The sequence below is a fragment of the Paenibacillus sp. 32O-W genome (genome assembly GCF_007679495.1).
Classification (GTDB): domain Bacteria; phylum Bacillota; class Bacilli; order Paenibacillales; family NBRC-103111; genus Paenibacillus_L; species Paenibacillus_L residui.
The window spans coordinates 1-115,343 of the sequence record NZ_VEGP01000001.1 but is presented as its reverse complement, the minus strand read 5'-3'; the positions used below and the strand labels follow the sequence as shown (position 1 = coordinate 115,343).

The 115,343-nt window shown below is 50.9% G+C and carries 110 protein-coding genes and 1 pseudogene (1 of these 111 running past the window's edge); 62 read left to right on the top strand and 49 right to left on the bottom strand.

The window, feature by feature from the left end:
* Both FS806_RS00545 and FS806_RS00540 read left to right on the top strand, forming a co-directional pair.
* Positions 1 to 582, top strand: partial view of a Gfo/Idh/MocA family protein gene (locus FS806_RS00545; protein WP_144932092.1) — the 3' portion only. It extends 432 nt beyond the left edge of the window; only the last 582 of its 1,014 coding nucleotides appear in the window; the start codon falls outside the window, past its left edge; the stop codon is at positions 580 to 582.
* A gap of 243 nt (positions 583 to 825) precedes the next feature.
* The gene (locus tag FS806_RS00540; RefSeq protein WP_144932090.1) at positions 826 to 1,047 is read left to right on the top strand and encodes a DUF2905 domain-containing protein; all 222 of its coding nucleotides are present in this window, start codon (positions 826 to 828) and stop codon (positions 1,045 to 1,047) included.
* Between the two features lie 42 nt (positions 1,048 to 1,089).
* Here the strand turns inward: FS806_RS00540 and FS806_RS25565 are convergent, their stop codons facing one another.
* Positions 1,090 to 1,266 carry a hypothetical protein gene (locus FS806_RS25565; RefSeq protein ID WP_186328136.1) on the bottom strand — a complete coding sequence of 59 codons (177 nt, stop codon included), beginning with the start codon at positions 1,264 to 1,266 and terminating at the stop codon, positions 1,090 to 1,092.
* A 167-nt stretch (positions 1,267 to 1,433) separates the two neighbouring features.
* Positions 1,434 to 1,880 (bottom strand): Hsp20/alpha crystallin family protein, encoded by a 447-nt coding sequence (locus tag FS806_RS00535; RefSeq protein ID WP_144932088.1) that lies wholly within the window; start codon positions 1,878 to 1,880, stop codon positions 1,434 to 1,436.
* 326 nt (positions 1,881 to 2,206) lie between these two features.
* Here FS806_RS00535 and FS806_RS00530 point away from each other — a divergent pair, with 326 nt between their 5' ends.
* From FS806_RS00530 to FS806_RS00510, 5 genes are all read left to right on the top strand, one after another.
* Positions 2,207 to 2,434 (top strand): spore germination protein, encoded by a 228-nt coding sequence (locus tag FS806_RS00530; RefSeq protein ID WP_144932086.1) that lies wholly within the window; start codon positions 2,207 to 2,209, stop codon positions 2,432 to 2,434.
* Positions 2,431 to 2,634 carry a spore germination protein GerPB gene (locus FS806_RS00525; protein ID WP_144932084.1) on the top strand — a complete coding sequence of 68 codons (204 nt, stop codon included), beginning with the start codon at positions 2,431 to 2,433 and terminating at the stop codon, positions 2,632 to 2,634. The genes FS806_RS00530 and FS806_RS00525 overlap by 4 nt, the downstream gene beginning before the upstream one ends.
* Positions 2,635 to 2,706: 72 nt before the next feature.
* Positions 2,707 to 3,324, top strand: a complete 618-nt coding sequence (gerPC, locus tag FS806_RS00520; protein ID WP_144932082.1) for a spore germination protein GerPC — start codon at positions 2,707 to 2,709, stop codon at positions 3,322 to 3,324.
* Positions 3,305 to 3,484: a spore gernimation protein GerPD gene (locus FS806_RS00515; RefSeq protein ID WP_144932080.1), complete on the top strand. Its 180-nt coding sequence runs from the start codon at positions 3,305 to 3,307 to the stop codon at positions 3,482 to 3,484. Before gerPC ends, FS806_RS00515 begins: the two co-directional genes overlap by 20 nt.
* A 5-nt stretch (positions 3,485 to 3,489) precedes the next feature.
* Positions 3,490 to 3,954: a spore germination protein GerPE gene (locus tag FS806_RS00510; RefSeq protein WP_144932078.1), complete on the top strand. Its 465-nt coding sequence runs from the start codon at positions 3,490 to 3,492 to the stop codon at positions 3,952 to 3,954.
* A 20-nt stretch (positions 3,955 to 3,974) separates the two neighbouring features.
* Here the strand turns inward: FS806_RS00510 and FS806_RS00505 are convergent, their stop codons facing one another.
* On the bottom strand, positions 3,975 to 4,247 hold the full coding sequence (locus FS806_RS00505) for a hypothetical protein (RefSeq protein WP_144932076.1): 273 nt from the start codon (positions 4,245 to 4,247) through the stop codon (positions 3,975 to 3,977).
* Between the two features lie 151 nt (positions 4,248 to 4,398).
* Here FS806_RS00505 and hisJ point away from each other — a divergent pair, with 151 nt between their 5' ends.
* The 7 genes from hisJ to FS806_RS00470 all read left to right on the top strand — a co-directional run bounded on the left by hisJ (position 4,399) and on the right by FS806_RS00470 (position 14,379).
* Positions 4,399 to 5,244, top strand: a complete 846-nt coding sequence (hisJ, locus tag FS806_RS00500; protein WP_144932074.1) for a histidinol-phosphatase HisJ — start codon at positions 4,399 to 4,401, stop codon at positions 5,242 to 5,244.
* A gap of 203 nt (positions 5,245 to 5,447) precedes the next feature.
* The gene (locus tag FS806_RS00495; protein ID WP_144932072.1) at positions 5,448 to 6,464 is read left to right on the top strand and encodes a LacI family DNA-binding transcriptional regulator; all 1,017 of its coding nucleotides are present in this window, start codon (positions 5,448 to 5,450) and stop codon (positions 6,462 to 6,464) included.
* Between the two features lie 178 nt (positions 6,465 to 6,642).
* Positions 6,643 to 8,247: a type 2 periplasmic-binding domain-containing protein gene (locus FS806_RS00490; RefSeq protein ID WP_260981921.1), complete on the top strand. Its 1,605-nt coding sequence runs from the start codon at positions 6,643 to 6,645 to the stop codon at positions 8,245 to 8,247.
* A gap of 124 nt (positions 8,248 to 8,371) precedes the next feature.
* On the top strand, positions 8,372 to 9,277 hold the full coding sequence (locus FS806_RS00485) for an ABC transporter permease (protein WP_260981920.1): 906 nt from the start codon (positions 8,372 to 8,374) through the stop codon (positions 9,275 to 9,277).
* 14 nt (positions 9,278 to 9,291) lie between these two features.
* Positions 9,292 to 10,185 (top strand): carbohydrate ABC transporter permease, encoded by an 894-nt coding sequence (locus tag FS806_RS00480; protein WP_144932070.1) that lies wholly within the window; start codon positions 9,292 to 9,294, stop codon positions 10,183 to 10,185.
* A gap of 15 nt (positions 10,186 to 10,200) precedes the next feature.
* On the top strand, positions 10,201 to 13,227 hold the full coding sequence (locus FS806_RS00475; protein ID WP_144932068.1) for a heparinase II/III domain-containing protein: 3,027 nt from the start codon (positions 10,201 to 10,203) through the stop codon (positions 13,225 to 13,227).
* Between the two features lie 93 nt (positions 13,228 to 13,320).
* Positions 13,321 to 14,379, top strand: coding sequence for a Gfo/Idh/MocA family protein (locus FS806_RS00470; RefSeq protein WP_144932066.1), 1,059 nt, complete (start codon positions 13,321 to 13,323; stop codon positions 14,377 to 14,379).
* A gap of 1,554 nt (positions 14,380 to 15,933) precedes the next feature.
* On the opposite strand, the gene FS806_RS00465 is transcribed toward FS806_RS00470, so the two are convergent.
* Entirely contained in the window at positions 15,934 to 16,215 is a 282-nt protein-coding gene (locus tag FS806_RS00465; RefSeq protein ID WP_144932064.1) for a hypothetical protein, read from the bottom strand.
* Positions 16,216 to 16,386: 171 nt separating this feature from the next.
* Here FS806_RS00465 and FS806_RS00460 point away from each other — a divergent pair, with 171 nt between their 5' ends.
* The 4 genes from FS806_RS00460 to FS806_RS00445 all read left to right on the top strand — a co-directional run bounded on the left by FS806_RS00460 (position 16,387) and on the right by FS806_RS00445 (position 19,955).
* Positions 16,387 to 17,688, top strand: coding sequence for an enolase C-terminal domain-like protein (locus FS806_RS00460; RefSeq protein ID WP_144932062.1), 1,302 nt, complete (start codon positions 16,387 to 16,389; stop codon positions 17,686 to 17,688).
* Positions 17,689 to 17,922: 234 nt separating this feature from the next.
* On the top strand, positions 17,923 to 18,591 hold the full coding sequence (locus tag FS806_RS00455) for a tetratricopeptide repeat protein (protein ID WP_144932060.1): 669 nt from the start codon (positions 17,923 to 17,925) through the stop codon (positions 18,589 to 18,591).
* A 200-nt stretch (positions 18,592 to 18,791) separates the two neighbouring features.
* A complete protein-coding gene (locus FS806_RS00450; protein WP_144932058.1) occupies positions 18,792 to 19,217 on the top strand; it encodes a DUF86 domain-containing protein in 426 nt (141 codons plus the stop codon).
* Positions 19,218 to 19,304: 87 nt separating this feature from the next.
* Positions 19,305 to 19,955, top strand: coding sequence for a helix-turn-helix transcriptional regulator (locus FS806_RS00445; protein WP_144932056.1), 651 nt, complete (start codon positions 19,305 to 19,307; stop codon positions 19,953 to 19,955).
* A gap of 122 nt (positions 19,956 to 20,077) precedes the next feature.
* Here FS806_RS00445 and FS806_RS00440 read toward each other — a convergent pair whose 3' ends face one another.
* Together FS806_RS00440 and FS806_RS00435 are read right to left on the bottom strand one after the other, a co-directional pair.
* Positions 20,078 to 20,854, bottom strand: a complete 777-nt coding sequence (locus FS806_RS00440) for an MBL fold metallo-hydrolase (protein ID WP_144932054.1) — start codon at positions 20,852 to 20,854, stop codon at positions 20,078 to 20,080.
* Entirely contained in the window at positions 20,847 to 21,515 is a 669-nt protein-coding gene (locus tag FS806_RS00435) for a bifunctional 4-hydroxy-2-oxoglutarate aldolase/2-dehydro-3-deoxy-phosphogluconate aldolase (protein WP_144932052.1), read from the bottom strand. The genes FS806_RS00440 and FS806_RS00435 overlap by 8 nt, the downstream gene beginning before the upstream one ends.
* Before the next feature lie 271 nt (positions 21,516 to 21,786).
* Between FS806_RS00435 and selD the strand changes: the two genes are divergently transcribed.
* The 5 genes from selD (at position 21,787) to FS806_RS00410 (ending at position 25,759) form a co-directional block, all read left to right on the top strand.
* Positions 21,787 to 22,836, top strand: a complete 1,050-nt coding sequence (selD, locus tag FS806_RS00430; protein ID WP_144932050.1) for a selenide, water dikinase SelD — start codon at positions 21,787 to 21,789, stop codon at positions 22,834 to 22,836.
* 26 nt (positions 22,837 to 22,862) lie between these two features.
* Positions 22,863 to 23,933, top strand: a complete 1,071-nt coding sequence (gene mnmH / locus FS806_RS00425; protein ID WP_144932048.1) for a tRNA 2-selenouridine(34) synthase MnmH — start codon at positions 22,863 to 22,865, stop codon at positions 23,931 to 23,933.
* A 297-nt stretch (positions 23,934 to 24,230) separates the two neighbouring features.
* A complete protein-coding gene (locus tag FS806_RS00420; protein WP_186328135.1) occupies positions 24,231 to 24,677 on the top strand; it encodes a DUF948 domain-containing protein in 447 nt (148 codons plus the stop codon).
* A gap of 14 nt (positions 24,678 to 24,691) precedes the next feature.
* Positions 24,692 to 25,051, top strand: coding sequence for a YtxH domain-containing protein (locus tag FS806_RS00415; RefSeq protein ID WP_144932044.1), 360 nt, complete (start codon positions 24,692 to 24,694; stop codon positions 25,049 to 25,051).
* A gap of 285 nt (positions 25,052 to 25,336) precedes the next feature.
* Positions 25,337 to 25,759 (top strand): disulfide oxidoreductase, encoded by a 423-nt coding sequence (locus tag FS806_RS00410; protein ID WP_144932042.1) that lies wholly within the window; start codon positions 25,337 to 25,339, stop codon positions 25,757 to 25,759.
* Positions 25,760 to 25,855: 96 nt separating this feature from the next.
* Here FS806_RS00410 and FS806_RS26480 read toward each other — a convergent pair whose 3' ends face one another.
* Positions 25,856 to 26,167, bottom strand: coding sequence for a hypothetical protein (locus FS806_RS26480; protein ID WP_260981919.1), 312 nt, complete (start codon positions 26,165 to 26,167; stop codon positions 25,856 to 25,858).
* A gap of 19 nt (positions 26,168 to 26,186) precedes the next feature.
* On the opposite strand from FS806_RS26480, the gene FS806_RS00405 reads away from it, so the two are divergent.
* From FS806_RS00405 to FS806_RS00395, 3 genes are all read left to right on the top strand, one after another.
* Positions 26,187 to 26,843: a polysaccharide deacetylase family protein gene (locus FS806_RS00405; RefSeq protein WP_260981918.1), complete on the top strand. Its 657-nt coding sequence runs from the start codon at positions 26,187 to 26,189 to the stop codon at positions 26,841 to 26,843.
* 157 nt (positions 26,844 to 27,000) lie between these two features.
* Positions 27,001 to 27,810: a glutamate racemase gene (racE, locus tag FS806_RS00400; protein ID WP_144932038.1), complete on the top strand. Its 810-nt coding sequence runs from the start codon at positions 27,001 to 27,003 to the stop codon at positions 27,808 to 27,810.
* A gap of 74 nt (positions 27,811 to 27,884) precedes the next feature.
* Positions 27,885 to 29,087, top strand: a complete 1,203-nt coding sequence (locus tag FS806_RS00395) for a M14 family metallopeptidase (RefSeq protein ID WP_144932036.1) — start codon at positions 27,885 to 27,887, stop codon at positions 29,085 to 29,087.
* Between the two features lie 10 nt (positions 29,088 to 29,097).
* Here FS806_RS00395 and FS806_RS00390 read toward each other — a convergent pair whose 3' ends face one another.
* The 3 genes from FS806_RS00390 to FS806_RS00380 all read right to left on the bottom strand — a co-directional run bounded on the left by FS806_RS00390 (position 29,098) and on the right by FS806_RS00380 (position 30,483).
* A complete protein-coding gene (locus FS806_RS00390; protein ID WP_144932034.1) occupies positions 29,098 to 29,436 on the bottom strand; it encodes a L,D-transpeptidase in 339 nt (112 codons plus the stop codon).
* Between the two features lie 87 nt (positions 29,437 to 29,523).
* Positions 29,524 to 29,931, bottom strand: coding sequence for a DUF3054 domain-containing protein (locus FS806_RS00385; RefSeq protein ID WP_144932032.1), 408 nt, complete (start codon positions 29,929 to 29,931; stop codon positions 29,524 to 29,526).
* A gap of 57 nt (positions 29,932 to 29,988) precedes the next feature.
* Positions 29,989 to 30,483 (bottom strand): MarR family winged helix-turn-helix transcriptional regulator, encoded by a 495-nt coding sequence (locus tag FS806_RS00380; RefSeq protein WP_144932030.1) that lies wholly within the window; start codon positions 30,481 to 30,483, stop codon positions 29,989 to 29,991.
* A gap of 259 nt (positions 30,484 to 30,742) precedes the next feature.
* On the opposite strand from FS806_RS00380, the gene FS806_RS00375 reads away from it, so the two are divergent.
* The gene (locus FS806_RS00375; RefSeq protein ID WP_144932028.1) at positions 30,743 to 30,988 is read left to right on the top strand and encodes a hypothetical protein; all 246 of its coding nucleotides are present in this window, start codon (positions 30,743 to 30,745) and stop codon (positions 30,986 to 30,988) included.
* A gap of 9 nt (positions 30,989 to 30,997) precedes the next feature.
* Here FS806_RS00375 and ytvI read toward each other — a convergent pair whose 3' ends face one another.
* A complete protein-coding gene (ytvI, locus tag FS806_RS00370) occupies positions 30,998 to 32,083 on the bottom strand; it encodes a sporulation integral membrane protein YtvI (protein ID WP_144932026.1) in 1,086 nt (361 codons plus the stop codon).
* Between the two features lie 170 nt (positions 32,084 to 32,253).
* Between ytvI and FS806_RS00365 the strand changes: the two genes are divergently transcribed.
* From FS806_RS00365 to FS806_RS00330, 7 genes are all read left to right on the top strand, one after another.
* Positions 32,254 to 32,556, top strand: coding sequence for a HesB/IscA family protein (locus FS806_RS00365; protein ID WP_144932024.1), 303 nt, complete (start codon positions 32,254 to 32,256; stop codon positions 32,554 to 32,556).
* 23 nt (positions 32,557 to 32,579) lie between these two features.
* On the top strand, positions 32,580 to 32,807 hold the full coding sequence (locus FS806_RS00360) for a YuzB family protein (RefSeq protein WP_144932022.1): 228 nt from the start codon (positions 32,580 to 32,582) through the stop codon (positions 32,805 to 32,807).
* Between the two features lie 481 nt (positions 32,808 to 33,288).
* On the top strand, positions 33,289 to 33,789 hold the full coding sequence (lepB, locus tag FS806_RS00355) for a signal peptidase I (RefSeq protein WP_260981917.1): 501 nt from the start codon (positions 33,289 to 33,291) through the stop codon (positions 33,787 to 33,789).
* A 203-nt stretch (positions 33,790 to 33,992) separates the two neighbouring features.
* Positions 33,993 to 34,685, top strand: coding sequence for a BclA C-terminal domain-containing protein (locus FS806_RS25560; protein ID WP_186328134.1), 693 nt, complete (start codon positions 33,993 to 33,995; stop codon positions 34,683 to 34,685).
* A 269-nt stretch (positions 34,686 to 34,954) separates the two neighbouring features.
* Complete coding sequence (locus FS806_RS00340) at positions 34,955 to 35,773, top strand: DUF2935 domain-containing protein (protein ID WP_144932016.1); 819 nt, start codon at positions 34,955 to 34,957, stop codon at positions 35,771 to 35,773.
* 99 nt (positions 35,774 to 35,872) lie between these two features.
* Positions 35,873 to 36,559, top strand: a complete 687-nt coding sequence (locus FS806_RS00335) for a response regulator transcription factor (RefSeq protein ID WP_144932014.1) — start codon at positions 35,873 to 35,875, stop codon at positions 36,557 to 36,559.
* A gap of 133 nt (positions 36,560 to 36,692) precedes the next feature.
* Positions 36,693 to 37,706, top strand: a complete 1,014-nt coding sequence (locus tag FS806_RS00330; RefSeq protein WP_186328133.1) for a sensor histidine kinase — start codon at positions 36,693 to 36,695, stop codon at positions 37,704 to 37,706.
* On the opposite strand, the gene FS806_RS00325 is transcribed toward FS806_RS00330, so the two are convergent.
* The 8 genes from FS806_RS00325 to FS806_RS00290 all read right to left on the bottom strand — a co-directional run bounded on the left by FS806_RS00325 (position 37,690) and on the right by FS806_RS00290 (position 48,008).
* Positions 37,690 to 38,907: a DUF418 domain-containing protein gene (locus tag FS806_RS00325; RefSeq protein ID WP_144932010.1), complete on the bottom strand. Its 1,218-nt coding sequence runs from the start codon at positions 38,905 to 38,907 to the stop codon at positions 37,690 to 37,692. The genes FS806_RS00330 and FS806_RS00325 overlap by 17 nt on opposite strands.
* A 103-nt stretch (positions 38,908 to 39,010) precedes the next feature.
* On the bottom strand, positions 39,011 to 39,745 hold the full coding sequence (locus FS806_RS00320) for an ABC transporter permease (RefSeq protein ID WP_144932242.1): 735 nt from the start codon (positions 39,743 to 39,745) through the stop codon (positions 39,011 to 39,013).
* A 2-nt stretch (positions 39,746 to 39,747) separates the two neighbouring features.
* Positions 39,748 to 40,461 carry an ABC transporter permease gene (locus tag FS806_RS00315; RefSeq protein ID WP_144932008.1) on the bottom strand — a complete coding sequence of 238 codons (714 nt, stop codon included), beginning with the start codon at positions 40,459 to 40,461 and terminating at the stop codon, positions 39,748 to 39,750.
* On the bottom strand, positions 40,458 to 41,372 hold the full coding sequence (locus tag FS806_RS00310; RefSeq protein ID WP_144932006.1) for an ABC transporter ATP-binding protein: 915 nt from the start codon (positions 41,370 to 41,372) through the stop codon (positions 40,458 to 40,460). Before FS806_RS00310 ends, FS806_RS00315 begins: the two co-directional genes overlap by 4 nt.
* Positions 41,373 to 41,525: 153 nt before the next feature.
* Complete coding sequence (locus tag FS806_RS00305; RefSeq protein WP_144932004.1) at positions 41,526 to 42,893, bottom strand: HAMP domain-containing sensor histidine kinase; 1,368 nt, start codon at positions 42,891 to 42,893, stop codon at positions 41,526 to 41,528.
* Positions 42,890 to 43,564, bottom strand: a complete 675-nt coding sequence (locus FS806_RS00300; protein WP_144932002.1) for a response regulator transcription factor — start codon at positions 43,562 to 43,564, stop codon at positions 42,890 to 42,892. Before FS806_RS00300 ends, FS806_RS00305 begins: the two co-directional genes overlap by 4 nt.
* A 172-nt stretch (positions 43,565 to 43,736) precedes the next feature.
* Positions 43,737 to 45,878 carry a DNA topoisomerase III gene (locus FS806_RS00295; protein WP_313960558.1) on the bottom strand — a complete coding sequence of 714 codons (2,142 nt, stop codon included), beginning with the start codon at positions 45,876 to 45,878 and terminating at the stop codon, positions 43,737 to 43,739.
* A gap of 954 nt (positions 45,879 to 46,832) precedes the next feature.
* The gene (locus tag FS806_RS00290) at positions 46,833 to 48,008 is read right to left on the bottom strand and encodes a THUMP domain-containing class I SAM-dependent RNA methyltransferase (RefSeq protein WP_144931998.1); all 1,176 of its coding nucleotides are present in this window, start codon (positions 48,006 to 48,008) and stop codon (positions 46,833 to 46,835) included.
* Between the two features lie 121 nt (positions 48,009 to 48,129).
* Here FS806_RS00290 and FS806_RS00285 point away from each other — a divergent pair, with 121 nt between their 5' ends.
* Positions 48,130 to 48,765: an O-methyltransferase gene (locus FS806_RS00285; RefSeq protein ID WP_144931996.1), complete on the top strand. Its 636-nt coding sequence runs from the start codon at positions 48,130 to 48,132 to the stop codon at positions 48,763 to 48,765.
* Positions 48,766 to 48,908: 143 nt separating this feature from the next.
* Here FS806_RS00285 and FS806_RS25555 read toward each other — a convergent pair whose 3' ends face one another.
* Together FS806_RS25555 and FS806_RS00280 are read right to left on the bottom strand one after the other, a co-directional pair.
* Positions 48,909 to 49,061 carry a hypothetical protein gene (locus tag FS806_RS25555; RefSeq protein WP_222126563.1) on the bottom strand — a complete coding sequence of 51 codons (153 nt, stop codon included), beginning with the start codon at positions 49,059 to 49,061 and terminating at the stop codon, positions 48,909 to 48,911.
* Between the two features lie 235 nt (positions 49,062 to 49,296).
* The gene (locus FS806_RS00280) at positions 49,297 to 50,511 is read right to left on the bottom strand and encodes an MFS transporter (protein ID WP_144931994.1); all 1,215 of its coding nucleotides are present in this window, start codon (positions 50,509 to 50,511) and stop codon (positions 49,297 to 49,299) included.
* Between the two features lie 248 nt (positions 50,512 to 50,759).
* Between FS806_RS00280 and FS806_RS00275 the strand changes: the two genes are divergently transcribed.
* A complete protein-coding gene (locus FS806_RS00275) occupies positions 50,760 to 51,806 on the top strand; it encodes a spore coat protein (RefSeq protein ID WP_144931992.1) in 1,047 nt (348 codons plus the stop codon).
* A gap of 139 nt (positions 51,807 to 51,945) precedes the next feature.
* Here the strand turns inward: FS806_RS00275 and FS806_RS00270 are convergent, their stop codons facing one another.
* The 13 genes from FS806_RS00270 to FS806_RS00210 form a co-directional block, all read right to left on the bottom strand.
* Positions 51,946 to 52,917, bottom strand: coding sequence for an ABC transporter ATP-binding protein (locus FS806_RS00270; protein WP_144931990.1), 972 nt, complete (start codon positions 52,915 to 52,917; stop codon positions 51,946 to 51,948).
* A gap of 45 nt (positions 52,918 to 52,962) precedes the next feature.
* Positions 52,963 to 53,754, bottom strand: a complete 792-nt coding sequence (locus FS806_RS00265) for an ABC transporter permease (protein WP_144931988.1) — start codon at positions 53,752 to 53,754, stop codon at positions 52,963 to 52,965.
* Positions 53,751 to 54,527, bottom strand: a complete 777-nt coding sequence (locus FS806_RS00260) for an ABC transporter permease (RefSeq protein WP_144931986.1) — start codon at positions 54,525 to 54,527, stop codon at positions 53,751 to 53,753. The genes FS806_RS00265 and FS806_RS00260 overlap by 4 nt, the downstream gene beginning before the upstream one ends.
* Positions 54,528 to 54,970: 443 nt before the next feature.
* Positions 54,971 to 55,447, bottom strand: a complete 477-nt coding sequence (locus FS806_RS00255; protein WP_222126562.1) for a hypothetical protein — start codon at positions 55,445 to 55,447, stop codon at positions 54,971 to 54,973.
* A gap of 98 nt (positions 55,448 to 55,545) precedes the next feature.
* Positions 55,546 to 57,288: a phosphoenolpyruvate--protein phosphotransferase gene (ptsP, locus tag FS806_RS00250; RefSeq protein ID WP_144931982.1), complete on the bottom strand. Its 1,743-nt coding sequence runs from the start codon at positions 57,286 to 57,288 to the stop codon at positions 55,546 to 55,548.
* Positions 57,288 to 57,557 carry an HPr family phosphocarrier protein gene (locus FS806_RS00245; protein ID WP_144931980.1) on the bottom strand — a complete coding sequence of 90 codons (270 nt, stop codon included), beginning with the start codon at positions 57,555 to 57,557 and terminating at the stop codon, positions 57,288 to 57,290. The genes ptsP and FS806_RS00245 overlap by 1 nt, the downstream gene beginning before the upstream one ends.
* Positions 57,558 to 57,606: 49 nt before the next feature.
* Positions 57,607 to 58,341, bottom strand: a complete 735-nt coding sequence (locus FS806_RS00240; protein ID WP_144931978.1) for an SIS domain-containing protein — start codon at positions 58,339 to 58,341, stop codon at positions 57,607 to 57,609.
* A 6-nt stretch (positions 58,342 to 58,347) separates the two neighbouring features.
* Complete coding sequence (locus FS806_RS00235) at positions 58,348 to 59,094, bottom strand: creatininase family protein (RefSeq protein ID WP_144931976.1); 747 nt, start codon at positions 59,092 to 59,094, stop codon at positions 58,348 to 58,350.
* Positions 59,095 to 59,106: 12 nt separating this feature from the next.
* Positions 59,107 to 60,099, bottom strand: a complete 993-nt coding sequence (locus FS806_RS00230) for a phosphotriesterase family protein (protein WP_144931974.1) — start codon at positions 60,097 to 60,099, stop codon at positions 59,107 to 59,109.
* A 501-nt stretch (positions 60,100 to 60,600) separates the two neighbouring features.
* Positions 60,601 to 61,896, bottom strand: a complete 1,296-nt coding sequence (locus FS806_RS00225) for a PTS ascorbate transporter subunit IIC (RefSeq protein WP_144931972.1) — start codon at positions 61,894 to 61,896, stop codon at positions 60,601 to 60,603.
* Between the two features lie 21 nt (positions 61,897 to 61,917).
* Positions 61,918 to 62,181, bottom strand: coding sequence for a PTS sugar transporter subunit IIB (locus tag FS806_RS00220; RefSeq protein WP_144931970.1), 264 nt, complete (start codon positions 62,179 to 62,181; stop codon positions 61,918 to 61,920).
* Between the two features lie 105 nt (positions 62,182 to 62,286).
* Complete coding sequence (locus tag FS806_RS00215; RefSeq protein ID WP_144931968.1) at positions 62,287 to 62,730, bottom strand: PTS sugar transporter subunit IIA; 444 nt, start codon at positions 62,728 to 62,730, stop codon at positions 62,287 to 62,289.
* Between the two features lie 23 nt (positions 62,731 to 62,753).
* Positions 62,754 to 64,850, bottom strand: a complete 2,097-nt coding sequence (locus tag FS806_RS00210; RefSeq protein WP_144931966.1) for a BglG family transcription antiterminator — start codon at positions 64,848 to 64,850, stop codon at positions 62,754 to 62,756.
* A 273-nt stretch (positions 64,851 to 65,123) separates the two neighbouring features.
* Between FS806_RS00210 and FS806_RS00205 the strand changes: the two genes are divergently transcribed.
* From FS806_RS00205 to FS806_RS00195, 3 genes are all read left to right on the top strand, one after another.
* Positions 65,124 to 66,398: a CapA family protein gene (locus tag FS806_RS00205; RefSeq protein ID WP_144931964.1), complete on the top strand. Its 1,275-nt coding sequence runs from the start codon at positions 65,124 to 65,126 to the stop codon at positions 66,396 to 66,398.
* A gap of 179 nt (positions 66,399 to 66,577) precedes the next feature.
* Positions 66,578 to 67,207: a fumarylacetoacetate hydrolase family protein gene (locus tag FS806_RS00200; RefSeq protein ID WP_144931962.1), complete on the top strand. Its 630-nt coding sequence runs from the start codon at positions 66,578 to 66,580 to the stop codon at positions 67,205 to 67,207.
* Between the two features lie 397 nt (positions 67,208 to 67,604).
* Complete coding sequence (locus tag FS806_RS00195; protein ID WP_144931960.1) at positions 67,605 to 70,679, top strand: CBM96 family carbohydrate-binding protein; 3,075 nt, start codon at positions 67,605 to 67,607, stop codon at positions 70,677 to 70,679.
* Between the two features lie 180 nt (positions 70,680 to 70,859).
* On the opposite strand, the gene FS806_RS00190 is transcribed toward FS806_RS00195, so the two are convergent.
* The 4 genes from FS806_RS00190 to pepF all read right to left on the bottom strand — a co-directional run bounded on the left by FS806_RS00190 (position 70,860) and on the right by pepF (position 77,845).
* Entirely contained in the window at positions 70,860 to 73,199 is a 2,340-nt protein-coding gene (locus FS806_RS00190; protein ID WP_144931958.1) for a beta-propeller domain-containing protein, read from the bottom strand.
* A gap of 262 nt (positions 73,200 to 73,461) precedes the next feature.
* On the bottom strand, positions 73,462 to 75,132 hold the full coding sequence (locus tag FS806_RS00185; protein WP_144931956.1) for a putative ABC transporter permease subunit: 1,671 nt from the start codon (positions 75,130 to 75,132) through the stop codon (positions 73,462 to 73,464).
* Positions 75,125 to 75,850, bottom strand: coding sequence for an ABC transporter ATP-binding protein (locus FS806_RS00180; RefSeq protein ID WP_144931954.1), 726 nt, complete (start codon positions 75,848 to 75,850; stop codon positions 75,125 to 75,127). The genes FS806_RS00185 and FS806_RS00180 overlap by 8 nt, the downstream gene beginning before the upstream one ends.
* Positions 75,851 to 76,054: 204 nt before the next feature.
* On the bottom strand, positions 76,055 to 77,845 hold the full coding sequence (pepF, locus tag FS806_RS00175) for an oligoendopeptidase F (RefSeq protein ID WP_186328130.1): 1,791 nt from the start codon (positions 77,843 to 77,845) through the stop codon (positions 76,055 to 76,057).
* 517 nt (positions 77,846 to 78,362) lie between these two features.
* Between pepF and FS806_RS00165 the strand changes: the two genes are divergently transcribed.
* Positions 78,363 to 80,036: a thiamine pyrophosphate-binding protein gene (locus FS806_RS00165; RefSeq protein WP_260981915.1), complete on the top strand. Its 1,674-nt coding sequence runs from the start codon at positions 78,363 to 78,365 to the stop codon at positions 80,034 to 80,036.
* A gap of 172 nt (positions 80,037 to 80,208) precedes the next feature.
* Here the strand turns inward: FS806_RS00165 and FS806_RS00160 are convergent, their stop codons facing one another.
* From FS806_RS00160 to FS806_RS00145, 4 genes are all read right to left on the bottom strand, one after another.
* Entirely contained in the window at positions 80,209 to 80,892 is a 684-nt protein-coding gene (locus FS806_RS00160; RefSeq protein WP_144931948.1) for a TerC family protein, read from the bottom strand.
* Between the two features lie 500 nt (positions 80,893 to 81,392).
* A complete protein-coding gene (locus FS806_RS00155; RefSeq protein ID WP_144932238.1) occupies positions 81,393 to 81,611 on the bottom strand; it encodes a hypothetical protein in 219 nt (72 codons plus the stop codon).
* Between the two features lie 151 nt (positions 81,612 to 81,762).
* Positions 81,763 to 83,121, bottom strand: a complete 1,359-nt coding sequence (locus FS806_RS00150) for an ABC transporter substrate-binding protein (protein WP_144931946.1) — start codon at positions 83,119 to 83,121, stop codon at positions 81,763 to 81,765.
* Between the two features lie 41 nt (positions 83,122 to 83,162).
* Positions 83,163 to 84,215 (bottom strand): RND family efflux transporter, encoded by a 1,053-nt coding sequence (locus FS806_RS00145; protein ID WP_144931943.1) that lies wholly within the window; start codon positions 84,213 to 84,215, stop codon positions 83,163 to 83,165.
* Between FS806_RS00145 and FS806_RS00140 the strand changes: the two genes are divergently transcribed.
* The 3 genes from FS806_RS00140 (at position 84,208) to FS806_RS00130 (ending at position 87,063) form a co-directional block, all read left to right on the top strand.
* Positions 84,208 to 85,929: a sensor histidine kinase gene (locus tag FS806_RS00140; RefSeq protein WP_186328129.1), complete on the top strand. Its 1,722-nt coding sequence runs from the start codon at positions 84,208 to 84,210 to the stop codon at positions 85,927 to 85,929. The genes FS806_RS00145 and FS806_RS00140 overlap by 8 nt on opposite strands.
* A 99-nt stretch (positions 85,930 to 86,028) precedes the next feature.
* Complete coding sequence (locus tag FS806_RS00135; RefSeq protein ID WP_144931939.1) at positions 86,029 to 86,763, top strand: class I SAM-dependent methyltransferase; 735 nt, start codon at positions 86,029 to 86,031, stop codon at positions 86,761 to 86,763.
* A 102-nt stretch (positions 86,764 to 86,865) separates the two neighbouring features.
* Positions 86,866 to 87,063 carry a cold shock domain-containing protein gene (locus FS806_RS00130; protein WP_144931937.1) on the top strand — a complete coding sequence of 66 codons (198 nt, stop codon included), beginning with the start codon at positions 86,866 to 86,868 and terminating at the stop codon, positions 87,061 to 87,063.
* Positions 87,064 to 87,455: 392 nt separating this feature from the next.
* On the opposite strand, the gene FS806_RS00125 is transcribed toward FS806_RS00130, so the two are convergent.
* The 3 genes from FS806_RS00125 to FS806_RS00115 form a co-directional block, all read right to left on the bottom strand.
* Positions 87,456 to 88,268: an alpha/beta hydrolase gene (locus tag FS806_RS00125; protein ID WP_144931935.1), complete on the bottom strand. Its 813-nt coding sequence runs from the start codon at positions 88,266 to 88,268 to the stop codon at positions 87,456 to 87,458.
* Between the two features lie 27 nt (positions 88,269 to 88,295).
* A complete protein-coding gene (locus tag FS806_RS00120; RefSeq protein ID WP_144931933.1) occupies positions 88,296 to 89,498 on the bottom strand; it encodes an MFS transporter in 1,203 nt (400 codons plus the stop codon).
* A 144-nt stretch (positions 89,499 to 89,642) separates the two neighbouring features.
* On the bottom strand, positions 89,643 to 90,992 hold the full coding sequence (locus tag FS806_RS00115) for a multi antimicrobial extrusion protein MatE (RefSeq protein WP_144931931.1): 1,350 nt from the start codon (positions 90,990 to 90,992) through the stop codon (positions 89,643 to 89,645).
* 222 nt (positions 90,993 to 91,214) lie between these two features.
* Here FS806_RS00115 and FS806_RS00110 point away from each other — a divergent pair, with 222 nt between their 5' ends.
* From FS806_RS00110 to pfkA, 4 genes are all read left to right on the top strand, one after another.
* Positions 91,215 to 91,532 (top strand): hypothetical protein, encoded by a 318-nt coding sequence (locus FS806_RS00110; protein WP_144931929.1) that lies wholly within the window; start codon positions 91,215 to 91,217, stop codon positions 91,530 to 91,532.
* Positions 91,533 to 91,606: 74 nt separating this feature from the next.
* Positions 91,607 to 92,212, top strand: a complete 606-nt coding sequence (locus FS806_RS00105; RefSeq protein WP_144931927.1) for a hypothetical protein — start codon at positions 91,607 to 91,609, stop codon at positions 92,210 to 92,212.
* Positions 92,213 to 92,249: 37 nt separating this feature from the next.
* Entirely contained in the window at positions 92,250 to 93,275 is a 1,026-nt protein-coding gene (locus FS806_RS00100; protein ID WP_144932236.1) for a tetraprenyl-beta-curcumene synthase family protein, read from the top strand.
* Between the two features lie 184 nt (positions 93,276 to 93,459).
* Complete coding sequence (gene pfkA, locus FS806_RS00095; RefSeq protein WP_144931925.1) at positions 93,460 to 94,425, top strand: 6-phosphofructokinase; 966 nt, start codon at positions 93,460 to 93,462, stop codon at positions 94,423 to 94,425.
* Positions 94,426 to 94,527: 102 nt separating this feature from the next.
* Here the strand turns inward: pfkA and FS806_RS00090 are convergent, their stop codons facing one another.
* A complete protein-coding gene (locus FS806_RS00090) occupies positions 94,528 to 94,989 on the bottom strand; it encodes a peroxiredoxin (protein ID WP_144931923.1) in 462 nt (153 codons plus the stop codon).
* Between the two features lie 169 nt (positions 94,990 to 95,158).
* Complete coding sequence (locus FS806_RS00085) at positions 95,159 to 96,355, bottom strand: ROK family transcriptional regulator (RefSeq protein ID WP_144931920.1); 1,197 nt, start codon at positions 96,353 to 96,355, stop codon at positions 95,159 to 95,161.
* A 301-nt stretch (positions 96,356 to 96,656) separates the two neighbouring features.
* Between FS806_RS00085 and xylA the strand changes: the two genes are divergently transcribed.
* From xylA to FS806_RS00050, 8 genes and pseudogenes are all read left to right on the top strand, one after another.
* Entirely contained in the window at positions 96,657 to 97,970 is a 1,314-nt protein-coding gene (xylA, locus tag FS806_RS00080) for a xylose isomerase (protein WP_144931918.1), read from the top strand.
* Between the two features lie 66 nt (positions 97,971 to 98,036).
* Entirely contained in the window at positions 98,037 to 99,539 is a 1,503-nt protein-coding gene (gene xylB, locus FS806_RS00075; RefSeq protein WP_144931916.1) for a xylulokinase, read from the top strand.
* Positions 99,540 to 99,619: 80 nt separating this feature from the next.
* Positions 99,620 to 100,813, top strand: coding sequence for a Gfo/Idh/MocA family protein (locus FS806_RS00070; protein ID WP_144931914.1), 1,194 nt, complete (start codon positions 99,620 to 99,622; stop codon positions 100,811 to 100,813).
* Positions 100,810 to 101,432 (top strand): annotated as a pseudogene (locus FS806_RS00065) (ThuA domain-containing protein). The gene FS806_RS00070 and the pseudogene FS806_RS00065 overlap by 4 nt, the downstream one beginning before the upstream one ends.
* A 673-nt stretch (positions 101,433 to 102,105) precedes the next feature.
* Complete coding sequence (locus FS806_RS00060; RefSeq protein WP_144931912.1) at positions 102,106 to 103,212, top strand: Gfo/Idh/MocA family protein; 1,107 nt, start codon at positions 102,106 to 102,108, stop codon at positions 103,210 to 103,212.
* Between the two features lie 219 nt (positions 103,213 to 103,431).
* Complete coding sequence (locus FS806_RS00055; RefSeq protein ID WP_144931910.1) at positions 103,432 to 103,680, top strand: hypothetical protein; 249 nt, start codon at positions 103,432 to 103,434, stop codon at positions 103,678 to 103,680.
* A gap of 255 nt (positions 103,681 to 103,935) precedes the next feature.
* Positions 103,936 to 104,112 carry a hypothetical protein gene (locus FS806_RS26955; protein WP_313960557.1) on the top strand — a complete coding sequence of 59 codons (177 nt, stop codon included), beginning with the start codon at positions 103,936 to 103,938 and terminating at the stop codon, positions 104,110 to 104,112.
* Positions 104,113 to 104,139: 27 nt separating this feature from the next.
* Positions 104,140 to 104,991: a CotH kinase family protein gene (locus FS806_RS00050; RefSeq protein WP_313960556.1), complete on the top strand. Its 852-nt coding sequence runs from the start codon at positions 104,140 to 104,142 to the stop codon at positions 104,989 to 104,991.
* A 60-nt stretch (positions 104,992 to 105,051) separates the two neighbouring features.
* Here FS806_RS00050 and FS806_RS00045 read toward each other — a convergent pair whose 3' ends face one another.
* Complete coding sequence (locus FS806_RS00045; RefSeq protein ID WP_144931908.1) at positions 105,052 to 106,059, bottom strand: substrate-binding domain-containing protein; 1,008 nt, start codon at positions 106,057 to 106,059, stop codon at positions 105,052 to 105,054.
* A gap of 268 nt (positions 106,060 to 106,327) precedes the next feature.
* On the opposite strand from FS806_RS00045, the gene FS806_RS00040 reads away from it, so the two are divergent.
* From FS806_RS00040 to FS806_RS00010, 7 genes are all read left to right on the top strand, one after another.
* Positions 106,328 to 106,660 carry a UxaA family hydrolase gene (locus FS806_RS00040; RefSeq protein ID WP_144931906.1) on the top strand — a complete coding sequence of 111 codons (333 nt, stop codon included), beginning with the start codon at positions 106,328 to 106,330 and terminating at the stop codon, positions 106,658 to 106,660.
* Positions 106,657 to 107,817: a UxaA family hydrolase gene (locus FS806_RS00035; protein ID WP_144931904.1), complete on the top strand. Its 1,161-nt coding sequence runs from the start codon at positions 106,657 to 106,659 to the stop codon at positions 107,815 to 107,817. Before FS806_RS00040 ends, FS806_RS00035 begins: the two co-directional genes overlap by 4 nt.
* Positions 107,818 to 108,007: 190 nt before the next feature.
* Positions 108,008 to 108,802: an SDR family NAD(P)-dependent oxidoreductase gene (locus tag FS806_RS00030; protein ID WP_144931902.1), complete on the top strand. Its 795-nt coding sequence runs from the start codon at positions 108,008 to 108,010 to the stop codon at positions 108,800 to 108,802.
* Between the two features lie 94 nt (positions 108,803 to 108,896).
* A complete protein-coding gene (locus FS806_RS00025; RefSeq protein ID WP_144931900.1) occupies positions 108,897 to 109,106 on the top strand; it encodes a hypothetical protein in 210 nt (69 codons plus the stop codon).
* A complete protein-coding gene (gene rbsD / locus FS806_RS00020; RefSeq protein ID WP_144931897.1) occupies positions 109,103 to 109,489 on the top strand; it encodes a D-ribose pyranase in 387 nt (128 codons plus the stop codon). The genes FS806_RS00025 and rbsD overlap by 4 nt, the downstream gene beginning before the upstream one ends.
* Positions 109,490 to 109,558: 69 nt before the next feature.
* Complete coding sequence (locus FS806_RS00015; protein ID WP_144931896.1) at positions 109,559 to 110,332, top strand: SDR family NAD(P)-dependent oxidoreductase; 774 nt, start codon at positions 109,559 to 109,561, stop codon at positions 110,330 to 110,332.
* 35 nt (positions 110,333 to 110,367) lie between these two features.
* Positions 110,368 to 112,689, top strand: a complete 2,322-nt coding sequence (locus FS806_RS00010) for a glycoside hydrolase family 95 protein (protein ID WP_225312588.1) — start codon at positions 110,368 to 110,370, stop codon at positions 112,687 to 112,689.
* Between the two features lie 584 nt (positions 112,690 to 113,273).
* Here the strand turns inward: FS806_RS00010 and FS806_RS00005 are convergent.
* Positions 113,274 to 113,948: a hypothetical protein gene (locus FS806_RS00005; RefSeq protein WP_144931894.1), complete on the bottom strand. Its 675-nt coding sequence runs from the start codon at positions 113,946 to 113,948 to the stop codon at positions 113,274 to 113,276.
* Positions 113,949 to 115,343: the final 1,395 nt, after the last annotated feature.

Sequence of the window (115,343 nt, the reverse complement as noted above, 5' to 3'; positions counted from 1 at the left end):
GTCCGTTCCCGCTTATCCCACAACGGTGCTATTCCTACGAATCAATCCGCGACAGGCTGGCTTCCTGCCCATTTCTACAGCAAAGAGGAGTGCGGGGGAGGAGCCATGATCGATTTGGGCTGCCACCCGATGTATTTGACCCGTCTGCTGCTAGGAATGCCGGAGACCGTCAGTGCCACCTACGGGTACATAACCGGAAGGGAAGTGGAGGATAATGCCGTCAGCGTCCTCCAATGCGGCAACGGAGCCGTCGGGATCGTCGAAGCGGGCTTTGTTAACCGCTTCTCCCCGTTCGCTCTGGAGGTTCACGGAACTGAAGGCAGTTTGCTTTACTCTTCCCATGACGGGAAAATGATGTTTCGCAGCAGCGTTAAGGGGGAAGACTACGCTAAGGAATGGCAAATCCGCGAATCGATCCCTCAGGATGCCCCGACGGCATTCTATCAATGGATTGAGCATATCCACAAGGGAACCGATGCGGAGGAGAATATTCAACTGGCCGTTGATCTAACCAAGCTGATGGAGGCGTCGAACCGGTCTGTGCAGGAGGGCAGACCGATTGCAATCCGCGATCTGAATTGACAAGGGTTTTATAGCGCAGTCTAATATTCGTGAGGACTTAGGCAACCTGCATTCGTGAACTCCCCTCGAAGCGGTCAAACCATTCAGACCCAAATTCGGGCCGTTTCAGGGGGAGGTCCCATATCGATGTTGTTAGGGAAAGTCATCTTATGCATAAACGGGCCAGAACGGAGGAAACAAGAAGCAGCGTAACCGTCCTTGGTCGAATTTTCAACACACTATGTTATGAAAGGAGCGCTACCGATGAATCCGGCAGCCAAATGGATGATTATTGGCGGTATAATCCTGATTGTATTGGGCTTGCTTTGGCAAGTCGGGGGGCGTTATTTGAATCTGGGCAGGATTCCTGGAGATATCGTCGTGGAGAAAGAAAACTTCAAATTTTATTTTCCGGTTGTAACCTGTCTCCTCATAAGCGCCGCGGGCTCTCTCATTCTGTATCTGATCCGCATGTTTAACAAATAAAGATCGCTTCCCGTTCAAATAAAAAAACGGATTGCCCGTACTTCAGTCGGACAATCCGGGTCTGCATTCCGTCCCTTCCTCGCTTCTCGTATAGGCGATGAGATGAACATGCTCCCCCATCCGGCCCCGGATTTTGTCTTCCAGCTTTATCAGATCGTTCAGAAGCTCGTCATGCCCGTTGAAATCGGTAAGCATATATTCTTTATTGTTCTCTGTCATTGAATGGTTCAACTCCTTACGGAAGAATGTTTTTCCTTGTAAAAGATCGTTATCGGCACGAAAAACTTCCTCTAATACCGGGTTATTCATCTTCGAAGAGGCTTCGTTAGGAGTTTTTTTTATTGTCGCCCCCGATTTCTTCAATTATTCTGATTGCCCGTAGAATTTTAACGGATGCGGATTCGGATTTCATTAAAGAAGTCCCCTTCATAGTCCTTGGGCATGCGCACCTGCAGCACTCCTTTTTTAAGGACGGCCTTGGCGGATTCCCCTATCACATTTTTGGGAAGGCGGACTACGCGGCTTTTGGCAGATAAGCCGTTGAGCTTTAATGAATTATGGCCGACGAATAGCTTTAGGTTACGCGGGTTAATATGGTCCGGTATTTTAATTTTGACGATAAGGTCGTCTTGAGTTTCCACCAATTCATGCTCCAGTCCGTTTTTGCTTTTAATTTTTCCCGGTCCTTTCAGGATTTGCTTGACATAGTTCTCCACCCAAGAGGACTCTGCTTGCGCCCGTTGTTTTAAAGCTTCCGCCATGAATGGAAGAGGCCCCCCGAATAACTTCTCCAGCGACTTCCAGTCGAACGAACCGGAGTTTCTATCGCTCATTTCCGAATTCTCCTTTCTGTCCGTATATTAATTTCCTGAGCAAATCGTACACCAGGCAAACTTGGGTCTAGGCGGAGGAAGCTGATCACTGCAGCCTCATCATTCTGCTAATCAGTATACGGGCTTGATGCCCAAAAGGGCACTTAATGGTTAACGCCTAACGCTTTTTTTTCTGGGATAGATTGCCGGTTTAAGGTGTTCTCCTTCGGATTGCAGCGGCAAGGCAATTATATGAACCTCTGGGTATTTATCTACATACAATAGGTTATATGCAAATGACTTCTTCAGGGAACCGTTCCAATTGAGCCGAAAAGGAGGTCAAATCCGTGCCTTCCATCGTCGGAAACGTTAAAATACTAAGCGTTGACTCGGGAGGGATAGTCCAATTCGGTGATGCTGTCTTTCTGTCACCCGTCAGCACATCAAAAACATTTGCCGGTGCAGGCTCCTTCATAACGGGCGATCTTCCATTAACCAACAGCGGAATAAGCGCTACGAATACCAATGATCCTGATTTGGTCGATACGTCTTCGGCGAAGGCGGGATCGGGATGAATTTGACTGTTCATCAGAATATAACTATTCATACGATTCGAATCGGGGCGGTTACTAATTCTTCAGTCCTGCAAATAGGCAGTGCGGGAGTGATTAAGTCGCTGTCCAATCTGTACAACACCGGGGGATTTACCAAGCCCGCTCCGGAAGTGAGTGCGGTATCCTCCGTTTCTCTAGTCCCTCTGCCCGGGCCTTCATGACGGGGTAGGTTCGTTCAGAGGCATGGCCTGTTCCATGTACCGCATACATTAAATAAACGGGAGGTGTGCGGGATGTATAACGATCCTCGGCTCATGAGGTGGCTTCAGGATGTATATAATTTCTTGGCCCGGCAGCAGGAGAAAATGGAGCGCATGGAAGAGATGATTATCGAGATTCGTGAGGATATACGTGAATTTAAAAGCAACAAAATGACACATGTGGAGAGAATAGAGTACCATTTCGACCAACTGAAGGTAGAGACACTGGAAGGAACTTTGAACATAGGATTAACTCCGAACGGCAAAGGCATTGAAGAATTAGCCGTTCCTTCCAACGGGGAGCCCGGAGGTGAGGAGGGAGAGGATGTCCCTTTTTTCCCCAAGCTTAAAGAGCAGTTGGACCGCTATATTGATATGGAGATTCCCAGAGAGGTCAGCAGCTTCGAAGCCCATTACGGCGTTCAAGTGCCGGATGAGGTGCGATTTGCCATGATTGAGGACATACGTCGGCAGGTGGGGCCGAGAATAGTTGTTTACATCCAAAGGCTGCATAAGGATTCGTCGGATGACTCCGCCGTTGAGAAAGACATATTAGACAGGGTCAAGCGGGATATCCGGTTGGCCATTGAGCAATATTTTGAAAAACAGTATGGGAAGGCAGTGAGGAAACATGAAGATGACTGTGGTTAATAAGGAAATCAAAGTAGGACAGATAAGGGTAATTGGTGTTACAACTTCTTCGGTTTTATTGGTGGGAGACACGGAGAGGATCAGTCTCGCTTCCGCATTCGATACTCCGCCCGAAGCTTTCGTCGTGGGGCCGTTCGTACCATTATCCGCTGCAAGGTAAAGTTTATGAAGCAGGCCCGAATTTCCTTGGTTGGTTTCTTCAAGGTTATTGAGATTAAACTGAGCTCCATTGTCCAGTTTGGGGATTCGCTCTGCTTGACGCCGGAAACGAAGGTTCTGGCAGTGCTGCGCAGCCAGTCCTCATATTACGGGGATGAAGGAGATTTCTCCTCCCCGATATTCACGAATCCAATCCCCGGCCCATCGCTCGATGAAGAGCTTGAGATGGAAATCATTAACGAATCCCCTTATATCAAGGTTGAAGCGATCAAAATTATTGGAGTCTCAGCTTCCGGAATAGTACAGATAGGCTCTAACCAATGCATCGATGCCGAAAGCAGGATCAAGCATATCCGCCAAATGATCCGGGAAGACCTTCCTCTGCAGATGGGAACTGCCGCAGTAGAAGCAGTCGAAGCGGCCGCCGCCGGTTCGGGCGCTGCAATCGGGAACGGACGAAAGGGGGGATAGCGGCATACCTGCTGCAATTTCTATAGCATTTTGTGCTTGCGCAAAGTACGGATCAGCTTCCAATAAGTATAGTCTTTTTGGGAATATAGACTGCGGACATCCTGCACCCATTCCGGAATTTCTTGGGTTACCGCGAGCTTCTGCATAGATTTGACCGTTCCTTTTAACTCATTCCGCTTTTTCTCCAAATCTTTGCGAACGGACAGAAGAGACTGTTTAAGCTCCAGTACTTCTTTTTTGGATAAAGGGCGGTTTTTCTTTTTAGGACTTCCATTTTCCACACTTTCACTCAAGGATGTTCATCTCCTTCAACGATATATTTCATTGTATGCGGCCTTCGCCCGCCTGGTATAGACGTAAGCCCAGATTTGAATATGTCCTAACGGGGTGATATCCTAATGCTAGATACAAGCTAGAGAAGAATAGACAAAGGAGCATTCGCCAATGAATTCGATTCTTAAATGGGACGGTCACACCCATACCGCATTCTGTCCTCATGGCACCTCGGCAGAGCTCGGACTTTATCTCGACCGGGCGGTCCAACTGGGATTTACCCGTTATACGGTGAGCGAACATTCTCCATTGCCGAAGCACTGGACGAAGAACGAGCAGCTGCAGCGGGAGCTGGCTATGGAAGCGAGCGAGCTGCCGGCATACTTTGATTATGTAAAAAATTACAAGAATCGCTATGAAGGAGTACTGGAAATTTGGACCGGAATGGAAATAGATTATTTGCCCGGCAAGCCCCAGTATTCTCTGGAATTGGCCGAACAATGCCATCATGAGGTGGAGGATTGGGTGGTCTCCCTCCATTTCCTGCCTGGCAAAGATGGAATGAGATGCTTAGATTATACACCGCAGGACTTCGAGGAAGGGTTAATCGCCTACTACGGCTCGATGGAGAAAGTAGTAGACGAATATTATAATGAACTGGAGCAGGCAGTGGCCTTGGCGGCCAAACTCCCGGGCAGCCGCCGGTTGGGTCATGTCAATTTGATAGAGAAGTTCCATAAGGCGCTTCCTCCGATCGATCCGGATCAGATCCGGAAGCGGCTGGACGGGCTTCTTCCGAAGCTGGCCGAGGCAGGCGTGGGCATTGATGTCAATACTGCAGGCTTGAGAGTTCCGACCTGCGGCCAGCCGTACGTTCCCGGATGGTTTATCGGCAGATGTCTGGAAATGGGGATTCCGCTTGTTTTCGGATCGGATGCCCATCGTCCGGAGCATGTCGGCGAGGGATGGAATTACTATGAGGAATCCATTGCCTCCTTCCGATCGGCCCGACCTTAATGTAGAAGGATAGTCGGAAGGGTTGGAAGCCGATAAATATAACTAGCGTTCTAAGTCAGTAAAGTGATCTTGGTAGATTTGCGCTTGTTCTTTTTACAAAGGCCCGATATTGACCGCTTCCTTCCGGCCTTTCTTTCATGTATAATGTTTTTCGGATGGGTCCGTCTTTGATATAACGTCCGTTATTGAGGAGGGAATATCAGATGGAGGAGGGAGGTTGCAAAATGACCGTCACGAAGAAAGATATAGCGGATTATTTAGGTATTTCCAGAACAGCGGTGTCTTTGGTTCTCAATAATACACCGAACAGCACCGTTTCGGAGGAAACGCGAAGGAGCATTCTGCAGGCCGCTAAAGAACTCGGTTACCGGGACAGCGAAATTTACCCCAAAATATGCTATATTCTGTATAACCGCGAACCGGACGACCCCTTGTATATTCACGACCTTCGGGTGATCGAAAATGTAGCAAGCCAACATGGGTACAGGCTGATTTTCATGAATGTTCGCTCCAGTACGAATGATTTCAACATGCTTTCCAAGTATCTCGGAAACAAGGAGGTTTCCGGAATCGTTCTGACCGGAGATATAGATGACGACATTTTGGATATCATGGAGGATGCGGCAGTTCCTTATGTTGTTTATAGCGGTGTGTCCTCGAATAGAACCGATGTGAATGTCATTGTTACGGACGTGGTCAAAATTGCATATGAGGCAACGAAATATTTGACGGATCTGGGGCATGTCCGAATTGCCTTGTTCAGCGGCAGCCTGGATACGTTGGTTCATCAGCAGACGTTGGCCGGCTACCGCAAAGCGCTGGAGGAGGCCGGATTACCCTATGATATCTCGTTAGTCCAGGTCAGTAAGGAAGAGGATGGATACGAGCTGGCCTCGAGAATGGAAATACTTGAAATTGACTACTCCGCCGCTTTTTGCGTTAACACCGTCATTCAATTCGGAGCGCTGCAGAAGCTTAAGGACCTTGGATTTCAGGTTCCCAGGAAGATCAGCCTCGTCGGCTGGGGATATTCGGAGCTTGTCAAGATGAGTGTTCCGAATTTAACAACGTTATATATCGGTCCGGAAGAGAAGGAAATCGTTGTGAAACGGCTGATTGAAATTATCAATGAAGGGGATAAGGATCGCCGTACCATTTATTTGAAGGATACGGTCATCCACGAAGGCGGGACAGCCGCTTTATACCGTTCGGGAAGTTGAGTTAAATGTTATTTATAAGGCAGGAATAGCGAAGGGCGGAAACGCCCTTTTTTGTTTGCTTCGGCAAGTACATAACAAATGTTATTTTATTATTGACGACAAATATAACGCGTGTTAATATGATATGGAAACGATTACTCATTCCTTTTTTAGTAAGAATTGACAAGGGGGAAGGTTTATGCAAGGTAAATGGGGGAAAGCGGCATCTGTCCTTATGGCGGGAGTAGTAGCTGCCAGTTTGACGGCATGCGGCAAAGAAGAGAAGCCGGCGTCAAGTCCGAATGCAAGCCCGAGCCCGAGCTCGGAGCCTTCTGAAAGCGCTGCACCGAAAACAGTTTCGCTGGATTGGCTTACTTATCAGTACGGTCCGGTGGACAACGATGCGCCGATTAAGAAGTTCGTGGAAGACAAATTTAATGTCAAGCTTAACATTTGGTATATGGACGTCACCCAGAGGGAGCAGCTTCTCGGCACGAAGCTTGCTTCGGGCGAAATTCCGGATTTTATGACCGTTTATTCGGGGGCGGATTTGCAGAAGTTCTATACCCAAGGGGTAACGGTAGGCTACACGGAAGAAGAGCTTAACCAGTATATGCCCAATTATAAGAAGCTGGTGGACTCTTACGATCCGAAAATTTGGGATTACGTGAAATATGACGGGAAGTACATAGGTATCCCGAGCATTAACAGCGATGGGGTATACAGTTTGGCTACAGCCTGGAGACAGGATTGGCTTGAGAAGGTAGGCATTACGGAAGTGCCGGAGACGCTTGAGGAGTACAAGGAAGCCTTGGTGAAATTCCGCAATGATGATCCGGACGGCAACAATAAGAAGGATACTTACGGGATGTCCAATTCCGGAATGACGAATGTTTACGGCGCTTACGGAGTCTACCCGGAATTCTGGACGATTCGCGACGGACAGATCGTCTGGAGCGGAATTCTTCCCGAAACGAAGAAGGCATTGGAAACGCTGAGAGAGTGGAAGCAGGAGGATTTGATCAGCCCGGAATGGGTTATCGGAGAGAACACCGGAGGCTATTGGGCGATCTCCCATGACTTTGTCAACGGCAAAATCGGAGTATCCTCCCACGGTTCTTATTATCACTGGTCTCCAGCCGATCCGGAAACGAATTTCCTGGGCGGCGACAACACCAAGATGCTGGCGGAAGTGACCAAAGGTGAAGGCAAGATTGCCTACGGCAAACCTCCGGTAGGGCCGGACGGCAAATTCGGAAACATAACGCCTGGTCTGGTCGGAGGTACTTATATGGCGTTCGGTAAAGATGCCGCAGATGATGAGACGAGACATCGGATTATGCAAATTTGGGATACAGTTTACGGAGATTTCGACACCTTCGTGAAAGTGAAATATGGCGATAAAGGTGTACACCATGACAATGGTCCGGACGGACATACGATCGTTATGAAGGAAGGCTTCAAGACCAATGAGGAAATGGCGAAGATCGGAGCGCATATTACATTCTCTCCTTTTGCCCAGCCTGAGTTCTCGAAGAAGCTGCAGGATCCGAAACGGGTCGGAGCCAACGATAAGTACTTCAAGTTCGAGGGAGCCGGCTATGAGAACGCAGTGAAGTCCCCGCTTCCGTCCGACAGCAAATATTCCAAAAACCTGATCAAGCTTCAGCAGGATACGTTCACCGCGATCATTAATGGAGAGAAGCCGTTGGAGGAATTCGATAAATTCGTCGAGGAGTGGAAGAGCTCTGGAGGAGACCAGTTGACCAAAGAAGCTAACGAATGGTATCAGTCCTTGAAATAATCCAGATTCATAAAAGCGGCCAGCAGGTGGTTCTTTGGCCGCTTTTTCCGTTAGGAGTGAGGGTATGAACGGGAAAATAACAACATCAAGCACGCTTCCTTCTCCAAACATGAGACCGGGAAGAATGAGAACGTGGCTTAAATCCTATTGGAAGCATAAATATTTGTTAATTATGCTGCTGCCATGTTTGCTGTATTTTATTATATTCAAGTATTTGCCGATGTACGGAATCATTCTGGCGTTTAAAGAATACCGGTTCATTGACGGGGTGTTCGGCAGCCCCTGGAACGGAATTCAAAATTTTGTCGATCTGTTTACAGGCAGGGATTTTCCGAAGGCTTTCCGCAACACGATCATCATCAGCTTCTACAAGCTGGTGTTCGGATTTCCGGCTCCCATTATATTGGCGATTCTGCTTAACGAGCTGAGAGTCATTTTGTTTAAAAAATTCGTCCAAACCTTAAGCTACCTGCCCCACTTCTTATCCTGGGTCGTCCTGGCAGGGATTTTCATGGAAATTTTCTCGCCTACGCGTGGAGTCGTCAACTATATCATCACCTCGCTGGGAGGAGACGCCATCTTCTTCTTCGGTGACAAGAACTGGTTCCGGACACTACTCGTCAGCACCGAAGTCTGGAAAGGTGTCGGATGGGGCTCCATCATCTATCTGGCTGCGCTGTCGGGAATCGATCCTTCCCTGTACGAGGCGGCTATTGTAGACGGAGCCAACCGGTGGAAGCAGATGATCCATATCACTCTGCCCTCCTTGATCCCGGTCATTACGATCATGTTTATCTTTGCCGTCGGAGGCATTATCAATGACGATTTCGACCAGGTGTTCAACTTCTATAATCCGGCTGTATATGAGGTGGGAGACGTGTTAAGCACCTATACCTACCGAATCGGGATCACCGAGATGCAGTACGGGCTGGCGACGGCCTCCGGATTGTTCATCAACGTCATCGCCTTCGTGCTGATTATTATAACGAACACGATCGTCAAGCGATTCAGCGACTACGGCATCTGGTGAGGAGTGATTAAACGATGTCCATGACTATAGGTAAGAAATCGTTCGGGGAGAAAGCGTTCGACACCTTTAACGTCGTCTTTCTGACTTTGTTTGCTTTCACGGCCGTTTACCCCTTTATCGATGTACTGGTGGTTTCCTTCAGCACACCGGCTGCGGCGAACGTTTACGGCTTGAAGCTGTGGCCCAGAGAATTCTCGGCGGAGGCGTATAAAGCCGTCTTCGACAACCGGATGATTTGGGTCGGATACTATAACACCGTTTATCGGACGGTGCTCGGAACATTCCTGAACGTTATTTTCACCGTTCTGTGCGCCTATCCGTTATCGAAGAAATATTTGCCCAACCGCAATCTGTTCACCATGATGATTGTTTTCACCATGTTTTTCAGCGGCGGCCTGATCCCCAACTACTTGCTCGTCAAGGAGCTGGGATTGCTGGACAACCGGATGGCGCTCATTCTTCCGGGACTGATCGCGGCTTTCTCGATGATCATTGTCCGGAATTACTTCATGTCGCTACCCGAAGAAATAGAAGAGTCGGCGAAGATGGACGGAGCGAACGACTTCCGCGTCTTGTTCTCGATCGTGCTTCCGGTCTCCAAGCCTATCATTGCTACGATTGCGCTGTGGTATGCGGTCGCACACTGGAACGCCTGGTTCGACTCTCTCTTGTATATTTCGAATCCGGAGAAGACGGTGCTCGGGAATGTGCTGCGCAAAATTGTCATTGAAGGCTCGGCGCAGTTTCAGCAGTTCGAATCCTACGATCCGACGAGGGAAAATGCGGTGACGCCGGACATTATCAAGGCGGCAACGATTATGGTCGCCACGATTCCGATTATTTGCGTATACCCGTTTGTACAGAAATATTTTGTTAAAGGCATCATGATCGGTTCTCTGAAAGGATAGAAAGGGAGTGAAACGATGACAACCGTCCGGCCGAAGCACGGATTTTATTTTACGGTTCAGGATGTAGAGCAGGCTAAGCGCAATCTGGACTCCCATGCCTGGGCGCGGGAAGCCTATCAAGCCTGGAAAAGAAGGTGCGACTCGTTCCTGGAGCTCGACGACCAATTAATCTATGACTGTGTCCTGAGCATGCAGGACCAGACTTTTGCTTATGGAATTGCCGGCTGTCCCGATTGTGGACAGCCCTTTCCCATGAATCTGGAGGAGCAGCGGCCCATGTTCTCCGACATTAGACAGTTTCCCCGCAAGTTGCTGACCTGTCCCCACTGCCGGATGACCTTCCCTAATGACAGGTATCCGGATACTGGTCACGGGTTCGAAAAGAACGGCAAAGGATATTATCCGGTAGGCATGTGGAATTTCTTTATCGCGGGCGATTGGTTCGGCGGAGTCCGAGATCACGAAGGAATGGTTACGAAGCTTACTTATTTATACATGCTGACGGGAGAAGAGCGATATGCGCATAAAGCGCTTGTACTGCTCGATGCTTTCTCCGCGATACTGCCCGGCACGATCGGGCCGCGGGATTTCACCCCGTTCGGCAGTGATTTTGAAATCGGCCGGCTGCATATGCTGACAAGCATCGTGCATCGGATCAAAGTATGCATCGCCCACGATTACGATTGGCTGTACCGGCTGCCCGAGCTGGACAGCCCTTCTCCCGCCTTGAGCCGATTGGGCAGAACGGGGACGATGCGCGCCTGCATCGAAACGATGCTGAATGATTACATGCTGACCGAGCCGGGAGGACCGGTCTACGATCTGAGCGGCGGCAATCTTACGAACCTGCAGAATCATGAATCCGACGGAGTGAGGGCTATGCTGGCCGTCGGGCTCGTACTGGATAATGAGGATTATTTGCGGTGGGGAGTGCAGGCGGTCGAAGCTTACTTCTATAACGCGATTGGCCGGGACGGAATGTATTATGAAGGCTCCTATGGGTACAGCCTGTTTACCGGCTCGGTTTTTCTGGATGTAGCCCTGCTGGCCATGAGAGCATCCGGCGAGGAGCAGCTTAAACAATTTCATCCGTTTGACTGCAGCCGGTTCTTCCAATTTTCCGTTCGCAACCATCTCGATGTGTTATGCCAGGGACATCTTCCCTGCTTTGGGGACTGGGGCAGAGATACCCGTCAAAGCACAGAGCCGGACCGCAAGCTTCTGGTCGATACTTACCGGGCGGCGTCGTTCTTTAACCAGTTTTCCCCGGACCCGGACATGAAGAGGGAAGCGATGCAATGCATGGAGAAGCTGTACGCTGCGGCGGTTCCGGAGCTCGGCGGCCGGGGGATTGATTTATTCTTTGCCCATCCGCCGAGTCCCCGGACAGACGGGTTAGAACGGCCGAGAGGGAATACAGTCAAGGGCCAGTTCGGCTTGGCGATTGCCAGGGATGCCAACGATACGACCTTATTGATGAGAGTAGGGCAAAACAACACCCACGCGCACGACGATGTCCTCGGCCTTAATTTTTATGCCCACGGCAAAGAAATTTCGGCCGATATAGGCTATGGCATTTATGGAACGAACGGCCATTTCGGTTGGGGGACGAAAGCGATCGCCCATAACACCGTTGTCGTCAATCGGGACCGAGAGTTAAAGCGGGGGCAACTGTACAAGCGGTTCGCCGGCGGGGAATGCTCTGTTATTTACGAGGACGGTTACTTGTCCGCGATTGAAGGCCAGGCTCCGGCATTGTATGATATCGATGCTTACCAGAGAATGGCCGCTGCCGTTCCGATCGGCGATCAGGCTTCGTACATAGCCGATTTTTTCTATGTTCAAGGCGCGGAAATGTGTGACTACGCTTTCCATGCCTTTCACGAGGACAGTGAATTAGCAGTAAACGGGGTACGGCAGGCAGCGGAGCACTGGACTCTGGCCGGGGTGGATGCGGAGGAGAAGCCGTATTTCGATTATCCGGGCAAGAGCTTCGGGGAGCGGCTGTCGACGGGTGAGACATTCACCCATGCCCTTGATGGGGAGAAGCTGCAGGCCTGGACTCCCGAACCGAATAACGGCTATGGGTACATCTATGCCGTTCGGGAGCATGCAGCCGAGGGGCGGACTGTAAGCGCCACATGGACCTCCAGCCAAGGCGGCGTGCTGAACTGGCACGGGATTTGCGTGCCGCAGGACCGGATATTGAGCGGACAATGTCCGAGCTTAGAAGGAACGGTCCAGCATCCCGTGCTCATCATCCGCAGCGAGGAGCGGGCCAAGCAGTATGCAGCCGTTTATCAGGCTATCAGCGCGGATGAGGCCGGGCCGAAAGTGACCGGATTGGAGCCGCTGAAGGCGTACGGTGAGCTCGTTACCGCCTTCCGTGTGAAGCTGGACAACGGCTTGGAGGATTACTGGGCATACAGTCCGCAGGATCAGACGATCAAGGTTGAAACTCCCTACGGCGAATGGCGGATCGAAGGCCGCTGCGCCTGGATGCGGTTGGACGAAGAGGGCCGGATGACCGCCCAGTCGCTCATTCGGGCCGATCATGCGGAATTCCGGGAGGCCACCGGGCAAGCGGAAGCGCGGAAGTGGCTGCCGGTGGAGCAAGTGGACATTCATGCGGAGACCATCTGGGTGAAGGCCGATCAGCCGCGGGAGCTTCCTCAATATGTGAAGATCCGTTCCGGTGCAGGTCCCGCTTCCATATATCCTGTACGCTCCATGCATCAGGATGCGGGGCTGCTGAAAATTACGTTGAAGGATTCGGTCATTTTGTCCAAAGGGATTGTCCGGCAGATCGAGGATGGAGGAATCGATACGGTTTATCCTCTGCCGCTCGGGTTCGACCTTTCCTCCGAAGGTGTGACTCCTTTCCGCGGCAAAGCGATGAAAGGCTATTCCGGAGGAGAGGCAATCATTACCGGAGTGGATCATTTGAAGCGATTGCGAGTAGACATCGTGAAGCCTTTTCATTTGGAGGAAAAATTCGACATTGTCGACGTACAAATTGGAGATTTTATTCAATTTATCTGAGAAATCGCTCCCGAAATGATGAAAATTGGTTGAATCCTGCCAACGTTTGGGCTAAATTAAGAGAAGATAGATTATGATGGGAGAGGATTTGTGATGGAGAAAATGAAAATTGGCGTCATCGGTGCCGGGTCCATTTCGGGAGTGCACTTGGAGGCATACCACAACAATCCGGAAGTGGAAATTTATGCGATTTGTGATTTGAACGAGGAAAGAGCCAAGGCGAAGGCCGAGAAATACGGCGCATCGAAAGTATTCACCGATTATAACGAGCTTCTGGCCCTGCCGGAAATCGAAGCGGTCAGCGTCTGCACCTGGAATAATTCCCATGCTCCCATCAGCATCGCGGCTTTGAACGCCGGCAAGAATGTGCTTGTCGAGAAGCCTCTTTGCAAAACAGTTGAGGAAGCTCTGCAGGTAGAAGAAGCGGTCAAGCGCAGCGGTAAAGTGCTGCAAGTAGGTTTCGTCAGACGCTATGGAAGCAACACGAAGGTGCTGAAGGAATTTATCGACAACGGCGACCTTGGAGAAATTTATTATGCCAAGGCTTCCTGTCTGCGCCGATTGGGGAATCCCGGAGGCTGGTTCGCGGACAAGGAGCGTTCCGGCGGCGGTCCTCTGATCGACATCGGTGTCCATGTTATTGATCTGGCTTGGTATCTGATGGGCAGACCGAAGGTGCAGTCGATCACCGGAAATGCTTATAACAAGCTTGGAAACCGTAACAATGTGAAAAATTTGAGCTTCTACCGTGCTGCGGACTACGATGCGGACAAGAACACCGTCGAGGATGCGGCCAACGCCTTGATCCGTTTCGAGAATGGGGCTTCCCTGATGGTCGATGTCAGCTTTACGCTGCATGCGAAGAAGGACGAATTGACCGTGAAGCTCTACGGGACCAAAGGCGGAGCCGAAGTGGAGCCGGAGCTGACGATCGTTACCGAGAAGTACGATACGATTTTGAATGTATCTCCTCAGGTCGATCATCCGACATTCGATTTTGCCGGAGGCTTCCAGAACGAGATCAACCACTTCATCGACGCTTGCAAAGGGCGCAAAGAAACGCTCAGCCCGGTACAAGACGGCGTCGAGATGATGAAAATTCTTTGCGGGATTTATGAATCCAGCGAGCAGGGCAAAGAAATCCGATTCTAATATTGAATTTCAAGGACTTATACAGCATACTTCATCCGTCGGCCTGTGGCCGGCGGATTTTTATTACCCCATGAAGGGAAAAATTGTACTACATTTTCGATTGGCTTTATTATACAGAACCCTTTTCTTGCTCTTAGTTAGTCAAATCAGAGATGCTGCATCCTCAACAGTACCTCTTCAACGGACTCGTTAGCTCCTCGTCAGCACCTCGCTAGAGCTTCGTCAGTCCCTCGTTAACTCCTCGTTAGCATCTCTCCAGCGCGTCGCCCCCACATTAGTGCCTCGTTAGCTCTCGCCAGCGCATCGTCTCCACGTTAGTGCCTCGTTAGCATCTCTCCAGCACATCGTCAGTCCGACGTTAATACCTCGTTAGTTCCTTGTCAGACCGCCCCCCTTCTTAGGTTATCTAGCCGGCCCCCTGTTCCTATGCATCTCTTTGCCAAGATATTGGACTGTTATCCCCTTGTCTCAGAAAGGAACAATGTTTCAAATTATTCTGCTGGTTCTCATCCATTTTCTACCCGGAAGCTACTATGAGAAAGGGAAAGAGACGAAGGGAGGTGAGAGGCATGAATCCCCGGTTTAAAGGAACTGAGCAAATGGGATAACAGTCAAAAGAAGGTGAAAGGCACGAAATCACCGATTATAAAGAAACTGAGTAAATGGGATAGTAGTCAAAAGAAGGTGAAAGGCGCGAAATCTCCGGTTTAAAGAAACTGAGTGAAGGGGATAGTAGCCGAAAGGAGGCGAGAGGCATGAAATCTCCGGTTATAAAGAAACTGAGTAAATGGGATAGCAGTCAAAAGGAGGAGAAAGGTACGAAATCTCCGGTTATAAAGAAACTGAGTAAACGGGATAGCAGTCAAAAGAAGGGGAAAGGCGCGAAATCTCCGGTTTAAAGAAACTGAGTAAAGGGGATAGCAGTCAAAAGGAGGGGGAAGGTACGAATCTCCGATTAAAAGAAACTGAGTGAAGGGGAAAGCAATCAAAAGAGGAAAGAGGTACAAAGCCTCCTTGAAAGACACTGAGTGAAAAGGGGTAACGACCAAAGCAAGCTTGATTGTTAACAAAGTCAAGCCGCGATGTACGGACAGACTTCAAGGACTCGCAAAAATGCAGGTCTTTTTGGGGATTTTGTGTAAAATCAGCAAATGACGAGCAAATGTGCAGGTCTTTTTAGTGATTTGGCCGATTTTCGGGATTTTCTTGAGAAAGACCTGCAGAATTGTTGGTCTTTCCGGGCTTTTAGCTAAATTCCGGAAAAAGACCTGCAGAATTGTTGGCCTTTCCGGGTTTAAACGGTTTCCTGGAGAAAGACCTGCAATTTCTCGTCTTTGCTGTTGTAGGCCATGCCTTATTTGATGTACAAAAAAGGCGGTGACACATACTACAGGCTAACTATCCGCCAGCCACCCTACGGCCAACAACACGAATGAACACCAGCGGGCCATGGCGGCCGTTCGTAACACAACTGTGCGAACCGGGGCGGGGGACTCTGTATAAGCATTTAAGACCGGCACCCGAACGGGCCGGCCTGTTTTTCGCCTAACGAGATTAGGAACGGGATGCGTTTGTCGTATGGGTCTCGGCAAATTCCGAATATTTCCTTTCCTTCGACTCCCAATAGCCAATTCCGAACAGGACGGCGATGATCGGAAAAACAACGAGCCGAATGATCGCGAATTGCCAGAACAGATCGTGCATGGAAATAAGTTCCAAGAGTGTAAGGATGACAGCCGTGGAAAGACCGAAGCCCAGTATGCAATAATTAACCAGAAATTTGGACTTTCCCATTTGCCGTTTCTTTTTCCACTGAAGAGCTTGACGTTCGTTCATAACGGGCCCCCTTTCTATCTCCTACCTATTTATTGTAACCCGCCGGCAATTTCGAGGCAATTCTACTTTGCAACAACTTTGTGCCAAAATCGTTAGTTGTTGATATACTTATAATTAACTAACACGATCGGCACCTATGGACAAATATGGGGAGAAGGGTGAAATTCCATTATGAGGATCGTTCAGACGAAACACGCGGTTGTTCAAGAGGAACTGCTGGCCCCTTTTGGCTTTAAAGGAGGTTACATAGATGAACTGTGGCAATCCGTTGTACTGCTGGCCAATGAAACGGGGGAGATTGGAGCAGGAACCGGCGTGCAAAGCGTGCTGTGGTCGGATGCCGATGTCTTTACCCGGCTGGGCGGGCAGAAGGGCAACGAAATCATGGTCCGAATGACGACGGCAGCACTGGATGCAGTCCTGGGTAAGGAGTACAGCGATCCCTTTGCCCTTCTGGAGCATGTTCTGCCGCAGGTTTATGAATATGGCCGGGGGCATAGCCACCCGGATCTTCGCTTGACCTTTGCTCTCAATTCGTTGGTTCCCGTTGATTTTGCCTCGTGGCAATTATTTGCCCGGCAGAGCGGGATATCCTCGTTCGATCAGCTCATCCCGGAGGAGTACCGTGCTCCTTTGTCCAGCAGACATTCCGCGCTGGCCAGTACTCCTCTGATTCCTTATGGCATGCCGGAGGAAGAAATCATCCGTTTGCTGGAGGAAGGCTATTTCGTGTTGAAAATCAAGCTGGGAGCGGATCCGAAGCAGAATGGCGATCGAAGCGAGATGCTCGAGTGGGACAAACAGAGACTGGAAACCGTCCATAGGTTGGCCGGCGAGAGGTCAAGCGAATTTACGGAGAGCGGGAGGATCGTCTACTATTTGGATGCGAACGGGCGCTATGATCATAAAGATCGGCTTCTCTCATTATTGGAGCATGCCGACCACATTGGAGCGTTGGAGCGGATCGTTCTGCTGGAAGAGCCCTTCCCAGAGAACGATGAGACGGAGGTAGCGGATCTCCCCGTTCGCATTGCGGCGGATGAGAGCGTGCACAACGAAGAGGACGCGCTGGCCAGAATAGAGCTTGGCTACGGAGCTATTGCTTTGAAACCGGTAGCCAAAACATTGAGCGTCAGCCTGAAAATGGCCAAGCTGGCGCATGAACGGGGCATTCCTTGCTTCTGCGCGGATTTGACGGCAAATCCGTGGATGGTCGATTGGAATAAGAATGTGGCTGCCCGGCTGAAGCCCATTCCGGGACTTAAGACGGGCCTGCTGGAGTCCAACGGTCACCAGAATTACCGGAGGTGGGAGGAGATGCGCCGGCATCACCCTCACGGTCAAGCCGAGTGGACCGAATCCACCCGGGGAATCTTCCGGTTGACTGAGGCTTTCTACTCGGTGAACGGAGGGATACTCGACCGCAGCGAAGCCTATGAGCAGATCGCCACACAAGGAGACCGGCGCGGGTAGGGGATAGCCGGGATACGCAGTATTTATTCATGACGAACTTTATGTCCGGAACCTTAGACGTACTTCTATGAAAGAAACAGCCCGATTTTCCTTCGCTGGAAGGGTTCATATAAGGGATTGTTGAAAAATGATAAAATCTCCTTTTGGGTGAGGCAGAGTTTCTTTGATATAATAAAATAGTTGTGAAAGAAATAGCTATCGGTCTGCGTTAGGGAAGATTAGGAGGAGTGACTATTGAGAAACATTTTTGTGTTTGCACTGCTCTGGTGGCTGATAGGCAATCCATTCATTGCCATTATCATTCTTTTCGTGGTTCTCTACTGGCTTGACCGTAAGTTTCTGGGACTGTCGCCCAGCATTACCAAGCCGTTTCGGCAAAGCCGGAGGCTGAGTCAACTTCGTCAGGAGCTGCGGCTGCAGCCGCATCAAACCAGCGCCAAGCTGGAAGCCGCCTATCTGCTTATCGGCAAGAAGAAATATAGGGAAGCACTGTCCTATTTGGAGGAAATCGAGCCCATGATGGAGGAATCGGCAGATGTCCAATTTGGCATCGGACTGTGCCGGTTGAAGCTGGGAGAACTTGAGAGCGGAGAGCGCAGCATGCTCCGCAGCATTGAGCTAAATCCGCGCATCCGCTACGGGGAGCCTTTTCTAAGACTGGGTGAAGCGTTTGCGGAATCCAAGCCGGACCAAGCGCTGGCTTACCTGGAGCAATTCAGGGAGGTTCACTCCTCCTCCTGCGAGGCGTATTATCGGCTTGGACAGCTTTACGACAGGCTCGGACGCCGGCAAGAAGCCCGCCAAGCCTATGCGGAGACATTGGATATCTACCGGGGACTGCCAAAGTATAAGAAACGATCGGAACGGCGTTGGGCGCTGCTGGCCAGGATGAAGGGCGGCTAGCTTCGGTTTGTCGGGCATTCCTGCAACGTATCACAACCTTTTTTTCAGCCCAGATGGCTAATAACAGAATGACACGGGAGATGAATTTAGATGTCCATGGAATATCCGATGCAAGCGATCGTTCTGATTGTCGTAGTTGCAGTCACCTTCGTATCCATGTTTATATGGACTAAAATGAAAAAAAGAAAGTAGGCTGTCAAATGTACTATATTAACAGGGAGCAGCTGGAACAGCTGCTCGAATTTTTGCCCGTCATCAGCGAGGCATGTGAACAATTGAAGGATAATTGGAATGGAATCTTGCTGGATGGGTTAGCTCAGGAACGTATTCTTCATCTGGCGATTGAGAGCGTGACCGATGTCGGCAGCCTTCTGATCGATGCGTTTATGATGAGAGACGCCAGCAGCTATGAGGATATTGTAGAAATTTTGCTGGGAGAAAATGTGTTTGACCGTGAAATCGGGGAACCGCTGATCGAACTCGTCAAGCTGCGCAAACCGCTTGTTCAGGAATATATGAAGTTGGATAGGGATGGATTACATCCGTTAATCGGTGACCTGCCGGCTATATTGAAGGAGTTCGCTCCTTCCGTCCGGCAGTTCGTCCGTAAAGAGCTTGGTGAGTAGGCTGCCTTTAGATACTCAACATTTTGGTTTGTTTAATTTACTATCCGCTCCAAATGCGATACAATGGCATTACAGGTGGTGATCAGGATGAGTAAAGAGCAGGAATCATCCACTCGCAGATTGCTGTTGACGATGATGAAGACGGACGGCCCAATGAGCGTTAGCGAAATGGCCAAGCAGTTGGGAATAACGGAGATGGCTGTTCGCCGTCACTTGAATACATTGGAGCGGGACGGTCTGGTCGAAACCCGGTTGTCCCGTCAGGCAATGGGCAGGCCGACGCACTTATACTCGCTGACAGAATCGGCAGATGAATTCTTTCCGAAGAACTACCATCAATTAACGTTAGATCTGCTGCATGAGCTTGTAACCGAGGACGGCGAGGAGAAGATCGGACGTCTGTTCCAGCTTCGCAAGGAGAAGCTGCTCGGCAAATACCGCGAACAGATGGAGGGTAAATCCTTGTCGGAAAGAGTGGCTCTTCTGGCGGATATACAGAATGCTAACGGATATATGGTGCAGTGGGAGCACAAGGAAGACGGGTTCGTATTTACCGAGTTTAACTGTCCCATCTCACAGGTAGCCCGGCAATATAATGAAGCATGCAGCTGCGAGCTGGCGTTGTTCGAGGGATTGCTGGGAGCGGAGGTCAATCGCACGGAATGCATAACGAGCGGCGGACGCAGATGCACCTATCTGATCGGAAAGCAGCCGGTGAAATCAGTCTCGGAAGGTTAAGAGAAGCTTCTCCTGTTTTTCATAATCCAAGAAATTAAAGACAGCCCGATTCTTCTGCAGGCAGGAGGGTTCAGGCTGTCTTTCTTGACTTTAGCAGGGAAGAAAATACTTCATAGAGGCAACTAGCAGAGCACCAGCCGGAGCCCTTCGTGAGCGAGCTTGCATCGTTCCGGCAATTCGTAGCGCTCTGATTCGTTCAGGTCGATGCCATGGGACAGATGAGTGAAGAACACCCGCTCCGGGTTCATTTCCTCGACAAGCTGCAGAGCTTCCACGATATCATAGACCGATCGCGTGTCCGGATCCGCTTCCTCTTTATAGAAATTTGTCCCGAGAATAAGCAGCTGGAGGTTCTCGAGAGGCCGTTTCTCCTCCGGGCTCAGCCGAATCGAATCGGGACAGTACACCCATTGATATCCGGGCTTGGAGAAGTGATAGGCATAGGAAAATCCATTCCTGCCATGGCATACCCTCCAGGGAAAAATCCGCCACTCTCCGAACGAAAATCCGTCATCCACTTCTTGGTATACAAGCTGATTCTCCAGCCAAGGGAAGAAGCCGTGAAGTGACTGCAGCACTTCGGCAGGAGCGTATACATGGCCTTTCTTCCGGCGCCACCGGCACAAATCGGCATATTCCGGAAGACCGCCGATATGATCGTAATGGGCGTGGGTGATCAATAAATGATCGAGGTCTCTCATTCGCATCCGTTCCATCTGACTTCCCCAGGTGGGACCGCAGTCGATGATCATTTGCCCCCCTCCACATTCCAGCAGGACGGAGGAACGGGTCCGCCTGTTGAGGCCACCCGTTCTTGCCTCGGTGCATACCTCGCAGTCACAATAGACTCGCGGCACTCCCATGGAATCACCGGTGCCCAGGAAGGTCAGCCTATCCATTAGCCTCATCCCCGTTCATTGTGCTGGCTGCCTGAATTTGCCGGGTTAAGCGGGCGGCCTTATCACGAAGCGCGTTATAATTGCCGTTGTCCATTTCCTTCAGGCTGATAAGGGAGCCGCCAACTCCGACGGCATAGCAGCCTATGTCCAGATAGTCCCGCACATTATCCTCGCGAATCCCTCCGACCGCAATCATGGGAATGCGGTTTAGCGGAGCCATCAGCTCCTTCAGATAAGGCAAGCCGAGTCCCGAGCTTGGGAAGATCTTAATTGCTGTCGCTCCGGCTTTCCATGCGCGAACGATTTCCGTCGGAGTCATCGCTCCGGGGAAGATGGGAATCCCTTCTTTGGCGGCATAGCGGATCACGTCTTCATCCGTATTGGGGGTAACGAGGAAGGATGCTCCAGCCCGAACGGCCTCTTGCGCATCATCCGAATCCAGCACCGTTCCGGCCCCTATATACATCCTGTCGCCCAGCCTCTCTTGCAAATCTTGAATCATCATGAGAGCATCAGGGGTATTTAAGGTCACTTCCATAACCGTTATTCCGCCTTGAAGCAGTGCTTCCGCTGCAGGTACAATCTGTTCGCGTTTGACCCCTCTGGCAATGGCTATCAGCCGTGTTTTCTTAATTTGCTGCAGGCCTTGCTCGCGGTTCATCGTATCCCTCCTTGTTGGCTTCTTCTGCATTATACCTTCTGCCGATATGCTCGATCAAACGGTTTCGGGAAACGAAATCTCCCATTTCTTTAGCTGCTTTTTTGTGATACGCTCAATAAAGAAAGCTCCGGGCTTCTTGATGGCCGGCCTGTATCTATTGCGACAAATCCGGGTCAGGAGAGCCATTTTACCGGAATTAAACCGTTTATTTGTTATCGGGAGAGATTCCCGGATACAATGATAATAGAAGAAGGAAAGGATGAGAGCTTCCATGAGTCAAGAGGAACGGATTAAATTAACTTCATTATCAACTAAAGGAGGCTGCGGCTGCAAAATCGGACCGGCCGATCTTGCACAGGTGCTGCGTGGATTGCCCCAGTCGGAGTCTAATCCGAACCTGCTGGTCGGCCTGGATACTAGCGATGATGCGGGAGTGTACAAGCTGAACGACGAACTGGCGCTTGTACAAACCGTTGATTTCTTCACGCCGATCGTCGACGACCCGTATTCTTTCGGACAGGTGGCCGCGGCCAATGCCATAAGCGATATTTATGCGATGGGCGGCAAGCCGCTGACGGCCTTGAATATCGTCGCGTTTCCGATTCGCAAGCTGGACAAGCAGGTGCTGACCGAGATTTTGCGCGGAGCGGGGGATAAGATGAAGGAAGCCGGAGTAACACTGGTCGGCGGCCATTCCATCGATGATAACGAGCCCAAATTCGGGCTGGCGGTAACCGGGGTGATCCATCCGGATAGAGTCAGAACCAATGCCGGGGCGAAGCCGGGAGATCGGCTCATTCTGACCAAGCCTATTGGCGTAGGGATTTTGACCACCTCCATCAAGAAGGACCTGTTGAGCGAGGAAGAGGTAAACCGGGTGACCCAAGTGATGACTACCCTTAACAAGAAGGCCGCAGAGACGATGGAGCCCTACGGAGTTAATGCTTGTACGGATGTAACGGGCTTCGGCTTGTTGGGTCATGCATACGAAATGGCCAATGGAAGCGGGGTAGGCATACGCATCAATCACAAGAGTGTACCTGTGCTCCCCCGGGTCCGTGAGCTGGCCGAAGCAGGCCAGGTGCCTGGCGGCACCAAAAATAACTACGCCCATCTGGAGGGGAAGGTTACCTTTGACGAATCGATAGACCAGATCGGACAATGGATTCTATGTGACGCCGTTACATCGGGAGGCTTGTTGATTTCGGTTCCCGAAGCGGAAGCCGACGCTCTCCTTCAGAAGCTGTTGGAGGCGGGAGTGGAAGCGGCTCTCATCGGAGAAGTGACGGCAGACCATCCGGGAAGGATTATCGTTCAGTAGATGCATACTAGATGAGGTGACCTCTGATGTTTCAAGATATAACGATAGAACAGCTTTTGGAGCGCCGCCAGTCGGACGAGCTGCTCCTGATCGACGTTCGCTCCCCGAGCGAATTTGAGGAATCTACCATTCCCGGAAGCTTGAACATTCCGATCTTTACGGATGAGGAACGCAAGGAAGTAGGAACCCTTTACAAGCAGGTAAGCATACAGGCTGCCAAAGATAAAGGATTGGAGATCGTATCGCGGAAGCTTCCGGCTTTTATCAAGCAATTTGAGGCGCTGGGTGAGCGTCCGAAGGCCGTATTCTGCTGGCGGGGCGGGATGCGCAGCAAGACGACTGCAACCGTACTGTCATTAATGGGAATCCGGGCTCAACGGTTGGTTGGCGGGTATAGGGCGTACCGGAAATGGGTCGTTTCTATGCTCGATTCTTTTCAACTAACCTCCAAATGTATTGTTATTCATGGCTATACCGGAACCGGTAAGACGGAAATTTTGCGAGGATTGGCCAAACAGGGCTTCCCTGTGCTGGATTTGGAAGAGCTTGCCGGCCATAGAGGCTCAATCTTCGGCCATATCGGCAAAAAACCGAGCAACCAGAAAAATTTCGAATCCATGCTGATCCAGGAGCTGCTGAAATATAAGGATGCGCCTTATTTGCTGATGGAGGCCGAGAGTAAGAGAATCGGCAAAGTGGTTCTGCCCGATTTCCTGGTGGAGGGAAAGAAAAGGGGCGAGCATTATATGATTGAAATTCCCTGGGACGTTCGGGTTAGGAACATCCTTAACGATTATAAGCCGGAGGAGCACAAGGAAATGTGCATGGAAGCTTTCCAACGGATCAAGAACCGCATCCATACGCCGGCTGCGCAGCAGATCGAAAACTGCCTCAAGGAGGAGCGGTACGGCGAAGCCGTCTCCCTGCTTCTAGAATATTATTATGATCCGCGTTATGACCATGCGGGACTGCAATATAACGGTGAAAGCAGAAGTATTCAGGCAGGCTCCGTTCAGGAAGCGACAGACAAGATTGCGGCACTGCTGCGGATGCGTACCGACCGGGCAAATCCGGTTCGGGAGCAGGTAACTAAATAAGCCTAAGCCCCATTTATCATAATTACGGCCCAAAGCCAGAATTTTGTCACCACATAGGAATTCTCAAGTTCTTTTCAGTGTTAATGTGTTGAAGATCGAGGATTCCTATTGGCATAACAAGCTGTCTCCAATACCGGGTTATTCATCTTCAAGAAGCACCGTTAGGAGCTTTTTTTATGAAAATTTGAATATTTGCGAAGTTTTTCCTGTTTTGCTGTGTCAAAATGAAATTACTAACTTATAATATTAGTAGTATATGGGCATCTACCCATCGGCGGAAGGAAGGGAGGAGTTCTATTGGCTGCTTGGGAGATTTGCTTGGCGGTCATTACAGCCAGCATCGTTGTTCTTGTCTTTTATTTAGTCCGTATTATTCAAACTGCGAAAAAATCATTGGAGATTACGCAAGAGACATTGCAGAAGGTTCAACAGGAGCTGGCTGAGGTTAGCAAGGAGACAACCCACCTCCTTAGATCCACTGAAGCGGTAACGAACGATATTCACGAGAAATTGAGGACTCTGGACCCCGTCTGCCGTTCGATCGGCGAGACCGGAGAAGCCTTGCGGCAGGTAACGAATTCCGTCCGTCAGGTTTCAACGGCGGTCGCCACCTCCGCGAATACCGCTCAGAAAGCCATTCAGAGCAGTCGGGTAACCGATTTGATTGAATGGGCCGTATCCGGTGCCCAGCTATGGTCAGCCTGGAAGGAATACAGAGGGTCCAAGAACAAATCCAAATCTTAAGGAGAGTTGATACCATGTCTAACAAAATGAACGGAAAAGATTTTTTGGTGGGAGCCATGGTTGGTAGTGTGATTGGCGCGGTGACGGCTTTGCTGCTGGCTCCGAAATCCGGACGGGAGTTGCGCAAAGATATCGCGGATCAGGCGCAGCAGTTAAGCGACAAAACCCAGAAAATCGCCGGCAATATCGGGCATCAGACCAGTGAATGGTTCGGTAAGGCTAAAGAAGTAGCGGGTACGGTAGTGGAAGAAGTGAAGGCCTGGAAGGAAGCCGGCAAAGAAGTGGCTGTGACCGCTTTGGAAGAGGCGGAAGGGAAAGTGGCGGAAGAACGGGCGAAGCTGGAAGCGGATATGGAGGAGAGCAAGAAAGAATAACGATTGCTTGAAGAAGGGGCCGGCAGGGCCCCTTTTTTACCACATTAGAAAGTTTAAGTTCATTAAAGCATTAAAGTGGAACAAACTTTCTAATTGGCATAAAAAGCTTCCTCTAATACCGGGTTATTCATCTTCGAGATGGCTCCGTTAGGAGCTTTTTTTAATATAAATGTATAAGATTTGCATGCTTATTCCGTTCTTAGTCTTAGATTGTGAAGAAACAGAGAATCTGGTAAGCTTGGATTATTCATATGTTTCTATGAGGCTTATGCGGGAGGAAATTACATGAACTGGAGAAAGTTCGTACTCAACAACGGTCTGCATTTGAGCTTTGCGGTCGCGCTGGTAGCGACGATGGGAAGCTTGTATTTATCCGAAATTCTCCGATACGAACCATGCAAGCTTTGCTGGATACAAAGAATTTTCATGTATCCGATGGTAGTTTTGTTTGCTGTCGCCACGGTCAGGAAGGATTATAAAGTGTATACTTATGCTCTGCCGCTAGCGATCGGAGGAGGCCTTTTCTCAATCTATCATTATTCCATTCAGAAGATTCCTTTTTTACAAGATTCGGCCGCTTCATGTGGTCTGGTTCCCTGTAATACCGATGCGCTGGATTGGTTCGGCTTCATTACCATTCCGCTGCTTGCTCTTATAGCTTTTATTATCATAGCCGTTCTTCAATGGCTTATCCGTAAAGCTCAATAAAGGGCCTGTGAGATATCCGCGCAGCAGGATGATTTTACTAGAGGTCTGCTAGAAGTCACAACCAGAGGTGATTACGATAAAGATCAAGTTTACAGCCTATATAGCCGTACTCGTAACTGCGTCAGCGTTATTGCAGGCCTGTTCCGGAGCAAGCCGTCCCGCTCTGCCGGAGGATACTCCAACAGTTACAGCAAGCCCTTCGCCAAGACCTTCCGAAGCTCCTGCGGAGACGCCTGCTGCTTCACCATCGCCGAGTCCGTCCGTCACGCCGGAAGGAACTCCCGAGCCTTCGGATACACCGGAGCCTGCTCCGACCGAATCGCCGAAGCCTTCTCTCACGCCCGCACCCACCCCGCAGCAGACGGCCAAGCCAGAGCCTTCTCCGGCTCCGGAAGACCCAAGCCGCAAAGCGGTCTCCTGGTACTATATGAAGAAGGGCAAGGGGGAAGTGCCCGGATTTCCGTCTGAAACCAAGCAGTATAAACCAGAGCACAGGGTAATCTATGTCGGAACGGGCAAGAAGGTCTATCTTACCTTCGATACGGGCGGACCGCTCGGGGATGTGGATAAGATGCTGCAGACGCTCAAGGACAATGATGTTAAAGCGAATTATTTCCTGGCCGGCTATAATGTGAAGAAGCATCCGGATTTCCTTAAGAGGCTTGTAGAGGAAGGGCATTTGGTGGGCAATCATACGATGACTCACAAGGACCTGACCACCCTGACGGATGAGCAGGTGAAGCAGGACCTGGAGGAATATGAACGCATGTATGAGGAAATTACAGGTGAGCCGATTCCGCGCTTCTTTCGGTTCCCTTATGGAAAATATAGCTTGCATCTGCTGGATCTAGTTTCCGGGATGGATTATTCCTCGGTATTCTGGTCTACGGCAATGAGAGATTGGGAGCCCAGGGAGAATGGGGCAGAAGATCCGTATAACGACATAATGAATAATCTGCATGACGGCAATATTATTTTGATGCATCAAGGCTCCGAGGAAAATATTGAAGCGCTGGACCGCATTATTAAGGCCATCAAGGAAGAAGGCTACGAATTTGGGCTTCTGACCGATTTTGAGCAGTGAACCGCAGGCCGTACGCCGATAAACCCCTTACCTTCGGCGGGAACAGGATGATCCCGACAGTGTATTTGAGCGCTACAGACAAGGACGCTTTGGAAGTCACTTACATAGTCTATAAGGAAAGCAGCTAGTTATTTTACAGCAAAGGAAGCGTATAAATGTGCAGCGTGCCATAGCTATATTGGATTCTGGGGTGGGTGGATTGACTGTCGTCAAGGAAGTGATGAGACAGCTCCCAAGGGAAAAAATTATTTATTTCGGCGATACGGCCAGAACCCCTTACGGGCCCCGTTCACCAGAGGAAGTCTTAATGTTTACCCGGCAAATCGTTGATTATTTATTGCAATTCGGGCCGAAGATGATTGTCATTGCCTGTAACACAGCTACCGCTGTAGCGCTTCAGGAAGTCCGCAAATCCGTCTCTGTCCCAGTGGTAGGAGTCATACACCCGGGGGCTCGGACCGCGATCAAAACAACACGCACCGGGATAGTCGGGGTCATCGGAACCGAAGGAACGATTCGAAGCGGTGCTTATGAGCAAGCCCTTCAGGAAATTTCCCCGCAGACGGAAGTGTTAAGCTTGGCCTGCCCGACCTTCGTTACGTTAGTGGAACGGGGATTGTTCAACGGGGAAGAGGTGCGTAAGGAGATTGGATGCGTTCTGGAGTTATTCCGTAAGCAGCCTATGGATTGCCTCATTCTCGGATGCACTCATTACCCGTTCCTGGCCGACGTGATAGGAGAGGTTATGGGGCCGGAAGTATCCTTAATCAATTCCGCGGAAGAAACCGCCAGGGAAATAAGCACCATCTTGTCCCACAGCGGACAATTGGCTTTAACGGGTGAGCAGCCTATCCATCAATTTTTTTGCAGTGGGGACCCGAAGCTCTTTCAGAGGATTGCTCAAAGCTGGTTGGAGGAGCAAATTAAAGTCACACCCATTGTTTGGCAGGTTTCCCGACTCTATTAATTTAGATTCGGCATGAAGGATATAATTTCATCATATGTTTAGGGCATAGGCCATCTTCTGTGGAGGTGGGGTTTATGCCCTTTTCTTATGTCGTGCAAAAAGGAGATACGCTGTACCGGATAGGACGAAAATACGCGCTCTCGGTACCGGCTTTGCTTGCGGCCAACCCGCAATTATCGGAGCAGGACTACCTGGTTCCCGGGCAAGTCATCGTGATTCCAGACCGGACAACGAATCAGTACGTTATTCAGGCGGGAGATACCTTCTATTATATTGCCCGCCGGTTTAATATCGAGCTGAATGATCTGCTTGCGGCGAATCCGGGAATCAACCCGCGATATTTGCGCATCGGACAAACTATTGTACTGCCCCCTGGCCGTGGAATGTCCATTGTGAATACGAATGCGCCTTACGGTTATAGGGAAATGATGGAGGACTTGGAACTGCTGAAACAGAGGTATCCTTTCCTGGAAATCGTTGTGATCGGCTATAGTGTCATGGGAAAACCGATACCGGCCGTTAAAATTGGCGGGGGAACGAGAAGGGTGCACTATAACGGGTCCTTCCATGCCAATGAATGGATCACGACCCTGCTGCTGATGAAGTTTATCGAGGAATACAGCTCGGCATATGCCGCTGGAGGAAGGATCAGGGGGAGGGATGCCGCTGAATTGTACCGGCAGACTTCTCTCTGGATCGTGCCTATGGTTAACCCGGACGGGGTGGAGCTGGTTCAGGAAGGAGTCACCCCTCAGCATCCGTTCTACCGGGAGCTGCTGCAATGGAACGAAGGATCGTACGATTTCTCGGGCTGGAAGGCAAATATTCGCGGCGTGGACTTGAACGACCAGTATCCCGCGTTCTGGGAAGTGGAGAAGGAACGACGGGAAGTCCCCGGACCCGGGCCGAGAGATTATCCCGGAACGGCGCCGCTTACGGAGCCGGAGGCCATCGCTGTTGCCCAATTTACGAGGAATAACGATTTTCGTCTGGTCATCGCCTTCCATACCCAAGGAAGAGAAATCTACTGGAATTACCGCGACCTGGAGCCGCCTGAATCGGAGGGAATCGCCGAGCGGTTCGCACGTGTGAGCGGATACCGGCCGGTCAGGCTGACAGGAAGCGATGCGGGTTATAAAGACTGGTTCATTCTGGAGTTTCGGAGGCCCGGATTTACGGTAGAGGCCGGGCAAGGAACGAATCCGCTGCCCATCAGCCAATTCCCGCAAATCTATAACGATGTGATCGGGATCATGCTGGAAGGGCTTGTCGTGTAAGAGGGGCCGATCAAGGCCGAATGGTCACTTCAGTACGGATTCCGACCAGGCGGGCAAGCTCCAGCACATCCTTATTATGCATTCGGATGCAGCCTTTGGACACCTGCTGCCCAATGGAAGACGGCTGGTTCGTTCCATGAATGCCGTAATGGGGCTTCGACAATCCCAGCCAGAAAGCTCCGTACGGCCCTCCGGGATTCGCTTGCTTATTAATAATCGTGAAATGTCCGACTGGTGTAGCGGAGACGATTTTACCGATACCGACGGGAAATTCCCGGACGACTTGGTCATTCTCCAGCAAGTACAGCTTCCGGTCGGACAAATCAACAATGATGCGATAGGCCGGCACACGATCTCCTCCTTATCCTAATCAAGCAATCCTGTGCTTGTCATCAGTCTATGTTTGGAGGAGTGCCCGGGTGCATGGAATTACAGTTCAAGGGCGTGATATTCTTCGATATATCCACACGAAGCATAGACGCCATGCGGCCAGAAATAAATAGACAAACACAAGAGCAACAGGCGCAAAGGTAGTGAAAGCCGGTTTGTTATATAAAATCCAGCGCAGAGCTAACGCCAGAGGATGGGTAATGATCCACGCGCATGCGGTAACGATGGCCGCTTTGCCGTATCCGGAATAAGCGGTGCGGCGGTAAGCTCCTGTCCATAAAGCGATGACAGGCCATACCAATAGATAGGGCATCGCAACGATGACTACGTCCCAGAGAGACAAGCCCATCCTGTGCTCCAAACCTCCCAGCATTGTAAATAAGAGAAGAACGGCCCAATCTCCTGCCAGAAGCAAGAGAACAGCCGTCCTGGATCTTTTCTTAACGTGCTTCATGGTTTGCTTTCTCCTCTCGGGAGGCTGCCAATAAGACCGGCGAAGGCTCTGAGCGGGCTAAGAATCCGAATCTTGAATGCCTCCGCCTCGACGCAAGGTGATCAGTGACTTTAGCTTGGCAAACACCTCAACCGCTTTCCCCATTTCTTCCTCCGTCAATTCGCATAGATATTCACGGAACCAGGCACCTCTTGCTTCGCGAATTTGATTGACCGTTTCCCGCCCTTTCTCCGTAATGGAGAAGAGCACGACCCTCCGGTCTTGCTCTGAGCGCTCCCTCGTAATAAATCCCATATTGACCAGCTTGTCGGTCATCCCGGTTACGGCCCCGGAAGTGATTCCTATGTGACTAGCTATATCCGTAGCTTTGCAGTAAGGAATTCTGGATAGAAGAATCAGCAGAAAAATCTGCCCATCCGCCAATTGGACCTTTCCTTTGATTTGCCGGAGCTCGTGTCCGACAAGATGGACGAATTCACCGGCCAAGCCCTCCAATTGGTCCAGTAACTCATTCTTTCTAGAGTTGTGCTTGTCGTTGATCCGATGAGTCATAACTTCACTCCTTAACTGCCCGCTAATAATAAATCGATAAATGACTTGCGCATGGGACGATCCAATACAACCGTCGGAAGAAACGTTACCTCCGCAGCCGACCTGCCTCACGATTGCAGCCGGTAAAGTACTCGGCTAAATCATAAGGAAATTGCCATATGATGTCAAGTGATAGGATAGAAGCAATAAAGATGTCTAAACATTTCCGAGTATGGCACAATAGACATAGGAAGGAAATCCCGGCCAGGAGGGAAAATTCATGCGCAAGCTTCTGTCTCTAAAGCATTGGTCCCATGTCTTCCGAAAAGTATACCGTCTTCTTGCTGCCTCCCAGGTTCCCCTGAGGGTGAAGCTGCTCTTTCTCATCCCGGTATTGCTGTATTGGGTGCTGCCTGATGTACTCCCATTCATGCCGCTGGATGATATCGCCGTTACTATGCTGGCAGCGAACTGGTTCGCCGACCGAATAGGCAGCAAATATTTGGGCCCGGACAAGACGGAGTAATCATTGCCCTTACTCATATTCTTCTTCGGGGAGACGGATCCAGCTTTTTAAATAGCCCTGCTCATACAAAGCCTTAAGAGTAATAATAAGAATCGGCGACAGAATCAGGCCGGCCACGCCGAACAGAGACAAGGAGATAATCATAAAGGAAAGCATCGTGAAGGCTGATACTCCCAGCGTATCTCCGGTGATCTTGGGCTCCAGCAATTGCCGGACAATAATGACGGTGGCGAACAGGACCGTTAACCAAATCGCCATGGTCGTCTGGCCGACGATAAATAAATAAATGATCCAGGGGATGAAAACGGTCGATACGCCGAGCAGCGGCAGCAGATCAAAAATAGCCATCAACAGCGAAATCGAAAAGGCATTCTTCACTCCAAGCACGAGCAGGGCGGCGAAGATGACGATGAACGTGACCGAAATCATTTTGAGCTGGGCCTTTAAATAGCCGCCGATTCCGAGCAGAACGTTCTCCTTGATGAACTGGAAGGCCTTCTTGAAAGTTTTGGGTGTATGGGTTTGGGCAAGTCGTTTCCAGTTCTCGCTTTCAATGCTGAGAAAATAGGCCAGAATAATCCCGATCAGGAAATTGACGAGAAAGGTCGAGACGGAAGTCAACCCGGTGAACAGGGCATTTAAGAAGCCGGTAGCTAATTTACCTCCCCTTTCAATAATGGTCGAGGAGAATTCCTTGGCTCTCTCTATCCATTCCGGGGAGACATTGCTCAGCTTCTCCTGCCAGAAGTCTACGTTGTTAACGATTTGTTCCTGAAGGATACGCTGATAAACCGGAATTTTCTCTACAAGATTGTAAATTTGGCTCGTGAAGATCGCGCCGAGTCCGGTCAGGATGGCAAGAATGACGAGAATGAACACCAGGGTGGAGATGGTGGAAGCGATCGACTTTTTCACTCCCTTGCGGTGCAGGAACTTGGCCAACGGTTCAATAATGACATAGATTGCCAGAGCGAAAAAGATCGGAGTCGCAATTTTGTACAAATAGCTGAACAGGAGCATGAACAAGTAAATGGTAATGCCTATCAAGGCGATGTCAAAGATGGTTTTGTAATATTTTCGATAGAACGACTGCATGACAGTGCTTTCACCTCGTTATATTAAGGGTGTTAGATCCGGCAACAAGATACCATAATGTTATCATAGTCGAAAAAATCGATAGTTACCACATGGAAAGACATGATACAATAGCAGTATGGGCAATTAGGTTATAATTTAGTTACAGGCTAAATGAGAGGATGAAAACTATGAAATGTAAAATTACCCGCAATGCGGCTAAAAAAATTTTGCAAGAACTGAACAAGGAAGAGAACAAAGAGCTGAAACTGAGGGTCCTGGTTACTCACAAGCATGGAGACCACGCCCACTACGGCCTCGATTTGGACAAGCACGGGGATAATGATGAAATCATCATGACCGATAAAGAGATTGAGGTGCTGCTGGACCGAAACGAGCCGTTGCTGGATGGAGTAAAGATCGATTATTTGTATCTTCCTCAGGAAGGTTTCGTTATTACCAACCCGTCCAAAGGCAACCACGGAGATCACTAGCGCTTTAGGAGGTAGAGCCAGGGATGGCCAGGAACGATATTCGAATATGCGAGAAATGCAGACACACGAAAGTGAAGACGCTTGTCCCCAAGCTGGAGAAGCTTGCACCCGGTACGGAAATTAAAATCGGCTGCAAATCGTACTGCGGCCCGTGTATCCGGAACGCTTTTATTTTTGTCAACGGTCGCTACGTGACCGCTCCGACGGAGGATGAAGCGGTGGAGAAAGCGAAGAAGTACATCAGGACATAAACCGGGAGAGCCTTGCTGCACCCATTGAAAACCGCCCGAATCCGAAAGAACATACTTACGGAGACGGACGGTTTTTATTTATATATAAGAAAGTATAAGTTTTCATCTATACCGGTTCTTACCACATTAGAAAGTTTAAGTTCATTAAAGCATTAAAATGGAACAAACTTTCTAATTGGCATAAAAAGCTACCTTTAAAACCGGGTTATTCGTCTTCGAAGAGGCTCCGTTAGGAGCTTTTTTTATATTTCATCGGTAAACGCGCCCGTCCTAAGGACGGCGATAGCCGTTTATCCCTGATATTTGAGTTTTTATATGAATTCCATGGCAGTTATATGGGGTTAAGTGAAGCCTTCTATCCTATTTTCCGGTGTTTGCCGCTGCAAACTTTACAATGACGGCCAATTTCTACTATAGTTAGAGAAACTAACTTTAAAGACAGGGTCAGGAGGGAATTCCCGTGCAACGAATTACACGACTTATGAAATCTTGGATGCCGTTTGTTTTGCTACTGGGTATTATGCTGTTTGTCAGAACGAATGTGGGACAGGCTGCCTACATACCTTCGGAATCCATGCTGCCTACCCTCAATGTGCACGATATTCTAATCATTGACAAGACGGTCAAACCGGACAAGTTACAATTTGGAGACATAGTTGTCTTCTACCCGCCGGAAGAAGCTCAGCTCGACAAAAAGCTCATTAAGCGCCTGATCGGCTTGCCGGGAGACACTATAGAAATAACGGAAGGAAAGCTATATCGCAACGGGGTAAAGGTAGAAGAGAGCTACATTAAGGAATCGATGCAGTATTATTTCGGCCCGGTAACTGTTCCGGATGAGCATTATTTATTCCTGGGCGACAACCGGAATGAGAGTCTGGATTCTCATCTGTGGTCGAACCCGTTTGTGGAGAGCAAACGAATTATAGGCAGGGCGGTTTTTCGGATCTTTCCTTTCGACCAAATCGAATCGATTCATTAGCCGGATTATTGTTAGGGAGGCCGTGATAACTCCCCGGTGCAAAATTCAACCGGTGTGCTGACGGCGGATAGACGTATCTATGATCATTATCAGCCTATTTTTGGTAGAAAATAGATTCCTGTCTACCAAAAACTAGTTATAGGTCCAACCCTAAAACAGAGTCAACTCATAAGATAAACCAATTCCATAGGGAGGTGTCTTCATTGAGTTGTCTCATAGTCCGCAAGAAAAAGTCCGTTAGACTATGTCCGTCGTCAAAGGGAGTTTCCGGCGTTAGTGAAAAAAAGGCTGAAAAATTGCGCGAGCTGCGCAAATTACGCGCGGAAATAGCTGCACTCCGCAGACTGCGGAGGCGGCGCGGCCTGCAAGGTCCTCCGGGTCCGCAAGGTCCGCAAGGTCCAATCGGTCCGCAAGGCCCCGCTGGTCCGCAGGGCCCGCAGGGAGTTCCGGGGACCCCGGGAGCACCCAGTACGAACGGTTTGTCGGCCTTTGCCCATTTCTTCAGAACTTCCACTCTTATCGATATCATCGGACCAGGGGCTGCGGTTCCGTTCAACAATACAGGAGCTGTCGGAGGAACGGCTATCACACTCGCCACTCCAACCGACATCGTTATCTCTGAACCGGGCAGCTATCGTGTCACCTTCATTGTGAATACCGCGGGAGTATCGTTGTTGGGATCGTTCTCTCTAGAACTGGATGGTGCTCCGGTTCCTTCTCCGGCCGCAGTATTTACTCTGGTTTCCGCAGGACTGCCTGTTTTGGGAGACGTCATTGTCAATGTTCCGGCAGGAACCCACATACTTCAGCTTGTGAACACAGGCCTTCTGGGAGTATCCTTGGTAGCGCTGAGTGCGATCAGCGCAAACATCGTCATCGAGAAGCTGACTCCTTAATTCGGAATGAACTCCCACAAGATTCAAGAATAAGAGAATATTGAAGATTGCTTCGATCATAACTCCACTACTAAGTAGTGGGGTTATTTCTCTTAATTGCAATATATGTTAGAAGGGAGAAATGGTGTCCGCGAAAGTGCGATTTCTTCGAAAATCCACTGCTGCTGAGCGGCCCGTTTAATAGATTCATTCGTCATATTTCCGCGCAACCCAACATATTTTTCATTGGAAGCTTAATTCGTTCCAGCATGAAGGAGGCGGAAGATAGGATGGAAGATATTCTGGCGGCGGATCGTTCAACGGATGTGCTGTTCGAACACCGTTTTTGGCTGCAGGTGCTGGGGGATCATGCACGCTTCATCTACGATTCCCTTACGGCGGAGGAAGGGAAGGCTCTAGGTGCTGCAAAGTATTTTATCAAGACGTTCGACGAACTGCTTAAGCAAGCCCGATCCAACCTGAATGCGAATGACATCATGAAGCTTAACCAGACAGCTTATTGGAGAGCCTGCGAGCTCCGTGCTTTCAAGTTGAATTTGCTGGAAAGAATGTTGATGCATGATATCCGGTTTCACTTGCCTCCAACCTTCGTCAATCATATGGTTAATGAATTAGAGGAATACTTGCGGATTCTGCAGGCGATTATGACTACTGGGAAAGTTCCCGCTTTCCATCCGGTGCATCTTCATCAGCTTTGGCTTGTGGATGCGGTAGGGCATGCCGAATCGATTAAAAGCTCCGTGGATATGGTGGAAAAACGGTTGATTGCCAAAAGCGGCGCCTTCGCCCATCATTTCTCGGATCTCTACAGCAAAGCAGTAGAGATGGCCGGCTATTTGCGTACCAATTTGCGAAGATATCCGGCATTAAGCCGATTTAACAAAGAAGTCGAACTGGAGATGACATTGTTCCGCGAGTTTCTTCAGGAACTGGAGGAGATGGGTCTCAATGCGGAGCTCCTTGGAACGCTGCAGCCGCTAATGGCGGATCATATGGCGCGGGAGGAATGCTATTATCTGATTAAACTTGCCCAGGTTTCCGAAACGAAGTCTCCTGCCTGTGATCCTACGAAACCTAGAGTAGAGTAATCGTTAAAATAACCCCGCTCTTCTCCCATATGCTATACTTTTCCTTGAGAGAACAAGCTGCGCAGGACTGGCGGACAGTTCGATAGGAAAGGAATGGCAATGAAAGAAAAAATACTTATTGTGGACGATGAACCCGAAATCGTCGATTTTATACGCGATGCGCTTCTGGATGACGGTTATGAGGTTGCGGCCGCTTATAACGGAGAGCAGGTATTCGAGCGGCTTGCGGCCCGGCCGGATTTAATCATTCTGGATGTGATGATGCCCGGTATGAACGGATGGGAAGTATGTCATGCCATTCGTGGAAGAGTATCGTGCCCGATCCTGTTCCTGAGTGCCCGACATGGCGAGGAGGACCGGATTAGAGGGCTGATGGTCGGCGGGGACGATTATATGGTCAAGCCTTTCAGCATCAAGGAGATGAAAGCCCGCATCAAGGCTCACTTACGCCGTGAGCAAAGAAATCGTACAGACAGGAGCCGCCTCATTCTTCATGACGGTGAGCTGGCCCTCGATACGGAAAGCTATGAGCTGTATATTCGAGACCAGCGGATTTCACTGACCGTTCGTGAATTCGAAATCGTCCAATTCCTGCTTATGCACCCCCATCAGGTGTTTTCCCGCGAGCAAATCTATGAAAAAGTATGGGGGCTGAACGCGGAAGGAGATTCTTCGACCATTACCGAGCATATTAAAAAAATCAGGGCGAAGCTGGCCGAAGCCGATCCGGATAGAACTTACATCAGTACCGTATGGGGAATCGGCTACCGATGGGGGAGAGGCTGATCATCATGAACAAATTTACGTTCCGCAGCCAATTCACCATTGCCTTGATCCTCACCCTGATATTGAGCATTATCTGTACCGTGGCGGTATGGGGGGGGGGAGTCTCAAATTTCTTATCCACATGACCAATGTTATGAGTTTGTCGAACAAAAATATCGAGAATTTCCCGGAGGTCTTCCGCGTCGGTTTTGTTATCTTGTTTGTACTGGGGAATATGGCGGCTCCCTTCGTATTTATCCTTCTGTTCACCCTTCTTTTTGCCCGAAGAATAGGTAAGCGGCTGGTCCCTCCGATCGTTCAGTTAATAAACGGAGCTGGCCGAATCCAGAGGAACGAGCTGGATTTCACCTTGTCCGTAACGGGAGGATCCAAGGAATTAGTGCAGCTGACGGAAGCCTTCGAGGAAATGAGAAGCTCCCTTCATCAATCCCTGTCCGCCCAGTGGAAGATGGAGCAGGAACGCCGGGATATGGTGGCTGCTATTGCGCATGATTTGCGCACCCCCCTGACGATTATACAGGGACACGTGGACAATTTGCTGGAGAATAAAGCTAAGCAGGCCGAACGTCTGGACAGCTACCTGCTGACGATTCGCAAAAATACGGACCGGGCGGTTCGCTTGCTGGACGATATGGACATCGTCTCGGAAATCGATCAGCCGGATTTTTCTTTGTCGGTTCGTTCGCTGGACGTGGTTGTTTTTTGCCGGGAAAAGGCGGAGGAATACCGGACCATTTGCTCTGCCAAATCATTGCATTTCCAAGCAGAAATACAAGTCGCGGACGGGTGCGACGGTTGGTTCAGAGCTGACGGGCTCCGATTGGAGCAAATGCTGGATAATGTCATCAGCAACAGCATTCGTCTTACTCCGGAAGGAGGGAAGATTGAATGGCGCGTGGAAATCGGTCCGGAATCCGTCGTTCTGGAGGTGAGCGATACCGGCCCGGGCTTCGCCGAGGCCGATCTGCTCCATATGTTCGAGAAGTTTTATCAAGGGGACGCATCCCGTTCCATTCACAAAGGTCATGCGGGGTTAGGATTATATATCGTGAAGACGCTGGCGGAGAAGCACGGAGGGAGTGTATCCGCTGGAAACCGCCCGGGAGGGGGAGCTTATGTGCAAATCCGGATCAGCGCGCAGACGTAATCCCTTTTTTTCGTAGCGGAGAAAGGGAGCGATAGGTAGCTATCCTCCAGACCCATTCCAGAGGGCCCATCCGGAATTTGCGAAGCCATAGAGCGCTCAGCACCATTTGCAAGAGAAATACGGCTATCGCCAGCAGCGATCCCGCCAATGGCCCTGCCTGCCCGTACAGTCCCAGGCCATAATGGTAAAAAATCAGCGTACAGAGGACGGATTGCAAAATATAATTCGTGAACGCCATACGGCCGACATTGGCCAGCGGTCTTAGCGCTCTTTGCCATGACGGCTTCTGTATAAGTAGCGCGAGTCCTGTAATATAGAACAGGCCGATGGACGGATTACCGATCAAATAGCGGATCACGTCCAGTCTATTGATCCATCCGCCGGCATTCGTTCCGACAGTCTGCTCCAGAACAATGGGGAGGAGTGTGGATACAAACCCGAAGCTTCCTGTCCAGATGCAGATTCGAATAAGGACAGACCGATTGCCCGATAGATTATGAAATAACTTCCTTTTGGCGATATAGGATCCCATCAGAAACAATCCGAGGATTTGCGGATAGAAAGCAATTTGATTCAATGCGCTGGCATACCAATCCGACACTCTCTGCCGCTGAATTTCCCCAAAAGTTCCGCCGCCATAAATCGCTTGATCCCTCTCAATCCATTGCAGGACAAGCTGTTTAAATTCCGGGCTTAGCCGGGGGGTGGCTCCGGCGTTCCCTCCGCTAAACAGCATCAGCGCGGGAATCAGCATTAGGAAGCTGACAGACCAGACCAGCAAGGTTTTAGGCTTGCATTTGTGGAACAGCAGCAGAATGAATCCCAACAAGGCGTAATGAACGAGAATATCTCCGAACCAGATAAACCATCCGTGAATAAGTCCGAAGATCAATAACGCCAGCAGTCTCCGCAAATATAACGGGACAAATCTTCTGCCCTTCTCCAAGGCACGGTCTTTAAAAAGAATCATGCCGTATCCGAACAAGAAGGAGAAGATGGCGATGAATTTACCGTCAACCATTATACTAAGGATCGACTTGGCCGCCTGGTTCCAGAAGTCCGGCCAGAGGTTGATCTGGAATTGAATCGCCTGCAGGGAGCTGCTGTAGAACGTCATATTGACCAGCAGGATGCCGAGTATAGCCAATCCTCGGGCGATATCCAGCAGTTGGATTCGTTCGTTGGCTGCAACGGGTTGCATAGAAATCATCCTTCCATATTAATGATTTGCATGCCGGAGAGGGCTCCGGCCGCAAATTCATTGTAAGGACCATTTCTAAAGAATCTATAAAGAAAAGCTTCAATCAGACTTCTTTATAGCGAAAATAGGTCAGGCCGGACAGGAAAAAGAGAACGAACCCGCCGACGATGACGAAGAGCAGCGTTTCCAGCGATACATTGAACGCCCCATACTTGTCCGGGGAGACCGACAGCATCGATAAGACCGGCTGGGCCCACGGATAGTACGGTCCATAGGTTGAGGATTTCACGATAAGCATATTCGGAATCGTGAAAATCACATTGATCGCCAGCGGAGCCGCAAAGCTTGCCCAGGCAGTCGATACGAACATTTGCAAGGCGGCGAGAGGCAGTGTAGCCACCCATCCTGCAAAAATGCCGGGACCTATCAACTCCCAAGGAAAAGCCTCTCCAATCCCGCGCGCATACCCGGCGGCCAGCAGCACGAGAAGATATAAGAGCTGCGTAAGAGCCAGCAGCAGGATCACCACGAAGAATTTGGCCGTATATAGCGTGCCTCGGGACAAGGGAAGGGTGAGAAGCTGCTTCCAGCCGCCGGCAGCGTGCTCGTAACGGCATACGAAGGCGGCAAAGACACCCGTCAATAATGGAAGAAACATAAAAGCATGCAGACTGGCTGTCATCGTAAACAAGTACAGCCAAGGAGGCAGCGTTTCATCTAAAGGAAGTAACAATCCGGTGAAAGCCGATATGGCGGGACTGATAAAAATAAGCAGCCATATGTTCGATTTGCGCATTTTCAGCCATTCCGAGCTAAGCACCTTCAGAAAGGTCCTCATCATTAATTCACATCCCGTCTAGCAAAATGGATTGAACCGAGAAGAAAGATCATCAAGCCGACAGCCAGGCCTGTAATTACCGAATATTCGGGAATATTTGCTTTGTTTTCCAACAGAGGCAGCTTCCACATAAACCAGTCCGGAAAGGAAAAAGCCCATGGGGACAGAATTGCACCCGCTATGCCGAACGTTAACGGAAAGGCTTGATTTTTCATGATTACCGACAACCAAAGCTGCAGAGCCAATATCGGAAAGGCGGCAATAAACGGGTAGAAGCTGATCTTGGCTACATCCAGAATGGGGATATCCATTCCGAATTTCAAAAGCAGGCCGAGCCCGATTGTCCCTATGGCGAGAAGTACGCAGGAAACGAACAGCAGAGCGATACACAGCGTAAATTTGGCGCTAAACACCGAGAACCGTGAAATCGGCAGTGCCAGAAGCTGTTTCCATGAACTCATCTGATGCTCAATGTTGGCAATCATCGAGGCCAAAATCGTCATTCCCAGCAGCAAAGTAACGGGGAGCAGATGTTGTATGTCGGTAAGAAATCCTCCCCAAAGATCGGACGCATGAATTTTGGTCAAGTAATCATAACGCAGGCCGTAATTAGCGGCTTGCAGGGCTATGACCCCGAACGGGCCGAGGAAAATCAGAAACCAGATCGCTTTTCTGCGGATTTTGAGAAAATCGGCCGCCAAGACCCGTCTCATCATAAGCTGTTCCCCTCCCCGACCATTTCGAGGAAAATGTCTTCGAGAGATCGTTTCTGTTCCTCTACCCGGTATATCGAATGACGGGCAAGCACCAGCAGTTCGACAACCTCGGCCACTTTGCTCTCCGGTATACTGTCAAGCAGCAGCGCTCCTTCCTGCAATTCGACATGACACCCCGTCGAGGCTATAATCCGCCGTCCGTGCTCCGGATCGGATAGGACTATGCGGATCTTGCTTTTGGTCCGTTTCCGAAGATTGTCGATGCTATCCTCGAACAGCATGGAACCGTTGCGGATAATACCGACCCGGTTAGCCATTTGCTCTACTTCGCTCAACAGGTGACTGGACACGAGAACGGTAATCCCGTGTTCTCCCGGCATTTTTTTAATGAGCTCACGGACTTCGAGTATGCCTGCGGGGTCCAGGCCGTTGGTCGGCTCGTCCAGAATAAGAAGCTCCGGGTTACCGAGCAGTGCCGCAGCGATGCCAAGCCGCTGCTTCATCCCTAACGAGAATCCTTTGACCGGACGTTTGGCTTCCTGTTGAAGCCGGACAATGGACAGCACTTCGTCGATCCGTGTCTTCGGTACATCCAGGATCCGGCGTAAGGCCTCCAAATTTTCGTAGGCGGACAAATGCCCGTAGTAAGACGGATATTCGACTAAAGAACCGATTTTACGAAGAATGGACAGCTTTTCCTTGCGCAAGTCCTTGCCGAATATTCTGATGGACCCGTGAGAGGGCTTGATTAATCCAAGCAGCATGCGGATGGTAGTCGTTTTGCCCGCTCCGTTCGGACCGAGGAAGCCGTAGATGTCGCCTTTGTTGATTTTTAGGCTGACCTGGTCTACGGCTTTTTTCGACGGGTAGTGCTTGGACAGGTTATAAGTTTGGATAACGAAATCACTCATTGTGCTCACCTCGACCTTAATCTTAACGGCCGAAGGTTAAAGTCAGGGGGGTCTGTTGTTTAAATTTCGTTTAAAAAAATGAGGTGAACTAACGAAAAGACAAAGGGGGGGGAGCCGAAGCGGCTCCGGGAAAAGCGGATATGGAGCGAAGGGTTATATATTCCGTTTGGGATACAGTGAAATAACGGTACCCTCCGATGAACTGGAGACGTCCCAATTCAAGTTCATCTCCTTGACCATGATCGAGACGATCGTCAGGCCGATTCCGGCGCCTTTGTGCCCGGATGCCGCCCTCATTCCGGGGCCTCTATCTGCAATGACGATAGCTGTAGCCCCGTTCCTTACTTCTGCGCGTATACCGACATATTGCCCTGTTCCGGCATGTCGGACAACGTTCTGGAGCAGATTATCCAGAATGCGGATGAACCACTGAGGATCGACCATCCATATCGCGGCCTTGTCCGGCAGATCGACTTCCACCTGGATCTGCTCCTTCTCAAAGACCGGATACCAGGATGCTATGGAAGTACGGGTCAGGCGGATTACGTCGCTTTCTTCCATTTGCAGCGGGTACTTCCCGGCGGACAGGAGGGTGTAGGACATTAGATTTTCAATCAACTGCGCCAAATATTCAGTTTTCTCTTCAATGAGGGCAAGCGATTGTCTGCCGGATTCCGTCAACGTCTCCTTGTGCAAGGAATAGGCATGCCCCCGGATCGTCGTCAGCGGGGTTCGGATGTCATGCGATAAGTTGGCGATGAGCTGCTTGCGCAGTTCTTCTTCCTCCTGTTCCCGCTGCCGGCCGCTCGTTAGTTGTCCGATCATATGATTAAACGAATGCTCCAGTTGGCTGATTTCATCCTTCTTGTCCACTTCAACGGGCCGGGGTATGCCGGCATCGTCAGGGAGGGTCATCGCTTCCTGAAGCCGGATTAGCCGTCTGCGGATTTTGTAGAAGAACAGCCAGGATGCAAACAGGAAGAAGACGAAGATGGAGCATACAATCGCGTACAGAATACGGTTGTCCAGTGTGGCCAGCCATTCTGTTCGCATCAATGAACGCGGAATCTGAATGACCATGAAACCTTGATTCGAGTCCCGGCCGAGCAGTGAGACAACGGTGAACGGATCGGCTTCAATCCCTCTGTTGTCCTTCATGAACCGTATAATCTCCCCCGGCATCCATCGTTTCGGAAGGCCTTCCTGTTCGGGAAGCATCAGCTTCGTCTCGCCCGCGGCATCGACCCAGAACATAGAGGCGAGAGGATATTGCTCCTTCAGTTCTTGCAGCCGCTGACCGATAGCCGCCTCCGACTGCCCGTCAAGCTGTGCGGCTTCGTTATGCCACATTTGCTCGATGGTTTGTCCATTTTCATAAATATTGTCGGGAGAGGACGGTTGGGTAAAAAGCTGCGGCGAGTAGTAAAGAAGGCCGGCGAGCGGGACGAGAACCGGCCACATGCACAAGGCGATCAGCACGATCAGCAAATACCGGGCTAACAGAGAATGACGGAATTTCATGATCTTACCCGGTATCCGATGCCCCGAATCGTCTCAATGATTTCCGGGTTGCCGGGATCCCGCTCGATTTTTTCGCGCAGATAGCGAATGTGCACCATTAATGTTTTATCCCCTTCCAGATAGGGCTCCCCCCATACCGACTCATATATTTGCTCTTTGGTCAGAACTTGATTAGGGTGACGCAGTAAATAGGTGAAGATTTGAAATTGTTTGCCGGTTAGTACGATGTCTCCCCCGGTCCGTGTATCCAGAAACCGGTTTTCTTCCGGATAGATATGGAGATGGCCGAGCTGGAGGAAGGAGGGGGTCATTTTGCCATAACGCCTAAGCAGCACTTCTATTCTAGCGGCCAGCTCATCGGGATGGAACGGCTTGGTCACATAGTCGTCCGCGAACTGCAACCCCTGCAGCTTATCCTCGATCGAGGACCGCGCCGAAATCATCAGGACAGGCGTATCGGGATACTCCTTCTTCAATCTTTGGCCGATGGAGAAGCCATCGAGCCCGGGAAGCATGACATCCAGCAGGACGAGGTCCGTATCCGGCATGTGATTCGCCGCTTGTTCTCCGGAAGTCAGCCAGATCACCCGGAAGCCGCGATCTGTCAAATCATCGCTAACCCACCTGCCGATTTCCTGGTCATCTTCGAGAAATAAAACCTGTTTGCTCATCTTCTATCAGGCCCTTTCCATGCATCTGTTAAAATTATAGCATGTTCCGATAACCGGAGCAGCGTAAGCGCCTTGGAGCCGATCCTGTTCAATAAATAATAAGCTCCGCCAGCGAACGTGCAATCAAAAATCCCCGCCTTCCTTAAAGAGGAAAGCGGGGAAAGCTTGAATCTTATTTCTCGGATTGCTTCTGGAGTGCCGCCTTTAACGCATCTCCAAGACTGTTCGACAGGCCTTCGTTATCACTATACTGCTGAATCAGCTTTCGGTTCATTCTGGCGGCCGCCTTGCCTCCGCCGCTATCGCTTAATGATTCTACAATATTGCACGGACGGCATTGGACGTATTTGCCGGCTTTCCCTTCGTGAATCTCCATCTTCTTGTGGCATTGGGGACATCTCTTGTTAACCAGCTTCGGTTCTGCCGCCCGGCGAAATCCGCATTCCCGATTCGGGCAGACGAGCATTTTGCCGCGCTTGGTCTTTCTTTCCTCCATATTTTGTCCGCATTCCGGGCATTTCTTATGGGTTAAATTATGCGGTCTATATTCGATCGTGCTTTGCTTAACCTCACTCACCATCCGAATGGTCTGCTTCCGGATATTTTCCAGGAACCGCTCCATCTGTCCTTGACCTTTGGCAATTCGCTCCAGCTCGATCTCCCATTGGGCGGTCAATTCGGGAGAACGAAGCTCCTCGGATGCGAGCTCGATCAACTGCCAGCCTTTGCCCGTCGGAACCAGACTGTTTCCTTGGCGCTCAATCGTATCGGTGTTGAGCAGCTTCTCAATAATATCCGCACGGGTGGCCGGCGTACCCAGGTTGTGCTTCTCCATCTGGGTGAGCAGGGTCGCTTCCGTATAACGGGCCGGAGGCTTGGTGAAGCGTCCGGTTTCCTGGCAGCGTTTGACCGTAATCTTACCCTGCGGCTTCAATTCCGGCAGTAGCTGGGAAGAGGGTTCATCGGAAGACGCATCGTTATCGGCATCCTCTTCATTAAAATCGCTTGCCCCGTACACTTCCTTCCATCCGGTCTCCTTCATTTGCTTGCCCGTTGCCCAGAACGTCTCTTTCTCCACCTCGATTTGCACCGTTGTCTGGTCGTAGCGGCACGGAGGGTAGAACAGCGCCAGAAACCGGCGGACGATCAAATCATACAGCTTCCGTTCTTCGTTAGACAGAAGGTTGAGCTGCAGGGGCTGCTCGGTCGGAATGATGGCGTGATGGTCGCTTACCTTGCTGTCATCGACAATCCGCTTCGTCACTTTGAGAGGCTTCTGCAGCAGGGGCCGGGCCAACGGCGCATATGGGCCTACGGCAACGCTTTGGACCCGGCCTTTCAAGGTAGAGACCATATCCGCAGTGAGGTACCGTGAATCCGTCCGCGGGTAAGTGACCAGCTTATGCTGCTCATACAGGCGCTGCAGGACGCTAGAGGTCTGCTTGGCGGAGAAGCTGTATCGTTTGTTGGCGTCCCGCTGCAATTCCGTCAAATCGTAGGCCAAGGGCTGCGGAATCGTTTTTTCCGTCTTCTTAATCTGAATGATTTGTCCGGTGCGGCCCTGAACCTTGTTGCGGATCGCTTCGGCCTGCGACCGGTCGAAAATTCTCGGCTCTCCCGAACCGGGCTTGCGCCATATGCCCTGGAAGCTTCCAAAATCGGCTTGCACCGTCCAATACTCAACCGGCTGGAACTTGCGAATTTCGTTCTCGCGCTGAATAATGGTGGCCAGTGTCGGAGTTTGCACCCTTCCCGCAGCCAACTGGGCATTATATTTGCTGGTAAGCGCCCGGGTAATATTCAGGCCGATCAGCCAATCGGCTTCGGACCGGCACACAGCCGATTGATATAGTCGGTTGTATTGCGATCCCGGTTTCAACTGGGCGAAGCCTTCCTTGATGGCGCGGTCGGTCTGCGAGGAGATCCACAGCCGTTTAAACGGCTTTTTCCAGCGGATCAATTCCATAATCCAGCGGGCAACGAGCTCTCCTTCTCTTCCGGCGTCGGTAGCGATGACCAGCTCCTTCAGGTCGTTCCTCCGGCTGAGCCTTTCGATAGCTTTGAACTGGTGAGAGGTTTCGCGGATGACCTTCAATTTCATTTTGGACGGAATGATCGGCAGGTCCTCGAGTTTCCAGGTGGAGAACTTCGAATCATAATCCTCCGGCTCCGCTAAGGTGACGAGATGTCCCAAAGCCCAGGTAACAACGTAGTCCGCACCTTCATAATGGGACTTGTGCTTCTGGCGGGCACCGAGCACGCGGGCTATTTCTTTGGCAACGCTTGGCTTTTCGGCAAGTACTAACGTTTTCATCATGGCTCTCCTTAAACGCTTATGTTTCGGCATTTCAGCCTTAACTCTGTCAGCCCATTGTAACAAAAGGAGCGGACTTTGGACAAGGAGGCGTTTCTTCGCTTCGTTCTTTCCAATTTCAGAGACTCAGAGATGGGGAGGCCGGATTTGTGCGCAAATGTCATAGCTAACTCGCTCGCTGAATTGCTTCTTCTGTGCCCATTGGACTATTATCCCTTCGGCTCAGAAAATTCCACGCTAAAGGACTTGATACATTTACGAGAAAATGAAAGGATTGAGCGTTCTCAGAGAACGATTTCTGACTCAAGGGGATAATAAATCGAAGGGCCGGGAAAAGAACATCCGGATAGAGAAAACATCCGGTTAGACAAACCCGGAGAAGGATAGAAAGTACGGTTTGGGAGAAATGGGCATGGACATAAAAACGGCATGACCGCTAAGTAACCCGATCATGCCGTAGTTTGACACTCGACTCGGACGTTTAACTTGAAAAACCGTCTATTTCGTTTTCTTCTGGTGCCGTACTCGCCGAATGGCGTATCTAACTGGATTTCATGCAGTTAGTTTGCTCCTCTTGGAGCGAAAGACGGTAACTAAGTGGAAAAACTACAGCTAGTTTGTGCAAAAAAGGCGATTTCAGCAAAAACCTTCAATATTAACTGTAGTTTTTCCATTTACTTCAATCCTTTTCTCCCATTCGCTTGAATTTACCTACATAAATTACAGTTAAATCGCCCAAGACCAATTAGAAAGCAATGGTTTTCTATTTGTGCGGCATATACATTCTTACCTTTAAATCGATTTTCGCTCTGCGAAAGTAAAGGCTCCGTTAGGTTTTTTTAACACAATAGAATTATAAGTTTCTGTATCCTGAATAGCTTCAAATTCTAATTGGCGATAAAAACCTCGTTAAAACGCGGTCGTTCACCCACGAAATACTCCAACAGCAGTTTTTCATTGCTGCAGATCGTTCTGCTCCGATGCTGCCTCCTTAGGTTTGCGGGGAGGAAGGGGACCGAAATATTGAAATAAAGTACATTCGATCCGCCCGTTAAACAGCTTGCGGCGTTTGGTCGGGGGCTGCGCCCAGTAATGCTCAAGCTGCTTGGTCGGACTGAGCACGAATGCCGACCAGGTAGGCAACTCATGAAAGACGGAGCCCAACTGTCGAAGTGCTTTTTCCGCTGCGGAGCGATCTCCCAATCTCTCGCCGTATGGAGGATTGGTGATAATGCAGCCGTAATCGCCGTTCGGCCGGATTTTGGCTACGGGAGTGACTTCAAAGCGGAGTTCTTTGCCTACACCTGCGCTTTTGGCCGCGGCTTTAGCCACTTCGATGGCGCTGGGATCGATGTCGGAGCCGGTAATTTGCAGCTCTATGTCATCGCGCACCAGGTCATAAGCTTCTTCCCGTGCCTGCTGCCATATTTGATCCGGCACTGCGGGCCAATGCTCGGATGGGAATGAACGCCGGATTCCCGGAGCGATATTCCAGCCCAACAGCGCCGCTTCGACCGGGATGGTGCCTGAGCCGCAGAACGGATCATACAGCGGCCTCTCCGGATTCCAACGGCTCAGGAGAAGCATGGCCGCGGCCAAGGTTTCCTTAAGCGGAGCTTCGGTGACCAGCTTCCGGTAACCCCGCTTATGCAGGCTGGGACCCGTCGTATCCAGGGTCAGCGTGGCAATGTCATTCAGAAGCGATACTTCAATAACATATCTTGCGCCGGTCTCTTCGAACCATTCCTTCCGGTAGCGCTGCTTCATTTTCTCAACGATTGCTTTCTTGACAATACCTTGGCAGGCCGGCACGCTGGACAGCTGCGATTTATGGGAGCGGCCCTCGACCGGAAATTCCCCGTTGGCCGGAATCCAGGATGGCCAGTCCAGCGCTTTCGTTCCTTCGAACAGTTCATCGAAAGTAGTCGCCCTAAATTCGCCCATTCGGATCAGAATGCGGTCAGCCGTCCGCAGCCATAGGTTGGTTCGGCATATGGCCAGCTCATCTCCTCGGAAAATGATCCTGCCGTTCTCCACCATCATATCTTCATACCCGAGCTCCTTGAGCTCCCGGGCAACTATAGATTCCAGGCCCATAGGACAAGTTGCGATTAATTCGATCTCATTCACCCCATTTGTACAATCCTGTTTGCCGTATTGTTCTTCCCTACAAAAAACCATACAATACTTAAGTATAGGATAATCTGCCCTGCGTGACAAACACTTCGAGGGACAAGGAGGATGACAGAATATGAGTGCTTTGGATGAAGAAAAATATGCGGAGTCTCTGCTTGGGCCGGACCCGGATCTGGAAAGGGTGCTCGAGAGAATTCGCAAGAAGGATATGCCGGAAGTCTCCATTGCACCGGGGTATGGCAAGCTGCTTACGATACTGGTGAGAATAAGCGGAGCCCAACAAATTCTTGAAATCGGAGCATTGGGAGGATACAGCGGAATATGTCTGGCGCGCGGTTTGGGAGATGGTGGGCAGCTGGTTTCTCTGGAGCTGAAGCCCGAGTATGCGGAATTGGCCCGGTATCATATGGAGGAAGCCGGTTTAGGGGATAAGGTGGAATACCGCATAGGAGAGGCGCTGATTTCTCTGGAGGCACTCGCTGTGGAGGGGAGAACCTTCGACTTTTTCTTCATTGATGCGGACAAAGGAAATTACCCTGCCTATCTGGACTGGGCCATAAAATTGGCCAACCCGGGCGCGATCATCGTAGGAGACAACACTTTCATGCGGGGAAAAACGGTTAATCCCGAAAAACAAGGAAATTCGGTCGTCAAAATGAGACAATTTAACGAAAGAATAACCTCGGATGAACGGCTGGAAGGAGTGCTCTTGCCCGCTTATGACGGCTTGGCCATAGCCCGGGTCAAATAGAGGCTTGTGCAGACAATTTTAAAGTAGGAAGCCGCTTCATCTCTATCCGCATACTTAGGAAGCGGCTTTGTTTTACTGAGAATCGAGATCCGCCTCTCTTAATGATGAATCCCCTTACATCCCTGTACTGATTTTCTTTCTGTCTAAGGCTGCAGGGCCGGCTTGATCTTCTGGGCGTTCATTTCATGGAAGCTGCTTTCCTGGACGGATTGCGGCTGAATCAGGCCGATATAAAACAACAACAGCTCCGCACAAAGAAAGGTCACGAGCATTTTCTTTATGTTAATTTTCATCATGCGTTCCCCTCTCTAAACCCTGATTAACATTCCTACTTACATAGACCATTTTAAAATCGATTTCGTTTCATTTATTTTTTAAAAAAGTTGATAATCTTTACAAAATCCATCTTTTGTCACAAAATCGTCAAAATTTTCCTGTTTCAGTTAACTAGACGATCGCATTGGGCAAAAAAATACCCCTCCGAAGGAAACAGCCTCGGTGGGGTGATGATTTACAAATGCAGGATAATGGTCAGCCTGCGTCCTTATCGGCGGAGGCCGTTTTACGGAAGAGGGTTTTCTTGACCCAAAGCACATTTAGCAGCAGAAGTACGGCAGAGACGATAAACAGTCCGCGAATAGTGATCGTGGCCGTCAGAATTCCGCCGGTAATCGGCCCGATCAGATTGCCCAGACTTAACGTGCTTGTGTTGAAGCTGTAAGCGCGGCTTTCCATGCCGTCAGGAGTATATTGGCGGATAATGGCGTTAACGGAAGGAAGCAATCCGCCCATGAAAATTCCGAGGAAAAACCGCGAAATCAGAAGCTGCCATACATTCGTTACCAGAGCCTGCGGAATACAGGCGATCGCAGAGCCGATAAGACAGACTCCCAATATTTTCTCGGAGCCCAACCGGTCTCCCCAACGTCCAAGAATAGGGGAGGAGATCATGTTGGAAAATCCATTGACCGAGCCAACCAATCCGGCCATAAATGCCAGCATTTCGGGTCGTCCGTACAATTCCTGAACATATAAAGGCATTTGGGGCATCGGCCCGAGCAGCGCGAACTGGATCAGGAAGGTTACACAGAAGAGCGCGGGAAGCTGGGGAATTTTCCCCAACTGTCTAAGTCCGGCGAATACGGATACCTTCGGCTGAACCTTGGCTTCTTCTTTGTTAAAGTCTTCTTTCACAAGAAATGCGGCCAGCAGGGAGGCGATAAAGAGCATCACCCCGGTCAGATAAAAAATCGGTCGATAACCCATCGTCGATGCCAATAATCCGCCGAGCAGCGGTCCAAGAATAGTACCCGCCATCCCGCCCGACTGAACCATTCCCATAGCGAACCCGATTCTTTCCTTCGGCGTGTTCGCCGAAACCAGAGAAATCGCCGCAGGGACAAATCCCGAAATTGTTCCGTTCAGCATTCTCAGCAGCAGCAGATGCCAGGCGTCCTGCGCAAAGCCCATCAGTACCATGACAATAGCCATTCCAAATCCGGAGCGGAGCAGCATCATTTTTCTACCATAACGGTCCGCCAAACCGCCCCAAATCGGCTGAAAAATAAAGGAGGTTACAAAATTCGCAGCAAAGATCATTCCCGCCCACAGTGAAAGGTGGCTCGGATCCGACATTCCCATCTCTTGAAGGTAAAGAGGCAAAAAAGGAATGATCATCGTCATTCCCCCCATAACGAAAAACTGTCCGAACCACAGGACAAGCAAGTTAATCCGCCATCGTTCCAAAGTAGCTCGCCTCTTTTCTGTCCATTCCTTCAGTAAAATATTATTATATCAAAAAGCAAAAAAGATACGAAGCGCTAACGTGCCGGGAATGAAGGAGGAATAAAGAGGGATTGCACACCTCGCGAGCTCTATTCCACAAAGAGGGGAGCTCATTCCGTCATTTGGCCTCAGAGAGTACGGAATGGGCAGGGAATTTTGGGGGAATAGTAAGCTCTGGACAAATATCCCTCGAAAAGGAGTGCATGGCCATGCCTTTTGGCGCACATGAAACGATGGAAGCTCATGAAATGTTGAATGAAAAGGTTAATCTCATTAATCATTTCTCGATGTATGCGGAGCAATGCGAAGATCAGCGGCTCCGGCAGATGCTCCAGGCACATCTGAACACGGCGATTCGTCACTACGATCAGTTAGTCGCATACACACATGATTACTCTGCCGCGCAGGGCGGACCCCAGGCTTATGGCATGCCCCCGTCTTCCCCGCAGCAGATCAAATACGGGCTGCATCAGCCCATTCCGCAAATTCCGCAAATGCATGGGCGTCTTAACGATAAGCAAATTTTATTTGCGATGCTGTCCTTTCATAAGCAGTCGGCCAAATCACATATGGCGGCATCTCTGGAATGTGCGGATCCTAACCTGCGGCAAATGCTGATGGATGGGGCAGTGACCTGCTCGAATCAGGCTTATGAGGTCTTCTTGTTCATGAACGAGCAGGGACAATATCAAGTACCGACCATGAATGATCATACGGCCAAAACATTCCTCCACAGCTATAAGCCGATGGAAATGGGAGGGTATGCCGGCAATCCTGCTGGAAGCTCCATATCCGGCGCATACGGCTCATATCCGGCTTCCAATCGGCCTGGCATGACGCATTCCTCTCCGTATGCCTCCTCAAGTCAGACAGGCACGACATATTCGGGCCCGGTCATGAGCGGATACGGAGCAAATCATGGCGGCGGAGCGGGCTCCTTAGCGATGACTTCCGCAGGCTCTCCGGCAAGGCTGTCCTCCGGCTCTGCATCGGGACAGGGTTACTCCTCCTTGGCATCCGGAACGTCTGGGGCGGGGACTTCGATGACATCGGGAGCCGCAAATTCGGGAGGGTCTGCAGTGACGTCCGGCTCTTCTACGGGGGCCGGATCCTCTCCATCTTCCTCATCCGCGGCCGGGGCTTCTATGGCTGGAGGCGGAATGTCTTCGGCAGCGCAGCATAACGGTTCCGGGATGAGCTCCGTTTCTTCAGCAAGCTCCTCCGAAACGGAGGATTCCGCAGGACACCAGTTTTAGTTGTCAAGGTACGGTAAAATCATAATAAAAGCTCCCTCTTCGCCGATGCGATATGAGGGAGCTTTTGCTTTAGAACAGGGGGAGGGAAGGGGGAGGAGAAGCAAATTTGCCGGGTCACGACCGTTTTCTAGCCTGCCTTCTAATAAACCCTATGGATAACATCCTCGAAATCCGGCTCCTCCATATGTACATCGTCCACTTCTCCCCACTGGTTAAGAATCCGAAGGACCTCCATTGCGGTCGTTTCCTGTCTGTTGCATTGTATGGTAAGCGCCGATTCCTCACGCTCAAGGATCGTAAAGGGCAGATCGGCGGTGGAGCCCTCCTCGGCGAAGGATTGCCGATAGCTTACTTTAATGATTGTAGGAAGCCCGATTCGGTCCCGGAGCTCCTGAATGCTTCCGTTATAAGCGAGGGTTCCGTGATTGATCACGATAACCCGCTGGCAGAGCTGTTCAATATCGTCCATATCGTGGGTCGTCAGCAGAATCGTTTTGTTCAGCTCCCGATTAATTTTCGCCAGAAATTCCCTTATATTGCGTTTCGCAACTACATCGAGTCCGATGGTCGGCTCATCCAGGAACAAGATGTCCGGGTCATGAAGCATGGAGGCCGCCAGATCGGCCCGCATTCTTTGTCCAAGGGACAGCTTGCGGACGGGGGTGGAGATAAATTCATCCAACTGGAGGATCTCGCTTAACTGGGCAAGCCGGGCTTCCTTGATCCGATGATCCAGCTTATACATTGCCGCCAAAATTTCAAACGAGTCCTTCACCGGAAGATCCCACCACAACTGGGTCCGCTGTCCGAAGACGACTCCCAGGTGGCGGACGACTTCCCTGCGGTGCTTTTGCGGACTAAGGCCGAAAATCCGCACTTCCCCGGCGGAGGGATGAAGAATGCCCGTGAGCATTTTGATCGTCGTAGATTTCCCCGCCCCGTTCGGACCGATATATCCGACAAATTCCCCTCTGTTCACCCGAAAGCTAATATCCTTCACGGCGAACTTTTCGGTAGACTCCCGAGATAACAGACTGCGTATGCCTTGGAATCGTCCTTCTTTAACGACCGGAATTTTGAAGCTTTTACTGATTCGCTCAACCTCGATCATTATTGAACTCCTTTCATGTCGGTTTTTGTACGGAGCAGCCCTGATTTAATTGCCGGTACTCTGATATTTGGACAGTCCCATTCGCCAGAAGCGGAGACCGAGCCATAGAGCGAATGCAGCCAGAGCAGTCGTCAGTACAAGCACCCACAGCCCGTATTGTCCCCGAAGAATATACAAGGAGGGGATATAGTTGACCAGCCCGACCGGCAGAATCGAGACCAGGAGGAGCTGCAGCCACTTCGGGTAGATCAGAAGCGGATAGCGGGCGGCCGCATGCGAGGCATCTTCCGTAATATTCTGTAAATCCCGGACACGGGTAATCCAGAAGCCCATAGTGGCCGAGACCAGACCGATCGTAAACAAGACAACCGCCCCGCTTAAAATGATAAGAACGGTCAGAGGGATGGACGCCACAGTTATTTGACCGGCGGCGAATAATCCTTGCATGGAGATAACCAGAATAATGATCCCCTGCAAAAATTCTCCCAGCAAGATCGTAAAGTTCTGGGTCATTAACGCGAGCAGAATGGGGATCGGGCGGATCAGCAGCTGATCCATCTCTCCGCTGACAAGATAACGCTCGATATGGTGCACATCGGAAGCCAGGCTCCGGTAAATGGACTTGGAGAGGATAAGGACGGAATACAAATATCCGACCTCATATAAGCTCCAGCCCTTGATATTTCCGAATTTGTCCAGCAGGATGGCGACCAGCAAAAATTCCACGACATTAATGAAAGCGGCCATCAGCGAGGAGAAGATAAAATTGAATTTGTACTGCATCCGGCTTCGAATGCTGGCCCGGATTAGTATCCCGTACAGCTTGAGCATGCTCATCCTCCCTGCACCTCCAATTTGCGCCGGACGATGGCGGTCGCACTAAGACAAATCGCGGTCAGCCCTGCGCACCAAAGAATCGATCCGAGCAGAACGATGCCATTATCGTATTCCAGATAGATACGGGCAGGATAATACTGCAAATAAGGATAGAAGGAGTAACGGCTGATGGCTTTCAGCCAACCGGGAAGCCATTCGATCGGAATAAGGAAACCCGACAATAGAGTGGAGAGAGCATAATTCACCCAGGAGAACCAGCGGGATTCCGTTGTCCATAAGGCGCAAACTCCGATTAGATATTGGATGCAGATAGATATGTAGGCGGCGAATGCAACGGCCGCGGCGGTCAACAACCAGGTAACGAACCGGTCCGGTAACTGCATGGAAAGCAGGACGGTGTAAGCCAGGTAGACGGGGAATGCTTTGTAAACGAGATGATAGCCGATTTGTCCCCATTCCCGCGACATCATCATGTAGAAGAGATGGACGGGCCTCATCATGTCAATGGAAATCTGGCCGCTTCTTACACTTGCTTCCAACCCCAGTCCGTTGGTGACAAAAACGGTCAGAGACAGAATCGTTTGATTGAAGGCGATATAGCTGATCATACCGGAAATTCCGTATTCGCCCAGATTCTGATTCTCTCCTATCCCGACCCAGATCGAAACATAGATAAAGCCAAAGATGGCGCTGGCAAACGTATTCAGGGCATGAGAGCCGCGATATTGCAAATTGCGTGCATAGGCTTTGCGGGCCAATACGTGGAACAGCATGTGGACCTCCTGTTCATTGGTTTTGCTTTCTTGCTTGTCCCGGCTAATAGCCGTTGTTATCCCGGATGGGATGGGGACTGTGTAGATGCGAAAAGCCTGGCTTCCGAAGATGAAATAGAGGAAGAAGGGCGCAGCAAAAAAGAGCGCAAGCCAAAGCCGTTCCAGCGGAAAGCAAGAAAGGAGTTGCACTATTTGTTGTGAAAATATCAAGAGGAAATGAAGACTGGTTATTTAAAGCGGAAACTTGTTGTTGATGATTGAGTCTTACCAAGAGGCTTCTTGCATCTTCGGGGCGGAGCATGCCCTTATGCGATGCGCGGTATATATGCGTAGATAAAAAAAGTGAGAACGGCCATTATTATATCAAAAGAAGGGGGGGCTGACAATGTTTTTTTGGGGGAGATAATCATCCGCTTCATCGGACGGATTCCTGGAGGTAATTGTTAACCGATCAAGGTCAGACCGCATGACGGACATTCTTTATCCGTTATCTTAACCCTTGTCCTGCAGGCCGGGCAAAGCTCCATTTCTGCGGGAATTGTGTCCGAAGCCTTTTTGCTGCTTAAGGACTTCAGTTTTCCGTACAGGCGGCCGACCTCTATTCCGTCAATTTCCAGCACCTGAAGCTCCTCCGTATAAAACCAGTGAATGTTCCCAAGCTCATCGCAAACGGCGGCAGCGGGAATTTCCCCGGCTTCCTCATGCGGAAACAGGTTGCCTCCGAACAAGCTCGGCCGGGCCGCTTTATAAGCGCCAAACCCGGTCCCTAACAACAGATAACGCTCTCCGCTCGGTTTATGCAAAACGACAACAGCCATCTCATTCTCCTCCGATCCCATTAGTTCCTTATAAACCCGGATAATGACTATTACGTTAATATTTTTGATTTGTTTCGATAGCAGTAGCAAAAAAGCCCGCATGCTTCATCAAGACGGAAGCATGCGGGCCGAAAATCCGCGCCGCAGCGCGGGCAATTGGTTCTTAAAGGATGTTCTCAAGCGCAGGTTAATGCTGAAAATCAGGCATCCGGCTGGCTCTCCGTGTATCGGAGCAGCTCCTGCCGAACCTCCTCGGTCGTAGCCAGTTGCAGCAGGCGGTCGGTCAAGGTGCGGCAATCCCGGCTGTCCAGCCTGGAGATAGCCTGTTTAACCTTGACGATCGAGCCTGCATCCATGCTCCATTCGTCGAGACCGAGCCCGATGAGCAGCGGAGCGGCCAGGGGATCCCCGGCCATCCCGCCGCACATGCCCGCCCATTTGCCCTCGCGATGGGCGGCTTCGATGACCTGCCGGATCAGCAGCAGAACGGCAGGATGGAAGTAATCGTACAGATAGGAAACCTTCTCGTTCATCCGGTCTACAGCCAGCGTATACTGAACGAGATCGTTCGTCCCGATGCTGAAGAAGTCGACCTCTTTCGCGAACGAGCCGGCGAGGAGGGCGGCGGAAGGGATTTCGACCATTATTCCGACCTCGACCGAATCGGAAACGGAGACTCCTTCCTGTACCAATTCCCGGCGCGCCTGTTCGTAGAGCGCCTTGGCTTGCCGCCATTCCTCCAGGCTGGATATCATGGGAAACATGATCTTAATGTTTCCGTATTGGCTGGCCCTGAGCAGAGCCCGCAGCTGGGTATGCAGCAGCTCCTTCCGATCAAGACCGATGCGGATGGCGCGATAACCGAGGAAGGGATTCGCTTCCTTCGGCAAATTCAGATAAGGAAGCTCCTTATCTCCGCCGATATCCATCGTGCGGATGACGACCGGACGGCCGTTCATCCGTTCCGCCACTTCCCGGTAAGCCGCGAATTGCGCATCCTCGTCCGGCAGCCGGTTCGAATTCATGTACAGGAACTCGGTCCGGTACAAGCCGATGCCTTCCGCGTTCTGCTCCGCGGCGATAGCCGCTTCCTGAACGGTTCCGATATTCGCGGCCACCTCCACACGGACTCCGTCCTTCGTCTCGGCCGGCAGGGAACGGAACCGTTCCAGCGCGCTCAGCTCGCTCTGTTCGCTGCTTTGGCGCCGGCGGTACGCTTCGATCGTCTCCGGCTCCGCATGCCGGATGCAGAGCCCCCGGCTGCCGTCGACGATCAGCAGCTCTCCGTCGGCGATCTCGCGAACGGCTTCTCCCGCTCCGACAACGGCGGCTATGCCAAGCGAACGGGCCAGAATGGACGTATGGGAGGTCTTCCCGCCCATTCTTGTAACCAGCGCTTGTACATACCTCTTGTCGAGCTGGACCGTATCGGAAGGCGCCAGATCGTCGGCAACGACGATGACTTCCTCACGCAAATCGGCGAGTCCGGCGCGCTTACCTCCCAATAGCTGCGACAGCAGCCGCTTGCCCAAATCGCGAATGTCGGCGGCTCGCTCCTGCATGTATTCGTTGTCCATTCGCTCGAACCGCCCGGCGAAATGCTCCGTCACCGCACTGACGGCCTGCTCGGCGCTGAGGAGCTCCTCCCGCACCCGTTTCTCGATCTGCGGATAATAGGCCGGGTCGGACAGCATCCGCGCCTGGCCGACGAGAATGCCGGCCTGCTGCTCGCCAAGCGTCTGCTTGGCTTGCTCCGCCAGCTCCGTCAGCTCGGCCTCGCTCTGTTCTTTGGCCCGGTTCAGCCGTTCAAGCTCGGCCTCCACCTCTTCCGCGGCAATCTCCTCGCGAATGCTCGCCGGTTCCGTCTGTTCCCGCAGCACGAACGCTTTTGCGATTCGTATTCCATCCGAGACACCGATGCCCTGGATTAACTGTTCCGCCATTATTCTTCACCAAACTTGCTCTCGATCAGCTCCGCCAACCCGTCAACGGCCTCCTGCTGATCGGGACCTTCAGCTTCGAGCGTAATCTGTGACCCTTTGACAAGACCTAAGGTCATCAGCTCCAGCATGCTCTTGGCATCGGCTTCTTCGCCGGCGGCATTCTTGATTTTGATCGTCGCTTGATATTCATTCGCTTTATCTACGAAAAGCTGTGCGGGACGCACGTGAAATCCTTGTTCATTCTGTATGGTCAGTTGTCTCGCTACCATGTAATCTCCTCCTATCGGTGAACCGTCTCTATTTTATAAGGGTAGGGAATCAGGAAAGAAGAGAAATTCTTTCCCGGTAACGCTCGATCAGAGCGTTGTTATGATCATCGGCACCATCAATGTTGCCGCTTAAAAATACGGGAGGCTCATACCCCTGTTCAGCCATGAAAGCGATGGCTTGCGCCAGAATAGCATTAAGAATGGCAGCGCCTATCACCGTGGAGGTCGGAGTGAAAGGAATCGGTACGTCCGGATGGGTAAGGACGGCGTCTCCTTTGACCGCGTAATTGTCAATGACCAGATCCACGGAGTTGTACAAATGCTTGCCGCTGGAATGCCGCGAAGGCTGGCTTCCGGAATAGTCCAGAGAAGTTATGCCGATCGTGAAGGCGCCTTTGGCCTTGGCGATTTGGGCAACATCGACCGGAACCGGGTTCCGTCCCGAAGTAGAGAGGACGAACATCACCTCGCCCGGACGAATGTCCTGATCATGCATGAAGGTTTCAGCCAGCCCATTCTGTCTTTCCAGCTCCGAGGAACGGACCGCCCCTTCGTGAAGCATCAGCTTCTCGATGAAAATAGGGCGGATTGGAACAAGCCCGCCGGCCCGGTAGAAAACTTCCTCCGTCAAAATATGCGAATGCCCGCAGCCGAAGAGGTGGATAATTCCGCCGTTCATAATGGCTTCCGCCGTCTTCCGGGCGGCTTGGGAGATCGTCTCGGACTGCCGGCTCTCAATTTTGTTCAGCATTTCATGAAGATGATTAAAATAAGTTTGAAGCATCCGGCATCATTGCTCCTTTCCGGATAGTATTCGTTTTTTGGCATTCTCAATCATCGTAGTCATCGTTCGCAGGGTCGTTTCGATAATTTGCTCGCCCTTCTCCTTCGTGGCCAGCGTGGCATCTCCCAGCACCGCGGTTGAGGTAAATTCCTCCCAGGGGGTCGGGGTACAGTCGGCCTCCAGATCGATCGTCGGGATGTCGTTAATAGCTTTTGTCATATCTACATATTCCCCCGCCAAATATAGCATGTAGGAGGTTTCCAGCTCGCAAGCATGGAAATAGGAAGCATGGGAGGACGGGGTTTCCCGTACCTTCTCGATCGCTTCCTTGGAGCCGGGGTAGAAGAAATAGTACACTTTCAATTCCGGATAATCCCGGTAGAGCAGACGGGCTGCATCCTTCAGAGCGGGAGCGTTGCCGAGGTGCCCGTTCAGCATCACGAAGATGCGAAAGCCCTGGCGGACAAGACTTTCTCCGATGTCATACAGCATTTGGATCAGCGCCTCGTTGGAGACGTTGATGCTGCCCGGGAAGTTCTGCAGGCTCCATACTTGTCCATAAGGAAGAGTGGGCAGGACGAAGCTGTCCGTTCGCTCCGCCAGGCGCCGGGCCAGACGCTCCGCCAGGAAATTGTCCGTACCCAGGGGGAGGTGGGGGCCGTGAGCCTCCACGGCCCCGATGGGCAGGATGGCGCACGGCCTTTGTTCAATTTTAGCGGCAATCTCAAATGCATTCTCTTCTTGAAAGTTCATTATTCTGTCTCCTTACAGCTTGAAAGCGAAGCAATTTGCCGGATTCGTCACGAAAAATTTCTCAATCAATTGATGGCCGTCGAAGCCGGCCCGGTTCGCCTCGTCGATAAATCGCGGAACCCACTTGGCAATAATATATTCCAGCCCGAGACCATGATCGTAATGCTTGTAGTAGGTTTTGCGAGCCGTATCGCCGCTGATCAGAATCTGGTTCTCGTAGCCTTTGCGGACAAGCTCCAGAATAAGCTGAATTCGCGTGCTTTCAGGCGCATATTTGATTTTGGCGATTCCGTCGAAGGAGAGGTAGGCTCCGGTTCTCGCAATTTGTTCATGATAATACGGGTCGGGATTGCGATCCATATGTCCGAGGCTCAGGAAGCTAATGTCGATGTTCTCGCTGCGCAGCAGCTCGATCTGCTCCAGCCCCATCGTGCCGACTTCGGTATGGGAGTGAATCGGCGCCTTCGTTTCATGATGGGCGCGGGCGACGGCCCGAAGCGTCTTCTTCTCAAGCGGCGTAATCCGGTTGTAGCCGGTGCCGAACTTGACCTGGCCGGCCTTGAACGGAGTTCCTTCGAGGCCTTCCTCAACTTCCCTAATGACGAAATCCGCCAGTTCGTTAATGCTCTTCGCTTCTATCCATTCGTAATAAGTCTCATAGTCGCCTATAAGCGGCTTAAGCTCTTCTTTCACTTTGGCATCCCACAGAAAGCTTTTGTTGAAACCGGCGGTGCCGATAATCCGGACGCCCGTCTCCTGCATGATCCGGTATACGGCGGGAACATCACGGCCGTAATCGATAGCGGTGGCGTCTACGATCGCCTGGCCGCCATGCTTTTTGAAATCGAGGACGTCCAGCTTAGACTTCTCCGGATCGTCCAGCAGCAGGTCATCCACGCCGCGTTCCGACCAATGGGCCGGACGGCAGACGATATGCTCGTGGGAATAAGTGAACCCTAATTGCTCTTTGGAAATATCTGCATCAAGCGTACGTATAAAACTCATCCTGTATGCTCCTCCTGTCCTATCCTGTAATGTTTATCACATAGGAAACTTTAAGTTCTTTACAGCCTTAATGCGATGTACTTGTTTCCTGTCGTTATAAAAAGCTTCCGCCAAAACCGGGTTGTTCCTCTCCAACTCCGGGGCTCCCTGCAAAGTACTAGGAATACGCTTCGAAGGTTACGTGTTACTTTGTGGGGGATTACAAGGCACCGTAAGACTCTTTTTTAAAGAAATAGGAAAGTATAAGTTTTACCTTATACTTGTTCTTACCACATTAGAAAGTTTAAGTTCATTACAGCATTGAAATGGAACAAACTTTTTAATTGGCATAAAAGGCTACCTTTAAAACCGGGTTATTCGTCTTCGAAGAGGCTCCGTTAGAAGCTTTTTTTATTTTTCATCGTTAAACGCCCCTGTCCAAAGGACGTAGCCGTTTATCCTTGTATAAATGTGATTGCAGGAAGCGATAGATATGGTCAAGTTTCACGGACTTTAAGTGCCCTAGAATAACAACTGGGCCAGAAAACGGATGATCGGTCCGATAACGAACATGTCGGAATCGGCCGCCCACATCGCCGTATCCGGTATGGTGGACGAAATCAGGAAGCGAACCATGACAAATTGCCCCCAAGCTACGATGGTTGCGGTAAAGAAGCCGCCCAGCAACGCTCCCCGGACTCCGCCGGTTGCATTCCCGAACACTCCTGCCGTTGCCCCGTGGAAGAACAGAACAATCATGGTCGGTACGAAAATATAAGCAACGGTGCTGCCTAAGACGACGAGCCAGATCAATGCGCCGACGAACGCTCCGATAAATCCGAGAATAACCGCGTTGGGAGCGTAGGGGAATGTTACGGGAGCATCCAGCGCCGGCTTCGCACCGGGAACGATCTTGGTAGCGATCCCGTTGAAAGCTGGGACCAGTTCCCCGATGAACATCCGCACACCCATCAGAACAATGGCAATCCCACCGGCGAAGGTCAGAGATTGGATAATAGAGTACATGATGAAATTCTGTTCTCCGGCTTGAGCCACCAACTCCTGGGCACCCGGTGTCCCCTTCGTAACAATAACGACAGCGCCGACGAGGAACAGGACACCCATGCTCAGCGCGGTAATGACGTTCGAATCGCGGAGAAATTCCAGTCCTTTAGGGACTTTAATTTTTTCCGAGTCGTTGTTTTTATTGCCGAACAATTTGCCGAACAGCGCACCCAACAATGCGACGGAGGCGGAAGTATGTCCAAGGGCAATGTTGTCGTTTCCGGTAATTTTGCGCATAAAAGGCTGCGTTACCGCGGGCTGCAGCGTCCAGTACAGTCCCAAGATGACGGCAAGGAAAAGAACAAGCTTCCACTGAGCTACATCTCCAGAGGTATGAACGACGATTCCGGCAAAGATCGATGCGGTCCAGAACATCATGTGCCCGGTTAAGTAAATATATTTAAATTTCGTAAAGCGGGCGAGCAGCACGTTAATCAGAAATCCTACCAGCATGGCAAGAGTGACGGCGCTGCCGAATCTGGCGTTGAACCCTTCCTGGCCGAGAAATTGTCCCAGTGATTCGGCTTGCAGCCCGAATACTTCCTTCCACATCGGTTCGAATACATTCAAGGCATTGACGATAACGCCGGAACCGGCACCGATAATAAGAAAACCGATGACCGCCTTGAATGTCCCGCTGATGATTTGGCTGGTCGTTTTCTTCTGCAGCAGCAGGCCGAGCAGAACGATAAAGCCAAGCAGAATAGCGGGGGTACCGAAGATGTTAGTGGCTATCCAAAAAATGACTTCCATTGGACACTCCTCCTATAGTAATTACATGGCTTCCTTTAAGCTTTCCTTGATTTCATTCAAGTCGAAATAGTTATTAACGATAACAATTTTGGCCGAATGCCCTTGCAGGCTTTGGGCAAGCTCGTTGCTGGTCACGATGTAGTCGGCCGACATGCTGGAAGCCGTGGATACATCCGTATGCTCTACGTCTGCCTGAACGCCCATCTCCCTCAGTACATTTTCCACGTTCATTCTCAGAATCAGGCTAGTTCCTTGTCCAAGTCCGCATACACATAAAATTTTCATAAGATAACCTCCTAAGTATTTTTAAAATCCGGTTAATTTTCCTAACTCTCGCTAAATGAGCAAAGTAGCTGCATATCATTCGGCTAAACGTTCAAGCACCGGCCGTTAAGCTTCTGCCTTGGCGAGCAATGCACTTACCTCATCGGGTGTCGCAGCTTGTTTCATAGCTTCCACATTAGCCGGGTTATTGAGCAGGGTAGTCAATTTGCGCAGCAGCGTTATATGCTCTTCGCTAGATGAGGAGCCAAGGGCGAAGACGAGCTCCACGGGATCGTTATGGGCATGTCCGAATTCTATCGGCTGTTTCAACCGGACGAAGGAGACGGAAGCTTCATTCACCCCGTCTTCCGCTTTCGCATGGGGCAGGGCGATTCGTGGAGCGAGGACGAAATAAGGTCCTTTCTCCCGGTAGGAAGCGAGCATTGCTTCTATATAACTATTCTTCGCAGCTCCGCTGTCCACCAGAAGCCGGCCGGCTGCACGAATGGCTTCTTCGGCATTCTTAGCCTCGACATCCAATGAAATCAGGCTTGGTTCCAGAAAACGCATGGTAAAATCCTCCTTAGTGTGTCCTATGATGTAAAGGAATATTGATGGAGCATTCGCATTATTTCATCTTTATCGCTCTTATTCCCCAACAAGATTCTATTTTGTTCATCCTTGAGCATATCGGTTAATTGAGTCAGCGCCTTCAGATGAGATTCGCCGTCCAGGCTGGCTATAACAAATAACAGACGGACGCGGTGCTTCTTCAGACTGCTGAACGGAACCCCTGACCGAATAGAGAGAAGCGCCATGGAGGTACGAACGACACCGTCCTCCGGTTTGGCATGTGCAATCGCTATTCCAGGCGCGATGACGATATAAGGACCATGCTCTATGACTTTATCGATCATGGCCTGAACGTATTGCCGGACAATGCTCCCGTCATTCAAGAGCGGCTGGGAGGCCATCTTTATGGCTGAGCGCCAATCCGTAGCATCCTTGCACAGAACAATCCGGTTCGGGGTCAACAAATCCTTCAGTGTCGGCCTGTTATCCTGGATCGGCCGATTGCGGGCAGCCGTCAGATAGCGCTGAATCTCCTCCTGTAGGGCGGATTCATTAAGGACGCTGGAATGCTTCTTGACCAGCTCCATAATCGCCTGTGCGGAAGGGCCGGGGCCTTCTTCGCTCCCTCCATCCAGATAAGGCTGTACCTGGTTAAGCAGATGGACTTTCTCCGCATCGCTCAGGATGGGATTGACGATAAACACAGGGACGTTGCTCCCGGACAACGGAACGGTAGAAAAAATAAAATGAACCCATTCTGTAAATTTCTCATACTCCCGCAGCGAAAGAACGGCAACGAAATCAATGGCGGGGAATAAGCGTTTCAGCTGGATTCTAAGCATGCGCGAGGCCGAAATGCCATTAACGCAGACGATTGCGGCGGTTTTCCCCTGCACCGGCTCGACCTGCTCTCTGCGCAGCCAGCCGCCGAAGTGCATGGACAGATAAGCGATTTCCTGGTCATCCACCGGCTTTCCAAGCAGCTTCTCCAGTGGAAGCACCGATTTCTTGGTCAGCTCGAACACTTCCCGGTATTTCTGCATGATCGTATCCGCCAGGGGATTCTCGATTTTCAGATCATATTTGATCCGATAGAAGGCCGATTTCACGTGAAGGAACAACTGGTCTTCCAGTGCATTGCGTTGCTGGAAATAAACGCAGCCGAGCTGTTCGAAGGTTTCGATCATTTGTCTGGTGGCCTCGCGGAGCCTCTTGGTTTCGGGATTATGCGATTGTTCTCCCAGCTTGTTGACCTTGGCGGCCAATAAATGAACCGTTATATAACAGATCTCGTCCTCGGGAAATTCAATTCCGAACAAGGCTCCAAGCTCCAGGGAAATTTGTAAGGCTGCTTTAAATTGCGGTGTTTCCCGCAGGGCGGCTCTCTCATCCTGATCCATTGTGACGGCTTTGCCTTCAATCAGCCGGTTCGTAAACAGCAATAGACGGGCGGCCAACTGCAGAATTGTTTCGTCCGTCAGCTCCATCCCGATCGTTCGTTCCCCGGAGGCGATAATATCGTAGATGGAAGATAGCTGCTCGGCTTGGAAGGCAGGGGCTTGAGCCTGATACAGATTGGCATTGATCAGGCCCTGGATTTGCAGGACGAAATCTTTCCAGCTGATATGGGATAACAGCTCGGATAAAATATGCGAAAGTGCCGCTCTCTTATCCTTCTCCTTCCCCTCGACGATATAACCGTGCTTGCGGTCAAACGTCACCGTCAGTCTGAAGCCGGCCAATTCCTCCCGAAGACGTTTTAATTCGGTGTGGGCGGTTCCGCGGCTGACGTTCAGAAGCTGCTCCATGTCCTGAAGAAACAGGGGCTCTGTCCGATGGATCAGATGAAGTCCCAGCCAGGCCTTTCGTTCGTTACGGGACAGATAATACTGAGATGGCTGAACGGTTTTCGCAATGGCCGGCAGCTGCCTGCGGGACTCCTCCGGAAGCACGAAGCCCGCGCCGCGGACATAGTGAACAGGAGCCAGATGATTCGCCTGGAGCCATTCGTTGATTTTACCCATATCGTAATAAACCGTCCGTTTGGATATATGAAAAGCATCCATCAAATCCTGCAATGGTACATAATCTTCCCTCTCTTGCAATAAGGCAAGAATGGAAGTGCTCCTCTCGTCCAGAATAGTCCCGCACCCCCTCTATCCTTACGAATCCGACCCTCTTGCTAGTCATTATACTTAATGCCATGCTTGTGAAACAGCGCAATCATTGTCCCCTTATTTTTGCAAAATTATACGGATGTCATATTTTTTGATAAGTCGGCAAGTTTCTTGGTCGGGGATGTCGGATGTTGGCGGATCTCGAAGAAAGTGGCAGTATTTTCTGGTATAATATTGATTATGGATGATACGAAAGCGGGTTGAGGGGAAATTATGAATCTTTCACGGACCGAAAGAAAAATGTCGCAGCGCAAGAAGATGTATCAATCGATGATGAGAGCGACCGTCATTCTTTTTTTTCTTATGATTGTAACGATTATTGGACTGTACATATGGATGGAAAAGCAGTCATCCGCCCCTTCCTCCGGATCCGGGGGCGGGCCTGATGCGGCAGCTATAGATCCGGCTTCTTCTCCCAAGCCTTCTACAATGCCGAGTCCTTCGCCTTCCGAAGAGCCCGTGAGCTCACCATCACCATCCCCGTCCCCGGAGGATAGCGGTGAATCCGCCCCTCCCGCGGAGCCGGACCGTGGAGACGGGCCGAAGAAGCAGGTGACCCTGTCCTTCGTGGGGGATGTTCTGTTAGGAAGCACGGTGAATAATTTATTATCGGCTCACGGCTACGAGTATCCGTATCAGGATGTCCGGGAGCTTCTGCAGAAACCGGATTTAACGATTGCCAATCTGGAAACTCCGATTACGGACCGGGGGACAGCGGAGAAGGATAAAACCTATATTTACCGTTCTTCCCCGGAGGTTCTGCCTGCTTTTAAGGAAGCGGGGTTCGATTTGGTCAATCTGGCGAATAATCATACGATGGATTATGGGGTTGAAGGGCTGCTGGATACACTCGGCCATCTGGATGAGCAGGGGATTCTGAGGGTAGGGGCCGGAAGAGATGCGGACGAGGCGTTCCAGCCGGTAATTGTAGAGAAGAACGGGCTCAAAATCGCTTTCCTCGGATTTACGAAAGTCGTTCCCGATGCTTCTTGGAAAGCCGGCCTTGCGTCGCCCGGATTGGCAGACACCTACAGTCATATCCGCCCGGTACGGGAGATTGAGAAAGCAAAGGAACAGGCGGACCTGGTCATCGTCATCGCGCATTGGGGCGAGGAGCGTAAGGACCACCCTAACCAGGAGCAAATCGATCTGGCCCATCGATATATAGATGCCGGCGCGGATTTAATCATCGGAGGACATCCGCATGTGCTGCAAGGTTTTGAGCAATATAACGGGAAATGGATCGCGTACAGCCTTGGGAATTTTATTTTCACAACGAATAACAACGCCAAAACGCTCGAAACCGTCATTCTGGAGGCGACCTGCTCGACCGACGGCTGTGATCTTAAGGCCGTGCCGATTTTTACCCAGTGGGCGAAGCCTGTTGTCATGGAAGAGCAAGAAGGGCAGCAGCTTTACGAGCGATTGACCTCCATATCGAGGCAGGCTTTTGTCGATAAGGACGGATACATTCACGCAGAGGAATAGCTGACTTTGTAGTAAACAGGTTGAGGTGTAGTAAGAGTAAAGGAAGTCGCGCCTCAAGGCCCTAGAACATGGTGAAATTGATCTTATATGCACTTATTTTGATGTGAGAAACCAAGGCCGTGCGAACTATATTTAGAATCATACGCTTATTCCGCTTTGCGAAAGGAGGAGCCGAAGCAATGTTCGAACAGATCAGAAATGTATACTGCGTTGGCAGAAATTATCGCCTGCATGCCGCAGAATTAGGCAATGCCGTTCCGGATAAGCCGATGCTGTTCATGAAGCCAAGCCACGCTCTGGTTCCCATGGATGGCCGAACTATCGGACTTCCCTCTGGCGTCGGCGAGATTCATTATGAGGCGGAGCTGGTCATTCATATTGGACGCTCTTATGAACCGGGAATTTCCGTGGACGAGCTCGTGGACAAGATGGCTCTGGGGATAGACTTTACCTTGCGGGATGTTCAAACGGCACTGAAAGCGAAAGGGCAGCCTTGGCTTCCGGCCAAGGGCTTTCTTCAATCGGCGCCGATTGGACCGTTTCGGGCTTTTCCTGGCATTGCAAGAGCCGGAGAGGGTACGTTCCACTTACGGAAGAACGGGCAGATGGTACAGAGCGGACAGCCTCGGGGTATGATCTTTGACCTGCAGGGGATCGTGGATTTCTGTGCGGAGCATTATGGAATAGGGCCGGGTGATTTGATCTTTACCGGAACTCCGGAGGGTGTCGGTGCGGTCGCGGATGGAGATAGGCTTCAGCTTTACTGGAATGATGAGCCTGCGGGGGATATATTGATTTCTGTTAAATGAAATTAACCGACAAGACCGCCTCGGTCACTTGACCCTATGATGAGGCGGTCTTTGTATTTGAATGACCGGGTTATTCATCTTCAGTTCCGGGGCTCCCCGCAAAGTACCCGGAATACGCTTCAAAGGTCATACGTCACTTTGTGGGGATTGTAGGGCTCCGTTTGGGGCTTTTTTTTAATTTAGCTGTGTGTACTTAAGAGCTATCCTTTTCTATGGAAAGTAATGATTTTATTAACTATTCAAATATTTGTATAAGAGTAAAAGAAAAGAAGATTTCTCTCAGCCTGACTTTATTTTAACGTAGAAAAAGAATGTTAGCGGAGGAGGGATTGAGAGCTTCATAGTTTTGAAAACGCTTTACCATGCTGACGGCAAATTTACTGAAAGGGGAATGAGAATGATTTGTACTTGGAAGTGGGTAGGGAATCGGGAGAAAAAGGCTATAAGTATGCTATGGATTGTCTTGTTGGGTACCGCTTTGGCGGTTCTGCTGATCCCTTCCGCAGCTCGGGCCGAAGCCGCCGTAACGATCGATTCACATCAAGATGGCGAGGAGGTACCGGCAGGGAAGGTCACTTTATCGGGAACCTATACGGACTCTTATCAAGTTCAATTAATGGTTAACGGCCGTTTGGTTGCGGATGTTCATATGAATGATCCGGATGGGAATGATTCGGGTGATTGGTATTACATTCTGGATACGGCAACCATGGACGGGGAATTTCAGATTGCGGCCAAAAGCCTCGATAGAAAAACGCGTTACGGCGTCTGGTCCGAATGGATGACGCTAAAGGTGGATAACCCGCCGGCAAGCCTTCCCGTCGTGACCATTGCAAGTCCTTCGGATGGAGCTTATGTTCATGGGAAGGTTCCGATAGAAGTTGAAGCGTATGGACGAAATCCGGTGGAAAATGTGGAGGTTAGAATTAACGGGGGACCATGGAATCGGGCCGAATCGTTGGGGAAGGAGAACAGGTATCGCTATATCTGGGATTCCTCGGGACAGGGAGACCGAACATTGAGCGTGGAGGCGAGAGCGGCCGATTCCAACGGCAACATCGGCAGAAGTATGACAACGTACGTGAAATCCGGGAAGGGAACCCAGGAAGAAGTGAAGGTTATTCATCAGGATAGAGCCATCTGGATTTGGGAGCCGGCGGCCTACAACCTCTTGCTGAATCCGGGCTCGCGCCAGGTGCTGGACGCGATGGCGAAGGATACCGAAACTTTCGGTTCGCAGCCGGTAACCACTCTGTATCTTGCAGTAGACAGTTATGCGGGGGTGGATATCCTGGAGGATGACCCGGGGAAGGTACGCGAGTTCATTGCTTGGGCTCATGCCAACGGCTATCAGGTTCATGCCTGCATTGCAGGAGGAACCTCGCCGCCCTATCTCGGAGCACTGGCTCCATATCACGATCGTGCGGTCCGGTTAATGGAGAAAATTGTGAGCTATCAACTGGCATCGGAGAAGGAAGAACGGTTCGATGGGGTCAATGTCGATATTGAGCCATATATTATGCCGAGTTTCAAAACAGACGCGCCTTCTGCGCAAATCGAATACTTGGATGTCTTGGCTAAAATGATTGAACGCCGGGATACGGCGGGCGTCAACCTGGCCTTCGGACCCGCGATTCCAAGATGGTATGACTCATCGGATCAGGCCAGAGATATTCCCTGGAATGGCTCGACCCAATGGCTGTCCGAGCATATCCAGGACATTAGCGACTATATTGCGATTATGAATTATCGCGATACGGCGGACGGTTCCGTCGGACTTATCCACCAAGTGGCGGGGGAGATGGCCTATGCCGAAAACATCGGCAAGCCGAACTCGGTCGTTATTGCTGTGGAGACGCTGGATATCGCCAACAGCGGCGACCCATCATCCATAACTTTCCGGGAAGAGGGAAGAAGCTACATGGAGAATGAGCTTGCCAAAGTATACGCAGCCTACTCCGGCAGCCCGGCATTCGGCGGAATGGCGATGCATCACTATGACTCGGTCCGCGAGCTTCCTTCGGATTGGAGTCGGGACCGGTACTATTGGGAGCCTCCTGCGGATAATGAACGCCCTTCCGCCCTGACAGCCCCGCCGACAGCATCCGCCTTCAATCATGAGCGAATCGATCTGCGTTACGGAATGGCTTACGATAATTTGGAGGTCGCCCGCTACAATATTTACCGTGGTACGGAAAGCAGCTTTGAGACGGGGCCATGGAACCTGGCCGGGACGTCCCGCTCACTGCGCTTCACGGATGAAGGCTTGCTTCCGAATACTACGTATTATTACAAAGTGGCTGCCGTCGATTTGCAGGGAAATATCGGTCCGGCTTCCGATGCTGTGCCGGCTACTACAGGAAGCACGGAGCTGAAGCCGATGATCATTGACGGCATGACGGTAGAGCCCTCCGGTACGGGAGTTAAGGTGTCATTGAAGGTTGTCGATTATAAGACGGGAGAGGGAATTGCCGCTTCCGCACACGGCCGGTTCACCTATGCCGGCGGTAGATATGTTGATTTCGTCACAGGAGCGGACGGGACGGGAAGCGCCTTATCCGAAAGAATCGATGCCGGAGAGCAGGCCGGCTTTGAGCCGAGAAGAATAATGGCTCCGGGCTATTATTGGGCCAAGGCGTACGACCGTCCGCATACGGCGGAGCTTTATTCCACAAACTCTTATCTAAGCAGCCTGCAGGTTGGCGAAGAAACCCTATCCCCCGTGTTTCATCCGGATACGAAGGCATACGCCGTTACCGTTTCGGAGAGCGTATATGAACTGAGAGTGACTGCAACAGAGATGGATGAAGCGTCCGAGTTGACTATCAACGGGCAACCTGTTGAAAGCGGGCAGCCGTCCGGCCCGATTGCCGTGCCCGAAGGAAGAAGTATTATAGCGGTGCAGGTTAAAGCGGAGGATGGCTCCGCCAGCCGTTATATTATTGAAGTAAGGCGTCCGTCCGCCGGAGCTGAAGTCGTGCCGATAACGGAGGATACTTATGCCAGAAGCGGTCCGCAAGCGAACAAAACCTTCGGAAACGACAAATGGATTGAGGTAGGCGAGCATCCAAAAGGGGCGGCCGTCAAGCATGAGAGAATCGGGTATATGAAAGCAATCCTGCCGGAAGATTCGGCCCGATCCTATGTTACAGCCAAGCTTCACTGGTATGTCGATAAAATAGGGAAATCTTCTGTGCCGCTAACAATATACGCCTTCTCGGGCGAGTCATGGGCCGGCCGAGACCTGACCTGGAATACGGCTCCTGAAGCCAGTAACGCGGTTAACTGCGGTTCGGTGACGATAAACGGCGAAGGCTGGTACGAGTTGGAGATTAGCGGATGCTTGTCGGGGCTTGAGGCTGCCGAAGGAGAGATTTCGTTCATGCTGCTCGATGAGAGCGCAGCCGGTTCGTTAGTCAGGATTAACAGCATAGAGAACGCCCGACATTCACCGTATCTGGAGCTGCGTTAATCGAAATCGCAGGGTTGAGGGATTACTTATTGCATCGGCAATATTATAAGGCCGGTTAACGGATTCGTTCGGGTGAAAGACGTGCGAATCCGAATAACCGGCCCTTTTTATTGTAACGGTGCAACAATCATCTTTAACTGCAATTCGTTTATTGCCGGAATTACTCCTGCAATCGTATTATCAGCTTCCCGGCGGAATGGCAATGCTCTGTATCGGCTTCAGAGTCTGCAGGTCATTTGCCCGGATTTCGGAAGGGGATAAAGTGTACAGAGTAATTCCGATATAAAGAATGCGCTGCACATTCTTGCGGCTGTCATACCAGTACTGTCCCGCTTTCGCCATATCCTCCTCGGACAGATGCGAAATTTTGCCCCGCAGTTGGAAGCCGTTCACCGGGTCAAGGGAATAAATATATGCCCCCTGGAAAACAAAATCGCCATGGGAGACTACATCCATCCTATTCTTCTTGTTCTCGCTCACCTCAGCCACCGTTACCGGGAAGGCCAGCAAATTTTTCTCCTTAGAGAACAGCAGGGCCCGATGGTTGTGGAGCAGTTCCGATTCCGTGCCGCGGTCGCCGATCGTCTCATTAAACAGTTCGATTGGCCGGGTAATGTCGCTCACATCGAACAGGGCCACCTTCATCCCTTGATAATAGGCCTGCGGCTGGCCTACAGCCCGGCCTGAGGCGTCCTTCTCGACGACTTCCACGGCTTCCTTGCCGAAGCCGATCAAGTGGTTCTCGTCATACGGATGCAAATAGTCGCTGTAGCCGGGAATTTTAAGCGCACCCAGTAATTCAGGCGAGGCCGGATCAGACAGATCGAAGGCGAACAACGGATCCACGGTTTTGAAGGTGACCATATAGCCGCGATTTCCCATAAATCGAACGGAATAAATTCGTTCTCCCGGAGCTATTCCTTCTATTTTACCCGTTACGTTCATAGCTTCATCGAGAATATATAGGTTGTTCTTGGATGTATGCTCATCGTTCCGCCACATATCTCCGGTCGTCGTCGCAATTCGGAACCTGCCTTCGTATTCGTCCATCGCAAACTGGTTGATAGGAGTCCCCGGAACGGTTCCGCTGGCAACATAACGGGTCTCTCCTTCATCCAGCCTGAATTTAAAGATTTGGCTGTTAGCCTTAAGCGGGCGGGAAGGAAGCCGCAGCTTCATGCTCTGCTCCGTGCTCTCGGAGGCTGCAGCCTCGTCTTTGTCATATTGGGTCCGGGTCACGTACAGATGATTAAGCGATACGTAGACCTGCTCGCCCGCCCCCAGATAAGTTGACACATTAACGGGTTCAGTTCCTTTGTCTAACCGGAATCCGGCGACATGCAAGTAATTCGATCCGGAGAAATCCGGGAAATAAGTGATTTGGTCATATCCGATTTCAATAGGCTCTTCCGATTGGGCGGAATCCTTATACTGCGGTGCCCGGGTTTCTTGGCCTTTCTCTAGGATCGCATAAGCGTTCAGATATTGTTGTGTGACAAAATATAAGCTGTCGCCGATTTTACGGGAGGCGACGTAATTGCCTTCCAGCTCCACTTCCCGAACGAGGGCCGGATTGCTTCTATTTTCAAGACTGTAAACCACCGCTTTGGTTGAGTTCGGGAATATGGCCGGCATTACCAAGTCCTGGGTTCGCGCTTTTTCCTTGGTCATCGGCAGCACTCTATTTTCAACAGGCGCGGAGCCAACTACTACCAGGAAACGGTCATCCACATAGATATCAGCCGGATGGATAACGTCATTGAGGTCGATGGTCGACAGAATCTTCATATCGGTGGCGGGTACCGCCGAAGTAATGATCACCCGGTTCTCGTTGACCTGATAAATATATTCTCCATCCGTTTTGACAAGGTCTCCTTCATCGACACCCTCTACCTGGAGATTGGTTCCGGAAAAATCGGCACTTGAGCCCCCCGTTGCCACAGCGGCTGATTCCATCGCCATGGGGGATTTAATTAAGGCAGAGTCCCCCTGCAGCTTCAGATTGGTTTCTTCCTTCTGAACGGTAGCGGCAAGCAAAGCCTTCAGGTTGTCATAGGTCCCCACCTTGGGAAGAAATAAACCTTCGTCATCCACCAGTACTTGTTCTCCCACCGAGTCCCACTTCACAATATACCCCAGTCCCTCGCTCATCGCCCGCAGGGGCACCATCAAGTGATCGCCGTTAATCACAGCCGGTTGTTCCATTTCATGAGAAGTCCCGTTACGGTATGCCGTTGTCTGGTTAACGGAGACCTTCCATTCCTTTCCTTCCCGAACAGCGGTCGCCGAATGAGTGGAAGCATCCCATTCGACCGATGCCCCGAGCTTATTTGCCCATTCCCTCATCGGCACCATCATCGTTCCGCCTGTTTGGAAGGGAGCGGTTTCAAAATAAACGGTTTCCCCGTTCAGGACTACAGGATATCCGCTGCTTTCGACAACGGATGCCTGGAATGAGGAAGAAATCAGGCAAACCGCCAAAATCATCAGCAGAATCGGAATCCGCCGTAATCTTTTCAATGGAATCGACCTCCTAGAAAAAATTGCTTATTTTTCCTCCTAGACGGGCCCGGCTGGTAAAATGTTGCAAAAAAACGTGAAAAAGAAAAGAGCTCTTTGATAGGCAGAAAAAGATAATGGGTGAAGGAAATAACCGGGGAGCGGGGCCAAAAGAAGCGGAGCTTTTTAGTTCGTTGGCATTATGAGGTCGATATTTAGAGGGATTGTAAGGGGTTAAAGAAAGCCCTCCCGCCGAAAGGAGACGGGCGGGAAGGCAGGTGAATTACACTTCGATTTTATTAAACCAGTCGGCACTCTTGGCAACAACGAGCCGATACAGCAGGAAATTGATCAGCCCGAAAATAATCAGCAGACCGAAGAAAACAAAGGGCAGAGACAAATCCAGGAACAGAATAGGTATAACGACCAGCGCGGCGGTCAAAAAGCAGATCAGCGTGGAAAATAGAGAGTTGATATTTTGCTTAACCGCCTTTTGTTCATTGTCCCAATTCAATTTGGGAAAATGAATATCGATGATAATGCCGATGAAGGACGCAAATAATACGGCAGGAATGCCCAAGGCCACAAGCAATATGGCATAATAGACCGGAAGCCCCAGCAATATAACCGCCACTATAATGGCCAGAACAACCGTTATCATGCCGAGCAGCAAACCGGAAAGTACTTTGGCCATCACCATTTTCGCAAAAGGAACGGGCAAATATTTATTGACGAATATCCCTTGGCCTTCCCGTGAGATGGCAGTGGCCGCAGTCGGATTCATCCCCCCGGAAAATAAGAAGAAAGCGAAGGCAATCCCCAGAACAATACCTGCTGTGCTTTCATTAAACATATGCGGGCTCAAATTTTTGATCCCCTGAAGATTGCCCGATTGGGCAACCAATGGAATAACAAGAAGGATGGGCCAGAGAAAAGAAATGAGAACACAGTTTGTAAAATAAGCCGGTGTCCGAAATAGCAGCTTCAACTCTTTCACCGTATAAGCTTTGATCACGGAGCTTTGCTGTGTCATCTTGTCCATCTTCTCGTCGCTTACCTTCTCTCTGCGAGCCGACGATTCAGACATGCCCATGACTGCTTTGAAATAGAGCCAATCGCCAAGCAGCATAAAGATCCAATAGGCTACTGCGGAAACGGCCAGGAAGGCAAGCAAATACCCTAATCCGGCCAGTGCCGGTCCGTTAATCAGGGCCAGTGCTGCCAGCTTGGCATTGGGGAAGAACATGGTCATGGCATTCATAATGGAATTATTGCCTTCGGTCACGATCTTCTGCATCTGTTCCGGATCCAGATTATTGTTAGCAAACCGTTGAAAGAAGAAGTTGAAGCTGACCGCCAGGATGATGGCGGCGGCTCCGCCGATCATGCGATAACGGTCCTTATGCTTGGAAACATTCGTAAATCTCATGATCAGCATGGCAATGACCGAAGCAAGAAGCAGCGGCAGAAGCGGCAGTACAAGAAAGATAACTACGGAAAATACGTAATACAATATGCCTGCACCGCTAACGATTCCGTAAGAGACTAAGATCGGCATGAGAATAAAAAGCTCGGTTAAATATTCGTACGTAAGAGCTACCGAAAATTTAGCCGTCAAAATCTGTGAAGGCTTAAGCGGGAGCGGGAGCAAATGCTCCAGATCCTGGGCGAAGAAAAAAACATTGATTACGTAAAAAATTCCGAAGAAGAAAATGACGACGCTGACGATGGACAGTCCCAATGCGAGAATGAGCCCTTCCTGCTGGATGGCAGCCAGCCCTTCGTATAAGACAGAGACTAAGAAATAAAACATGGAAAAAACCGGGACCAAACCGACCGTGATAAGAAGGGGAACCAAAAATCCGAGAGGAATCTTTCTCTTTTTGTTTTTACTTCCCCAGTTTCCGCTTCCGTTTTTGAGCAGAATTCTGGTTAGCGATAAGGTCTTATTCATGTCCAGTCATCTCCAGGAAGATTTTTTCCAGCGATTCATTCGATTTGAAGTGCTCTTGCATTTCCTTGAAAGTTCCGCAGAAGCGAATCACGCCTTTATTGATAATAGCGACGCGGTCGCATAATTTCTCGGCTACCTCCAACACGTGAGTAGAGAAAAAAACGGTTTTCCCGGCGTTGGTATGCTCCTTCATCATTTCCTTTAAAGTATAGGAAGACTTGGGATCTAACCCGGTTAGAGGCTCGTCGAGAATCCATACGGATGGGTTATGGATCAATACGCCCATTATAACGATTTTTTGTCTCATTCCGTGAGAATAACTCTGAATAGGATCGGAAAGCACGTTTTCCATACTGAAACGGCCGGCCAGTTCATCAATCCGCTGTTTGCGCAGTTCTTTGGGCACGTCATACATATCGGCCATAAAATTCAAATATTCCAGCCCTTTCAGCCGCAAGAAGAGATCCGGACTGTCCGGAACGTAACCGAACTGCCTCTTGGCTTCTAATGAATTGTGTATAGCGTCTACGCCATTGATCAGAATGGAGCCCTGATCGGGGCTGGTAATCCCGGTAATCATCTTGATGGTCGTAGTTTTGCCTGCGCCGTTAGGACCAAGAAAACCGAATATTTCACCTTGCGGAATGGTCAATGTCAGATTATCAACGGCTTTGTGAGTTCCGTTATAAGTTTTGGTCACATTCGTTAACTCAATCATGTGCCTATCCCTCCGTATTTGTCTAATAATGATGCCATGAGATTAGTAGGCTTCTCTCTGCAGATAATACGTTTATCTTCCTCCATTCGTTTCATCCGTATAAAAAAAGTTCCTCGGACACTCTTCTCCGATTCATAATAAACAAGAACATCAGAAAACAAGCGCCCGGATAAGGACCGGACGCTTGACAGCATATCCCGATGTTTACTTGGAAAGCTCCTCCATCTGCTCGATGATATTCCGAAAGACGCTCATAGCTTGCTCGATTGGCTCGGGGGTGGACATATCTACCCCGGCCCGCTGCAGAATCGAGATCGGATAATCGCTGCCGCCGCTGCGAAGGAAGCCCAGGTAGCGTTCTACGGCCGGCTGCCCTTGATCCAGAATCTGCTTCGCAAAGCTGGTTGCCGCAGAGAAGCCGGTGGAGTACTTATAAACGTAGAAGCTATTGTAAAAATGTGGAATTCGTGCCCACTCCATCTCTATATCCTGGTCAACTACCATGTGATCGCCATGGTACTTTTTGTTTAAATCATAATAGATTTGACTGAAGTCCTGATGAGTAAGAGATTCTCCCTGCTCCGTCTTCTCGTGGATGATTTTCTCGAACTCGGCGAACATGGTCTGGCGGAAAAGAGTCGTCCGGAATTGATCGGCGTAATACGTAAGCAGGTACATTTTGGCTTTCGTATCGGTCGTTTTCTTCAATAAATAGTCCATAAGCAGAGCTTCATTCAACGTAGAAGCTACTTCGGCCAGGAAAATCGGGTATTGGGCGTAGCGGTATTCCTGGCTTTCATCGGACAGATACGAATGCATGGCATGACCCATCTCATGAGCGAGTGTAAACATGCTGTTCAAGTTATCCTTATGGTTTAACAGGACGTAGGGGTGGGTTCCGTAGGCTCCCCAACTGTAGGCGCCGTTTCGCTTGCCTTCATTCTCGTAAACATCAATCCAGCGATCCTCGAATCCTTGCCGAAGGATATTCAAGTAATTGTCTCCCAACGGCTTGAGACTGTCGAGCACCATTTCCTTGGCTTCCTCATAAGAAATATCCCACTTGAATTCTTCAACGAGCGGTGCGAACAAATCATACATATGCAGCTCATCGACCTGAAGCAGCTCCTTGCGCAGCTTCATATAGCGGTGAAGAAGAGGCAGAGAATCATGGACGGTGTCGATCAGATTGGTGTATACCTCCTTCGGAATATTATCACCGAAGAGAGCCGCTTCCAGAACGGAAGGGTATTTTCGTACTTTGGCATAGAAGACATTTTTCCCGATGTTGGAGCTTAAAGTCGCGCCGAGCGTATTTTTGTTCTTCCGGTATGTGGCATACATGGCGTCAAAAGCGCTCTTGCGGACATTGCGGTCTTTACTCTCCAGAAATTGAATGTAACGGCCGTGAGTCAGCTCAACGTCCTGGCCTTCTTCATTCTTAATCGTCGGGAACTTCATATCCGCATTGTTCAGCATCCCGAAGATCGTTTCCGAAGCGCGGGAGATGCTTCCCACCTGAGCCAATAAGGCTTCCTCCGATTTGGACAGGATATGGGCCTTCTGACGAAGCATCTCTTCCAGAGTCCGCTTGTAAAAGCCAAGCTCCGGATGACGGATCAGAGCGTTAATTTCTTCCTCCGACAGCGCTAATATTTCCGGGGTAATAAAAGAAAGAGCTTCGTTCACTTCGACACTTAATTTTCTGGCTTTCTCCGACAGCGCCTGGTAGGTAGGATCCGCCATATCTTCATGATGCTTCATATTAGAGTAAACATAGAGTCTTTCGGTATGTAGGGAAATCTGATCTTCCAGCTCGAAGCAGCGTTTAATTTCAGCGGGATCGTGCAGCTTGCCTTGAAATTGTGCGGCTTCTTTAATCAATCTCTTGACTTCGTCATATTCCTTATCCCAAGCTTTCTGATCCGGAAACAGGTCTTCCAGTTTCCAGGTATGTTCCTGTGCTACTTCCGAACGCTTGACTACTTGATTCATATTAGCCCTCCTTAACAAATTCAATGTTTTCTGTGCCGAAGCCGCCGGGAGGCCAGTGGCCGCAAGGATCATACAGAAGGCGGTAACAGCAGGAATTACCCGCATGGTACATCCCCCCTATTATTTTCCTCTAGTATGAACCGGCACTGCTCATATTATAAAACAATATCCTCCCTAATGGTTCCTATTTCCAATTGGACCCGGCAGTAAAAAATAGATAAACGATGAGAAAAAACGAAAAACAGACGAGAAGCAGCGCACATATGGCAAGAGGCCGCTTCATCTGATCAGGAATCGAGTCCCGTTTAAAAATAAGGACCCCTGCGAGGCAGAATGATACGATAATGAAGGTGATGACGGTTCCGGAATCAAGCAATATATTCACCTCAAACAAATAGTATGCCTATTAATGTTCTCCAAATCCATATTGAATTCCTGCTCGCCCCCGAAACCGAATGGGAGACAGGGGGGGAGGTCAAACTATACCCGTAACGACAAACTAAGGAGAAGACAGCCTGTGAATATATTAACGAAAGAGAAACCGAATAAACCTGTGCTGGCGGAAGAGGCCGAACCGATATCTATGACGGTTGCACAATATATTGTAAAGCAGTTGTCCGCATGGGGGGTACGCCGAATTTACGGAGTCATTGGCGATACGACCTTCGATTTGCTGGATGAGTTGGCCCGGCAGAACGAAATCGCCTATATCGCTTGCCGGCACGAGGGAGCGGCCGCCCTAATGGCTTCGGCCGAAGCCAAATTAACCGGACGAATCGGTGTATGTCTGGCAACAAGCGGCCCGGGAATCGCCAACTTGCTCAACGGTCTGGCGGATGCCGCAGCGGACCGGGCCGGCGTACTGGCGATAACCGGTCAGGTCGCCTCCGACCAAATCGGAACGGGAACGAAGCAGGAAATCAACCAACAGCTATTGATCCAGCCCATTGCCCGCCAGAGCGAGCTGCTGGCGCATCCTGACGCACTGCCGCAATTGCTGCAGCGGCTGCTGGTCCATGCCGTACTTCATGGCGAGGTAACACATCTGTCCATCCCGAAGGATGGATTTCGTAAGAAAGTAAGGGGAGAAGTCGTCCCCTACTTTCCACATCTCCATCAGGCGGTAGAGACCCCGCTGCAGCTTTGGGAGGATGCTGCCCGGCGTCTGGATTCGGCGATGCGCCCCGTCATCTATGCGGGACGTGGCGCAGAGAGCGCTTCCCAAGAGCTGATTCGATTGGCCGAGAAGCTGGGTGCCCCGATAATTACTTCCCTTCCGGCAAGAACGTTGGTCCCGAACGATCATCCGCTCTATGCCGGAGGTTTGGGTCAGGCAGGCAGCGAATGCTCCAGCCTTATTCTGGCCGAATGCGACCTGGTCCTGATGCTGGGGGCCACTTGGTGGCCGGACGATTATGTGCCTAAGCAAGCGTCCGTGCTCCAAATCGATATCGATCCGTCCCAGATGGGCAAGGGGCATCCGCTCGTTCAAGGAATCGTGGCCGATCTGGCGAGTGCTCTTCCGAAAATAAATGAGCGTCTCGGACAACAGCCGGATCGGACCTCCTGGAAGGAACGGACGGCCAAGCTTCGAGAAGCCTGGAGGCTTCGCATCGAGGGGGAAGCGGCACTCGAAGGAAGCCCGACCCCGCCTCAGGCGATCATGGCGGAGTTGTCCGATTGGCTGGAATCCGATGCAATCATTGCGGTAGACACGGGAGACCATACTCTATGGTTTAACCGTATATATCAAGCCAAGCGCGAGCAGCGGATTCTGATCTCCGGACGATGGAGGACGCTCGGCTTCGCCGTACCCGCTGCTATCGCTGCGAAGCTGTGCTGCCCGGAGCGCCAGGTGGTAGCTGTGGCCGGGGACGGAGGCGCCGTACAGACGCTGCTTGAATTTCAGACCGCTGTGGAGCAGGGGCTCCCTATAACTGTTTTGATCATTAATAACGGAGCTTATGCGATGGAAAAAAACAGGATGCTTGCAGAGGGGATGAATACACTGGGAAGCGTTATTCGCAATCCCGACTTCGCTGCGGTAGCCAAGGCGTTGGGAGGATATGGCCGAAGAGTTGAGGACAGGAATGGACTGAGAGAGGCATTGACTGAAGCGCAGAAGAATCCGCAGCCTGTCCTAATTGAGGTGATGACCGCAGATACGGTCGTTCCGCATACATCGGCTTGAGAAAGGAAGTCGGTCGGGATCCCGACAAGGCTAACTAAAGACACTTCGTCGGCAAGGAACATTTTCGGCTGCGGAGGAATAGAATGGAGAGCAATAGGGTTCATTGCGCGAAAAAAAGCTTGGCCGCTATTCGCGTTGAATAGCGGCCTGTTTTGTCTGCTGAATCCTATCCTTATTGGCCTGCGGGGCTGGGTGTGCTCTGCATCCGGTTTTTGCGCAAACCGAGCAGCAGGACAGCCACGATGACTACAATTACGAAAGCCCATTTGGCAATGGGGGATACAAACAGCAAATTATGAACGAAAGGCTCATCGGTAATCATTTTGGCTGCCGTAAAGGCTAGAACCCCGGAGCCGATATAAATGATCCATGGAAAACGACTCATCCATTTCAGGAAAAGTGTGCTGCCCCAAATCATTATCGGGACGCTAATGAGAAGGCCGATAATGACGAGCACATAATTGCCATGCGCTGCTCCTGCGATCGCTAGTACGTTATCCAGCCCCATCAGGACGTCGGCAATCAAAATGGTGGAGATGGCTCCCCAAACACCCGGTTTAGCCTGCATCTCATGACTTTTGTTATCGACCAGCAGCTTATAGGCGATCCAGACGAGAAGAACGCCTCCAACCAGCAGAAGTCCCGGAAACTTCAGCAGCCAAGTGACGGCCAGAGTAGCTGCGGCACGAATGACGACAGCACCAATAGTACCAATGATAATGACTTTCTTCTGCATTTCTTTGGGAACGTTGCGAGCGGCTAATCCAATGACGATCGCGTTGTCCCCGGCCAGCACCAGGTCGATTATGATAATATTGACAAGTGCCAAGAGGAAAGTGACGGAGAATATGTCCAAGTGTACCACTCCTTAAATAGTATAACCTCATGAAGAATCATTGCCCATCACTATTTATCCGTCAGTTTTCTGGAATCATATCCGGCCATCGGATCAGGCAGGGAACCCGATGGCCGGAGCCAGAGCCGTTAGCAAATTTTCCTATCCTAAGGATCGCAATGCTCCGGAACAATACGTTCATGGATAGGGTGCCCCCGGACGGGACAAGGACACAGGAAAATTTATATAAAAAAGACCTTCACCGAGCTCGGCAAAGGTCTTAAGCAAACATAAAAGACCCTTACCTAATCGGCAAAGGTCTTGCTAACAACGTAATGTTGCCAATAAAGCCGGGGACAAATATCCCGAATTGACGACTTTATTGATTACTAGCTACTCCCCTTTGGGACGATACATATTTTTCTATTTCAGTATGGCATGGAAAAGCGATTTTTGTCAAGCCTATTTTTGTCGGATGATCCTCCGTTAAAGAAGCCAAATTTTGTTAGCCTTCTTGCGTTTTATACTTCCTGGAAGGCTCTAATTATTTCTTCACGTTCTTCCTCCGAACCGTCAAAACGATCGTCCGCAAACCGCTCGCTGACCCACTGCATCATAGCGGGGCGGCTTAGGAAAATGTGGCTTTCCTCTCCCCATTGATCCGATATTTCACGGACAATGAGCTGTTTGCCGTTGACTTCGACGGACATCATGTTCCAGTTGTCTTTTTTGTAAATCATATGCTTTTTCACACGATTGTTTTTCAAGGTTATTTCCTCGCTTCATTCATTTTTTCGCTCTTTATTATTGTAGCTTATTTTGCGACGGATGTCTCACAGGAACGGTCAGAATAAAATACCGGATATTCGAAAGGAAGAGTTTTCTATAGGCCTACTCATTTAAATAAGTCGTCACCCGGTTTTGAATCAGCTTGCTTACTTCCTCCGCTGTTTTTTGCCCGTTCATGAAAGCTTCAAATTCCTCCATCGCAATGGAGAACACCTTCATGTCGCTGGTTAATTTCTTACTTGCGTTCTCCAACTGCTGTTTCATGGTTGCGATTCGTTCATCCACCATGGACATATCTAAATTGTCAGGGACTTCCACTGGAAATCCGGAAACCTCCAGCGTCCCGCCTTGAAGTAGTTTTTCTTTAGCTTCGTGAAATTTTTTATCCACTATGCCCTTATGAATAGGATATCCCGACGGTAATTCCGGGGAGGACTGCATCTCGTCGGAAAGCAGAAACTTCAGAAATTCCCATGCTTCCTGCTGCACCTGCGATTTGCTGTTCAGCCCCAAAGTGAAGTAAGAGGAATACTCTCCTCCGCCGGACTGGCCGTTGGACGTAGGCCTGTTAAATAATTGAGTGTCTTCTTTCAGCACATTGATTAAATCCATAGCGGGATTGTACAGGCTGGTCATGGAAAACAAAGCTTTATCATAGTCGTAAGAAAACTCGGCTTGAAGAATCCCTTCGTCGTACATCGATTTGATTTCGTTCATCATTCCTCTAAACAGCTCTGAATCGAAATTGGCTTTGCCGTCCTGAACGAGATCGGAGTAGTTCTTTTCAATATAATCGGCGAGCAGTTGATTAGGAAGCAAATTAACAAATGCAACGTAATCCTGTCCGACCTGATCCTGCAGCTTCTTGGCAATGTTCTTGAATTGGCCCCATGTCCAGGTTTTATCGTCTATCGAGATGCCCGCCTTTTCCAAGACTGATTTCTTTCCGGCTACGAACTGCGGCGAGAACGAGAATGGCATGGCATACAGACCGTCCCCGTTTTGCGAAGACTTTAAAATGTTTTCATAGTACCGGCTTTTATCGAAAGCAGAGTCTTGGGCCATCAGATCGTATAAATTGACCAGAACGTTTTTGGAGACGAATTTATCCTGGGGCAAGTTCGTCATATCGATCAAATCCGAGGCTTTTCCGGACAGCGCCTGAGTCGTTACGGTCTGAACATACTTTTCCATATCCGCTTGGGAGATCGCGCTGGTCGTTCCCCCGTCCGTTTTCGGCATGGCCAGGTATTCTTTTATCTCGATATGGATATCGGGGTGGAGATCATCGAATTTTTGCGCCGCCGTTTCCAGGAACCGGTTGCTGCCGGTCACGGCTATGACGACCGTTTTCTGATCTCCCGAAGACGAATGTTCCCCTGCAGAGGAGGGACTGTTGCCGGAACAAGCCGTCAATAATACTAAAATTGCCATCATCATCCATGCTAAATGTTTTTTCATGTTTATCGCTCCTTATAAAATTATTCCGGGTGGATCAACCGCTATTTGATGCGCACCCGATTGCCTTCCTGCAGCGGCTCGCTGGTCTCGGAGATGATTTCGTCCTTCGGCGAGAGACCGGACAGGACGATGATTTCATCGTCGGTGGAACTTCCAGTGTTCACATACGCTTTTTGCGCATGGAACGTATTTCCGACCGGACTTTTCTTTTCCCGGATGACAAAGACGTAATTTCCTTTGCTGTCCTTATACACCAGCTTCTTGGGAATGACGAGCCCTTGCCCTTCCATCAGCTTATCGATTCGAACGCTTGCTTTCTCCTCCCCCGTCAAAGTATCGTCTATGACGGATATGACAATCGTCTTCTGAGCATTTGGTCCGCCGCCGCCATTGTCACTGCCTGAAGTCATGCCCCCACCGAAGGAACCCTCATTATCAGGCGGGCCCCCTCCCCCGGAGGCGGACGCATCTTTAATATCGATGATCGTTCCTTCCACCGACTTTGCATTCTCTCCGGCAATGCGGACGGACACTTTTTCCTCCAGCTGAAGCGCGTCCGCATCGTCTTCATCGGTCGTAAATGTAAATTCGAAGCCTTCGTTCATTCTTGCAAGCGACAGGGCCGCCTGACCTTGAGAAGCGTTCAGCCCTTCCTCCACATAGATATCTGTCACTTTGCCGTCGAATGGAGCTTTCAGCGTTCCTTTATCGGACCGCTCTTTGCGCAGGCCTTCGATTTTACGCTGCTGCATCTCGATGTCCAGCTGCTGGCTTTCCAGGTCGCGCTTCGCCTTTCGCACAGAATCCTCATCGGTTTCCCGCTGGGCGGCGACAAATTGTTCCTTTAGCGCTTCTCGGTTCAAATTCATTTTTTGCAGCTGAGCCTCTTCATTCAACAGCTGCTCGTCCAGCTGGGAAGTGTCATAGGTGACAAGCACCTGTCCTTTTTGGACGGTATCGTTTTTCCCGACATGCACCCGGGTGACTTTCCAGCCGCTCTCGTTTATAAGGTCGGACTTGTGGCGCGGAACCAGCTTGCCGCTGCCTTGAATGGTTCGAGATAATGATTTCTGTACGGGCTGGAGCATGAGCAATAAACGATTGTCCTACAAGGTGTTCTGGGTGACCTTCATCGGATTGATGCTGATCGTGCTGGCATGGATTCAATTACAGAAGTTTCTGTTTGAACCTTACTACATCAGTCAGAAAACGAAGGAACTGAGAAGTCAATTTTCAGAAATCTATAGGGGATATGCCGATGGCCGCTATGACCTGTTTGACAAGCCGGAGGAGGTGGGCCGGTTTGAACAGCAGTTTTACGGTCTGACAACGACTGTGTTCAAGCAAGAGGATAGAGTAGATATGTATGTCGGGATGACGTCCGTCCCGGCACTGCCTCTTAGAAAACCGAATCCGGCTTATGATATCCGTATCCATACTTCGGCCGAAACCTTAACCCATTCGCATGAGCAGGAAGCCCCTTTAACGAAGTTGGATCACCCGGGAGGGAGGGAGCCAGTTAGCTCCTCATTTTCTATCGCGCAGCCGTCTCAACCGGCGACACCGGCTATTGGTGGAAGCTACGGCAATTTAATTAGTATTTTGAGCTATTGGCTGCAGGAAGAGGACTTTTTTGACGAGCTCGACGATGGAGAAATCTTGATCAGGCAAATGAACAACTCGGGAGTCGGCGGCCAGCGGGAAAATATATTGATAGCTTCGGCCAAGCTTCCGGACATGGTTCATCCCGCAGGCGGGGAGGCATATTTGTTTACGGTGGCGACTCTGCAGCCGGTTGGCGATGCGGTGAAGGTCATGGGAAACTTCAACTCCTATTTTTATTTAATTGCGCTGGTGCTGATTGTTCTGTTTGCCATTTTGTTCTCCCGCACCGTCACCAAGCCGCTTGTTCAGTTGAACCGGGTGGCGAAGCGGCTTGCCAAACTGGACTTCACCGCAGCCGTCCAATTTAAACGCGAAGATGAAATAGGGCAGCTGGCGGAAACCATGAACTATCTGTCCTCCAACCTGAAGCGAACGATGGATGAATTGCAGGAGGCGAACGCCAAGCTGTTGGCCGATATTGAGAAGGAAAAGCAGCTCGAGAGGATGCGCAAAAGATTCGTGGCCAGCGTATCTCACGAGCTGAAAACACCGGTCAGTCTCATCGCCGAGGCATTGAAGGATAATATAAGACAAGGAACGAAACGGGACAAATATGCGGATATTATTGTGGAAGAGAGCAGCCGGATGGCGGGGCTGGTCAGTGACTTGCTGGATTTGTCACAGCTGGAGAGCGGCCGTTTCCGGCTGAATCCCGCCAAGGTACCGCTGTCCGAAACGATTCGCTCGGTCCTGCATAAAATGTCGCCGCTCCTTAATGATAAGCAAATAAGACTGAAGGTTGCCGGGACGGACGACGAGGAACGGCAGGTTTTATCCGATCGTTCCCGGCTGGAGCAGGTGCTGATCAATTTATTGAGCAATGCGGTCCGCCATGCGCCGATACAAGGCCGGGTGGAGGTCAAGGTGCTGGAGACGGCAGAGCAAGACAAGGTGACGGTAGAAGTCAGCAACGAAGGAAGCCGCATACCGGAAGAGGATTTGCCTCATATATGGGATGCTTTTTACCGTTCCGACCGGTCCGGAAACCGGGATTTGGGGGGCACAGGAATCGGCTTGTCCATTGTCAAGCACCTGCTTCAGCTTCACGGCAGCGAATTCGGGGCGCGCAACGAGGAAGGCGGGGTGACGTTTTTTTTCACCCTGGTGCTGGATAACGGATTGTCATTGAAGGAAGACGCGTGATACAATCCGTATAACCGCTATGCACCGCCTGCTTAAGCCAGGGAGCGTAACGGGTGAAGCAAGACAATAGTTTGATGAGATGAGGAGAGATGAGCTGAGATGAGTAGGGAAGGAAGAGGGCCTGTACCCAGCCCGAGAGGTTACGAACAGACCGGGTACGCTGTCACCTGCCGGTCTATGGATGAATACCTCCGCATGTTCTCGCTGGAAGAAGAGCGTCTGCACCGGGGGCCGGTATTGGATGTTGCGGCAGGAGCATCATCGTTCACGGCTATGGCCAGAAGGAAAGGAGTCGACGCTTTCGCGGCGGATCCGACTTATGCGATGGATGCTGACGATATGGAGAAAACCGGCTATGAAGAAATAGAGGTTTCAACGGAGAAATTAGACGCATTGCGTGACAGCTTCGACTGGTCCTATTATGGCAGCCCTGAACATCACCGCAAGCTGCGGGAGGCCTCGTTCTCACAATTTATCGAGAGTTACCGGACAGAAGGGAGCCAGGTTTATACCGAGGCATCGCTGCCGAATCTGCCGTTCGCGGAGGAACGGTTCTCGCTTGTTCTGTGCAGTCATTTTCTGTTTCTATACGGGCAGGGATTGGACGAACAATTTCACCTGGAAGCCTGCCGGGAGCTGCTTCGTATTTGCCGGCCGGGAGGGGAGGTTCGCATATATCCGCTCCTGGATCTATCCTTTAAGGAATACCCGGGGCTGGACACTCTGATTCAAGAGCTGGAGGACAGCGGGGCTTCGGTACGGATGATGGAATCCCGTCTTGCCTTTATTCCGGGCTCGAAACATCTCCTGTGCCTGACGAAAAAAGATCGATAAATTATGTGCATATAATTCGTTACATGACTTGAAATTAATTCTTAGCAGTGTTATAATAAGGTACATTCGCCATAAATGGCGACATTTTAGGAGGTTGTTTACTTGAAAGGTACAGTAAAATGGTTTAACGCAGAAAAAGGTTATGGTTTCATTCAAGTAGAGAACGGCGACGACGTTTTCGTTCACTTCTCTGCTATCCAAGGCGAAGGTTTCAAAACTTTGGACGAAGGCCAAGAGGTTGAATTTGATATTACGGAAGGCAACCGTGGTCCTCAAGCAGCTAACGTCATTAAATTATAAGATTAGGGAATACCACTTATAAATAATGTGCTAGCGATTATGAAGCAGCTCTTCTGAACAAGAAGGGCTGCTTTTTCGCGTAAATTTGAAGTTGGTGATTCGGAGAAAACGAAGCTGGGCAGAACATATTCCAGTCCGGTCAAAGGCGGGGGCGCAGCAGTATTCTCCTTTTACATAAGAACTGCCGATGGGCAGGTGGGGTTCCAAAGACAGGCAAAAGTGCATGTCAATTAGGGCATTTGCCCGATTTTCGAGGGTTTGTGGCGGAAAGACCTGCAGATTCGTGTGTCTTTGTTAGGATTTACCGGATTTGTCCCCAAAGACATGTACAATTGCATGTCTTTGGGGATGCTCCTCGCGTAGAGGGGCATCCCGCAAATTCCGGGGTTATTTTAACGACTGCGGCTCAGGTAAGCATTCATAAACTTCAACACATCCTCCAGATGCTCGCTCCAATATTCCCAAGTATGGCTGCCGCTAAATTCCTGATATGTAAAAGGATAATTTAAGCGGGTTAACTCATCCTTCAGCCACAGATTGGCTTGATACAGGAAATCTTCCGTGCCGCAGTCGAAATAAATTTCGGGGTACGGTCCCTGCTGAAGCGCCCTGGCGGCAAGGAAGGAGAGATTATGATGTCTGGCATACTCTTCGTCCAACGGCCCGACTATGCGGACGAGCTGATCCGGCTCCCAATCCGGGGCCAAATCCAGCCGGTCGGAGGAAGGAAACATGCCGAGTGCGCCGGACAGGCTGCCGGCCGCGCCGAACTGCCCAGGATTGCGAAGTGCGAGCAGCAAGGATCCGAAGCCCCCCATGGACAAGCCGCATATCACTCTGTTCTCTCTGGACGTAAGGGTCCGATACTGGCTGTCGATGAAGGGGATGAGGTCGTTCATGAAATATTGCTCGAAATTCCCGCTGCCGTCATGCCAATCCAAATAATACGTCCCCGTGGAAAAACCTCCGTCACTGGGCATGATGATGATCGATTCGGTCAATTCCCCGGACGCCATCATCCGCTCGGCCGTTGCATACGCATTCCCCCGGTAGGGCCATGAGATTTCGCTGTCAAATCTGCCATGCAGCAGATAGATGACCGGGTAGCGCTTCTCCGATTGCTCGTAACCCGGCGGAAGGAATACATAAAAGGTCAGTCTCCGATTCAAAGCTTGAGAATGGAAAGTGACAGGTGTCGGTATCAAAGGCTTTCACTCCTTGGATAATTCTCTCTAGACGCTGAATTTTCTGGAAATGTGGGTCAGAAAAAATCCCGCACTGGCAATAAACGCCGTTATGGATGCAAACAGATAGACCGTATCACCTCCCCATAAATCGAATAATTGCCCGCCGATAGCTCCGCCGGCCAATCCGGCCATCCCTCCCCATACGACATTAAACATCGCCTGCCCGCTGGCTCGGAACTCGTCGGGCACCAACTGGGTGATATACCGGATGGCGGTAATGAAGAAGATGCCGAAGGACAGACAATGCATGGCCTGGATGGCAATAATCCAATACGGATTCTGAACGGAGGCCATAAGGAGGAAGCGGATTCCATAGATCAAGCCGGCGAATCCGAGCAGCGGCAGCTCCTTGAAGCGATGGCCGTATTTGCTGAGCAAAAACATCACGGGAATTTCGCTGAGAGCGGAAATCATCCAGGAATACCCGATGATCGTTTCGTTGGCTCCCAGTCCGATCATGTAGAGAGCCAGAAACCCGTCATTCGCTTTCGCCGGGATTGCGAGAAGCAGAATAAGGAGAAAGAACCAGAGCAGCTGCTTCGAGAACAAAATGCTGCGCACTCCGCTAAAATCCGCCTTGCGCGCCCCTGCTCTGCTGTCTTTCAACAGGAAGGCCAGTCCAAAAGAGATGATAACCGTCCCGAGGGTAAGGAAGGTGACGGATTGAATTCCCAACCCGCTCAGAGCCATGCCAAAAAACAGGGAAGCGAAGGAAAAGCCCAACGATCCCCAAATGCGGTAGGAGGCGTAGCTCTTCCCGGTCTTACTCGCGACCAGAAGGGTCTGGCTGTCAATTAACCCGTTCATGGGAGTCTGGAAGAAATAGTAAGCCGTCATGACTATGAACATGACCGTGAAAGTATCGACTTGAAACATGATCAGCAGGGCGATGAGCTGTCCTGCGAGAACAGTGATCATCACCTTCTTGATCGTCTGCAGTCTGTCGCTTAGTACACCCCAGAACAAGTTGGCGGCAATGCCTACGGTCGGGCCGATAGAATACAGCATTCCGATTTGCAGTTTACTGTAACCTTTATAATCGAAGTAGATCGGAAAGACGGAGACGATAATGGACATCGTCATGAAGAACAAAAATGTGAAAGACTTAAGTACAGCATCCGAGCCTGCGGTAGCACCCGTTGGACGATGCTTGGCGGCAGGGGACGGTGTGATGTCGGGTTCAGACATGAGAAGCCTTCTTTCTAATCATTCTTGGTATATCTTGGAGTCACGGGCCTGCGGCTGCCGGTCCGATGCCTGCAGGCTGTCGGCGTTGTTTCTTGTCCGAAACCGTTATGGCGGCGCCTCGGCACATTAGACCGCCGAATGGCGCTAACCCCGGGCAAGCGGGCGTTCCGGTTCTTTGGACACCCTTCTGAGAACAAGCAGGACGACGGCAAGCTCCATCAGGAAGCCGAGGGATTGCGCCAGAGCCCCGATCGTCCCGTTCCAACCAGGTGCAGCAATAATACAGATCAGCAGCACGATAAGGGTAACCCCCACGTTGGAGCCTTGAGACCAGACCATAATTTTGGTCTGTCCGCGCAGCATTACGATTCCGTTGAAGAAATCCAGCCAGGGAAAGATCAGGTTCATGATCATGAAGACCCGAAGCGCCTCCAGACTGGCCTGCATAAGCTCCTCGTTAACTCCCATTTGATTCTCCATGAACCAGGGCCCAACAGGAGTATACGCCAGCATCCCCACCAGCAAGGCCGGAATAAAGGACAGCATCAGCGTGAAGCGGATTACCTGCGTCCGGTCTGTCCGGTAGAAATTCAACACGATTTGATGAATGTAGGAAAAGAAGCTTTGCGCCAATTGCGCCAAGCTGAAGGCGATGGCATAGGAAGCGATGGCCAACTCCATATTGGAGGACTTGCCCAGCATGGCGTTAATGGCAGGCCCGACTACTACGGCCAGCAGGGAATAGTAGAGCAGCGGCCGATAGAACTGAAAAATTTGGCGTTTGGTTGAGATCGGGTGCCCCTCCACCTTCTCGGGAATGACTTTCTTCAAGAGCTTGCGTCCTTCCCAGACGCTGACGGCCGCTTCAATGACCATACCGAGCAAAAAAATAACCGCTCCGACGGAGCCGCTGTTCACCTTGCCGGTCATAATGTAATATTGCGCCAAGGCATACATCCCCACAAGCCGGATAATCATACCAATCGTTAGCCAGGTCGTTCTTTTATTAAAAATGATTATCCCGTGGTAGAGACAGCGGATGCCCGAGAAAATACTGACAAACATCAATATTCTATAGGCATCGATGGTCTCCTGCAGCCCGTTCTCCTGAACGCCAAAAAAATACCGGAAGACCAGACGGCCCAGATCGGTATAAGAAATAATCAGCCCCAATGCAAAGATCGAAGCAAATACATATAGTGCAATGGCGCTCATGGCACGAAATGATACCCGGTCGCGGACCAGTGCCGAGCAGGTCTGACGCAGCAAGGCCGCAGGTTTCTCGGTAATGCCGAGCAGACTGAGGGCAATAGCGTAACTGGCGATCACCGCTTCCGGTTGGGCGGCTCTGGCCAATGTGCTGTTAATGATGACATGAGAGATCGTAACAAGGCTGGCCGAGATCCCGAGCGGAATAAAGAAAGCGAACAGCTTGGAAAACCGGATCTGCCGGGGTGATCGGGCTTCCGTTCGCATCTCATGGGAGAGGTTCATGCTGGTAGAACTCCTTTGAAGGAATGCATGTAGTCACTTCCGAAACGTTCAAGAAATCGTCAAAATTAATTCTAGTATATCACATCCCAATGAACTAGAAAGAGAAAAAATGGATCCTCTCCCGGAAACACTCTGGTTGCAATGTAGCAAAGACTGGCAGTTACGCGGCAGAAATGATACATTAAAATAATAAGAAGACTGCCAAAAAAGGGGCTGCAAGGTTTGTGGAGACCGGAATTCGTATATGACGGCCGTCTGGGGATTTACGTGCCGGATTTGCCTCGCGAGTGGGAGAGTTACTCCGAGGAGGACCGCGCGGAAATGCTCTATCAATGGGAACAAATCAGGGGAACCATTCCTGATCGGATCAAGCATCTGGAAAGCAGAATAATGGAAAAACAGGAACGGCTGAACCGGGAAGATGATTTCGCCGTTTCCTGCAGCCTCAACTCGGAAATCGCCGAATTGGCCAGCATGATTAACGATCTTCACCTATGGTACCGGGTCGACCAGGAAATGTCCGATAAAATCCACATGTAGGCGACAGCGGCTTTCGGGTAGGCGGAGAGCAGATAAATACAGTGGAGCCATATGTGAGTGATAGGAGGTACTCTATGAATGACAGGTTTCTGCCTGATCTTGTTCAGGCACTGTGGAAGCACGAGCCGTCCCTGCAGCCGGAGGGCACATGGCAGCAGGATTTGAACCACAGAATTAACAGTGTTAATCCGGAGCTGCTGGGAGGCGGTGATCCGGAGAAGCTTCCCTTTGGTCTTGGCGTGAAATCCGGTCTTTACCTGTGGAATGAGAATTTGCACGATTCCCATGAGCTGTCCCAACGAATCGAGAACGCCACGGGCAGTTACTGGCACGGCATCATGCACCGGATGGAAGGGGATTACAGCAACGCGAAATACTGGTTCCGCCGGGCGGGAACTCATCCGATTCACAGTCAGGTTCAGGATCGCGTCAAGGGCCTTGTTGCCGGCAGGGAGGAGAGCCTCTCCTCGTCTACACATCTGACCGGGTTGTTGGCTTTAAGCGGGCGGGGCGAATGGGATCCTTACCGGTTCACCGATCTGGTGGAAGCCGTTCAGAGCTCTGCGGATCAGCCGGTCATCCGGCTGCTGCGGGCGATTCAACGGCTCGAAATCGTACTCCTGTTGGAATATAGCTATCAGCAGTGCTGCGGAGGTTCGCTACTTGAGTATACATCATGACGCTGCCAAACTTTTCCCGAGAAATCCCCTGCATCTGATGCATCGGGTTTACCGGTATGTGCTCCCCGGAGTAAAAAACGAATTGAGTCGTTGGAGGGAAGAAGCTGAACAAATACCGGACGAGGAGCTGCGACAGCAGGCAATCGCCAGCATGACAAGCAAGCAATTTCATTGTCAGGGCGGCGCTGTATATGCCGCAGCCAATCTGCCTTCCCGCCATATTCTTATTCCGCTTATCGTTGCTTTCCAGACGATAAGCGACTATCTGGACAATTTATGTGATCGAAGCACCTCGCTGGACCCGCAGGATTTCCGCCGGCTTCACCAGTCGATGCTGGATGCCGTCGATCCGGCAGCACCGACTCACGACTATTACGAATTCCGGCAGGAGAAGGAAGACGAGGGTTACTTGTTGAAGCTGGTACAAACTTGCCAGTCGCATATTCGTGAGCTGCCGTCATACGGACTGGTGGAGAAAGAGATACGGGAGTTAGTCTCCCTTTATTGTGATTTACAGGTGTACAAGCATATTCGCCATGATTTACGGGAGGATGAGCTTCTGCGCTGGTGGAATCAGCATGCGGCCAATTATTCCCAGCTCAAGTGGAACGAGTTTGCCGCGGCGACCGGCTCCACGCTCGGGGTGTTCATGCTGTTTCTGGCCGCCCAGGATCCGGGGCTGACGAAGGAGCGGGTAAGCGGCATCCGGGAGGCGTATTTTCCATACGTATGCGGTCTTCACATTATGCTTGATTATTTGATAGACCAGGAAGAAGATCGGGCAGGCGGGGATCTTAACTTTTGCAGCTATTATGATACAATGGAGCAGTCGGTGGAACGAATTGCCGAAATTGTACAGAACGCCCGCGAACGGGTAGCCGTCCTCGAAGCCCCGTCCTTCCACAGAATGATTATTGAAGGGCTGATCGCCCTGTATCTGTCCGATCCGAAGGTTAGCAAGCAGAAGGAGGTCAGACGGATTTCCCGCCGGTTGATGAAAAAAAGTCCGATGACCCGCATTTTCTTCTGGGCGAACAGTGTCTGGATTCGTATGCGTTCTTAAATATTGGGTCGGCGCGGATGGCCGGTGGCTGCAGTCTTTTGCAGGGAAAAATACGGTTAATGAAACGGCCCCAAGTGATATGGAAAATAGCGGTTAGGCATCTTTTTTCAGAAACTATTTCATTCCGGGGGCATTTTTTTTTATAATGAGTTGTAGGACTTGCACTTAGGGGGAAGAAAACAATATGACAGTTAAATCGATTGCTGTACTGACGAGCGGCGGCGATTCCCAGGGAATGAACGCTGCCGTTCGCTCTGTAGTAAGAAGCGCTCTTTTTCATAATTTGGACGTCTACGCGGTGCAGCGCGGATTTCAGGGACTGATTACCGATGATATCCGGCAGATGGATCTGCGCAGTGTAGGAGATATTATTCAAAGAGGCGGAACGATTCTGCAGACGGCCCGCTGCAAGGAGTTTCTGACGGAGGAAGGCCAGCGCATCGCTGCCGAGAATCTTCGCAAGAGAGGGGTCGACAGTCTCGTTGTCATAGGCGGGGACGGCTCTTATCAGGGAGCGAACAAGCTGAGCAAATTGGGGATTCGGACAATGGGATTGCCGGGAACGATCGATAACGATATCGCGTTCACCGATTTTACGATCGGCTTCGACACAGCGGTCAGCATTGTCGTAGACGCCATTAATAAGCTGCGGGATACGATGACCTCTCACGAGAGATCCTCCGTAGTTGAAGTTATGGGCCGCCACTGCGGAGATATTGCCTTATATGCAGGACTGGCCAGCGGTGCCGAGACGATCCTCGTACCCGAGGTTCCATTCGATCTGAAGGAAGTGGCCGAGCGGATGCGGGAGAACTTCCATAACGGGAAACGGCATAGTATTATCCTTACGGCGGAAGGTGTCGGCAAGGGAGAAGATATCGCCCGGACCATCGGCGAGCTGAACGACATTGAAGTTCGTGTCACTGTGCTCGGCCACATTCAGAGGGGAGGAACTCCGACCCATAACGACCGAATTCTTGCCAGCAAGTTGGGAGACTTCGCCGTACGCCGCCTGCTCGCCGGGGACTCCGGCAAGGCTTGTGGAGTCATTAAGGGAGAATTGGTGGCTACCGACATCGATTTGGTCGTCAATACGAAGAAAGAGTTCAATATGGAGCTGTATAATTTAGCTCTTCGCTTATCCCAATAAGAGAATAATAGAGAAGAGGCGCCAACCGGTTTGGCGTCTCTTTGTCGTGTACGCCCGGCATGGGACATCCTGGTCTTCTCACGTGAACTTGTCCACTCGACTTCACTCATCGGCTTCTGCGCCAGGGGGGTGGGCAATGGCTTGAAGGATTTCCTCCGTAGAAGGCGAGCCCCGGTGAGCGTAAGCGATTTTGCCATCCAGGCCGATGACATAGACCGTCCGTTTCTGCGGCAGCAGGCCGAAAAGCATTTTACCGACTTTATACATTTCGTTGATCTTACTTCCCATATCATATATTAACGGAAAATCGAATCCGTGATGTTCGGCAAATTTGTTATGCTTGGCAACCGAAGCCGGATTGATGCCGACGACGAGCGCGTTGTAGCGAGCGTATTCTTCCTTGGCATCCCGCACAGCGCACAGCTGAGCAGTGCATCCCGGAGTTTCGTCCATCGGATAGAAAATAAGGACGATCGGCCTTTTGCCTATATATTCATTAAGCGCAATTATTCCCTGTGTGCTTTCAGCGATAAAAATCGGAGCGGGTTGCCCGATGGAAAGCATGAATGGTCCCTCCTTAAAATTATAGTTCCATCTATTTTAAACGATTGCGGGTGCGGAATGAAAGTCGGTGGCGGGAGGCAAGGGCAGAGAGAGGAAAGCAAGCCGGACTCATTTTCCTCTCTGTAACGTGGGTTTGTGACGACGCAAGGGGATGGCAAAGGGGTACAGGTTATCGGTCCATATAAAGATTCATCCGGTCGAAGAAATCCGAGACAGCTAAATGGGATGCCCCAAGAACGGCGGAATGGGTACCCAGGCTCGAAAACTCGATTTTGGTGCGGTGGCGGTGGACCGGCAGTGTTCGGCTGTGAAACGCGTCCAGCATCGGCTCCTTCAGCCATTTCTCGGCAGTGGTCATCCGGTTCCCGATGATGATCTGCTCGGGGTTGAAGGTGTTGACAATATTGGACAATCCGATGCCGATAAATTGTCCCACTGTTCCGAACATCGAAATGACTTCGGGAATTTCCTCATGGGCTGCCCGCAGAAGCACATCCAGATCGGGAGCATTTCCGCCGTCAGTTGACTGGACAGGAAGCGGCAGGGCCTCCGCCGATTCCAATAGAGCATTCTCGGAAGCATACAGCTCCCAGCAGCCTTTATTCCCGCATTTGCACGGCTTGCCGTTAGCTTCGATGGTCATATGCCCCATCTCTCCGGAGAACCCCGAGGCTCCTCTGTACAGCTCTCCACGGAGCACAATTCCGATTCCGATTCCTATCCCAATGCTGACATAAATCAAATCCGAAAATTTGCGGCCGGCGCCGAACTGCTTTTCCCCCATGGCTCCTGCGTTGGCTTCGTTATCCACTCTTACAGGACACCCGAATTCCTTCGTCAATACGCCGGACAGGTCGATTTCATTCCATTGCAGATTGGGCGTCATGCGAACTTGCCCTTTATTATCAACCATTCCGGGTACTCCGATGCCGATCCCGATAACTCCGTAAGGGCTGGGAGGGGAGCGGTCGATGACTTCCCGGATCGATATTTTAAGCTGGGTCAGCACGTTCTCTGTGGAGCGGTCGCTTATCTTGACGTTCCGTTCCAAGACAATATTTCCGTCCAGATCCGTAAGAACGGTCAGTATGTAATTGACACCCAGATCCACACCTACGGCATATCCCGCTGTTTTGTTAAACAAGAGCATGACCGGCTTGCGTCCGCCGCTGGACGGCCCGGTTCCGATCTCCTTAACCAAATCATTCTCCATCAGTTCATTTACGAGACTGGACACCGTCCCTTTATGAAGTCCCGTCAATGAAGATACCTGTGCTCTGGACAGCGGAGACTGACGGCGGATCGTATCGAGTACAATGCTTTTATTAATTTGTTTAACCAGATATTGATCTCCTGTTCGTTTCATAGAGCCTCCCGAATTATTTGCCAAGTCTACTAAAACAAATGTAACAATAGATGTTGAAAAGCACAATTAGAAATATATATTTCAAAAACTTAGTTCAATCGATATACAAACTTTTGAAAACCTGCTATGATGGCTGTAGATATAGATGTATAGCGCTTCAACCAGCCGAGAAATGAACGGCTTGATGAATGAACAGGCGCGGTCGGGCTCAAGCTTTTCCTACAATGCGGAATGGGTGTATCGGCTCGGCAGGTAAACACTACTGAAGAATGGGAAATCGCTTACAAGGAGGAAATGCAAAATGGATTGGTTCAAGCAGATCGGCAGGATTAAGTATGAAGGCCGGGAAACGGGGAATCCGTTAGCTTTCAAGCACTATAACCCGGACGAAATCGTTGCCGGCCATACGATGGAGGAGCATCTCCGTTTCTCCGTCGCCTATTGGCATACTCTGACGGGTAATGGGAGCGATCCGTTCGGCACCGGGACGATGATAAGGAGCTGGGACCGTTATTCGGCGATGGACTTGGCCAAAGCGAGGGTGGAGGCAATGTTCGAATTCATCGGCAAGCTCGGAGTTCGCTACTTCTGCTTCCATGACCGGGATATCGCACCCGAAGGAGACACCTTGCGGGAGACAAACCGGAATCTGGATACGATCGTGGAGATGATGCGCGGCTATATGAAGAGCAGTGGGGTCAAGCTGCTGTGGAATACCGCGAATATGTTCCATCACCCCCGGTTTGTACACGGGGCAGGGACGTCCAGCAACGCGGACGTGTATGCATATGCGGGGGCCCAGCTTAAGAAAAGCTTGGAAATCGGCAAGGAGCTCGGGGCCGAAAATTATGTGTTCTGGGGCGGCCGGGAAGGCTACGAAACGCTGCTGAACACCGATATGGAGCTGGAGCTCGACAATCTGGCAAGATTGTACCGCATGGCGATTGACTATGCCCGTGAAATCGGTTTCGACGCACAGTTTTTGATTGAGCCGAAGCCCAAGGAGCCGACGAAGCATCAGTATGATTTCGATGCGGCCACGACGATTGCTTTTTTGCAGCGCTACGGTTTGGCTGACCATTTCAAGCTGAATCTGGAGGCCAACCACGCCACGCTGGCGGGCCATACTTTCGAACATGAAATTCGTGTGGCGCGCATGTACGGGATGCTCGGCTCGCTCGATGCCAATCAAGGGGATTTGCTGTTGGGATGGGATACGGATGAGTTTCCGACAGATCTGTACATGACGACGCTGACCATGGTCGAATTGCTGAAGAATGGAGGATTGGGAAGAGGAGGAATCAATTTCGATGCGAAGGTGAGACGGGGCTCGTTCGAGTCTGAGGATTTGTTCTACGCGCATATCGCCGGCATGGACTCCTTCGCCAAAGGGCTGAAAGCGGCGGCCAGATTGATCGAGGAGCGCATTCTGGATTCATTCATCGAACGGAGATACCGGAGTTTCCGGGAAGGAATCGGGGAGCAGATCGTCTCGGGGAGAGCGACGCTGCATACCTTGGAGCAGTACGCGATGCAGAACCGCGAGATCCGCAACGAATCCGGGAGGCAGGAATGGCTGAAAGCGGCCATCAACGAGGTCATTTGCTCGGTATAATCGACAGCTTGCGTTATATAGTGGAGAAATAGGACGAAACGAATTTTAAGCCAGGAGAGCGTTATTATGAAATATGTTATCGGCATCGATTTGGGAACAAGCTCCGTCAAGACGGTGCTGGTCAGCCGGGAGGGGGAGGTCTGCCATGAAGCATCGCGGGAATATCCGCTTATCCAGCTACAGTCCGGCTACAGCGAGCAGGACCCCGAAGAGTGGGTTCGGCAAACGAAATTATGCTTGAAGGATCTGCTGCTCCGTGCGGCTGTTCCGCCGGAAGCTATTGAAGGGATCAGCTTTTCCGGGCAGATGCACGGGCTTGTCCTATTGGACGAGGAGCATAGACCGGTTCGTCATGCCATCCTTTGGAATGATACAAGAACGACGGCACAATGCCGGGAAATCGAGGCAAAGCTGGGTGACCGGCTGCTGGCGATTGCCAAAAACCCGGCTTTGGAAGGCTTCACGCTGCCCAAGCTGCTGTGGGTGCGTGATCGGGAGCCGGAATGCTTCCGCCGAGCCGTTACATTTGTGCTGCCCAAAGATTATTTGCGCTACCGGCTGACCGGTCAACTTCATATGGACTATTCCGATGCGGCAGGAACGCTTCTGCTGGATGTGGGTGCCAAACGCTGGAGCGAAACCATCTGTGACAGTCTCGGTCTGCCGCTAAGCCTGTGCCCTCTGCTGGTAGAGTCACATGACTGCGTCGGGCATCTGCTGCCCGAGGTGGCGCTAGAGACTGGACTGCTTACTGATACCCGGGTATTCGCCGGGGGAGCGGATAACGCTTGCGGAGCGGTCGGAGCGGGCATTCTGAGCCCGGGGGAGACGCTGTGCAGCATTGGTACGTCGGGGGTTATTTTGTCTTGCGAGACGAACCGCGATGCAGATTATCAGGGGAGGCTTCATTTCTTCAATCATGCCAAGCCGGATGCTTATTATGTGATGGGAGTCACCCTTGCTGCGGGTTATAGTTTAAGCTGGTTCAAAAACATTTTTGCGGCTAATGAGAGCTTCGGGGCTTTAATGAAGCTGGCGGAATCGGTTCCTCCCGGTGCCAACGGCCTGCTGTTTACCCCTTATGTAGTCGGCGAACGCACCCCGCATGCGGATTCGCTCATTCGCGGAAGCTTCATCGGAATGGACAGCGCCCACACGAAAGCGGATTTCGTTCGGGCCGTAATGGAGGGGATCACTTTTTCCCTTCATGAGTCGGTGAAGCTGATGCGGGACGGAGGCAAGACCATCGACACAGTCGTATCCATCGGAGGCGGTGCCAAGAGCGAGATCTGGCTGCAGATGCAGGCGGACATCTTCGATGCGGCAGTCGTCAAGCTCGGGAGCGAACAGGGCCCGGCTATGGGAGCGGCCATGCTGGCTGCCTACGGCTGCGGGTGGTTTGCCACGCTGGAAGAATGCGCCGCCCGGTTCATAACCCGGTCGAACAGGTACGAGCCGCGTCCGGAGGCGCGGGAGAAGTACGCTCGGCTATTTGATATCTACCAAGAGGTGTATGGAGCTACGAAATCATTGAACGCCAGGCTGCTGCCGTTCCGCAGGGGCCGTTAAATCTCGTTACGCTTGTTTGCAGGAGCGAAGAGGGAGCGGATCGTCCGCCCCGCCATATCATTTGGAGGGAGCTGAAAGATATGGAACTTATCCGTATTGGGATGGTGGGCTACAAGTTTATGGGGAAGGCGCACAGCCACGCCTATCGTGATCTGCCGATGTTCTTTCCGCACGCGATTAGGCCGGTCATGAAAGCGATTTGCGGTCGGGACCGGACGGCTGTCGAGAAGGCTGCACAGCAATTCGGTTGGGAAAGCTGCGAAACGGATTGGAGGGCTCTGGTGGCCAGAGGAGACATCGACCTGATCGATATTAATGCGCCGAGCAACGTACATAAGGAGATTGCGGTGGCGGCGGCCAGGGCCGGCAAGCACCTGTTCTGCGAGAAGCCGCTTTCGGTTTCGCTGCCGGAGGCGAGGGAGATGCTGAAGGAGGCGGAACGGGCAGGAGTGAAGCATATGATTGGCTTCAATTACCGGTTCACTCCGGCCGTCCAATTGGCGAAGAAGCTCATCAGCGAGGGACGTCTCGGGCGGATTTTTCATTTCCGCGCGTGGTTTCTGCAGGATTGGATTATTGATCCGCAGTTTCCGCTCGTCTGGAGGCTGCGGAAGGAGATAGCCGGGTCCGGCTCGCACGGCGATTTGGGGGCGCATCTGATCGACCTGGCGCATTACTTGGTCGGGGAGATTCAGAAGGTGATCGGCATGAGCGAAACCTTCGTCACCGAGCGCCCGCTGCCCGATTCGATGACGGGATTAAGCGGGAAAGGAAGCAAGGATGCGCCCAAGGGTAAAGTGGATGTAGACGATGCCACCTTATTCCTCGCACGCTTTGCGAACGGTGCTCTGGGAAGCTTCGAGGCAAGCCGTATGGCTCCCGGACACCGCTGCACCAACTCCTTCGAAATTAACGGAAGCCTGGGAAGCATCAAATTCGATTTCGAGCGGATGAACGAGCTGCAGGTGTATTTGACGGATGACGACGAAGATATTCAAGGCTTCCGCCGGGTGCTGGCAACCGATCCCGCGCACGCTTATATGGATGCCTGGTGGCCGCCCGGCCATACGATCGGCCATGAGCATACTTTCATTCACGAAGTGTTGGAATTAATGAACGCAATTCGTGAAGATCGCCAGCCTCAGCCGAATTTCGCGGACGGCGTTCTCTGCCAGGAGGTGCTGGAAGCAGTGGAGCGTTCGATTGCGGAACGGCGCTGGGTCCGTATGGCGGAGCTCTCGGAAGACGAGTCGGAGGAGGGGATAGATCGATGAAACGGGCTTTGATTGTTCACGGAGGATGGGAAGGCCATCAGCCAGAAGAGGTGGCCGAATTGCTGGCGCGGGAATTGAGAGAAGAACAATTTCAGGTAGATCTCTCCGATACGCTGGACAGCTTTCGGGATAAGGAGAAGCTGGCCGACTATCATTTGATTGTCCCGGTTTGGACGATGGGGAAGATCTCCAAGGAACAGTTAGTTCCGCTGCTTGAAACCGTCGAGAGCGGGACCGGTATTGCCGGCTGCCATGGAGGGATGGGAGATTCCTTCCGCAATGAAACTCAATGTCAGTTTATGGTCGGCGGTCAATGGGTGCTCATCCCGGCGGGGACGGAGTTCATTATGACGTGGTCATCACGGAGCCGGAACACCCGATTATGCAGGGGATAGACGATTTTCACGTCTGCTCCGAACAGTATTATATGCACATAGATCCGGCTATCCGGGTGCTCGCCACGACCCGTTTCGGCGAGGTAGAGATGCCTGTTGCCTGGACGAAGACATATGGGGCGGGCAAAGTTTTTTATTGCTCGCTGGGCCACCAGGCGGATATCGTCGCCATGCCCCCGGTGCTGCGCATGATGCGGCAAGGGATGGTATGGGCGGCGAAGTAATTAGTTGCTAAACAGAGGAGCGGTCGAACCGGAAAAGTGCTGTTGATGTTCATCGGTATACCGGAGATTGTCTGGCGAAACGGTTGAAGTGAAGATTCAGAGGGCGGTGTTCTGATCAATGGTGGTCGTGCTCAATATATCTGATGATTATCCCCTTCGATCAGGTAGCGGAAAATAATCGCTGTGAGCATTATGTTTGGTGAAAAGTGCACGAAGAAGAAGGTTTGGAACTGGGATGTGGCCTTATTCGATGTATCTGGTTAATATCCCCTTTGATCAGGTGGCGGAAAATAAACGCTGGAAGCATTATGTTTGGTGAAAAACACACGGAGAAGAAGGTTTGGAACTGGGATGTGGCCTTATTCGATGTATCTGGTTAATATCCCCTTCGATCAGGTAGCGGAAAATAATCGCTGGAACATTATGTCTGGTGAAAAACACAAGGGGAAGAAGGTTTGGAACTGGAAAAGCGGCAGCGGTCGCATCGTTATCCTCGGATTTCAACCTTCAATAATAAATTCTTTAGAAACTGAGGATAACAGCGATTGGAAGTCAAACCTGTCTCGAAGTGCCTCGTCACGCCAGAGCGATAGCAAGTCTAAACTTTACGGGGGGTTCCTGATAATGTTCCGTCCATCGGAAGACACGTAAGTTATAGGAGAGTGGTAAGTTCATGGAAAAAGTCAAAGTCGGAATTATCGGCTGCGGCAAAATAAGCGGAATCTATATGCAAAATTGCCGGTCCTACGATTTGTTAGAGGTGAAAGCCTGTGCGGACCTGGATTTGGAGAGGGCTCGTGCCAAGGCTGAAGAGTATCAAATCCCTGTAGCCTGCAGGGTGGAGCAGCTTCTCCAGGATCCGGAAATCGAGATCGTTATCAATTTGACTGTCCCCCAGGCTCATGCGGGCGTCTGCCTGGCTGCTCTGGATGCGGGCAAACATGTCTATGTGGAGAAGCCGTTGGCAGTAACCGTAGAGGATGCCCGGCAAATCTTGGACAAAGCGAAGGAAGCCAATCGGCTTGTGGGCTGCGCTCCCGATACATTCCTGGGTGGAGGAATCCAGACGTCCCGGAAGCTGATCGATGACGGCTGGATCGGCCAGCCTTTGGCCGCTTCTGCCTTTATGATGAGCGGTGGACATGAATCCTGGCATCCCGACCCGGAATTCTACTATTTAAAAGGCGGGGGCCCTATGTATGACATGGGACCTTACTATTTGACCGCTCTGATTCACCTTCTCGGACCGATCCGCCGGGTGACCGGTTCCGCCCAAATTTCCTTCGCGGAAAGAAGAATTACGAGCCGGCCCAAATATGGTCAAGTTATTCAGGTAGAGGTACCAACCCATGTGACGGGTATTCTTGATTTTGCCTCCGGGGCAGCAGCAACGATGATAACGAGCTTCGATATTTTGGGAGGCTCCACCCTTCCAAATATTGAAATATACGGCAGTGAAGGAACGATTAGCGTACCTAATCCGAATACTTATGACGGTCCTGTCCGGATTCGCAGAAAAGAGGCTAAGGAGTGGAGCGAGGTTCCGCTAACCCACGGTTATACAAGCAACAGCAGGGGGCTGGGAGTATTGGATATGGCTTATGCCATCCGCAGCGGAAGAGCGCATAGGGCAAGCGGTGAGCTGGCCTACCATGTTCTGGAAGCTATGCACGGGATACACGAGGCGGCGAGAGAAGGTAAGCACTATGCTATGAAAAGCGACTGCGATCAGCCGGCCCCTTTGCCGATGGGGCTGCCGGAAAACATGCTGGACCGTTAAATGAATAGGAGTGAGGAACAGCCGATTAGGAGAATCCAGTCTCTGAAATCGGCTGTTTATTTTCTGATAGGAGCAGTGGAATAATCTCGAAGACTTCTCAGCAAAACTATTGTCACGGACGGATAATCTACTATTTTTTAAGAGTTAATCATTTTCCCCAATCCAAACTAAGTCCGGATTCATAGATTATAGCATTAAGAGAAAAGGAGGTTATTCCGTATGGAGAAAATAATCTCGGAAATGGTAGAGTCGGAAGCTGAAATCAGCAGCAAATCCGGCGGTAAACGTGGAACCCGCGGCACTCGCGGCAAACGTGAAACTCGCGGCACCCGCGGTAAACGTGAAACTCGTGGCACCCGTGGCACTCACGGCAAACACAAAACAGGAGACGAACACAAAAGTAAACACAAAAAAGGCGGTACCCACGGAACTCGTGGTACCCACGGTACTCACGGTAAGCACTGGTAAACGGCAGCTTGTTGCCCGTCAAGGATCAGATCAATCCGGACTGAGGAACCGCCGGCTAACCTGGCGGTTCTTGGGCATTGGCCGTTTCCCGGGATACCGACTATGCATACAGTGATTAGCAGAAGCCTATCTGACCAAGATAGGCTTTACTTAATTTTCCCTGCATACAGTCTCTAAGACATAAGAGAGCTGCTGCAGCTTTTACGTATGCTTGGTAAAATTCGCTGCGAGTATCCGGAAAAGGGTGAATGACTCATGACTATGCCGGTAAGACAAATTATGATCAGTGACAGCTCGTGGAAATGGCTGCATAAGGATGTATGGAGCGATCAGTTTGCTGAAGCCTTTTACAAAAAGTCGGGGAAAAGGGTACCGATTAAAATCCGGGTAAGAGGAGGTCATACGCGGACCTATCCCAAAAAATCTTACTAAATCCGCAGTAAAGGGCGCACCGTTCATTTGAACGCCGAATTCGACGATCCGTCGATGATCCGCAATGCCTTGTCCTTCCGTTTCTTTGAACGGATCGGGGTTCCGAGCCCGAGGACGAGCTTCTCCCTGCTGGAGATTAATCGGAAGAACAGGGGGGTCTATCTGGAAATCGAGGCGGTGGACCGGGCGTTCTTCAGAAGAAGGAAGATTCCGTTCCAATCCCTGTTTTATGCTACGAATGATGACGCCAATTTCGGGTTGATCAGCCCGGAGACGAATCGCAGCAAATCGTCACTTTTTGACGGGTACCATCTAATCATCGGCGGCGAAGAGGATCGAAACCGGCTTAAGTCTTTTATTTCCAATCTCAATTCTCTGGGCAAAAAAGAACTATGGACTTATTTATCTACAAATCTGGATATTGACAATTATTTGCGCTGGTTAGCCGGTGCGGTACTGACGGGAAATTACGACGGGTTTAATCAAAATTACGCTCTTTATTGGCATAAAAAACGCCGCTGCTTCCGAATCATCCCTTGGGATTATGAAGGAACCTGGGGAAGAGACAGCTACGGCAAATATTTCGGCAGCCGTCCGGTGCCGATTACCGGAAGAAATACGTTAACCCACAAGCTGCTGGCTTATCCTTCCGTGCGCAAGCGCTACAAAGCCATCCTCCGTCAAATCCTTAAAAGCTCTTTTACAACCAAGAAGCTGTCCCCTCTCATTAATCAGCTCCATGGAAGCATAAGCAAATATGTGGAAAACGACAAGACCCGCGAACATTCCCCGCAGCAGTTTCGCCGTGAGCGGAATTTTATAAAGCAGTATATTAAGAAAAGGAGAAAAGTCATCCTTGAGGAAATGGCCAAGCTGTAATAGCAGTGAACAAAGAGACGGCTCGTAATCTTAATGAAGTGTGAGCGAGTGTCGGCTGCTTCATGACCGCTCTCTGGAGGAAGAGCGGACGATCAGCTCCGGGGGCAGAATGATTTTGCGGTAATCCTCCCCGGATTTGTCCTGAATCCGTTCGATGAGCAGCTGAATGCCCAGCGCCCCAAATTGATAAGCCGGCTGAGCCGCCACGGTTAGAAAAGGATCAATGACCGAGCTTTCGCCCAAATCATCGAAACAGACGACGGAAATCTGTTCGGGAACCGGAATTCCTCTAGCCCGCAGAGCACGAATAACTCCTATCGCCAAAAAATTGTTAGCCGCAAAGATCGCCGTAGGAGGATCGTCCAGTTGAAGCAGTTCATCCAGCGACGAATCGTCCGCGAAAGGCTTGTAGCCGAATTCCGCCACCAGCCGGTCATCGTAAGGAAGATCGTTCAGCTTGAGAGCTTCTTTGTACCCGGCAAGTCGATGGCGTGCGGTTGAGACCTGAAGAGCTCCGTTAATCAGAGCAATTCGCTTATGACCAAGAGAGATGAGATGCTCGACGAGCTTGCGCGCCCCATCCTTGCTGTCCCCGAGCACCATGTCGGTTTCGAAGCCGGGAACCTCCCGATCGAGCAGCACTAGCGGAATATTGTGCTTGCGGAGAGTGTTCAGATGCTCCAGAGAGCCGTCTCCCGCCGGGGCAAACAATACGCCGTCCACCCGGGCCGTCAGCATCATGTCCACATATTCCTTCTCCTTGATCAAGTTTTCATCACTATTGCCGAACAGCAGCTTATACCCGCACCGCTTGGCCGCATCCTCCGCTCCCCGGGCAAGCGTTGTATAGAACGGATTCGTAATATCGGTAATGAGAAGGGACAAAATTTTTGTTTCCTGCAGCACGAGGCTTCTCGCCATCGAATTAGGAACGTAATTCATCTCTTCCATGATTCGTTTGACCTTCATCCGGGTTTTTTCGCTGATGCGCCCGGTGTTATTGATAACTCTGGATACCGTCATGGCGGAGACGTTCGCTTTTTTCGCAATATCGTAGATTGTGACCACTCATTCTCGTCCTTTTACTTTAAGATTAACGATATTTTATCACACTGGGGAACTGAAGTTAATCAATGGCCTGCAATAACCCCTTTGATTATAGGCTTTTTTTCTAAGAGTCGCCAATACGTCCCTCGCCATTGAATCGGTTACGGCTGCAAGTGTCTGCTCCATTCAAGGAATTTGCGTTAACCCGAAAATAAGGATTGACAGCTCGAAGTGGTATTGTTATTTTGGAGTTATCGATAACATTCCAATCGAGAGAGGATTGATGATTATGGCAGGACCCATTCAGGCCGGAGCGGAAGCGCTGGTCATGGATGCCAAGGATCATGTGGCTACGGCTATCAAGGATTTGAAGCCGGGGGATCGGATTACGTACCGTGTGGCTAATGACGTTCATTCGCTAACCATTATGGAAGCGATTCCGTTCGGGCATAAGGTGGCGATTGTTCCTATCCCTGCAGGCACGCACGTCTGCAAATACGGAGAAGTTATCGGCCGGGCGACCGGTGACATCGCCAAGGGATGTCATGTTCATGTCCATAATGTGGAAGGGATACGCGGACGCGGAGATCAAGCACAAGCTGCGGGAGGGACGGGAGTATGAGTACATTTATGGGGTACCGGAGAGCGAACGGAGAGGCAGGGATACGCAACCATCTGCTGATTATTCCGACCGTAATTTGTTCTAACCAGGTGTGCAGCAGAATAACTCAGCTAGTTCCGGATACGGTAGCGATTCCTCATCAGCATGGATGCAGTCAAATTGGTGCGGACAAGGAACGGACATTTAATGTTTTGGCAGGCACAGGCCGTAACCCTAACGTCGGAGGGGTTATCATTGTAAGTCTCGGCTGCGAAGTGGTGGACCCGATTGCTCTGGCGGAGGCCATTAAGGTTACCGGTAAACCTGTAGAGGTGTTTGATATTCAATCGGTCGGGGGATCGGTGAAGGCTATCCAGCATGGGACCGAGCTGGCGAAGCGGATGCGGCAGGAGCTGGACCGACAGGAGAAGGTCGAGATTCCGCTCAGCGAGCTGAAGGTAGGGGTAAAATGCGGAGGCTCTGACGCGACCTCCGGACTTGCCTCGAATCCGGCGCTCGGCGTGGCCGCGGACCGTCTGATTCAACAGGGAGGCAGCATTGTCATCGGCGAGACGACGGAAATTATCGGAGCGGAGCATGTGCTTGCCGGCAGGTGCCGGACTCCGGAAATATCGGAGCAGCTGTATCATATCGTTAACCGGTTCGAGAAGGAAATCGAGCGGATGGGAGCTGATATGCGCGGGGGAAATCCGAGCCCCGGCAATATTGCCGGCGGCCTGACGACGATCGAGGAGAAATCGCTTGGCTGCATCAGCAAGTGCGGTACGGCGCCGATCGAGGGAGTCATAGAGTACGCCGAGCAGATTCCCGGCCAGGGGCTTTACTTTATGGATTCGCCCGGCAACGATATCGAGTGTGTCTCCGGAATGGCCGCAGGCGGAGCACATATCGTCTGCTTCACTACCGGGCGGGGCACGCCAACCGGATCCGCTGTCGTGCCGGTGATCAAGATTACGGGTAACAAGCAGATGTATGAGCGGATGACCGACAACATGGACGTTGACGTCAGCGATATGCTGACAGGAACGCTGAGTCTGGAGGAAGCCGGGGAACGCATCTGGGAGGAAATTCAGGAGGTCAGTCGGGGCAAGCTGACGAAGGCAGAAATACTGGGGCACCAGGAATTCAGTATTAACCGGATCGGTCCGAGCCTATAGCCGGACAGAAGCTTTTTGCCCAATGAGGTGTTGAAGCAAAAGGCAGGCGAAGGCGGAAGCATGAAGCCGGGGCTGCTGAAAGCTGCCGGGAAAAGCTTAGTTGATTCACGGAATTATAGATAAAAGCCCGCGACGATTGAGGGCCAGTATTCATGTTTTCATTGCTATACCTGCGGAAGGGGAGAATAAAGTGAAAAGATTGGAAAAGCGAATTGCGCTCGTCACTGGAGGCAGCCGCGGTATCGGAGAGGCTATCGTGCTTAGATTGGCTGAAGAAGGAGCGGACGTGGCCATCAATTATACGTCCGACCGGTCCCGCGAACTGGCAGAAGCCGTCAAGGCCAAGGTGGAAGCTCTAGGCTCAAGAGCAGTGGTAGTGCAGGCCGATGTCGGCCGTAAAGATCAGGTTCTGGCGATGTTCGAGCAGGTCGAGCAGGAGCTTGGCGAGGTGGAAATTTTGGTAAACAATGCCGGAATTGCTCCGTTTGAGCCCTTTTTGAAGATAAAGGAAGAAACCTGGGACCGCACTTATAACACTAATGTCAAATCGATTTTCCTCTGCTCGCAGAGGGCGGCGGAGAAAATGGTGAATAAACGGTACGGGAAAATCGTCAATGTCCTGTCGACGGCCAGTCTGATGGTGACGAGCCCGGTCATTCCCCATTATCAATCCTCGAAGGCAGCCGCTCACATGCTGACCAAAGGAATGGCGATCGAGCTCGGCAAATATAACATTAATGTGAATGCGGTAGGCCCAAGCACGGTCGATACCGATATGTGTACCGATTATTTGGCCGATCCTTCTATCCGCCAGAAGGAGATTGAAGCGAATCCGATGAAGAGACTGGGTACGGCTAAGCAGATCGGTGACGCTGTTGTTTTCTTGGCGTCCGAGGAAGCGATGCAGGTGAACGGCCATTTGCTGATGGTGGACGGCGGATTGACTGTCAAAGCCGCGCAGCCGGAAGATCATATGGAAAGATAAGAAAGTCGTGCGGTGGGAGAATTCGCTGCCTATGGAGCGAGGCAGAAGGATATGGATCCGTTGATGGCGGCGTCTTTGAGAGGGAGGATGAAGGATGACGGCAAGATGGCAGTACAGGACGACAACGGAGACCGATGTCCTGGCGGATTGGGGCGAGCAAGGCTGGGAGCTGGTCAGTGTGGTATTGGTAGACGGGCGGGAAAAGCTCTATTTCAAGAAGCCCGCCCCATCCATACGCGAGCAGATTACGCTGGAGCAACGAAACCAGGTCATCGGTGGCGGCAAGGAGGATGAACGGAAATGAAGAAAAGCGGAATTCTCCATCCGGAATTGAGCCGGATTTTGGCGGAAACCGGCCACACCGACCTGATCACAATTAGCGATAAAGGATTCCCGGTGCCTACGTCCGTAGAAAGGCTGGACCTGGCGCTGGTGGATGATCTGCCCACCGTCATGGATGTTCTGCAGGCCGTGAACCGGGAGTTTATTATTGATCGAATCATCGTCACGGAAGAAATGCTTGCGGCCAGCCCTGAGCGCTTCGCGGCTATGCAGCAAATCGTTCCCGGAGTCGGCTGGACCATTGTGCCTCATGTCAGATTCAAGGAGATTTGTCCGGAATCCAGGGCTGTCATTCGTACAGGGGATACGACGCCCTATGCCAATATTATGATCGTATCGGGGTGAAGGGCGGTGAGTAAGCCGGAGCCCATGCATGAGCGGTACATATTATAAACGGAGTCAGGAGGTATAACGATGAGATTGAAGGACAAAGTGTGTCTGATTACCGGATCCGGTTCGGGAATCGGGCAAAGCACCGCCCTGTTATTCGCCAGGGAAGGCGCACTCGTAATCGTTAACGATCTGGATGAGGAGAAGGGCCGGGAGACCGTCAAGCAGATTGCAGAAGACGGCGGGGAAGCTATCTTCCTGAAGGCGGATGTAACGAGCCCCGAGGAAGTTAAGGCTACGGTTGCTCAGGGGATAGCCAAATGGGGAAGGATTGACGTGTTGTTCAACAACGCCGGCATCAGTGGAGTCGGCGCTCTCCATGAGGTGGAGCCGGAGAATTGGGACAAGGTGATGAGCATTAATATCAAGGGAGTATATCTGCCCTCTAAATATGTGCTGCCGCATATGATGGAGCGCAAGGAAGGCTCGATTATTAACATGTCTTCCTGTATTGCCGAAATCGGCTTGGCCCGGCGCGCTTCTTATGCAGCGACCAAAGGTGCGGTTCTGGCTCTGACGAAATCGATGCAGGTCGATTATGCCCCGTATAACATTCGGGTCAACGCGCTCTTGCCCGGTACGATTCTGACACCGTTCGTCGAGAATTATTTGCGGACGTCTTATGACGATCCGGAAGCGGCTATCGCATCGCTTAAGACACGCCAGCTCAGCGGCGAGCTGGGAAGGCCGGAGGATGTGGCCAAGGCCGCCTTGTTCCTGGCATCGGACGAATCGAAGTTTATGATGGGCTCTCCCCTATATATTGACGGTGGAGTCGTGTTTGGCAAAAATGCATAGGGAAGAAGTTACTCTTGTAGCCGGGAGGGATTAGATTGCAAGAGGTTATAGCAGACCCCGCGTTAAACAGGAACAGGCTTTGGTATCGTCAGCCGGCCGCCCAATGGGTCCAGGCGATTCCGATCGGCAACGGCAAGCTCGGCGGGATGATATTCGGCAGAATGGCCGAGGAGAAAATTCAACTGAACGAGGATTCAGTCTGGTACGGGGGACCGATGGAGAGAGACAACCCCGACGCACCGGCGCATCTTGCGGAAATCCGCAGACTGTTGTTCGCGGGACGGCCCGAGGAAGCTGAACGGCTGGCGCGAATGGCGCTAACCTCGTCTCCCAAATATTTCGGTCCCTATCAGCCGCTGGGCGATTTGAATTTATATTTTTCCGGCCAGCAAGGGAAAGTAGAGGATTACCGGAGAGAGCTCGATATGGATGCGGGGGTGGCCCGGGTCGAATATACGATCGGCCAGGTGAACTATACTCGCGAGCTGTTTTGCAGTGCCGTAGACGACGTGATGGTTATCCGGCTGCTCTGTGACAAGCCCGGAGGATTAACGCTCAGCGCGAATCTTAGCCGGCGGCCCTTCGACCGCGGAACGGTCTCGATTGGCGATGATTCGATCGTGATGGCGGGGCAATGCGGCCCGGACGGGATCGAATATTGTGCGGCACTGCAAGCAGTCAGCGATGGCGGAAGAGTGCGGGTTGTCGGGGATTTCCTCGCGGTTGAGGAAGCGGACTCGATTACGCTCTATCTCGCAGCGGCAACGACATACCGCCATGAGCAGCCGCTGGAAGTATGCCGCGGAAGGTTGAAATCCGCCGCGAATACGGCCTATCCAGAGCTGCGCAGCCGGCATGAGCAGGATCACCGAGCTTTATTCCGGAGAGTGGAGCTGCGGCTGGCTGATCTGGAGGATGCCAGCAGGAGGTCTTCCATGCCTACGGATGAACGATTGGAGCGGGTTCAGGCCGGGGAACCGGATCATGGCTTGATCGAGCAGTTTTTTCAATTCGGCCGTTATCTGTTAATGGCCAGCTCCCGCCCCGGCTCGCTTCCGGCCAATCTTCAGGGCATCTGGAACGATAATTTTACCCCGAGCTGGGAATCGAAATATACGATTAATATTAATACGGAGATGAATTATTGGCCCGCCGAGGTTTGCAACTTGGCGGAATGCCACGCGCCGCTTTTTGACTTAATCGACCGCATGAAGGCCAGCGGGCGCCGAACGGCATCCCGAGTGTACGGGGCTAGAGGCTTCGTCGCTCATCACAACACCAATTTGTGGGGAGACACGGCCATGGACGGAGCCATTCTCTCCTCCATTATTTGGCCGATGGGCGCGGCTTGGCTGTCGCTCCATCTATGGGAGCATTACCGCTATGGGCTGGACAAAAATTTCCTTGCGCAGCGGGCCTATCCCACGCTTAAGGAGGCATGCGAGTTTTTCCTCGATTATTTGGTCGAGGATGAGCAGGGCCGTCTGGTGACCGGCCCGTCCCTGTCGCCGGAGAACAAATATTTGGCTGCCGGCGGCAGCCAAGGCGTACTATGCATGGGGCCGTCGATGGATTCGCAAATATTGTACGCCCTCTTTACAGCGTGTATAGAAGCGGCAGAAATTTTGCATGAGGACGAGTCGTTCCGCCAACAGCTTCAAGCAGCGAGAAGCCGTCTCCCGCAGCCGCAAATCGGAAAGCACGGGCAAATTATGGAGTGGCTTCACGATTACGACGAACCGGAGCCCGGGCACCGGCATATTTCACAATTGTTCGCGCTCCATCCCGGGGAACAAATCAACGCTCGCCAGACGCCGGATTGGGCCGTTGCGGCGAGACGGACGTTAGAGCGAAGGCTGGCCCATGGGGGCGGGCATACCGGGTGGAGCCGGGCATGGATCGTCAACTTCTGGGCGCGGCTGGAAGATGCTGAGCAAGCTTATCAGCATCTCTATGCGCTTCTGGCCCAATCGGTGCTGCCGAATCTGTTCGGCAATCATCCGCCGTTCCAGATCGACGCCAACTTCGGCGGAACGGCCGCAGTTGCCGAGATGCTCCTGCAATCGCACGGAGGAGAGCTGCGGCTGCTGCCTGCCTTGCCGGCTGCATGGGCAGACGGCCATATCCGCGGCTTGCGGGCGCGAGGCGGCTTCGAGGTGGATCTGGAATGGGCCGCAGGCCGCTTGACCCGAGCCATCCTCCGCTCCAATGCGGGCAGCCGCTGCACTCTGCGCAGCGATCAACCGTTGGTGGTCCATAGCGCGGGGCAAATCATCAGCACAGTCTCGCCGGAAGCCGCCTTATATGCTTTCGACACGCAGGCCGGGAGTGAATACGAGGTATTGGCTGCCGAATAACGGGTTCGTCTGATGATGAAAAGTTCCTGCGGAAAAGGGTGAGTGGCTCCTGGGCGGGAAAATTACTAGCAAAAAAAGGAAACATAGCTCAAAGACGAGCAAAAGTACATTAAAATCAGGCCCTTTTTCCAAAAAAGGGCGAAAGACGATCAAAAGTGCATTTCTTTTTGATAAAATGGAGCGATTTCGCCAAAATCGCTCCGAAGACCTGCACAATTGCTCTAGAATAAGTCACTTGGCCGCTTTTGCGGGAAAAGACCTGCACAATTGCTCTAGATCGGGGCGTGGCGCCGCTTTGTCGAGGGAAGACGTGCACAATTGCTCTAGAATAGGCCACTCGCCCACTTTTTCAGGAAAAGACCTGCACAATTGCTTTAGATCGGGGCGAGACGCCGCCTTTTACCGAAAAGACCTGCACAATTGTTCTAGAATAAGGCACTCGGCCACTTTTTCGGGAAAAGACCTGCACAATTGCTCTAGAATAGGCCACTCGCCGCCTCTTCCCCAAACGGTCTGCAGATTTGCACGTAAACGTTTGTCTCCCATCATAGATTTCTCGCATGTACGAACGTAATAAGTTCCAATTACCATAAGAAATCGTCGGAAAAACTACGAATTAACTCATATCGATAGACTTTGGAACTTACCTTGCCTGGAATAGGACGAAGCTTGTTCTTGGAGCAAAGAGTACGCAAAAGCCGCACAGCAGTCCTTTGATTTACTTGAAACTTTTTCACCACATCGATCGGTCGAATGGGCCGTCGAAGTTGAAAGGCCAGAAGCAACACGTCTCTTTCTATAAAAAGGGAGCGTTCGGCTTCTTTCTCACTTAACATATAGCGATTTAATAGTATTCTTAGCAAGCTTCTCGTTAATTCGGGACGTGATTCCACGTCGTCATAAGGAATGGATACCACACGAAACCCCAGACCTTGTAGAAATGTCTCCCGGTTCAATTCATCGCAGTACCGTTTACGGTCCATGTTTTGGATATGAGGCCCGAATCCTTTTACTTCGAACGCAATTTTGGTATGTCCGGGGAGCCAAGCAAAGTCAATGAAAAAGGGTCTGCCCCGCCAATCAGGAACTTCATATTCAGGATGAAGATGGTCAAAATTCCCATGAAGCGGCCACCATACATTTTGCAAAAATTTAATTTCCCCGTGACTATGTCCTCGTTCCAGCCTTCCTCTTCTCTCACCTGATCTTCTTTGCAAATGATCATTCAACCATTCCGCATGCTTCTCTTTAAACTCCAAATAAATCCCTCCTCCAAAAAAATAAAACGCCCCTAATCCATCGAAGAGATGAATAGGGACGTTCTTCGTCACTTTATAACTCTATATTATCATGTATACAATGGAATCGGAAGAATAGCTTATTCAGTTTTTTGATTTAGTATTACGGTAAAATTTAATAGTAATTTTTACCGACGATTACCACAGGTTCATTGGCGGGAAAAAGGTAACGTGGAAAAAGTGGCTCACTAGGTGGGAAAAGTTAAAGCGGGAAAAAGGTAGTGTGGCTCATGGGCGAGTAAAATAAAGTGGAAAAAGGGAACGGGACTCATGAACCATTAAAGCAGGGAAGGTAGCTCATAGGTGGGAAAAGTTAAAGCGGGAAAAGGGTAGTGTGGCTCATGAGCGAGTAAAAATAAAGTGAAAAGGAAGCATGGATCATGGGCGAGAAAGATTAAAGTGTGAAAAGGTGAATGGCTCGTAGGCGAGATAAGTAAAAGTTGAAATGGAAACGAGACTCATGAACGATTAAAGCAGGGAAGGAAGCTCATAGGTGGAAAAAGTTAAAGCGGGAAAAGGGTAGTGTGGCTCATGAGCGAGTAAAAATAAAGTGGAAAAGGAAACGGGACTCATGAACGTGTAAAATTAAAGTGGAAAAGATGGCCTATGGGCGAGAAAGGTTAAAGTGGTGAAAAGGTGAATGGCTCGTAGGCGAGATAAGTAAAAGTTGAAATGGAAACGAGACTCATGAACGATTAAAGCAGGGAAGGTTGCTCATAGGTTGGGAAAGCTCGAGCGGTAAGGAAGCATAGCTCAAAGACGAGCAAAAGTACATTAAAATCCGGCCCTTTTTCCAAAAAAGAGCGAAAGACGATCAAAAGTGCATTTCTTTTTGATAAAATGGAGCGATTTCGCCGAAATCGCTCCGAAGACCTGCACAATCGCTCTAGAATAGGGCGTGAAGCCACTTTTACCGAAAAAGACCTGCACAATCGCTCTAGATTAGGGCATCGCACTCCAGATTTCCCCCAAAAGACCTGCGGATTTCACGTAAAACCGAGCCCCTCCACCAGGTAATATTGAAATCCATGAACCGTGCCCGACTGGGAGGACAAGTTGCAGCACTAAGATAACGAAGCCTTACGCCCAGCATTAACCCCACCTGCGCAGCCGCTCAACATCATCAATGGACTTGGACGACCAGCCTATATAGTGCCGTAACATACCGAGAAAACGATGGGGGAGCAGGATTGATATATCCTCAAAGCTCTCTTATAATGGTAATAATGATAATCATTATCAAAAATGGATCCAAGTTTTACCAATTTACATTAACTAACATGACCTATGCACTTCGAGGTAATCCTTGGTAAATTTCCGGTTTTGGCGTAGTCCAAAGAAGCACCAAATAATGCT

Coding starts and splice junctions, on each gene's coding strand:
- FS806_RS00540 (WP_144932090.1), top strand. CDS start 826: ATGAATCCGGCAGCCAAATGGATGATTATTGGCGGTATAATCCTGATT.
- FS806_RS25565 (WP_186328136.1), bottom strand. CDS start 1,266: ATGACAGAGAACAATAAAGAATATATGCTTACCGATTTCAACGGGCAT.
- FS806_RS00535 (WP_144932088.1), bottom strand. CDS start 1,880: ATGAGCGATAGAAACTCCGGTTCGTTCGACTGGAAGTCGCTGGAGAAG.
- FS806_RS00525 (WP_144932084.1), top strand. CDS start 2,431: ATGAATTTGACTGTTCATCAGAATATAACTATTCATACGATTCGAATC.
- gerPC (WP_144932082.1), top strand. CDS start 2,707: ATGTATAACGATCCTCGGCTCATGAGGTGGCTTCAGGATGTATATAAT.
- FS806_RS00515 (WP_144932080.1), top strand. CDS start 3,305: ATGAAGATGACTGTGGTTAATAAGGAAATCAAAGTAGGACAGATAAGG.
- FS806_RS00510 (WP_144932078.1), top strand. CDS start 3,490: ATGAAGCAGGCCCGAATTTCCTTGGTTGGTTTCTTCAAGGTTATTGAG.
- hisJ (WP_144932074.1), top strand. CDS start 4,399: ATGAATTCGATTCTTAAATGGGACGGTCACACCCATACCGCATTCTGT.
- FS806_RS00495 (WP_144932072.1), top strand. CDS start 5,448: ATGGAGGAGGGAGGTTGCAAAATGACCGTCACGAAGAAAGATATAGCG.
- FS806_RS00490 (WP_260981921.1), top strand. CDS start 6,643: ATGCAAGGTAAATGGGGGAAAGCGGCATCTGTCCTTATGGCGGGAGTA.
- FS806_RS00485 (WP_260981920.1), top strand. CDS start 8,372: ATGAGAACGTGGCTTAAATCCTATTGGAAGCATAAATATTTGTTAATT.
- FS806_RS00480 (WP_144932070.1), top strand. CDS start 9,292: ATGTCCATGACTATAGGTAAGAAATCGTTCGGGGAGAAAGCGTTCGAC.
- FS806_RS00475 (WP_144932068.1), top strand. CDS start 10,201: ATGACAACCGTCCGGCCGAAGCACGGATTTTATTTTACGGTTCAGGAT.
- FS806_RS00470 (WP_144932066.1), top strand. CDS start 13,321: ATGGAGAAAATGAAAATTGGCGTCATCGGTGCCGGGTCCATTTCGGGA.
- FS806_RS00465 (WP_144932064.1), bottom strand. CDS start 16,215: ATGAACGAACGTCAAGCTCTTCAGTGGAAAAAGAAACGGCAAATGGGA.
- FS806_RS00460 (WP_144932062.1), top strand. CDS start 16,387: ATGAGGATCGTTCAGACGAAACACGCGGTTGTTCAAGAGGAACTGCTG.
- FS806_RS00450 (WP_144932058.1), top strand. CDS start 18,792: ATGTACTATATTAACAGGGAGCAGCTGGAACAGCTGCTCGAATTTTTG.
- FS806_RS00445 (WP_144932056.1), top strand. CDS start 19,305: ATGAGTAAAGAGCAGGAATCATCCACTCGCAGATTGCTGTTGACGATG.
- FS806_RS00440 (WP_144932054.1), bottom strand. CDS start 20,854: ATGGATAGGCTGACCTTCCTGGGCACCGGTGATTCCATGGGAGTGCCG.
- FS806_RS00435 (WP_144932052.1), bottom strand. CDS start 21,515: ATGAACCGCGAGCAAGGCCTGCAGCAAATTAAGAAAACACGGCTGATA.
- selD (WP_144932050.1), top strand. CDS start 21,787: ATGAGTCAAGAGGAACGGATTAAATTAACTTCATTATCAACTAAAGGA.
- mnmH (WP_144932048.1), top strand. CDS start 22,863: ATGTTTCAAGATATAACGATAGAACAGCTTTTGGAGCGCCGCCAGTCG.
- FS806_RS00415 (WP_144932044.1), top strand. CDS start 24,692: ATGTCTAACAAAATGAACGGAAAAGATTTTTTGGTGGGAGCCATGGTT.
- FS806_RS00410 (WP_144932042.1), top strand. CDS start 25,337: ATGAACTGGAGAAAGTTCGTACTCAACAACGGTCTGCATTTGAGCTTT.
- FS806_RS00405 (WP_260981918.1), top strand. CDS start 26,187: ATGAAGAAGGGCAAGGGGGAAGTGCCCGGATTTCCGTCTGAAACCAAG.
- FS806_RS00395 (WP_144932036.1), top strand. CDS start 27,885: ATGCCCTTTTCTTATGTCGTGCAAAAAGGAGATACGCTGTACCGGATA.
- FS806_RS00385 (WP_144932032.1), bottom strand. CDS start 29,931: ATGAAGCACGTTAAGAAAAGATCCAGGACGGCTGTTCTCTTGCTTCTG.
- FS806_RS00380 (WP_144932030.1), bottom strand. CDS start 30,483: ATGACTCATCGGATCAACGACAAGCACAACTCTAGAAAGAATGAGTTA.
- FS806_RS00375 (WP_144932028.1), top strand. CDS start 30,743: ATGCGCAAGCTTCTGTCTCTAAAGCATTGGTCCCATGTCTTCCGAAAA.
- ytvI (WP_144932026.1), bottom strand. CDS start 32,083: ATGCAGTCGTTCTATCGAAAATATTACAAAACCATCTTTGACATCGCC.
- FS806_RS00365 (WP_144932024.1), top strand. CDS start 32,254: ATGAAATGTAAAATTACCCGCAATGCGGCTAAAAAAATTTTGCAAGAA.
- FS806_RS00360 (WP_144932022.1), top strand. CDS start 32,580: ATGGCCAGGAACGATATTCGAATATGCGAGAAATGCAGACACACGAAA.
- lepB (WP_260981917.1), top strand. CDS start 33,289: ATGAAATCTTGGATGCCGTTTGTTTTGCTACTGGGTATTATGCTGTTT.
- FS806_RS00340 (WP_144932016.1), top strand. CDS start 34,955: ATGGAAGATATTCTGGCGGCGGATCGTTCAACGGATGTGCTGTTCGAA.
- FS806_RS00335 (WP_144932014.1), top strand. CDS start 35,873: ATGAAAGAAAAAATACTTATTGTGGACGATGAACCCGAAATCGTCGAT.
- FS806_RS00330 (WP_186328133.1), top strand. CDS start 36,693: ATGAGTTTGTCGAACAAAAATATCGAGAATTTCCCGGAGGTCTTCCGC.
- FS806_RS00325 (WP_144932010.1), bottom strand. CDS start 38,907: ATGCAACCCGTTGCAGCCAACGAACGAATCCAACTGCTGGATATCGCC.
- FS806_RS00320 (WP_144932242.1), bottom strand. CDS start 39,745: ATGAGGACCTTTCTGAAGGTGCTTAGCTCGGAATGGCTGAAAATGCGC.
- FS806_RS00315 (WP_144932008.1), bottom strand. CDS start 40,461: ATGATGAGACGGGTCTTGGCGGCCGATTTTCTCAAAATCCGCAGAAAA.
- FS806_RS00310 (WP_144932006.1), bottom strand. CDS start 41,372: ATGAGTGATTTCGTTATCCAAACTTATAACCTGTCCAAGCACTACCCG.
- FS806_RS00305 (WP_144932004.1), bottom strand. CDS start 42,893: ATGAAATTCCGTCATTCTCTGTTAGCCCGGTATTTGCTGATCGTGCTG.
- FS806_RS00300 (WP_144932002.1), bottom strand. CDS start 43,564: ATGAGCAAACAGGTTTTATTTCTCGAAGATGACCAGGAAATCGGCAGG.
- FS806_RS00295 (WP_313960558.1), bottom strand. CDS start 45,878: ATGAAAACGTTAGTACTTGCCGAAAAGCCAAGCGTTGCCAAAGAAATA.
- FS806_RS00285 (WP_144931996.1), top strand. CDS start 48,130: ATGAGTGCTTTGGATGAAGAAAAATATGCGGAGTCTCTGCTTGGGCCG.
- FS806_RS25555 (WP_222126563.1), bottom strand. CDS start 49,061: ATGATGAAAATTAACATAAAGAAAATGCTCGTGACCTTTCTTTGTGCG.
- FS806_RS00275 (WP_144931992.1), top strand. CDS start 50,760: ATGCCTTTTGGCGCACATGAAACGATGGAAGCTCATGAAATGTTGAAT.
- FS806_RS00270 (WP_144931990.1), bottom strand. CDS start 52,917: ATGATCGAGGTTGAGCGAATCAGTAAAAGCTTCAAAATTCCGGTCGTT.
- FS806_RS00265 (WP_144931988.1), bottom strand. CDS start 53,754: ATGAGCATGCTCAAGCTGTACGGGATACTAATCCGGGCCAGCATTCGA.
- FS806_RS00260 (WP_144931986.1), bottom strand. CDS start 54,527: ATGCTGTTCCACGTATTGGCCCGCAAAGCCTATGCACGCAATTTGCAA.
- FS806_RS00255 (WP_222126562.1), bottom strand. CDS start 55,447: ATGCGGGCTTTTTTGCTACTGCTATCGAAACAAATCAAAAATATTAAC.
- ptsP (WP_144931982.1), bottom strand. CDS start 57,288: ATGGCGGAACAGTTAATCCAGGGCATCGGTGTCTCGGATGGAATACGA.
- FS806_RS00245 (WP_144931980.1), bottom strand. CDS start 57,557: ATGGTAGCGAGACAACTGACCATACAGAATGAACAAGGATTTCACGTG.
- FS806_RS00240 (WP_144931978.1), bottom strand. CDS start 58,341: ATGCTTCAAACTTATTTTAATCATCTTCATGAAATGCTGAACAAAATT.
- FS806_RS00235 (WP_144931976.1), bottom strand. CDS start 59,094: ATGAACTTTCAAGAAGAGAATGCATTTGAGATTGCCGCTAAAATTGAA.
- FS806_RS00230 (WP_144931974.1), bottom strand. CDS start 60,099: ATGAGTTTTATACGTACGCTTGATGCAGATATTTCCAAAGAGCAATTA.
- FS806_RS00225 (WP_144931972.1), bottom strand. CDS start 61,896: ATGGAAGTCATTTTTTGGATAGCCACTAACATCTTCGGTACCCCCGCT.
- FS806_RS00220 (WP_144931970.1), bottom strand. CDS start 62,181: ATGAAAATTTTATGTGTATGCGGACTTGGACAAGGAACTAGCCTGATT.
- FS806_RS00215 (WP_144931968.1), bottom strand. CDS start 62,730: ATGCGTTTTCTGGAACCAAGCCTGATTTCATTGGATGTCGAGGCTAAG.
- FS806_RS00205 (WP_144931964.1), top strand. CDS start 65,124: ATGAATCTTTCACGGACCGAAAGAAAAATGTCGCAGCGCAAGAAGATG.
- FS806_RS00200 (WP_144931962.1), top strand. CDS start 66,578: ATGTTCGAACAGATCAGAAATGTATACTGCGTTGGCAGAAATTATCGC.
- FS806_RS00195 (WP_144931960.1), top strand. CDS start 67,605: ATGATTTGTACTTGGAAGTGGGTAGGGAATCGGGAGAAAAAGGCTATA.
- FS806_RS00185 (WP_144931956.1), bottom strand. CDS start 75,132: ATGAATAAGACCTTATCGCTAACCAGAATTCTGCTCAAAAACGGAAGC.
- FS806_RS00180 (WP_144931954.1), bottom strand. CDS start 75,850: ATGATTGAGTTAACGAATGTGACCAAAACTTATAACGGAACTCACAAA.
- pepF (WP_186328130.1), bottom strand. CDS start 77,845: ATGAATCAAGTAGTCAAGCGTTCGGAAGTAGCACAGGAACATACCTGG.
- FS806_RS00155 (WP_144932238.1), bottom strand. CDS start 81,611: ATGATTTACAAAAAAGACAACTGGAACATGATGTCCGTCGAAGTCAAC.
- FS806_RS00150 (WP_144931946.1), bottom strand. CDS start 83,121: ATGAAAAAACATTTAGCATGGATGATGATGGCAATTTTAGTATTATTG.
- FS806_RS00140 (WP_186328129.1), top strand. CDS start 84,208: ATGAGCAATAAACGATTGTCCTACAAGGTGTTCTGGGTGACCTTCATC.
- FS806_RS00135 (WP_144931939.1), top strand. CDS start 86,029: ATGAGTAGGGAAGGAAGAGGGCCTGTACCCAGCCCGAGAGGTTACGAA.
- FS806_RS00120 (WP_144931933.1), bottom strand. CDS start 89,498: ATGTCTGAACCCGACATCACACCGTCCCCTGCCGCCAAGCATCGTCCA.
- FS806_RS00115 (WP_144931931.1), bottom strand. CDS start 90,992: ATGAACCTCTCCCATGAGATGCGAACGGAAGCCCGATCACCCCGGCAG.
- FS806_RS00105 (WP_144931927.1), top strand. CDS start 91,607: ATGAATGACAGGTTTCTGCCTGATCTTGTTCAGGCACTGTGGAAGCAC.
- FS806_RS00100 (WP_144932236.1), top strand. CDS start 92,250: ATGCATCGGGTTTACCGGTATGTGCTCCCCGGAGTAAAAAACGAATTG.
- pfkA (WP_144931925.1), top strand. CDS start 93,460: ATGACAGTTAAATCGATTGCTGTACTGACGAGCGGCGGCGATTCCCAG.
- FS806_RS00090 (WP_144931923.1), bottom strand. CDS start 94,989: ATGCTTTCCATCGGGCAACCCGCTCCGATTTTTATCGCTGAAAGCACA.
- FS806_RS00085 (WP_144931920.1), bottom strand. CDS start 96,355: ATGAAACGAACAGGAGATCAATATCTGGTTAAACAAATTAATAAAAGC.
- xylA (WP_144931918.1), top strand. CDS start 96,657: ATGGATTGGTTCAAGCAGATCGGCAGGATTAAGTATGAAGGCCGGGAA.
- xylB (WP_144931916.1), top strand. CDS start 98,037: ATGAAATATGTTATCGGCATCGATTTGGGAACAAGCTCCGTCAAGACG.
- FS806_RS00070 (WP_144931914.1), top strand. CDS start 99,620: ATGGAACTTATCCGTATTGGGATGGTGGGCTACAAGTTTATGGGGAAG.
- FS806_RS00060 (WP_144931912.1), top strand. CDS start 102,106: ATGGAAAAAGTCAAAGTCGGAATTATCGGCTGCGGCAAAATAAGCGGA.
- FS806_RS00055 (WP_144931910.1), top strand. CDS start 103,432: ATGGAGAAAATAATCTCGGAAATGGTAGAGTCGGAAGCTGAAATCAGC.
- FS806_RS26955 (WP_313960557.1), top strand. CDS start 103,936: ATGACTATGCCGGTAAGACAAATTATGATCAGTGACAGCTCGTGGAAA.
- FS806_RS00040 (WP_144931906.1), top strand. CDS start 106,328: ATGGCAGGACCCATTCAGGCCGGAGCGGAAGCGCTGGTCATGGATGCC.
- FS806_RS00035 (WP_144931904.1), top strand. CDS start 106,657: ATGAGTACATTTATGGGGTACCGGAGAGCGAACGGAGAGGCAGGGATA.
- FS806_RS00025 (WP_144931900.1), top strand. CDS start 108,897: ATGACGGCAAGATGGCAGTACAGGACGACAACGGAGACCGATGTCCTG.
- rbsD (WP_144931897.1), top strand. CDS start 109,103: ATGAAGAAAAGCGGAATTCTCCATCCGGAATTGAGCCGGATTTTGGCG.
- FS806_RS00015 (WP_144931896.1), top strand. CDS start 109,559: ATGAGATTGAAGGACAAAGTGTGTCTGATTACCGGATCCGGTTCGGGA.